Origin of the sequence: Phyllobacterium sp. 0TCS1.6A (assembly GCF_026420825.1) — a bacterium.
Classification (GTDB): domain Bacteria; phylum Pseudomonadota; class Alphaproteobacteria; order Rhizobiales; family Rhizobiaceae; genus Phyllobacterium.
Genome location: NZ_JAPMAB010000007.1, coordinates 116522 through 227408, shown reverse-complemented (window position 1 = coordinate 227408; position 110887 = coordinate 116522). Strand labels below are relative to the sequence as shown.

Here is a 110887-nt window from a genome sequence, read left to right as displayed (position 1 = left end):
CACAATCTGGCGCTTGACGAGGTGCGCAAACGCCAGTCGGAGCGGCGCAAGCTGGTGCCGCTGGATGATATCGATACGATCCCCGCTGCGGGCGTCGATGCGCTGGACTGCATGATCGGGGCAGAGGCGCTGGAACGGGTGCTGTCCTGTCTCGACGATCTGCCGCGGCGTACGCATGATGCCTTCCTGCGCCATCGCGTCGAAGGCGTGCCGCAGAAGGAGATCGCCGCCGAACTCGGGGTCTCGACGACACTCGTCAATTTCATGATCCGGGACGCGCATCGTCACTGCCGGGCCCGGTTCAATTCTGCCTGAGCGTCTTGCCCGAGCGCAGGAGCAAAAAAGCGAATATCGGCCCGCCCAGCAGCGTCGCGGTCAGCCCCGTCGGCAGTTGCCACGGGAAATATATGGTGCGACCGATGAAATCCGCCACTGCCATCAGCAGCGCCCCGAACAGCGCCGAGCCCCATATGTGCCGGACGCCACGCACCAGCCCCGCCTTCTGCGCCAGATGCGGCGCCATCAGGCCGACAAAGCTCAATGGCCCGACGGCCAGCGTTGCGATCGCCGTCGAAAGCGCGGCGAAGCCGAGCGTCAGGGCCCTGAACAGGCGGACATTCACGCCGCGGGAGCGCGCTGCGCCCTCACCGAGGCCGTAAAGCTGTAACGGCCGTGTGAATAACAGCGCCAGGCTTAGCGCGACGGCTGCGCAGACTGTGGAAATGACCGCCGTTTCGCCGCTTGTCGCGTAGGTCGATCCGACCATCCAGTTCAGGAGCGAGGCAGCGCGAGGATCGCCGCTGGCGAGGATGACCGAGAACAGCGCCGTGAGAAACGCCCCCAGCGAGACGCCGATGATGAGGAACTGGTTGCTCGACTGCGCCTTGCGCAGGCTCATCGCCAGCAGCAATGCGAGGACGATGGCGGCCCCGAGAAAGCCTCCGAACAATCGCTGGCCGTAATCCGGCGCCGAAACCAGAAACAGCGTGCCGAGCAGGCCCATGGCGGTGCCGGCGCTGACGCCAAGCACTTCGGGACTGGCCATCGGATTGCCCGTCAGGCGCTGCAGGAGGCTGCCCGCAACCGCCAGCAGAACACCGGCGGAAATTGCCGCGAGAAGCCGCGGCCAGCGCCATTGAAGGAGGCTTTCCAGCGTCGCGCCCGTCTGCAGGGTCCATGATGCGTCGATGTCCCGCCCGACCATGATCGCCACGACGCAGGCTGCCAGCACCAGCGCCACAAGGACGGCGAGGATCAGGCCCGGCCTGCGGCTGGGCGCCTGGCCCTGCTGTGCCGCGGGCGTGCCCTGGACCATCGACTTGCCGCGGAGCATCACCAGCATCAGGATCGGCACGCCCGCCAGGGCGGTGACCGCGCCCGTGGGCAAGGAGACGCCGCCAAGCGATAGTTGCAATTGCAACAATTGGTCGATCAGCAGCAGCAGGCCCGCGCCGATGAGCGGCGCCAATGCCAGCCGGTGGCGGATATGGCGGGCGCCCGTTGCCCGCGCGATCACGGGGGCAGCGAGGCCGAGGAAGCCGATTATGCCGACCGAACTGACGGTGAAGGCCGTCAGTGTCACTGCCACGAAGATCACTGATGCACGGATGAGCGGCAGCTTCATGCCGAGGCTGCGGGCAGTTTCGCCAAGCGTGAGCAGGCTCAATTGCCGTGCCAGGAAATAGGCGCAAAGGCTTGCAATCATTATCTTCGGCGCCAATCGTCCGACCTCGCGCCAATCATTCTGGTTGAGCGAGCCGCCGCCCCAGATGAACAGGCCGGTGAGATAGTGATCCTTCATCTGCGCCAGCACCATGACCATGGCGCTGCAATAGAGCCCGAGCACGAGGCCGACGAGGATCACCGCCACGGGATTGAACTGAAATCGCCAGGCGACCGAAAAGACGACGAGCATGGCTGCGAAGCCGCCAAAGGCCGTCACCAGATCCCGGTTCCAGCCAAGCAGCGCCGGAAACCAGACCAGCATGATGGCGAGCGCCAGTTGCGCCCCGGCCTCTATCCCGATCGTCGATGGCGAAGCCAATGGATTGTGCAGCACATGCTGCAGCAAAGTGCCCGACAGGCCAAGCGCGAAGCCGCAGACGACCGACATGGCAAGGCGCGGCAGCAATCCGTAATAGAGGAGCACCGCCCGGCTGTCGCTGATGTCCGGCGGGGTGAACGCCGCATCCACGCCGAGCGAAGCGAGGAGCGGCCCGATATTGAACGCCGCCACCCATGCGGCAAGCATCCAGATGGCCCCGGTGAAGGCGAGGCTGCGCCAAGGTCCGGCCATGTTGCTCAAGCCTCCGCCAGGAGGCGCGCAAAGCGCGAATAGGAGGGCAAGGTGCCAAACATCAGGACACTCGCTATCCGCTGCGCATTGCCGCTGCGCACGAAGGGCATCGCCTGCCAGAGCGGGCTTTCCGGCAGGGTGGCGAGAACATCCGGAGGAACGGGATCCATATAGAACACCCTGCTGTCGCCGAGCGTCATCAGTTCGCTCAGGCCGGCATCGCTGAAGCCCCATTCATTGGTCGGCATCGTCCAGCCATTCCTGAGGTCGAGCTGGTCGAACACGTCCTGAAAAATTCCACCGGGCCCATAGACGCGCAGATTGCGGGCATCGAGAAAACTCACCACGGTGACGCCGCGATCCCTGAGATGACCGGCCTGCTCCCGCGCGCGGGCGAGTTCTGCCTCCGTCCGGCCGATCAGAGCCTCCGCTGCGGCCTTCCGCCCAAGAATATCGCCCAATTGCCTCGTCGCCTCGACGATATGCGGCATGGGCGATGAACCGATGGCATGAATGGGATAGGATTGCACCGGCGCGATCGTTTCCAGCTGCGGACGCACCCATTCGAGATAAGGCGTCGAAATGATGAGATCGGGCTTCAGGAGTTGCAGCATTTCCATGTTGAGCTCCTGGTTGGAACCCACATTGGCAATGCCCGCAGGAAGAATGGGCTCCATAACCCAATCCGGCCAGCTCGCCGGATCGATGAGGCCTGCCGGTACCGCACCGAGTTCCAGCAGCGTCTGGGCAAGGCCGTAATCGAGCGAAACGATGCGCATCGGCGCAGCCCGGGCCACCGACGGAATACCCGCCAGCAGCGCCATGCCTCCGGCCAGCACCTCACGACGGCGTAGCTTCCCGCTCGATATGCTGTCCACGGCCAACCTCAGAATTTCGCCGACAATATGCCCTTTATCACACGGCCTTCGCCGTAGATGCAGTACGGATCGCCGGCATCGTCGGCTGAGCAATTGCCGAAATAGGTCTTGTCGAAGAGATTGCTGGCCTTGAGCGTGCCTTTCCAGCCGTTCCGCTCATAGGAAAGCTGCGCATCGACCAGCGTATAGGCGTCGATGTCGACCTTGTTGGCATTGTCACCGAAGCTGCTGCCCATGTAGCGGACGCCGGCGCCAACCGCGAGCCCCTTCAGCGGCCCGTCCTGGAAGTCGTATTTCGCCCAGATGGACGCCTGGTGCTCCGGCACGAGCGAGGGCTGCATGCCCACTTCACCCGGCGTATTGCTCGACGTGATCTCGGCATCGAGATAGGTGTAGCTCGTGGTCATGCTGACGCCGTGGAAGAGATTGAGCGCGGCTTCGATCTCGACGCCCTGGTGGCGCACCTCGCCGGTCTGGATCGTGTTCTCCGGATTGGCGGGATCGGGCGTGTTGATGTTCGTCTTGGTGATCTGGAATACGGAGGCCGTTACGCTGCCCGGCAGGAAGCCCGGCTCATATTTGACGCCGGCCTCATATTGCCGCCCCTTGGAGGGCTCGAAGCTTTTGCCTTCCGCATCGACGCCGATATTGCTTTTGAAGGAGCTCGAATAGCTGATGTAGGGCGTCAGACCATTGTCGAAGAGATAGCCGATTCCAACCTGGCCGGTGAAGGCATTGTCGGACTGGTCGGAACTCGCGCTGTCGTCGAGCCTGTTATGCGTCTTCGTTTCGATCCAGGCCTGCCGCCCGCCGAGCGTCAGCAGCCAATGATCGTCGAACTTGGCATGCGTCTGCGCATAGATGCCGAACTGGTCGATCGTCTGTTTCAAATCTTCATATATGGGCGGATCGGAGGGGTCGACTCCGTAGACAGGATTGACGATGCCGAGCGTCGGGCCATCTCCGGAGCCCTTCTGCCCGTCGACGCCGAAGCGGTTATAGTCGAGGCCGATCAGCAACTCGTTCTCGAACCGCCCGGATTCGTATTTGTAGATGGCATTGTTGTCGACGCTGAAGATGGAGGCGCGCTGATCCACGGTGAAAGCGGTACGCGACATCGTCACGTCGTCGATCATTTTGTTGTAATACAGGTGCTTGTAATCCGTGTCCTCGGCGGTGTAGCGCAGCTTCTGCACCACCTTCCAGGCATCGTTGAACTCATGGCTGAACTCATAGCCGATGGAGCCGTGGTTCGCTTCGAACTTGTCGAAATCCGGATCGCCCGTCGAGAAGCTGCGACCGAGCCTGCCGTAGGCAGCAGGATATTGCACGCCGGACAGCGGCACGAACGAGTTCGGCGTGAGATCGTCCCACTGATAATTTGCAAGGATGGTCAAGGATGTGTCGGCGCTCGGCGACCAGGTAAGGGCCGGAGCGATGAAGACACGGTTGTTCCTGGAATAGTCCTTCTCCTGCTCGCCATCGCGGAAAAGCCCTGTCAGTCGATAGGACCAGATGCCCTCGCTGTCCAGGGGCCCGCCGGCATCGAGCCCCACCTCGTAGGTATTGAACGAGCCATAGGAGGCGAAAGCATTATAGAGCGGCGCTTTCGTCGGCCGCTTGGTGATCCCATTGATCAGGCCGCCGACCTCGTTCTCGCCATAGAGAACGGAGGACGGACCCTTTAATACTTCAACCCTTTCAAGGCCATAGGGCTCGATCTTGAAGCCTGAGAAATCGTTCGTCCGCTGCGTCAGGCCATCGCGGAAGATGGAATCGCTTCCTGCCGCGAAACCGCGAATATTGACCTGGGTGAACCTGTCGTCCACGCCCCAGGGAGATGCGGTGACGCCGGCCGTATAGGCCAGGGTGTCCTCGATGCGCTGCGACGGGCGATCCTCCATCTGCTTGCTGGTGATAACCGACACCGATTGCGGAATTTCGCGCAGCGGCGTTTCCACCTTGGCGCCCGTCGTCGCATCCTTGGCAACATAGCCATTGCCGGCGTCGCCGCCATCGCTCTCGATGGTGATCGTCTCCAGCCGGATCGAACTCGCGTCCTGCGCAAAACCCTGCTGACCGAGCAATGTGGTGGCGATGGCAGTGGTTAGAAAGAGCGCGCGCCGGTTACCCGAATAATTCAATGACGTCGTGCATCCCCGCATGACATACTCCTTAAAATAAAAACTTGACTAGGATTCTCAAATTAAAACATGAGTAGTTAATTCATGTTATTGAAGTCAAGGGCTGTTTCGGATTTATTCGCGGCCCTGACCATCCGCGGCAAGGATCAGAGCCGCGCCGACTCCAGCGCCTGCTGGATGTCCGTCCACAGCATGTCCGGATCTTCCAGCCCCGCCGTGATGCGGATGGTCTGAGGGCTAACGCCGAAATGGATGAAGGAGGTCGCCCGGTCCGGGATCTGCAGCGCCGCCTTGGCCGGGACGACGAGCGTCTCGGGCCCGCCCCAGCTCACGCCAAGCCGTATGTGCCGCAGTCCGTTGACGAAGCGGGCAATGTCGATGTCCGGATTGACATCGAACGCGAAGAGACCGCCATAGCCCGTCAGCGTCTTCGCGCCCGGATGGTCGGAAAATGCCGGATGGCGCACAAGCGCGATGTCCCCGTGCGCGCGAAGCTGTTTGGCCAGCAGCAGGCCGCTGTTCATATGTTCCTTCAACCTGACCCGCAGCGTCCGCATGCCGCGCAGGAGCAGCCAGGCCTCGAATGGCGACAGTTTGGCGCCGATATAGGGATAGGTCGAGCTGTTGATCTTCGCGATGAGCTCGCGCGGGCCGACCACGACGCCCGCCACCGTATCGCTGTGACCGCCCAGATATTTCGATGCGGCATGGATGACGATATCGACGCCGTGGCTGATCGGCTTCTGGTAAAGCGGCGTCGCCCAGGAATTGTCGATGATCGACACCACGCCCTCTTCGCGAGCCATGGCGGCAAGCGCCTCGATGTCCTGCAGTTCGAAGACCATGGAGGTCGGGTTTTCCAGATAGAGCAGCTTGGCGCCCCGCAAGGCCGCCCTCACCTCGTCATGGTCGGACGGATCGACGAAATCGACCGCCACGCCGAACCTGCTCATCAGCTTGACCAGCAGGCGATAGACATCGTTGTAGAGATGCCTGACGGCAACGACGCGGTCCCCTGCCTCGACGAATGCCAGGATCGTCGCGGTGATCGCGGCCGTACCGCTCGAAAAGCCGCGCCCGTCCTCGGTGCCTTCGAGGCGCGCCGTCAGGAGTTCGAATTCGCGCACGGTCGGATTGTCGCCGCGCGAATATATGTAGTTCCGGCTGCGCCCGGCGAAGACATCCTCCATCGCTTCATAGCTGTCATAGGTGAACAGCGAAGTCTGGAAGATGGGCGGCGACACGGCGTTGAAGGCCGCCTCGTCGACGGGCGATATGAGATCGTCCGGCATTGCCGACGGGCCGAATTCACGGGGCGGGATGGATTTGTTCATGGCGTCCTCGGGTGCGGATGAATTTGCAACGGGTTGGGCAAACGGGATCAGGATGCGGGAACCCAGAGCCTGTCGCCGAAGAACCGCTCGCGCGTCAGCATGACCAGCATGGCGCGCTTATGCGGAAAGTCGAACTGCTTGACCTTGGCAAAGCCGGAGCGGTCGAGATTTCTGATCTGCTGCTCGTGCGTGGCCCGCGGCTCGCCGACGATGCGCTGCGTTCGCGGCTCGTCGAGAAAGATGAAGTGCATCAGCGACGGCAGCCATGCCGTCAGCCATTTCCTGCCGCGAAAATCCGGCTCGCCGACTGCGACATGCCAGCCGCGGTCGTAGTCCTGCGCGTCATAATAGGGTCCGAGACGGTTTTCCTTGGCCCAATAGACCTCGAAATAGCCGAATGGCACATCATCGAAACAGCCGATCAGGGCGAGGACATGCGGGTCGTCATGGCGCTCCCGCAATATCGCCCGGTGCTTTTCCAGCGTTCCGCCATCCTCCCAGACGACATTGACCGTTTCGTCATTCATCCAGCGATGAAAATGCGGGGCATCCGCCTCCGGCTCGGCCACGCGGAACGAAATTCTCTGCCCGAGCCAAGGAATGTAGCGTTCATAGACCGTACCTGCGGGCTTGGGCGGCCGCTTCGGGTGGTAACGGCCATTGCTCAACACATGGAGCTGCGGATGCGGATAGCCCGGCTCGGCGATCCATGGGTTCGGCCATTGCCAGAACGCGCGCGGATCGACCAGCACCCTGTCGCCGGAGCGGAGACCGAAATGGCCGATCGGCAGATCATGCAGCTCGACGGCCTCGATCTCGCGCGACTGCGCCGAAAGATATTCGACTGCTGCAGCGGCAATGATTTCCGCCGCCTGTGCTTCGATATCCGGCAGCTGGACCGAAACGCCATGCGCCTGCCTATCGATAGGTAGGCGATGCACGCCGGCGGTCGTCGATAGCAGCAGCTCGCCCGTCCCTTGCTCGCTCGCGGATCGGAGGAAGCTGGAACTGCGCGACGATATCTCGGCGTCGGCAACGGCTGCAATTTTCGTCTGAACGGTCATGAGTACTCCCGCATTCGCTGAAAGCCGCACATGCGGCATTGCCAGAAAGCCGCATGTGCGGCAGTTGCCAGAGTGACGAAGCGGGCGGCGCGCAATTTAGTCTCCGTCCGAAAAATTTCTTCACTACCGCCTAAATCGCCGCCGGGGTGATCCGTCTTTGAGGCAGGTCTTACGCTTCAAGGAGCAACCACCATGCCCAATGCCGAGACGCTGCCAGAGATCTGGAGCATCGTCCGCGATCAGGAACACCGCTATTCCGTGTGGTCTAACGACAAGCCGCTGCCCGTCGGCTGGACCTTCGTGGAGTTCAGCGGCAGCCGTGACGAATGCCTGGCCGAGATCAAGCGGATCTGGGTGGACCCCCGGCCGCTTGGCCTGCGCCAAGCCATGGCAAATGCCGCGCCATCCGCGCCGCAAATCGAGCGATGACATCATGAACAAGCCATTCACCCAGCCGCATGCGGATCAGTCGATCGCCTTGACGTCTGCACCCGACAGCCATCCCCTCACCCTTGCCCAGAAGCGGATCTGGTCGCTGCACCAGATCGGCAACAACACGGTCTTCCCGCCGCAAATCCTCACTCTGCGCTGGAGCCCCAAGGTCAGGCTCGATCAATTGCAAGCTGCGCTCGCCACGCTGGCGGCGCGGCATGACGCCTTGCGCGTCCGTTTCCACCGCTTTGCCGGCGGGCGCATCGAACTCTCCGCGCCGGCGGATGTGCAACCACCGATGGAAATCCTTGGCAGCGAAAGCAACCCGCTGCGGGGGCGCGAGGTGGAAGACGCGGCGGCAGCCTTTGCCGCACGGGCTTTCGACCTGCTCAACGGTTCCGCCTCGCGCTTCCAGCTTGTCATGGCCGAAAACGGCCTGGTGTCGACACTTGTCCTGCACCCGATCGTCTGCGACTGCGGTGCGGCAGCCACGCTGCGCGAGGACCTGATCGCTTGCGTGGCAGGCCAGGAACTGCCCGTTGTCGCCGGTGATTTCCTCGCCCGCGGCGCTGCGGAAGAGCGCTATCTTGAAACGGCGGAACTTGCCGCATCGCTGCAATATTGGCGCCAGACGATCGGCGAGGAATATAGCGCAGCCACCCTGCCGACGCGCTTCAATGCCACGAGCTATGCCGGCGCCGCCCGCCACCACCTGCGCTTCGCCATCGATGAGGCCCTCTGGGGTGCCACCAAGGATTTCGCGCGCCGCCATGCACTTGGCCCGGACCAAATCCTCATGGCCGCCTTCGCCATTCTGCTCGCGCGCTGCGGCGGCAATTATTCGCCGCTGCTTGGCACTTTGCTGGCCGGGCAGACCCGCAGCATCGCCCGAACCGAACAGATCCTGCCGCTTCGACTGGAGCTGTCGTCGCGCATGACCATTCTCGAAGTCTGCACCGCGCTTCGATCAGCCGTTGCCGACGCCATCCGGAACATCGTTCCATTCGAGCGCCTGATCCAGGAAATCCAGGCGCATGAGGAGCGCGAGCAGGATGCTTTCGTCAAATCGCTGTTCGAGTTCCGGCCAAGGCCGGCGCCGTCCGCACTCGCCACTGACGATGCGGCCCCGGCGGTCCGCTCAGATGTGGAACTGGCGCTTGTCGCAACGCCCGGTTCCGGCGGCGGGATCGAGGCGTTGTTCGACTATGCGGACGGCATCTACCAGCCGGAACTGATCGAGCGTGCGGCGCTACATTTCGAGCGCATCCTCGCCCAGGCGATCGCCGCCGATACGGTGCGCATCAAGGATATCGCACTCGTTTCCAATGACGAGATCGCGGTTCTGTCCGCCCCCTATGCGGATGACGGCGTCAATGATGACAGGCCGGTCCATGACCACATCTCCGCCCACGCCCGGCAGGATCCGGAGCGGACGGCGATCATCCATGGCGACGAAATCTGGACGCATGGCCGTCTTGAACAGAGCGCGAACCGGCTGGCGCATCACCTCTTGAGGCTTGGCGTCGGCGCCGATGTCAGCGTCGCGATTGCCGTGAAGCGCTCGCCGGAGGCGATCATGGGCATACTCGCCACGCTCAAGGCAGGCGGCGCCTACATACCGGTGGAGCCGGATCACCCGACGAGCCGCAACCATCACATCCTGCGCGATGGCGGCGTCAAGGTGATACTCACCAACAGCTGGTTGCTCGACCGTATTCCCGACGGTCTCGATGCGATCATCCTAGAGCTCGACCGGCTCGACCTGTCCGGCGAGCCGATCACGCCGCCGGACGTGGCGATCCACAAGGACCAGCTTGCCTATATCATGTATACGTCGGGCTCCACCGGCCTGCCGAAGGGCGTCGCCGTCGAGCATGGGCCGCTGACGCATCACATCCAGAACACCTCGCGCGTCTACGGCATGAGCGAGATTTCACGCGAATTGCCGTTTCTGCCGTTCAGCTCGGATGGCGGCCATGAAAGATGGATGAACCCGCTCATGGAAGGCGGCAGCATCATCCTTCCCGATCAGCCGCTCTGGACGCCGGAGGAGACATTGACCGCGATGCGCAAGCATGGCGCCAACAATGCCAGCATTCCGACGACCTATCTGCAGCAACTGGCGGAATGGGCCGACGCCACGGACAGCGCTCCGCCGATGCGGCTCTATTCCTTCGGCGGCGAGGGCCTGGCGCAGCAGACATTCGACCTTCTGTCCACGGCGCTCAAATCCGAATGGCTGATCAATGGCTACGGGCCGACCGAAACGATCATGACGCCGATGGTCTGGAAGGTCCGGGCCGGCGAGAAATTCGAGGGCACCTATGCGCCCATCGGCCGTGCCGTCGGCAATCGCCGCGTCTATGTGCTCGATCCCGACCTCAATCCATGCCCGATCGGCGTCACCGGCGAACTCTATATCGGCGGCGAAGGCGTCGCGCGGGGCTATATCGGCAAGGCCGACATTACCGCCGACCGCTTCATTCCCGACCCGTTTTCGAACGAAGGCGGCCGCCTGTACCGTTCGGGCGACCTGACACGCTGGCGCGAAGACGGCACGGTCGAATTCGTCGGACGCGTCGATCACCAGGTCAAGCTCAGGGGCTATCGCATCGAACTCGGCGAGATCGAAGCGGCGCTGTTGCAGGACCGGTCCGTCGGCGAGGCGCTGGTGGTACTGCGCGACGACGAAGCGACGCAGCAGAAGATGCTCGTCGCCTATGTCGTTGCCAAACAGGGCGCGGACATCGATATTCCCGCTCTCTCGGCCGCGCTCGAACGGGCGCTTCCGGCCTATATGGTGCCGTCGGCGATCATGCCTCTGGCCGCCATGCCCATCAACCCGAACAGCAAGCTCGACCGTTTCGCGCTTCCCGCGCCGGCCCCTGTGCAACGGCAGATCGTGATGCCTGCCACCGCATTGGAGGAGGAGATACTCGACATCTGGCGAGAGATCCTCAATGTCGATCCGATCAGCGTCGAGGACAATTTCTTCGCCATTGGCGGAAACTCCCTCGGCGCGATCCGCATCCTGTCGGCGCTGCGCCGGCAGAAGCCGCAGACCCCGGCGACCATCGCCGACCTCTTCAACAATCCGACCATCCGTTCATTTGCGGCCGTCCTCGAGCGCGAGGACGGCAAGGCGGGGAGCGAAGTCATCGTCCTGCGGGCTTCAGGCACAAGGCCGATACTCTATTGCTTTCCCGGCCTGCTCGTCAGCACCCGCGAATATGTCAGGCTGGTCGACTATCTCGGTCCCGACCAGCCGGCGACAGGCTTCATCTGCTATTCGCTGTCGGAAAAGAAGGAGATCGGCGCCTCGGTCGACGAAATCATCGAAAGCTATGTCGATTACATCCGCCGCACCAGTGCCGGCCAACCCTGCTATTTCCTCGGCTGGTCATGGGGTGGCCTGCTCGCCTATGAAGCAGCGCGCAGGCTTGGAAACGATATCGACCTGAGGCTGATCACCATGGTCGATGTCTGCGATCTCGGCACCGAATTCGCCATCGGCGCCAAGCCCCGCTTCAAGCCCGGCGAGCGCGACCACCTTCATGCAACCGTGCAGCAATGGCTGGCGCGGACCGCCATGCGCGCGGAATGGGACCGGCTGCTCGGCGTGATGGACGCGGATACCTATGACCAGTTCCTGCGCTTCGTCGGCGACGAAAAGGATGAGCTGCCGACCGACGGGCCGGATATCAGCAGCCGCGAACATACGTTCTGGATCCTCATCGACAATGCGTTGATCTTCCGGCGGCACGAACTCAAGCCGCATGACGTGCCAATCCATTCCTGGGCCGCCGACGACAGCCTCAACCGGGGCCTCAACCTCATCGATTGGCGGCGCTATTCGCCGCGCGCCAATCCCGCCGAGATCATCTCCGGCACCAACCATTTGCATGTCATCGGCTCGCAGGCATTCCACAGCCGCCTGTCCCACCGGCTGGAGGAAGCATTCCAGAACCTGTCGAAAGAGCACGGAAAGGTACGCTAATGACGACGATCTTCGCCGGAAACGACCGCCTGGCCGAAGAGGTCCTCGACCTCGCAGGTATCGGCATAGGGCCGTCCAATCTGAGCCTCGCATCCATCCTCGATGGTGTGGAGGGCATCAAGTCCCGCTTCTTCGAAAGCCGGGCGGAGTTCGACTGGCATCCCGGCATGATGCTGCCGGATGTCGAGCTGCAATCCTCCTACCTGAAGGACCTCGTCACGCCGGTGGTTCCTACCAGCCCTTGGTCCTTCGTCTCCTATCTGGTTGCGCATAAGCGGCTCTATGCGTTCCTCAACGCGCATTACGATGCCGTGCCGCGGCGTGAATTCGCGCAATACCTGTCCTGGGTCGCCGGCCGGCTGCCCAATCTGGCATTCGGCAGCGAGGTGCGCGAGGTGAAGCATGAGCGCGACCAGTTCGTGCTGCTGTTCGACCAGGGCAGCGCGCGGGCGAGGAATATCGTCCTCGGCACCGGCACCACGCCATTCGTGCCAGCGTGGGCGGCGCCGTTCCTTGGCGAGCGCTGCTTTCACAATTCCGAGGCCAGATATCGCCTGCCCGACCTCGATGTCGCGCGCGTCGCGGTGATCGGCGGCGGACAAAGCGGCGGCGAGGTCGTGGAGGCCCTGCTTAACGCCAAGCCCGGCCTGAAGGAACTGAACTGGTTCAGTCGCAGGCACAATTTCGAACCGATCAACGATACAGCCTTTTCCAACCAGGTCTTTTCGCCCGAATATGTCTACGCCTTCCTCAATCTGAACCACGACCAGAAGCTGGAGGCGCTGAAAACGTCGATCCTGACCAGCGACGGGCTTTCCCTGTCAACGATAAATTCCATCTATCGGCGGCTCTACAGCCTGCGCTATCTGGAACATCGCGAGATCGATGCCAAATTGTCGCCGGGCCGCGACGTGATCCAGCTGGAACCGGCCAAGGAGGGCTACCGCCTCATTATCCGCAACCGCTTCGATGGCGGCGTCGAGGTGGCGCATGCCGATGCGATCATCCTTGCGACGGGCTACCAGTTCCGCCTGCCTCGAGCCGTGGAGCCGTTGCAGGACCGCATGCAGTTCGATCGCCATGGCCGTCCCGTCCTGCAGGACGATTACAGCCTCGCCTGGACCGGCCCCAAGCACAATCGCATCATGGCGCAGAATGCCGGGCGCTATAGCCACGGAATTGCGGATTCGCAGCTGAGCCTGATGGCGTGGCGCAGCGCTCATATCGTCAACACATTGCTGGGACGTCAGCATTTCGATCTCGAACCGCACGATTCGCAGATCAACTGGCTGTCCAGCGGTCATGACACGGCGAGCCAGCCCATCGCAGTGGATTATTGATCAGCCAAGGGATCGGGCAGCCGCCGCGAGAAGAATTGCGGCGCCGCCCCATCGGTTCGCGCCGATATTGCGGCGAGACAATTGTCCAGGAGCACCAGCCGGTGATGCCATTGCGGCTGGTCGCTGCGGCCCGGATGGATGATGCGGATCGACCCATCCGCCGTCCAGGAAACCTCGATCTTCGCGGGAACGACGCCGCCGAGCCCCTCGCCCGTGGCTTTCAGGAAGCTTTCCTTCAGCACCCAGAGCGCCAGCAGCGTCTGATGCGCCGCCGCCCCGTCCAGCGCTTCGACCATGCTCCGCTCTCTCGGCGAACAGAACGCATCCATCATATCGCGCTCAAGCACGGCATCGCGGCGCTCGGCATCGACGCCGACATGCGTGCAATCCGCACTGGCCGCGAAGACCACGAGCCCGCTCATGTTGCTCAGATTGAAGGCGATCCTCTCGCCGCCTTGCCGCTTGGCGAGATAGGGTTTGCCCCCCGGCTCCTGCTCGATCGGAATGTCGACGAGGGCAAGCCCGGTCAGCTCCGACAATACAAGTCGCTGCAGGTAGCGGCCGGCAATGAAGGCATTCCTGTCCTTGTCGAAATGAAATCCGGCGGCGCGCTGGCGCTCGTCATCCGCAAGCTTCGAACCGATGCGTTTCCAGTCCACCGCGCGGTCGGCAAAATCCCACCAGCAGAACTCGACACCGGGCCGCGGCGCGGGTCCTTCCGCTTCCGTGATCGGGCCAGACTGGAACGGCAGACGGTGCGCGGATATCACTTTCGAATCGCGAAGGCGCGCTGAACGGCACGGTTCACTGCGACCGGCAGCAGCGACATATGGTTTTCGCCGGGATGAATCTCGACGTCCACCGCGATCGGGCGGTTCGGCAGCGCATGAAGCCGCTCGGCCATCTCGAAAGCATAGTGATCGGTGCGCGCGACCTTCAGCTTCTCGATCCGTTCGGCCTCATCTGCCGCTCCCTTGTGGAACGGCGCCAGTCGGTCAGTCTCGTATTCACCGCAGGAAAGATGGAGACGCGCGCCTTGCCGCGTTGCCGGATTGGCGCTGAATTGCGCGAAGAAGGCGTTGATGGCGCGATCCTCCCAGTAGATCGACGGGCTGGCGGCGAGCCAGGTCGAGAACGAGGCCGGGCGCGTGAACAGCGCATAGAGCACGAACAGGCCGCCGAACGAATGACCGAACAGCGCCTGGCGCTCCGGATCGACAGGCAGCTCGGCCTCGACGAGAGGCTTTACCTGGCCCTCGACGAAGCTCAGAAACGCCTCGGCGCCACCAGTCCGCACTTCCGGCGTGTTCGCGAAGAACGGGGGATAGGTCTTGCCGGGCGGTGGGCCGAGGTCCCAGGATCGGCGAAGCGGATCATAGGCCGCGTCGGTCGGATAGCCGATGCTGACGATGATGCCATGCGAGACATTGGTACCGCCCGGATAGCTCGCCTGCGCGCGCATCGCATCCACCGCCGTTCCGATCACGGCATTGCCGTCGGTCATATAGAGGATCGGCCAGCCGTGCTCCGGCGCCTCGCCGGGCGGCCGATAGACGAAAACGCGGTAGGTCTGGCCGTTGCCGCCGGATACCAGATCGTGAAAGGTCGTATTGCCGACCAGGGCATTGGAACTGTTATGGAAGGTCATGGGGTCACTAGAGCCTGATCACATATTCCTTGCGGGTCGTCTCGATCACTTCCCACGTGCCGCGAAAGCCGGGGCGCAGGACGAAACTGTCGCCCGCGCCGATGTGATGTTCGCTGCCGCCCTCTTCCGTAATGACCGACCGGCCCGAAAGGATATGGCAGAACTCCCACTCGTCATAGGCGATCTTCCACTTGCCCGGCGTCGCTTCCCAGATGCCGGCATAGAGATTGCCCTCGGCCTCCTCGCAGTTCCAGGTACGGAACTGCGGGTCGCCCGAAATGATCCGGTCCGGCTGGGGTGCCCCATGCTCGGGCTCGATGCCTCCTAGTTCGATCTTTACGAATTGCGACACGGTCTACACCTTGGCAAGCGCCTGCTCCAGATCGGCAATGATGTCCTCGACGCTTTCGATACCGATCGAAAGGCGGACCACGTCAGGCCCTGCCCCCGCTGCTATCTTCTGTTCGTCGCGCAATTGCCGATGCGTGGTCGAGGCGGGATGGATCACCAGTGATTTTGTATCGCCGATATTGGCGAGGTGCGAGAACAATTCGAGGCTCTCCACCAGTTTCACGCCGGCATCATAGCCACCCTTGAGGCCGAAGGTGAACACCGAGCCGGCGCCCCGCGGCGCGTATTTGCGCTGCAGGCTGTTGAATGGATCGTCCGGCAGGCCGGCATAGCTGACCCAGCCGACCTTGTCGTGGCCTTTCAGGAATTTTGCGGTCTCGAGCGCATTGTCCGAGTGGCGCTGCATGCGCAGCGGCAGCGTTTCGATGCCGGTGGCGATCTGGAACGCGTTGAATGGCGACAGCGCCGGGCCGAGATCGCGCAGACCCAGCACCCGGCAGGCTATGGCGAAGGCGAAATTGCCGAATGTTTCGTGCAGGACGATGCCGTTATATTCGGCGCGCGGCTCGGAAAGCAGCGGATAATTGCCCGATTTGGTCCAATCGAAGGTGCCGCAATCGACGATGATGCCACCCATCGAATTTCCATGGCCGCCGAGGAATTTCGTGGCGGAATGAACGATGATATCGGCGCCATGCTCGATCGGCCGGATGAGGTAGGGCGAGGCCAGCGTATTGTCCACGATGAGCGGAATGCCGTGACGGTGGGCGATATCGGCGATGGCGGCGATATCGCTGACGATGCCGCCGGGATTAGCGAAGCTCTCGATGAAGATGGCGCGCGTCCTGTCGTCGATCTGCGCCTCGAAGGCCGCCGGATCGGTGCCGTCGGCCCAGCGCACATGCCAGTCGAAGGATTTGAACGACTGGCCGAACTGGTTGATGGAGCCGCCATAGAGCCGGTTGGAAGCGACGAAATTGGCACCGGGCTGCATGAGCGTGTGAAAGACGAGGAGTTGCGCCGCATGTCCGGACGCAACCGCCAATGCAGCCGTTCCACCTTCGAGCGCGGCGACACGTTCCTCCAGCACGGCATTGGTCGGGTTGGTGATGCGCGTGTAGATATTGCCGAATGCCTTCAGCCCGAACAGCGATGCAGCATGGTCCGCATCGTCGAAAACGAAAGCCGTGGTCTGGTAGATCGGCGTCGCGCGCGCCCCGGTCGCTGGGTCGGGCTGCGCGCCTGCATGGACGGCCAGTGTCTCTATTCCGGGTGCACGATTGGGCATGTCTGATCTTCCTCCAGGGCAATTGCGGGCTCACGCTAGGCGATAGGCGGGGCATCGCCAAGCAAAGAATTGCCAAGGAGTATTCATTTGTCGAAACCGATCCCGCAAACTTGCCGAAGTTGCGGAATATGCGGGCGAAAAGGCGCCCGTTTTGCCTATTTTAGGCCGAAACTCTGGAAACCCTTGCGCAAGAGCGGCTTCCTTGCGGATATCACGCGCGAATTCACGCCATTCCAGCCGATCTCGCCGCACAGCCGCGCATATTCGATCTTCGGGCAGCGATCCATGACGACGCGGATGCCCGCCGCCTCCGCCTTGCGCGCCGCTTCGTCATGGCGCACCGTCAGCTGGGTCCAGATGACCGCCGGCAGGGGTTTCATCTGCAGCACTTCGTCGACGATGCCGGGGAGCATGTTCGAAGCCCGGAACACATCGACCATGTCGACGGCCTCGTCCATATCCGCGAGCCGCGCAAAAGTGCGCTGGCCGAGTATCTCCTTGCCCGCCTGCCCCGGATTGACCGGGATGACGCGATAGCCCTTGGAAAGCAGGTATTTCATGACGAAATAGCTCGGCCGCACCTCGTTGGCGGAAGCGCCCACCATGGCGATCGTTTTGACCGAGCTCAATATGTCGCGGATGTAGTCGTCGCTGTAATGATCGTGGTCCATGTCTACTCGTCTTTCCACTGCGGTACGCGCTTCTCGATGAAGGCGCCGATACCCTCTTCGGCATCCTTCGCCAGCATGTTCTCGACCATGACCCCAGCCGCATATTCATAGGCTTGCGACAATGGCATCTCCGCCTGCCGATAGAAGGCTTCCTTGCCGATCTTCACCGTCAAAGATGATTTGGAAGCAATGGTTTGCGCGTATTTCATCGCAATCTGGCTAAGGTACTCCTCGGGCACGACCCGGTTGATCAGGCCGAATTCGCGCGCCGTGCTGGCATCGATCGTCTCACCGGTCAGCAGCATTTCCATTGCATGCTTCCTCGAGAGGTTTCGCGACAATGCGACCATGGGCGTCGAGCAGAACAGGCCGATATTGACGCCCGGCGTGCAGAAAGTCGCCTTGTCGGATGCGATTGCGAGGTCGCAGGAGGCCACCAACTGGCAGCCGGCAGCCGTCGCGAGACCACCGACTGCGGCGATAACCGGCTTCGGATGGGTGACGATCTCCTGCATCAGGCTGGCGCAAAGGCGCATCGTCGTGTCGAAGAAACCGCGTCCCCGGTCCGGATCCTTGCGATGGGCGGTCAGTTCCTTCAGATCGTGGCCGGCGGAGAACAGCTTGAGGCCGGAATCGATCAGGACGACCCTGACGGCCTTGTCCAGGCGCGCTGACTGCAGCTGCTCCAGCAAAACCTCCATCATGTGGACGGAAAGCGCGTTCGCCGGCGCGTTCTGCATCGTCAGCCGCAATACGCCCGCTTCGTTGGCATGGCCGATCACCGGCGTCTCGTTGCGGATCGCGTAAAGTTCTACCATTTCTCGCTCCAGGCTAGGATTCCTGCGGCTTCCACTGATTGTAGATCGGCTTCAAGGTGCGAAGATGACGCCGGACCACCGCGAGGTTGGCGGCGGAAGGCTTCGCATTGCTGACCCGCGACAGGCCGGTCCTGAGGCCCGAAATCATCGCCGCCTTCTCGCTGTCCGAGGGCTCGGACATTTTGGTCACATAGGTAACTACCTTGTCGACTTCCCGCGCGGGCTCGGGATTTACGGCCCAGTTGTAGGTGACCATGATGGTCGTCGCTATATCCGCCCAGTCCCGGAAACTGGCGAAACCGACCTCGCTTGCCTTCGCGTCCAATGCGCTGATGCGTGCCGAGGCATCGCCCTCGTCCTCGAGTTCGCGCAGGGTGGCGGCAACGGGTGCGTAGCCGTAGAGGAAGCGCCGGATCGTAGCCTCGTCCAGCGCTACGGAGCGTTGCGGCAAGGTATATTGCTCGATCACCGGCGGTGGCGGCAGATCCGGCCGCGCGGCGAACAGGCCGGCATAGCCGACGGTGACCAGCAGAGAGGTTACGATTATTCCTGGCGGTTTCATAAACGGCCCCATCCTTGTAAGACGTGCTTGGACCAAGTCTAGCAGTCAAAGCGTAAACAAAACAGCAAGGAAGCGAAACCATGGCGGCAATGATGGATGTGGCGGCCCTCACCTATTTCCTTCAGACGGAGTTTCCGCAGGTCAATGCCGACGGGCCGGTATTTTCGGTTACGGATGCCGGCGACGGCTTCGCCAGCATGCGGCTCGATCCATCCGAAAAGCATCTGCGGCCGGGCGGGACCGTTTCCGGACCGTCGCTGTTTTCGCTGGCCGATGTGACCGCCTATATGGCGATCCTTGCCCAGATCGGCCCTGTCGCCCTTGCCGTCACGACAAATCTCAACATCAACTTCCTGCGCAAGCCCTCGCCCGGTCCCGTCGATGCCAAAGCGACGATCCTGAAGCTCGGCAAGCGGCTCGCGGTGGTCGAGATCGCCATGACCGCCGACGGCGATCTGGTGGCCCACGCCACGGCGACCTATTCGATACCGCCGCGGCAGGATTGAGGATCGTCAGGAACTGCCGATGAGAATGCCGGTCGCAAGGACCAGCCCGCCGCCGAGAACCACCTGTATGGCCGCGCGGAAGAACGGCGTTTCCATGTAGCGGTGCTGGATGAAGGCGATGGCCCACAATTCGACGAACACCACCAGCGCCGCCAGGGCGGTCGCCGTCCAGAAATCGGGGATGAGATAGGGCAAGGCGTGGCCGAGGCCGCCAATCGCCGTCATCAGGCCATTGGCGAGACCGCGCTTGAGCGGCGACCCGCGCCCGGACAATCTGCCATCATCATGCGCGGCTTCGGTAAAGCCCATCGATATGCCGGCACCCAGCGAGGCCGAGAGGCCGACGAGGAAGGTCTGCCACGTATCCTGCGTGGCGAAGGCCGCCGCGAAGATCGGCGCGAGCGTCGAGACCGAACCGTCCATCAATCCGGCGAGGCCGGGCTGGATATAGGTCAGGAGGAACTGGCGCTTTTCGGTCTCGTCCTCGACCTGCTTCACATCGTCGGGCGTATGTATCTCGCCAAGGCGATGCGCCAGCGATTCATGCGTCTTCTCCGCCAGCGCGAGATCGCCGAGCAGGCGCCGGGTCGAGGCATCGCTGACGAGCGCGGCCGCCGCGCCATAGAAGCGATAGGCTTCGTCCTCCATCTTTTCGGCCATTGCCCGCACACGTTCTATCCCCAGAGGCCGCACCAGCCAATCGGGCTTGCGCTCCATGTAGCCGCGGACGTGATCGCGCCGGATGAGCGGTATGCGGTCGCCGAAGCGCTCCCTGTGCAGGTCGATGAGGCTCTGGCGGTGGTGATTTTCCTCCGCAGCCATGTCCTCGAACACCTTGGCGCTATTGGGGAATTGCTCCCTGAGCCCATCGGCGTAAGCGAGATAGATGCGCGCATCGTCCTCTTCCGACGAGATGGCAAGCGCGAGAATCTGCTGCTCGGAAAGGGACGCGAGATCATGGCGGCGATGACCGAAGAAACGACTGAACATGGGAGGACTGCCTTACTTTAGAATAATTCTAAACTATGTCATGCGAGTAACCATTTCAAGTGCCGGACCATACGCTCTCCAATAATTCTCCGCATGCACAAATGCGGCCCATCGCCCTCCCACCATGCCCCCATGGACAGCCCCGCCATGGACAGCCCCCATGGACAGCTATTGCGAAGCGCAGTAGTTTCGCGCGCCTTCAACCGCGCCTTCCGGCGCTTCAGGACCAGGAACATGACGCTTGCCGGTTTCATCGCCTATTCGGGTGCACTCGCCATCGCCGCCGCCATTCCCGGCCCCGGAGTCACCGCGCTCGTCGCCCGCGCGCTCGGCTCCGGCTTCCGCTCGTCGCTCTATATGTCGCTTGGCCTCGTCCTCGGCGATCTCTGCTACCTGACGGCGGTCATCCTCGGCCTCGCCGTGGTGGCGCAGACATTCGGAACCCTGTTCCTCGTCATCAAATGGGCAGGCGTCGCCTACCTCGCCTATCTTGCCTGGGGCCTGTGGACGAGCGGCATCAATCCGGCCCATATCCAGGCCCGCAAGGCCAAGGGAGGCGCGGTCGCCTCCGTACTGGCCGGCCTCGCCATCACGCTCGGCAATCCGAAAACCATGCTGTTCTATATTGCCCTGGCGCCGACGCTGATCGACCTGCAGAGCATCACGGTCACGGACTACATGATCCTCGTCGGGCTGACCGTCGCGGTACTGCTGATCGTCCTCGTGCCCTACCTTGCACTTGCGGCCAAGGCCCGCGGCCTGCTGGCCTCGCCGCGCGCCTTGAAACGCCTGAACCGGACGGCGGCGGCTTTCATGGCGGGTGCGGCCCTCGCCATCGCCGGCAGGGCGCACTGAGAATAAAATTCCTTCCCAGTCGCTATTCTGGTGAAATATTCTCAACCCGGGTCGATTTGCGCATCAGCCCAGCTATGAATTCCCGTACTCGCCCCGTAAGATCGGCCTGAAATTCAGATCCATTCCGGGAGAAAAGTCCATGGGCACCGAGACATCGCGCAAGCCAGGCCGCGGGCGTATCTACAATTCCATCGTCGATACCATTGGCGATACGCCGCTCGTGCGGTTGGACAAATTTGCCAGGGAGCATGGCGTCGAGGCCAACCTCCTGGCAAAACTCGAGTTTTTCAACCCGATTGCCAGCGTCAAGGATCGCATCGGCGTGGCGCTGATTACGGCGCTCGAGGAACAGGGCAAGGCAACTCCCGGCAAGACCACCTTCGTCGAGCCCACATCGGGCAATACCGGCATCGCCCTCGCCTTCGCGGCCGCCGCCAAGGGATACAGGCTCATCCTCACCATGCCGGAGACCATGTCGGTCGAACGGCGCAAGATGTTGAAGCTGCTCGGCGCCGAACTGGTGCTCACCGAAGGCGCCAAGGGAATGAAAGGTGCGATCGCCAAGGCCAACGAACTCGTCGAGACCATCGACGACGCCATCATCCCCGGACAGTTCGACAATCCCGCCAATCCCGAAATCCATCGCCGCACCACGGCTGAGGAGATATGGAACGATACGGATGGCAGCGTCGATATCGTGGTTTCGGGGATAGGAACCGGCGGCACGATCACCGGCGTCGGACAGGTGCTCAAGCAGCGCAAGCCCGAAGTGCGGATCATCGCCGTCGAGCCGAAGGATTCGCCCGTGCTCTCCGGCGGCAATCCCGGCCCGCACAAGATCCAGGGCATCGGCGCCGGGTTTGCGCCTTCCGTGCTCGATACCCATGTCTATGACGAGGTGGTCCAGGTTTCGAACGATGATGCCTTCGCCAATGCGCGGCTCGTCGCCCGGCTCGAAGGCGTACCGGTCGGCATCTCCTCGGGTGCGGCGCTGACTGCGGCCGTCGAGATCGGCAAACGGCCCGAAAACAAGGGCAAGAACATCGTCATCATCATTCCTTCCTTCGCCGAGCGCTATCTTTCGACGGCGCTCTTCGACGGGCTCGATGCCTGAGACGCTGGAATTGCGGGACCGGCGTCCAGCCGGTCCTCCACAGCGGGATCGACGCGATATGAGGTCGAGATTCTGTGGTAATATAATACCTTTTTTCTAACCTGTTGATTTTACTGGCGTCGTTCGCTTCATACGGGTGAATGAGCGCTTGACCTCGTGCAAAAGTGGCTTTATTGGAAACGCCAGACTGCGGTGGGTATTCCCGCCGCTTTTCATTGTTGTGCGGATACAGGTGATCCGGGCAACCCAAGCAACAAGAAAAGCCTTCCTTATCGAAGGATGATCTCAAGGACGAACACAATGGCTACCTTCTCACAGAAGCCGGCAGAAGTGACGAAAAAGTGGATCCTGATCGACGCCGAGGGACTCGTCGTCGGCCGTCTCGCCACTCTCGTTGCCAACCGCCTGCGCGGCAAGCACAAAGCAACCTTCACGCCGCATGTCGACGATGGCGATAATGTCATCATCATCAATGCCGACAAGGTTGTCTTCACCGGCAAGAAGTACACCGACAAGACCTATTACTGGCACACCGGCCATCCCGGCGGCATCAAGGAGCGCACTGCACGTCAGCTGCTCGAAGGCCGTTTCCCGGAGCGCGTCGTTGAAAAGGCCGTCGAGCGCATGGTTCCACGCGGACCGCTCGGACGCCGCCAGATGAAGAACCTGCGCGTCTATGCCGGTTCCAACCATCCGCATGAAGCTCAGTCTCCCGAAGTCCTCGACGTCGGCGCACTGAATGCCAAGAACAAAAGGAGCGCATAAACATGGCTGAGCTCAATTCGCTCGCAGATCTCGGCACTGCCGCTGCCTCGACCCAGGCTGCCGCACCCGTCCACGTCCAGAAGCTCGATGCCCATGGCCGCGCCTATGCCACCGGCAAGCGCAAGGACGCCGTTGCTCGCGTCTGGATCAAGCCGGGTTCCGGCAAGATCGTGATCAACGACAAGGAATATGGCAAGTATTTCGCACGTCCGGTCCTGCAGATGATCCTGCAGCAGCCGATCGTCGCCGCCAACCGTGCCGGCCAGTACGACATCATCGCCACCGTTGCAGGCGGCGGTCTTTCCGGCCAGGCCGGCGCAGTGCGCCATGGTATTTCCAAGGCCCTCACCTACTTCGAGCCGGCGCTTCGCGGCGTCCTGAAGAAGGGTGGCTTCCTGACGCGCGACAGCCGCGTCGTCGAGCGCAAGAAGTACGGCAAGGCGAAAGCCCGCCGCTCGTTCCAGTTCTCGAAGCGTTAATCCGCTTCCGACTGACAGAGCAAAAAGCGGGCCTTCGGGTCCGCTTTTTTGTTGCCAAGAGCAGCGTTTAGGGTAGCTTCGCCGCTGAGCGAATGCCGACAGTTCCCCGGAGCCAGAAAACTCGATGCCATCGAAGACCATCGACAACGCCTTCACGGCGCGCGCCATGACCGGCGCTGCCACCGATCCTACCCATGCGGGCGCGCTTTCCTTCATGCGCCGGCGCTATTCGAAGAATGTGAAGGGCGCCGATGTGGTCGTCTGGGGCATTCCCTTCGATGCCGCCGTTTCCAACCGCCCCGGTGCGCGCTTCGGCCCGCAGGCGATCCGGCGCGCCTCGGCGATCTTCGACAATGACCCGCAATATCCCTTTTCGCGCGATCTCTTCGACGAGCTGGCGGTGATCGACTATGGCGATTGCCTGCTGGACTACGGCAATCACCAGAAGACGCCCGCCACCATCGAGAAGGAGGCCAATCGGCTCATCGGCAGCGGCGCATTCCTTCTGTCGCTCGGCGGCGATCATTTCGTCACCTGGCCGATATTGCGGGCGCATGCGGCCAAATATGGCCGGCTCGCACTGGTACAGTTCGATGCGCACCAGGACACCTGGTACGATGACGGCAAGCGCATCGACCACGGCTCGTTTGTCGGGCGGGCGGTACGCGACGGCATCATCGACCCCGAACATTCGATACAGGTCGGCATCCGCACCCATGCGCCGGAGGATTTCGGCATCAAGATCACGCATGGCTACGAGGTGGAAGAGCTTTCGGCACGGCAGATCGCCGACCAGATCATCGAGCGCACGGCCGGCATGCCCGTCTATCTCACCTTCGATATCGATTGCCTGGACCCGGCGTTCGCGCCCGGTACCGGCACTCCGGTCGCCGGCGGGCCGTCATCGGCGAAAATCCTTTCGGTGCTGCGCCACCTTGCGGAGTTGAACATCGTCGGCGCGGATGTGGTCGAAGTGGCGCCCGCCTATGATCATGCCGACGTTACCGCCATCGCCGGAGCCACGATCGCCATGTATTATCTGGGGCTCCTCGCCGAGAAGAAGGCAAGCCGACGACGCTGAGACACCGATTCAACTTCCTCCCGGATTGAATCGACTTGCGTCGATAACCAGCTGAATTTCAAGGATATGTCATGAAACCGAAAATCTTCATCGATGGCGAACACGGAACGACCGGCCTGCAGATCCGCCAGCGCCTGGGCGACCGGAGCGACCTCAACGTATTGTCCATACCGGAAGCCGAGCGGCGCAACAGGGACATGCGCGCGGATTATCTCAAGCAGGCGGATGTCGCCATACTGTGCCTGCCCGACGATGCGGCGAAAGAATCGGTCGCCATGCTCGAGGGCAACAATTCGACGAAGATCATCGATACGTCCACGGCGCATCGCGTCGATCCCGACTGGGCCTATGGTTTCGCCGAACTGAACAAGGATCAGCGGGCAAAGATCCGCGACGCCCGGCTGGTCGCCAATCCCGGCTGCTATCCGACGGGTGCGATCTCCCTCATCAGGCCGTTGCGCGACGCCGGAATCCTGCCGGCGGATTATCCGGTAACGGTCAACGCGGTTTCCGGCTATACCGGCGGCGGCAAGCAGTTGATCGGCCAGATGGAAGACCCCGCCAACCCCGATCCGATCCGCGCCCATCATTTCCTCTATGCCATGCCGTTGAAGCACAAGCATGTTCCTGAAATGCAGGTCCATGGCGATCTCGCCCGCAAGCCGCTGTTCAGCCCCAGCGTCGGCCGTTTCGCGCAAGGCATGATCGTCCAGGTGCCGCTGCATATCGAGGATCTCGAAGGCGCGCCCAGCCTCGCTGACATCCACGCCGCCCTGGAAGCGCATTATGCGGGACAGGAGATCGTTGAGGTCGTGCCGCTGAATGTCAGCGCCGCCCTGCCTCGTCTCGATGCCGAGGAGCTGAAGGATACCGACATCATGCGCCTGCATGTCTTCGGCACCGAGGGCCAGGGCCTCGTCAATCTCGTCGCCGTGCTGGACAATCTCGGCAAGGGCGCTTCGGGCGCCGCCGTGCAGAACCTCGACCTCATGCTGGGAAATGCCTGAGCGCCGGCCGGCCCCGTTTCCAGCGGAATGGGGCCTGTCCGACCCGCAACTGTTGGCCAGGACCGTTACCGGCCGCGTCACGCGCGTGCGGCTGCCGGGCGGCGAACCTGCAGTCGTCAAGCAATTGACGCGGATAGGCATGAAGGAGGAGCTGAACGGCGTGCATTTCCTCGATTTCTGCGACGGAAACGGCTGTATCCGCCTGCTTGCGCGCAAGAATGGCGATCTCCTGCTTGAATATGCCGGAGACCGCAGCCTGCTCGACCATCTGAACGAGCATGGCGACGACGAGGCGAGCGCGATATTCTGCGACGTGTTTCTCCAGCTTCACCAGACGGCAAGCGATCGCTGCCCCTCGGACGAACTTCCGCCCTTGCGGCAACAGTTCGACAGCCTGTTCAAGCGCGCCGACCGCGACAGGAAGCAAGGGCTCGCCACGCCCTTCACCGATGCAGCCGCGCTTGCTGACCGGCTCCTTGCCGAGACCCGGGTGCCACGGCCGCTCCATGGCGACCTCCACCATGAGAACATATTGCATGGGCCGCGCGGCTGGCTGGCGATCGATCCAAAGGGGCTGATCGGCGACAGCGCCTATGACGTGGCGAACATGTTCTACAACCCGCTGGAGCGCGACGATCTGCGGTCGAGCGCCGTCAGGAATGGCCGGATCGCGCAGATGTTTGCCGAAAGACTGGGTCGCGACGCCAAGGATTTGCTGCGTTTCGGCATTGCCCATGCCTGTCTCTCCGCCTCCTGGCACGCCGAAGACGGCAACGGGCAAGAAGAGGCGCGGAGCCTCGGCGTGGCCCGCAGCCTCCGGGACGCGCTGGCCTCACATCTCTGATTTCCGGATCATCGCGGCGACGAGGACGAAGATGGCAAGGCCAGCAAGGCCCGCGCCCGTGGCAACGCCAAGCGCCAGATGCGGACCGAACCGTTCGAGGAAGAAGGCAAAGATGAAGGGGGCTATCGACGACACGATCAGCCTGATGGACGTGATCCTTCCGAGGATTTGGCCGTAACCGAGCGAGCCGAACAATGACAGCGGCAAGGTGCCGAGCACGATGCTGTTCAGTCCCGAACCCATGCCGAAGAGCAGCGCGAATATGAAGGCGGCGGCGTAGAGCGGTATCGGCGGCGCCAGCAGCAGCACCACGAATGCCAGCGGGATCAACGCGGTCGAGAACATCGCCACCGTCATCGGCGAGAACCTCGGCCCGAGCAGCATGTTGATGAGGCGGCTCGCAAATTGCGACGGGCCGAAGATCGTGCCGAAATAGACGGCGGCGGCGCCAAGCCCGATGGCGACGAATACCGGCACCATGTGGATGAGCAGCGAGGACAGGGCGAAGCTGGTCAGGGCGAAGGCGGCGGCGATAAGCATGAGGATCGCGTCGCGGCTGTGTTCCGGAACGCTTCCCGGCGTCTCCGAGCGCGGCGACGACGTGCCTTCCACCACCGCATCGGTCCGGCGCGTCAACAAGGACAGCCAGTAATGGATCGGCAGGCAGATGAAGATGTGCAGCGCCGCGTAGACGAGGAAGATGCCCTGCCAGGTCAGGCTGCCGAGCAACTGGCTCGTCAGCGGCCAGAACAGGGTCGAGGAGAAGCCGCCCATGAGGGTGAGATAGGTGATCCTGCGCGGCGCTGCCGCCGGATCGACCTGCACCAGCACGGCAAATGCGGTGTTATAAAGGGTAAAGGGCGTCGCAAGGCCCGTGCTGATCATTGCGGCGGCAAACAGCAACCATTGGTCGGCAATTGCGCAAAGCGCGAGCGATACCGCCGCTGCCAGCGAGCCGAGGGCCATGACCCGCCCTGCCCCGAAACGATCCGCCCAGCGGCCGGACCAGGGCGAGACCAGCCCGCCGATCAGCAGCGTGCCGGAGAAGATGCCGAAGAGCCATTCGCGCGATTGCGAGAAATCCCGGCCCATTTCCGGCGCAAGGATGCTGAAACTGTAGAACAGCGTGCCGTAGCCGATGATCTGCGTGACCCCAAGGCCTGTTACCGCGGCCAGCGAACGCCTTGCGCTGAGATTCATTTCATGTTCCGGCACGGTGATGATGGCATGATGGCCATCGGAACAAATAAACTGAGTCTCGCACGGAAACCAGCTACATCGCCTGGTTCAGGCTGCGCTCCCGACCGGATAGGCGCCTTTGGTCGCGCGCCAGTGGGCGACGGCAAAGCCCAGCACGACAATGGCGAAAAGCTGGTGCAGCAGGCCAAGCTCGATCGGCACCATCAGCAGCAGCGTGGCGATGCCGATAACGGCCTGCATCGCAATGAGTACGACAAAGAGCACGGCGCGGCGGGCATGCGTCGTGTCGGGTGCCTGGCGCAGCGTTGAAACCGCATGCCACGCGGCCATGACCAGCACGAAATAGGCAAAGCAGCGGTGGACGAACTGCACTGTCTTCGGGTTTTCGAAGAAATTGTGCCACAGCGGCTGGATCGGCAGAAGATCGCCCGGCACCAGCGCGCCGTCCATCAGCGGCCAGGTATTATAGGTCAGGCCGGCATCGAGCCCTGCCACCAATGCGCCAAGATAGATCTGCACGAAGATGAAGAGAACCATCCAGCCGGCGAAGCGCTGGACCGGCCTGTCTGCCGGCACATCCGTATATTCCGCCAGTCCCCGCGCCACATACATCACGGCCGCGAATATGATGCAGGCGAGCGTCAGATGCGTCGCAAGGCGATACTGGCTGACATCGACGCGATCGACGAGGCCCGAAGCCACCATCCACCAGCCGACGGCGCCCTGCAATCCGCCTAGGGCGAGAATGCCGACCATGCGCGGCTTCAGCGCCCGCTCCAGCCGCCCCGTCAGCCAGAAGAAGGCGAGCGGCAAGGCGACGAGAAAGCCGACGCCACGCGCCAGGAGGCGATGCGCCCATTCCCACCAGAATATCTGCTTGAACTCGGCGAGGCTCATGCCCTTGTTGATCTGCTGATATTGCGGGATCTGGCGGTATTTGTCGAATTCCTCCATCCATTCCGCTTCGCCGATGGGCGGAATGACGCCGTGGATCGGCTTCCATTCGGTGATGGAAAGGCCCGAGCCGGTCATGCGCGTGGCGCCGCCGACGAAAACGATCGCCGCGAGGACCAGCAGCACGAGATAGAGCCATAGCCTTATGTGACGGCGGTTGCGGGCAACGCTGTCCCGCGTTGCGGCCGCTCCGGCATGGGGAAGACTATGTGCACTCATGGCAAACTCCGCCGCCGCGGCAATCGATCGTCGATCAAGCGGCACTGGTTCAGAATGCAGGATAGGTGCCGCATTAACCGGGCGAAGACAAGCAAGAGCTACGCGACACGCCGTCGCGTTTGGACGCGCTATCGGGCTTTTTTACTTTTCGCGGCCACATTTACCCGCTAGACGGTGGTGCAAGGCTCGGAAGCTTCCGAGAAAAGGAGGCACCATGCGCGTCAGGCTCAAGAAACTCATTGGAACCTTTTTTCTCGTCGCGCTCGTTTGCATCTATGCGGTCGTCGCCACGGTCTTCGCCGTTGCGCTGCTGGCGGATTCGAGCCCCTGGATCCATCTTCTTTATTTCTTCGGCACCGGCATATTCTGGGTCGTTCCGGCCATGTTCATCATCAGCTGGATGGAAAAACCGCCGAGAACCAAGGCCTGATCGTCAGATCAGCGCGCAAAACACAGTATCTGGTGGCCATTCAAGGCGGAATAGCGCCATTTTCCGGAATGAATCTCCTTGCCCACCATGCGATCGAGGCTGGCCCGCAGTTTCGCCAGCACTTCCGGCCCTTCTGAATAGGTGGTCAGGAACAATTTGTTCTGGAAACTCAGGAACGGGACGAGCCGGCGGTTCGCGGTGCGCATATATTCGAAATAGCCCTCGGTGACCGTCGGCCAGAGCGGCCCGAGAAAATCGTCGAGCATGATGATCCCGCCCGGCACGATCAATTCCTGCGCAATCGACAGATCGTTGACGACATGCATGATCGTATGGCCGCCATCGACGGAGAACAGCCGCATCTTGTCGACGCCGAGCTTGTCCCGCACGTTCGACGGCGTCAGCGACATGCTGTCCGCCGCCACGGCCTTCACCTGGCGCTTCATCTGCGGAAACAGCGTGTCGAGATGGCCGGTGAATATTTCCAGCGAGCCCTTGCCGCTGTGGTCGAGGTTCTTGACCTGGTTCTCGTAGAGATCGATCGCGACGCAGTCCTCGTCGGCGCGCGCCAGCGAGGCCAGCAGGAAGAAAAGCTTGCCGTGGTGGACGCCGATCTCGCCGATCGAGCCGCGAATGTCCATCTCGTCGTGATATTCGCGGGTAAACTGCAATATCTGGATGATGCGATCGCCCACCCAGCCATGAATATTGGCCCAGACGAGCTTCCAGGCCTCCGCCAGCCGATCCGGATCCTGCTTGGAAGCCGCTTCGCTTGACGCTGCATTCCCCACCTGCTTCAGCATGGTCCCCCGCCGTCCGTTCGTCCAAGGTGGCGCATGCTGGTCATCAACGCAGGCATGCCGCAAGACGGATCGCGACGATCCTGTCCCCTCGACGCAGCTCGAGGGTCTTTATACCGGCGAGAGCCCGGATCGATCGGCGGTCAGGCCTGAATCACGCGCCTGCCCGCATTGGCCATGGGCGTCGTGGCGCCGCTCATCATGGTCTGGGCGTAGACCAGTTTCTGGAACCGGCCATTGATGGAGATACGGGGGAGCGAAAACATGCTGGCGCGGTGTTCGGGATGGATCGTGCCGTGGCGCGTCGTCACCGCGGAAACGAAGCCCAGTTCGGCCGCCAGCCGCGCCTCGCGGCGGCCAGCCGCCTTCACCGATCCATAGGGATAGGCAAAATGCCGGGGCCGCTTGCCAAGCCTGTCCTCGATCATGTCCGCCGACTGTTCCATCTCGATGGAAACGAGTTCCGGCGGCAGCTTCCTCAAATTGTAGTGGTGCACGGTATGGGCGCCAATCGTGCAGAGCGGGTCGCCGGCGATCTGTTTCAGCTCGCGCCAGCTCATGACGTCGCGCTCGGCGGCAACGCCGCAGATCATGCCCGCCTCGGCGCACATCTGCCGCAGCACCGGCAATTGCTCGACTTCCGAGAGCACATAGGAGAAATGGCGCATCAGCGCATGAAAGGCGGTGCGTTTCTGCAACATGGTGCGGCAGCGCCATTCCGGCCCTCCCGGTATGCGCACATGCTCCGACCGCGCGACGAGTTGCTCCACCACCTCCCACCAGAGCACGGCGGCACCCTCGACGAGGCCCGGTGCGGCATAGATGGTGAAGGGCACATTGTGCTTCTGGAATACAGGCTGCGCGTGGTGGAGATTGTCGCCATAGCCGTCGTCGAGCGTCACGGCGACGAAACGTCCGGCCCCGGGGCGCGCTCCCTGCGACAGCCGCTCGCTCATTTCATCCATCGCGATGAACTCGGTTCCCTCTTCTTTTAGCGAAGAGAGCACCGTATCGAGAAAGTCGGGCGTGATCGAAAGCGAGCGGGTGACGCCGAGCGGGCTGACGCAATCCGGCCGGACACGATGCAGCATGACGATACAGCCCAGCCCGCCATACCGGGCACGCGCATGGGAGGCGAAGCCGGTATGCCAGGCAAGCCGCATCACGGCCTTTCGTACCAAGTCGGCCGCGTGGACCATTCCTTCACCAATTCACGTTAAGCTGGAAATCCGGCAGAGCACCAGTCATGCAATCTAATTGTTTAAATATTGTTGATCAACGAGGCCAGCGGCCTGCGCCACATGGAAAGCGGATATCTCCTCGATGGGTCGTCTGAAGGCTGAAATCCTTGCAAATGAAGCCGAAATCGCTGCCGCATGGGCAAAGGTCGCCGGCCGCAGCATTGCCGGCGGCAGCCAGACCGAGGCCTGGTGCCGCCTGTGGCGCGGGCATGTCAATGCGGATTGCGTGCTGGCGCTTCTCAGGGACGAGAGCGGGCCGGTTCTGATCCTACCCCTTGCGATCCACAGGCATGGGACAGTGCGCGTTGCTGCCCTGCCCGGCGGCAAACATGCCAATTGCAATTTCCCGGCGCTGCTGCCCGATGCGACGGTCGCAACGGAGGACCTGCAGGCACTGCTTGCGGCCCTGCACCGCGCGCGGCCGGACATCGATGCCCTGCTCGTCGAACGGCAATTGCCGGAACTGCACGGCGTCCCCAACCCGCTGCTGCGGTTGAACGTCCGCCCCAATCCGAATGTCAGCCTTGCCATCTCGCTTGGCGGCGGCTTCGATGCCTTGCTTCAACGATCGAGCGGCAAGAAGAAGCGCAAGAACCACAGGAACAGCCAGCACCATTTCACTGCCGCAGGCGGCCACCGCCTCGTCGTTGCGGACACCGCGCAGGAGGCGCGTGAGATGGTCGGTTCCTATCTTGCGTTCAAGCAGGAGCAATTCGCCAGGGCGGGCATCAGGAACACCTATGCACCGGCCGGCGTGCGCGACTTCTTCGAGGAGCTCTTCGCCGCCGGTGCCGGGCAGACGCCGCCGCGCTATGAGGTGAAGGCGCTTGAAGTCGGCGGCAAATATCGTGCCGTCATGGGCAAATCGTTCAGCAACGACACCGTGTTCATCGATTTCATCGGGCTGGCGCAGGACGAGCTTTCCTCCGCGAGCCCCGGCGCCTTCCTTTTCTTCGAAGACATCAAATCCAGCTGCGAGGCGGGCTTGGCGATCTATAGTTTCGGCGTCGGCGACGAGCCCTACAAGCGCAGCTGGGCCGACCTGCTGACGCCGACCTACGACACCAATATCGGCTTGACCGCCAAGGGCCGCCTTTATGTCGTCTGGCGCAACCTGCGTGCCGATCTCATACGCGGCATCAAGACGAATGACGCCCTTTGGCCGCGGGTGAAGCGGCTGCGTGCGCTGCTGTCACGGCGTTGAAACGTCGATCCGCCCGGCCTTGGCTTCCAGCCTTGCCGCTTCGAAAGGCGCAAGCAGGATCGGGTCCGGCATGGCGACGCGGTGCATGTCGGCAACCATGTCGCCGATGACCTTATGGTCCGGATCGACGATGCTGAAGACGATTTCCGTCCCCTCGGCCAATAGCGGCTTCAACTCTGCGACGCTCGCTTCGCCGGCATCGATGATCACGAGATCATAGGCCGATTGCAGCGCGCCGAGGATCATGGGCAGGCGTCCAGCCGCCTGCATCGCCTGCATGGGATCATGATCGCCAAGCGGGATCACCTCGGCCTCCGAATAATTGTCGTGATGGATGACGTCGCTGAAGTGCTTCTCCGAAACGAGCAGATTGGTGATGCCGGGGAGGCTTGCATCGTCGAGCATGGAGCGGCCGATCTCGCCTGATCCCGTCATGTCGATCAACACGACTTTCACGCCCCGGTCGGCAAGCTCGCGGACGAGCAGGATGGTCAATGCCGACGCTTCATCGCCCTCCGGCGAAAGCACGACAGCGCGGGCCGCACCGCTCTCCATCAGCCGGCTTGCCGCATCGGCGATGTTCGAGTGATCCACCGCCGGAAGGGGCACAGGCTGATTCACCGGTTCTGGCGTCGGCTCGGCGATTGCCGCCGGAGGAGCAACGGCGGTGACGGCCGGTTCCGGCGCGAGCGCGGCGGCGGGGTGATCCTGCAATTCGGGCCGAACCTTCGTCCCGCCCGATGAAACCGGTGCCGGGCGCAATGCGGCGCCGCTGAACAGCGCGTGCAACAGGGTGGCGATGCAGAGCAACAGCAGCGAGACGATGAAAGTCGCCGCCGTCATCGGCACGACCTTGGGGAAATAGGGTTCAAGCGGCCGATCGGCGCGCGAGAATATCCGCGCATCCGCCGGGGTGTAGCCGCGATCGGTGCGCGACGATGCTTCCCTGTAGCGCGTGAGGTAGGATTCCAGCAACTGACGTTGCGCGGCCGCCTCGCGTTCGAGTGCGCGCAGCTCCACCTCCTCCTCGCCCGCGCGGGAAGCCTGCGCCTTCAACTGGTTCAGCGCACGCGTCAACTCGGCATCGCGCAGCCGCGCCGTCTCCGCCTCGTTTTCGAGGCTGGCAAGCACCTTGCGCGCCTCCTGGCGGATCTGCCCGTTGAGATCGGCCAATTGCGACCGCAGCGCCCTGATGCGCGGATGCCCGCTCAGCAGCGTGGCGGAAAGGTCCGCAATGTCATTATTGAGCTGGACCTGCCGCTCGCGCAGGCGCTGGATCAGCGGCGATGCGATGACATCCGGAAGCGTCTCCGGCGCGGCACCCTTGGCGAGCGCGGCGCGAACGCCTTCCGCCCGCGCCTCGACGGCGGCCCGATTGGCCTTCACGCGCGACAGTTCCGAAGAGAGCTCGGACAATTGCTGGGTCGCGAGGACGGCATTGTTCTGGCCGATAAGAAGATCCGACGAGCTGCGATAGGCTGCAACCTTCGCTTCGGCCTCGCGCACGCGCTTGCTCAGATCATCGATTTCCGGTTGCAGCCACCCGGTGGCATCGGCATTGGCGTCGGATTTCGACGCCTGCTGCATGGCGATATATTCATCGGCGATGGCGTTGGCGATATCGGCGGCGAGCTGCGGGCTCTTCGACGAAAACTGCACGACGACGACGCGGGACTCCTGCACGCTGTAGACAAGGAGGCGATCGCGCATTGCCTGGACGATATAGTCCTGCCTGGTATCGGCATCGGGCGCCTTGGCGATCCCGACCGAAATCATCAGCCTTTTCAGCGCCGATGGCTCGATGGCCGCCGAAAGCTCGGCATTGGTGGCGAGGTTGAGCTTGCCGGCGACGCGCCGCAGATTGTCCGGCGAGGCGATCAGCTCCACCTGGCTCTTGATCGCTTCCTGATCGAGGATCGGACCGCCATCGCCCTGCTCCGCCGCCGGCTTGGTGAATACCGATTCCCGCGCCTCGATGAGAATGCGCGTTTCCGCGCGGTATCGCGGCGAAATCACCGAGAGGAGTACGAAGGCCGCCAGCGTCACCAGCAGGGTGCCGACGGCGATCCGGCGCCAGTTGCGCCCCAGGCTGGCGAACAAGGCGCCCATATCGATATCGACGTCGTCACCGGTGGAACGGGCCTGAGGCATGCGGGTACTCCCAAATCGAACGTTGCAAGGGTAAACGCTTATGGTAACTAGCCCGTTAAATTCATCCGTCGGTTGCGGATGCCCGCCTTTACCAGCCATTAACCCTAATGAAATGATAATACGGCGACAGAATCGTAGGCTCGTGCCGTTGTTGGGACCAAATACGTGGTAAGAAAACAGATATTCCTGGCCTCCATCAGCGCGCTCTGCATTGTGCTTGGCGGCTGCGCAAGTTACCGCCCTGCCCCGCCGGCCTTCAACGAGGCCATCAACAAGCCCTACCTGCTCGACGCCGGCGACCGTATCCGCCTGACCGTTTTCGAGCAGGAGGGCATTACCAACACCTATAGTGTCGACCAGGCAGGCTATATCTCGGTGCCGCTGATCGGCAGCGTCCCGGCGCGGGGAAAGACCATCCAGCAGATCGAGGCGGCTGTCGCCGACAAGCTGAAGAAGGGCTATCTGCGCGATCCCGACATCGCCGTCGAGGTCGACCGCTACCGGCCCCTGTTCATCATGGGCGAAGTGGGCGCGGCCGGGCAATATTCCTACGTCCCGGGAATGACGGCGCAGAAGGCCATAGCGGCGGCCGGCGGCTTCAGCCCGCGCGCCAACCAGGAAAATGTCGATGTGACGAGGCAGATCAACGGGGAAAGCCTGACGGGCCGCGTCACCATCTCCGAACAGGTCCTGCCGGGCGACACGATTTACGTGCGCGAACGCTTCTTCTGAAGCCGGCAATGTCGCCGAACGCCCCTTTGCGGATCGTCCACTGCTTCCGGGCTCCCGTTGGCGGCGTGTTTCGCCATGTTCGCGATCTCATCGATGCCCAGATCGCCGCCGGGCACATTGTCGGCGTCGTCTGCGATGCCACGACCGGCAGCGCCTTCGAGGAGCAAAGGCTGGCGGACCTGCAGCCGAAACTGGCGCTCGGCCTGCAACGGGTCGAGATGCGGCGCAGGGTCGGTCCCGGCGATGTGCTGGCGGCGCTGCGTACCTACAGGCTGATCGGCAAATTGCGGCCGGACATATTGCACGGCCATGGCGCCAAGGGCGGCGTCTACGCCCGGCTTTTCGGCACCTGGCTCCGCTGGACCGGCAATCGCACCGCGCGCTTCTATTCGCCCCATGGCGGCAGCCTGCATTATGATGCGGGCAAGCTGACCGGGCGGGCGATATTCGCCATCGAGCGCTGGATCGAGCCGATGACGGACCGGATCATCTTCGTCTCCGGCTTCGAACGGGCGACCTATATCCGCAAGGTCGGCGAGCCGCGCTGCCGCTCGGTGCTCATCCACAATGGCCTTGCCGAGCGTGACTTCGAGCCTCTGCCCGCAAACGACCCGGCGGCGGATTTTCTCTTCATCGGCGAGATGCGCTATCTCAAGGGCCCCGATATCTTCATCGACGCGCTGGCAAGGGCCGGGCAGGCAAGCGGGCGGCGGCTCACCGGCATCATGGTCGGCGACGGCCGCGACCGCACGAGCCTGATGCAAAGCGCAAATGCCGGCGGGGCAGCCGCGATCGAATTTCGCCTGCCCATGGCGGCGCGCGACGCATTTCAGCTGGCGCGGGTGGTGGTCATTCCGTCCCGCGCCGAATCCCTCCCCTATATCCTCCTTGAAGCACTGGCGGCGGGACGCCCGGTCATCGCCAGCCGTGTCGGCGGCATTCCCGAGATACTCGGCGCGGACTCCCCCGCCCTGATCGAACCCAACGCAGACCGCCTGGCCGCGAAAATGCTGGAACTCCTCGCCGATCCCGATACATTTCAGCGTCACCTGCCGGATATCACGACCCTGAAGCGGAGTTTCAGCGTGAACAGTATGGCAGCGCGGATGGAAAGCGAGTACTACGAAGCTCTCAACTCGTAATTGTAGCAAATAATTAGGCTCGCGTTGGTATTGGTGTCCCCATCATGGGTGATGAAGCAAAGCAGAAACTGACACGAGAGGCCGTCCGCAACCTTGCACAGGAGGATGGCGAGGCAAAGGCGCCGCGCTCGTCCCTCAACGCGACGGCCCGCACCATCGCATCCCAATATGCCCGGCCGACCAATTCTCCGGTGATGATCAGCGGCATCATGCGCATCATCGAATTCCTGATCATTGCAACGTCGGGTATCGCGGTGTTCATGATCTATGTCGGCCTGTCGCCCTATTCGGTCTTCCACTACCTCCTGGCAATCGTCCTGACGGCGCTGGCAGCCGTGTTCCTGCTGGAACTTGCCGACAGCTACCAGCTGGCAACGATGCGTGACCCGTTCAGCAAGATCGGACGCCTGCTCCTCGTCTATTCGGGCACCTTCGCCCTCATGTCGCTCGCCGCGTTCTTCCTCAAGATATCCGAGGATTATTCGCGCGTCTGGTTCGGAGCCTGGTATGCGAGCGGCCTTGTGCTGTTTCTCGTCTTCCGCATCATCATGTCGCGCCTCATCCGGCGCTGGGCCCGCAACGGCAAGATGGAGCGGCGCGCGGTTATCGTCGGCGGCGGCAAGCCAGCCGAGGATCTTGTCCGGTCCATCGAGCAGCAGCCCTATAATGACATCAGGATCTGCGGCGTGTTCGACGACCGCGACGCCAAGCGCTCGCCGCCGATCGTCGCCGGCTATCCCAAGCTCGGCAACATATCGGAACTGATCGAATTTGCCCGCATAGCGCATATCGACATGCTCATCGTCTGCCTGCCGATCACCGCCGAGGAGCGCGTGCTGTCGCTGCTCAAGAAATTATGGGTATTGCCGGTCGACATCCGGCTATCGGCCCACAACAACCATCTGCAGTTCCGGCCGCGCGCCTATTCCTATATCGGCTCGGTCGCGATGATCGACCTTTTCGACAAGCCGATCAATGATTGGGATTCCGTGGCCAAGCGCGCCTTCGACGTCTTCTTCAGTCTCATCGGCATCACCCTGTTCAGCCCGATCATGCTGGCGACGGCGCTCGCGATCAAGCTCGAGAGCAAGGGCCCGGTGATCTTCAAGCAGCAGCGCCATGGCTTCAACAACGAGATCATCGAAGTGTGGAAGTTCCGCTCGATGTATAGCGAGATGTGCGATCCGACCGCGCGCAACGCCGTCGTCAAGAACGATCCGCGCGTTACCCGCGTCGGCCGTTTCATCCGCAAGACATCGATCGACGAACTGCCGCAATTCTTCAACGCCTTGATGGGAACGCTGTCGCTTGTCGGCCCGCGGCCCCATGCCATCGCCGCCCATAGCCACAATCTACTCTATAATGACGTCGTCGACGGCTATTTCGCCCGCCATCGCGTCAAGCCCGGAGTGACCGGCTGGGCGCAGATCAATGGCTGGCGCGGCGAGATCGATTCCGACGAGAAGATCAAGATGCGCACGGAATTCGACCTGTTCTACATCGAAAATTGGTCGCTCTGGCTGGACCTCAAAATTCTCGTTCTGACGCCGGTCCGCCTGCTGAACACGGAAAACGCCTATTGACCGCGGTCGCTGCCGGCCAGGCGAACATCGCTTCGCCAGCAGCAAGGAACAGGTTCCTGATCGCCCTGTTGCGCAACGCCGCCATCGGGCTCGGTGTCTTTCTCAGCGCTTTCGTCATCGACGAGCCGGCGCCTTACGAGCTCTATATGGCCGGCCTCGTCGCCATCTGGTGTCTCTTCGGCCTGCGCCTGTCCCGCATCAGCGCCGTGCTGCTGCTGATGCTGGTCCTGTTCAATATTGGCGGCGTGATCTCCATGGGGCAGATGCCGGACCTGAAGACCGCTCCGATGTATCTCGCAGTATCGCTTTTCCTGGCCTTTACCGCGGTATTCTTCGCCGCCATCGTCAGCCGGGACGAGCGGCTTCTCGCCACCATATTCGGCGCCTATGTCCTTGGCGCGATCGCCACGGCGAGCCTCGGCATCCTCGGTTATTTCGATGCCTTCCCGGGCGCCGAGCTCTTCACCCGCTATGGCCGGGCGATGGGCGCGTTCCAGGATCCCAATGTGTTCGGGCCCTTCCTCATGCTGCCGCTGGCATGGCTGCTTCACGGCGTGCTGACGGGAAGCATCGGCGGGCTGCTCATGCGCACCGTCCCGATTCTCATCCTCGTGCTGGCGGTTTTCCTGTCGTTCTCGCGCGCGGCCTGGGGCATGGCGGTATTCGTCGTCGCCGGACTGGCGCTGCTGCTCTTCATCCGCAACCCGTCGCCGATGTTCCGCCTGAGGATCATCGCCCTCGGCACTGCCGCGGTCCTGATCGCCGTCGCGGCGATCATCGTCGCCCTGCAGATACCGAGCGTCGCCGAACTCTTCTCCGCGCGCGCGCAACTGGTGCAGGATTACGATCAGGCCCAGTTTGGCCGCTTCGCCCGTCACTGGTATGGAATGCTGCTTTCCATCGACAATCCGCTCGGCATAGGCCCACTGGAATTCGGCCCTATCTTTGGCGAAGACACGCATAATATGTGGCTGAAGGCTGCACTCGATTATGGCTGGCTCGGATTCATAAGCTACATCACGCTGATGATGACCACTTTCGGCCTCGGCCTGCGCATCCTCTTCCGCGACCGGCCATGGCAGCCATATCTCCTCTGCGCCTATCTGGTCTTCGTGGCGCATCTGCTGATCGGCAATGTGATCGATACCGACCATTGGCGCCATTTCTACCTCATTATCGGCCTGATATGGGGATGTATCGGGCTGGAGGCACAGCACAACGCAGCGCAACGTCCGCAGGCGTGAAGCAACGCCGCTGTCGCTGCCCGCTATTTGTTGACGCTATTTGTCTATTATTGCACCTGCCCGAAATGTACCGTGAAAAATCAACATGGAGCGCTATCCGCTTGAACCAACTACAACTTAGGATTGCATGGAAATAGCTGGACAAAACCGGGTGTCTGCTTGATGGTTCGGTCAACGACGGAGTAGAAAGCAGAATCATCAGGTTGCGCCAGCGGATTTCGACATTGATATTTTTAGACGAAGATAATCCCAATTATTCCAGGTCGGACGGCGAATTGATGCAACGCGCCTTCGATATGGCCGCCGAGGAACTCGGCATTGCGCAGCCAGGCTGTTCGGAACAGGCGACGTTGGCGCGTTTCGTGCGCGCCGCCTATATCATCGGCAATCGGGATGTTCAGTCCATAGCGAAGTTTTCGATAGAGGCGGTACTGCTGCGGCGCAGGGCGCAGAACAAACCGTAAGTTCCCGGCTCCTTGCTTCCCTCGGGAAGCTGGTCGGAGTGGCCGGATTCGAACCGACGACCCCTTGACCCCCAGTCAAGTGCGCTACCGGGCTGCGCTACACTCCGAACCGGGTGAAGCCCTAGAATACCTCGCTTTTTTTAGCAATACCCAAAAACAGAGAAAACGAACGAAGCGCACACAAATGCGTCGCGGAGGTGGCCGCCAGCCCCGAAGCATGGCGCAGCACAGCCGGTGGAGCGCTGTTTCGCCTAGTCCTCGAAGCGGCCCGAGGCCTCGCGGTCGCGGTCGTATCGCCTTGCCAGCGGAAATTCCGGCAGCCAGGATTCGCGGCGAATGACCCAGCTTTCATAGGTCGGCATGAATTGATCCGTATCGTCCAGCGAGCCCAGATTCACTTCGATCTCGTCATCGGTCCGCGCAAAGACCGACGAGCCGCAACGCGGACAGAAGAACCGCCCCTTATAGTCGCGTGTTTCACCCTCGACTGTCACCGCCGCCTCAGGGAAGATTGCCGAGGCATGAAACAGCGCGCCATGATGCTTGCGGCACTCGAGACAATGGCAAAGACCAACCCGATAGGGACGCCCCGTGGCGACAAATCGCACATTGCCGCACACGCAGCCGCCGGAATATCGATCCATGCCGCGTCTCCTTCCAATCTCAAGCCAGCGAAAAACCGTGTTCCGCAAAAAGGTCGCTCGACCTGGTCTAGGTCGAACCGCCCCTTCTGCTGCGACGAAGCATGTACTCCTCGCGGCGCCGCATTTCATCGGCGCTTATCTCCCGTCGCGGACGGTCTGGCCGGCTGGCCTCGGGCCGGTCCGGCCGATCTACCCGATCCGGTCTGTCGGGGCGATCCGGTCTGTCAGGACGGTGCCTGTCGGGACGATGCCTGTCCCAGTCGCGATGCCGCCGCCGGTCACGATCATGGCGATCGTAGCGGCTATAGCGATAGCGGTCATAGCGATCGTAATCGCCGATATAAGTATCGGAATATACGGCGCCGCCATAATATCCGCCCGAATAGCCGCCGTCATATTCGCTGCTGACGCAGCCGGTCAATAAAAGCCCGGCCCCGACTACGATCCAAGATCCTTTTCGCATCGCGATGTCCTCCTGCCGCCCGATAACTCCCGACACTGCCATACGTTCCATCCCGCCACCAGAGCAATTATGGCCCGACACCAACGAGCTCGCCATGCGTGGCACCACGGGCAAAGCCATCAAGGGCGATCTGCATCTGCCTCACCGATTGCGGTCCGCCATGCCCCTCCTCTTCGACCATGCACAGACGGCTTGTCGGCCATGCCCGGTGCAGCCGCCATGCGGTGATGGCTGGACTGCTGATATCCCGGCGCCCCTGTATGAGAACCGCCGGAATTTGGGAAATCCTGCTCATATTGTTCAGGATCTCGGCGCCATCGCGCAAAAACCCGTCATTTGCCCAGTAATGCGTAACCAAAGTGGCGAATTCCAGGAGTTGCTCATCGCTGCGCAGTTTCCCGGCATGCGCGAAGTTGGGATCGAGCGATATATGCACGCTTTCCCATTCGTTCCAGGCACGGGCTGCCAATACGCGGTCGGCATCATCCTTCCCGGCAAGGCGGCGTGCATAGGCTTTGATGAGGCGCTCTTCCCTGCCTTTGCCCGAAGCAGCTTCGAGCCTTTCCCAGGCTTCCGGGAATATTCGCCCCATATGCCCGGTTATCCAGTCGATCTCGGCCCTGCTGGTGGTGGTTACCGCGAGCAGAACGAGTTCGGAAACGCGTGCTGGATGCGCCTGAGCGTAGGCCAGGGCGAGCGTAGCGCCCCAGGAGACGCCGGACACCAGCCACTGCCGCACGCCGAGCCGCGCTCGAATGTGTTCGATGTCGGAGATCAGGTCAGCTGTGGTGTTTTGCTGGAGGTCAACGCCCGCGCTTGCGGCCGAAGGTCTGCTTCTCCCACAGCCGCGCTGGTCGATACCTATGATGAAATATCGATCCGGATCGAAATGCGACCGGTAGCGGCCTGAACCAAGGCCGCTACCGGGACCGCCATGGAGATAGAGGGCGGGCTTGCCTTGCGGATTGCCGGATGCCTCCCAATAGATCTCATTTCCGGCCGAGCAGGCAATGTGGCCGGAGGCGAAAGGTGAGATTTGCGGGTAGCTCATGGGAACGGTCCAGCGTTGAAAGTTCCGGCTGTCCTAACCGCGGCCTTCGTCAGTTCGATGACATGCGCACCGGTCAAAGGCCGAGTTGCTTCATGATAGCATGGGCGAGCCTTATGCGCTCGTCATTGGGATAGAACTTGTTGGCGAGGATGACGATGCCGAAGCGCTTTTCCGGCACGAAGGCGACATAGGCGCCGAAACCATTGGTCGAGCCGGTCTTGTTGACGAACACGTCCCTGCGCGGCTTCTGCGGCGGCGTGATCGCCTTTACCGGCACCGGATCGCGCGACATGGTAGTCGAATTGCCTTCAAGCAGGGCATCGAGCTTCGCCGGATAGTCATATTGCTCCCAGACAAGATCCTGCGTCATCGGGCCCGCCTTGAAATAGGCGGCGCGGGTGGCGTCCAGCGCCTGCTGCAGGTCCTTGTCGATCTCGACTTGCCCCATATTCGCATCGGCAAAGCGGAGAAGGTCGGATGCCGTCGTCTTGACGCCATAGGCCTCGTCCGCGAGCATGCCGGTGTCGTCGACGCGAACCGGCTGGTCGTTCTTCCTGTGGCCCTGCGCATAGTCGGCCATCCTTGCCTTGGGAACATTGACATAGGTGCTTGAGAGGCCAAGCCCGCCAAATACCTGCTTTTCGACCAGGGTCGCAAAATCGCCCTTCATGGCCCTGGCCGCGACGACGCCGAGCATGCCGACGCTCGGATTGGCGTAATTGCGGTGCGAGCCCGGCGCGAAAGTCGGCTCCCACTCGGCAAAATAGCGCATGAGCTGACGCTCGTTCTTCACCTCATCCGGCACCTGGAGCGGGAAACCACCCGGCGTATGGGTGCCGAGGTGGAATATCTCGATGCCGCCGAAGGTGCTGCCGTCCAGTTCGGGCACATATCTGGCGATCCTGTCGGTGAGCTTCAGATCGCCCTTCACTTCGGCATAGGTCGCCAGCGTTGCGGTGAAGGTCTTGCTTATGGAACCGACCTCGAAAATCGTGTTCTCATCAACCGGCTTGCCGCCCTGCTTCGCAGCCACGCCGGACGAAACCAGATAATGCCGGCCATCGAGCGAGATGCCGACCGCCATGCCCGGAATGCCGTATTTCTGCATGACCGGCCCGATTGCTGCATCGACGCTTTGCCTGATCTGCTGCTGCCGATCGTCGGCCCGCGCCGCCATCGGCAGGCACATGGCAAGTAGAAACCCCGCCATAATCGGCCCAGCAATAATTGGGTTCGGTGCTGAAATACGCATCATCATCTCCTCTTTTCGGCGCCATCGGCAAATATGGATTTGCGCGCCGGCAGATGTCTAAGCTCGTCGACATGCAAGGGCAAACGACGATATTTCGTGGCTGACATGAATTAAACTAGGCCTTGGCGCCTGACAGCCGTGCCGGCGCCCATCGGGGCCGTTGACGATCGAGGCCAGCCTATGGGAAATTGCCTTTCGGCCCCGAGGTTGGAGACGTCTGCCATGCGTGCTTTCTACCGGTTTGCGACCCTGATCCTTGCCAGCCTCCCGGTCCAGGCCGTTGCCGATCCATTCGTGTCGTGGAATTCCAACGAGGCCGGCTTCTGGCTGGAAGTGGATAATCAGGACGACCGCAACTGGGCCTGCACGGTCGAATACCGCGTCACGGTCTCCGGAAAGGAAGCGCTGCGGGAACATCGGTTTCTGGTCGCCCCAAAGTCCAGGAACATCGTCTTCGTCCCGCCGTTCAGCCCCTTGCCGCGCGGACAATGGTCCTTTGCGCCTGAAGGCAGGGCGAACTGTACCTGACCCAGGCAGAACGGAACCGGCGCCGCATATGCGACGCCGGGACTATGCCTGTGCCAGTTGACGCTGCCTATTGCGCCGGTGCGGCGGGCGTCGCCGGCTGGCTCGAACCCGCCGGAGCGGGCGCGGCCGGTGTGGCGGTGTCGGCGGCGTTGGATTCGCTCGCCTTCATCGGATCGGCGACACCTTGGGTGAAGCTGTCCGCGGTCTCGAAGGCTGGCGCTTCCTTCAGCTTCTCCTTGGTGGTGTTGACGACGATCCAGTTGGATTTGTCTTCACGCATGGAGATTTTCAGCTGGTCGGCGGGCAAGGCGACGGCCTTCTCGCCAACGCCGAGGAAGCCGCCCACGCCGATGACCGCGGCCTTCACCGTACCGTCGGCATTGACGATCAGGTCCTTCACCTCGCCGATCGATTCGGCATTCTCACTGTCACCATTATAGACATTCTTGCCCATAAGGCCGGAAGCGAGCAGTTGCCCCTCCTCCACCTTGGTCATGGGCTGGACGTCGGCAGCCGTGGCGGCGCCGGCACCGCCCGTGAACAGTTCTTTCGTCTCCACCTTTGCCGGTGCCGGGTCAGCGGCTGGCGCGGGTGCCGGCGTGGTCTGTGCCAACGCCGTTCCGGCCATCAATGTCACAGCCGCGGTTGAAGCAATCAATGATTTCAACATCGGATGTCTCCTTGTTTCATGCGCGGGAACAACCATTTGGCGTCCCTTCAGAGGAAACAACCGGCAACCTCGCCTCCAGTTCCAGCCATGCGGGAAAATTGAAGAGCGCGGAAGAAGATGATGCTGGGCGCGGAACCTTGGCGGCCAGGGCGCGTTCCAGCACGTTACAATTTCCCAATAATCGCAGGAGAATTCATTGAATCGCAACGGTCTCTATGTGCTCGTCGGCGCACTGCTCGTCATCGCAATCGGCATGGGTATCTATATTTATCGCGAGGAAACCAAGCCTGCCGGTGTCGAACTGAAGATCGGCGAAGGTGGCGTATCAGTCGAAGAGAACTGATGTTCCGGCTCGGGCGGATGCCGCCCGAGCCAAATTCATTCGATCAGCTATAGGGTGAATAGCACTGCTGGCGCGGGCCATTATAGGGCTGGTAGGTGTTGTCGGACGCCCTGTAGGAGCGATATTTGTCGTAGCACCACTGGACATGGGCGCTGCCGCCACCGGAACGGATCACGCGCCGCGGCTGGTTGGCAATGGCCCCGCCAATGATCGCGCCGGCGCCAAATGCGGCCAATGGATACCACCAGCCATCGCTATGGCGGCGATATCCACGCCGATGATGACGATAGCCGCGATGTCCGCGCCAGTGCCCACCGCGCCAACGGCGATGTTCGCGATACTGCACCTGCTCCACATTCTGCTTGAATTCGAAGGGAACCGAGGGCAGCGGCGCAGCCGAGACCGGCACGGCAGCGGTAACGCCCATGGCCAGACTGAGCACACCTGCAAACAGTCCAGAGACAATCTTTCTCATTGAAGCAACCTCCTAAGTTAGATCAGTACGATGGATCATGCACAATGAATGTCAGATGAACAATAGATGAATTTTCTTGCGTTCCGGCGCTGTCTTCATCACGGTTTCGTAATGGAACCTTTCTGTATTCTTTTATTCTGACAGATGGCTGCACCGGTTCTCAGTGGCGGCCACGCGTTGCTTTGGCGTATCCGGCCATCGGCGCAGCTTTTTCATCGTCGCTGTCGTCTGGCAATGGCAGCCGATTTTCGCGGTTTGGCCGTCCCCCGCATGGAACATTCCCGATTGGCGTCCGTTATCACTCCGTCAACGAAGGAGCGAATGGCATGGCAATCTTTTCCAGAAATTCCGATGATTTGCAGGGCGATCTCGAGGCGCAGATCAGAGCGCTGCGCAAGGAGATGTCCAATATATCCGCCAGTCTGTCGGATCTCGGCTCGGAGCATTTCGACGAGGTGAAGCGCGCTGCCAGCCGGCACGCCCGGGTCGCAGCCGATACGGCGCGGGAAAATCCCATTGCGACGCTTGCGCTCGTTGCCGGTGCGGCACTTCTCATTGGCCTGTTTTCCCGCCGCTGATTCCCGCCGCTGATCCCCACCGCCGATAAGGACGCCGACCATGGATGAAATGACTGAAAAGATGGAGAGCGAGGCCGACAAGGCGCGACTTCGAAGCGAAATCGAGCAATTGAAGAAGGATATCGCCGCCGTCAGCAAGACCCTCGCCGACAAGGGCAGCCAGATGTTCGACCGCATGACCGAGCAGGATGAGGCTTCGGCACTGGACGGGCTGAAGCAGCGGGGCTCGCGGGCCGCCAGTGCAATCGGGCATCAGGCCCGGAGGATTGGCGACACGCCGACGCAGAATTCAGTTTCGACGCTGCTGATCATAGCCGGTCTCGGCGTCGTCATCGGAATGCTGGCCCGGTAGGCCTGCCGACGATCTCGCTTGCGACTATCGGACCTGATCCAGCAGGCGCTTGCATTCCAGAAGATCGAACAGGGTTTCTTGCAAAAGAGCCCTGTTGTCTTTTGACAGCCGCTTGCTGTCGGCCGCTATCGGACCGTCGTCATCGCCCTTCATCAGCCCGAACAGGCGGCGCTGCGGTGCCGGACGAGGCCCGCCCATGACCGCTGCTTCTTCATCGGCATCAGCACGGTTCTGCTCTTCTTCCTGGCGCGCCGCAGCCTGTTTCTGCTGGGTAATCGCCTCTGCCGCAGCCGTATCGCCACTGCCGAGTGCAATGATGAACTGGGTTCCGTTCTCGCGAAGCAGCCGCTGCACGCCCTTGATCGTATAGCCCTGATCATAGAGCAGATGCCGGATACCCTTCAAAAGGTCGACATCGAGCGGACGGTAGTAGCGACGGCCACCACCGCGCTTCATCGGCTTGATATGCGTGAAACGGGTTTCCCAAAAACGCAGCACGTGCTGTGGCAGATCGAGATCTTCTGCAACTTCGCTGATGGTTCTAAATGCGTCGGGACTCTTGTCCATGATTTCACCCTTTCAGGAGAAATTCTGATTCGACGTCTATATCAGCGATTTATACCCCATTTTTCAAGCTGAGGGCGAGATTCGCCCACAACTAATCCGGCAAAGGGCTTATCAGGCTGATTTCTTCTTCCGGGCCTGATGCGAACGCAAGATGCGCTGCTTGAGAACATTGGACGCCTTGAACGTCATGACGCGGCGCGGCAGGATAGGCACTTCCTCGCCCGTCTTCGGGTTGCGCCCGATGCGTTCATTCTTGTCCCGGACCTGAAACGTGGCGAATGACGACAGTTTGACTGTCTCGCCTCGGACAATCGCGTCACAAACCTCATCGAGAATGGTTTCGACGAGTGATGCCGACTCCGTGCGTGATAGCCCTACCTTTCGATAGACTGCCTCAGCCAGATCAGCACGCGTAATGGTCTTACCCCCCATACGATCTCAAAGCTCTCGTTTTGTTGCAAAACTATCAGGTGACAGCGGAAGTTATAGGATGAAAACCAATCGGGCAAGCAGCTTCCACAACTGCAATTTCAATCGGTTCCCTACCAACGTAGCAGAACTGCTCCCCACGTAAAGCCCCCGCCCATCGCCTCGAGCAGGACGAGATCGCCCTGCTTGATACGGCCGTCGGCAACCGCCGTGGCCAGTGCGAGGGGCACGGAGGCAGCCGAGGTATTGCCATGCTGATCGACGGTTATCACGACTTTTTCATCGGCCAGGCTGAGCTTCCTGGCCGAGGCGTCGATGATGCGCTTGTTCGCCTGGTGCGGCACGAACCAATCGACGTCGCTCGCGGTGATTCCCGCCTCGGCGAACGAGGCCTCGATCACATCGGTGATCATGCCGACAGCATGTTTGAAGACTTCGCGACCTTCCATCCGCAGATGGCCGACCGTCTGCGTCGTCGATGGGCCGCCATCGACATAGAGCTTTTCCTTGTGGCTGCCATCGGAGCGCAGATTTGCCGTGAGTATGCCGCGGTCGGACGTAAGTCCCCGCCCTTCGCCCGCCTCGAGGACGACGGCGCCGGCACCGTCGCCGAACAGGACGCAGGTGGTGCGGTCCTTCCAGTCCAGGATGCGCGAAAACGTCTCCGACCCGATGACGAGCACCCGGCGCGCCATGCCGCCGCGAATGTAGAGATCGGCGGTGGTGATCGCATAGACGAAACCCGAGCAAACCGCCTGCATGTCGAAGGCGAAGCCGTGCTTCATGCCGAGCCGCGCCTGGATATCGACGGCGGTCGCGGGAAACGTGTTGTCCGGGGTCGACGTCGCGAGAATGATGAGGTCGATGTCGTCAGGCGTCAGGCCCGCATTGTCGAGCGCGGCACGGGCGGCGGCTTCGCCGAGCGAGGCAGTGGTCTCGCCCTCGCCCGCTATGTAGCGCTGCTTGATGCCGGTACGCTGCACGATCCATTCGTCGCTCGTCTCCACGATACCTTCGAGGTCGGCATTCTTGACCAGGCGTGCCGGTTTAGCGGCACCAATACCCTTGACGACGGAGCGGATCATTTATTTTTCCTGTTGTTCGGTTTCAACGTCTGCTGCTGGCTCCGGCTCGCCCTTGAAGGCGACGCCGACGGGGCTCTTGTGGAAGTGACCGAGATCCGCGGAGATCTTGTCGAGCAATCTGTTCTTGGCCATGTCGTAGCCCACATCAATGGCAGCCGCGAAACCGAGTGCATCCGTTCCGCCATGGCTCTTGATCACGATTCCGTTCAAACCAAGGAAAACCCCGCCATTGGTCTTGCGGGGGTCCATCTTCTCCCGCAAGCGGTCGAAGGCGCCCTTGGCGAACAGATAGCCTATACGGGCCATCCATGTCCGGTTCATGGCATCACGCAGATATTGCGCAAATTGCTTCGCGGTGCCCTCGGCGGCCTTGAGCGCGATGTTGCCGGCGAAACCCTCGGTCACCACGACGTCGACCGTGCCCTTGCCGATATCATTGCCTTCGACGAAGCCGTAATATTCGAGGCTCGGCAGCGGGATTTCCTTCAGGATGCGGGCGGCATCCTTCACATCGTCCTGGCCCTTTATCTCTTCCACGCCGACATTCAGCAGTCCGATGGTCGGCCGCTGTATCTCGAACAGCGCCCGCGCCATGGCGGCGCCCATCACCGCATAATCGACAAGCTGCTGCGCGTCGGCGCCGATCGTCGCGCCGATGTCGAGAACGATGCTTTCACCGCGCAGGGTCGGCCAGATCCCGGCGATCGCCGGCCGCTCCACATTCGCCATGGTGCGCAGGCAGAACTTCGACATCGCCATCAGCGCGCCGGTATTGCCGGCGGAGATGCAGGCATCGGCCTCGTCGGTCTTCACCGCTTCGATGGCGCGCCACATGGAGGACTTCCAGCGGCCATTGCGCAGCGCCTGGCTGGGCTTTTCGTCCATCCGGACGGAAACTTCGCAATGGTGGAACGTGGAGGCCTTGGACAGGGCATCATGCTTTGCCAGGATAGGCTGGACTTCTTCCTCGCGCCCGAAAATCACGAACCTGATATCGGGATGGCGCTCCAGCGCCATGGCCATGGCCGGGATGACGACCTCAGGACCGAAATCGCCGCCCATGGCATCAATGGAAATTCTGATCACTATCGATTGTCCTGTCCTGTTCCGTTCTTGCAAGGCTTTGATAAGACTCGGCGGAAAATAGTCATTTTGCCCGGGCGTACAACCGGATTCTGCCTGAGAGGGCCCAGCCGGCCCCAAAATCGTGAAACTCCCCCATCGTCTCGCCGCTACTTAGGCGCAAGCCCCGTCCGCGATCAAGTCTTCTGTTTCCAGTCCTTCAAGCCTGCGAAAGGGTTGGGCGCGCGTTCCTCCTCCACGTCTCCGACGGTCAGGGTGACGGCAGGCGCTTCCTCCACGCCCGGCTTGCGCGGATAGGGATCGATTTCGAGCTCGAAGAATTCCTCGGCAATGGCGCCGATGTCGAGGCTGTCGCCGGAAAACGGCTCGGGCACGTCCGGCCCTTCGGCGTCGATGATCAGTTCGCCCGCATCGTCGGTGGGCAGGCGCGCCAGCCGCGAATTCTCCGGCACGAACAGGCTGTCGACCTGTGTCTCTATGCGCGCCTCGACCGGCTCCAGCGTCACGATACATTGCTGGACGATATCGGCGCTGACCGTGCCCTTCACCCGCACGCCTTCCTTCTTCCAGGGCAGGACCTGCAGCTCGGCGACAAAGGACTTCACATCTTCCAGCGCATGGAAATCACGCAGCGCCCGGCGTTCGCGTTCATCCGCCTCGATCTTTACGGTCAGCCCCTTCTGGGCCAGCCTGTTCACCGATACGGGGTAGCTCAGTGCGCCCTCGGCCTCTTGTCTCATGGCGATACTCTCATATAGCGGCAGCGGCCAGGCCGGCGGCGGGGAAAGTCAGTTCCCCCTTGGCCATGGCCTCGTCATCCTGCGTTTCCAGGTGTGACTGGCACTTTAGTACATATTGCGCCAATGCACGACTTCCCGTCCAGTTCTGCTCCTCCGGCCGGACATTGCGCGCAAGGGCGGCCACGAGCGCTTCAAGGTCGTCCGCCGCCAGCGCCTTGTCATAGGCATCGACGCGGCCATAGAACATGCGCGCGAGTTTCTTCATGCGCTTGGGGACGCCCGAATCCCCGATACCGAGTTCCCGCAGCGAATGATCGACATCGCGAAAGAACTCGTCGGTCACGTCCTGCCCGATCGATTTGAGCGCCTCGCCTCTACCTTTGATACGCCTTATGAACAGAAATACATGCAATGAGAGCATTTCGTAGCGCCCAAGCGGTGAATCCGGCACATCGATGTCCGAATATAAGTATGGCTGCCGCGCCGCTGCCACGATCCTGTCGTAGAGCGCGGTCGTTATCGCCTCGTTTGCTTTGGCCCTGCGGCTGAATAAACTGAGTATCATAGAGTCGAGCTTTCCATTGCGCCGCGTGCAACATGAGTCGCTTGTTGCATCGGGCCGCAAGGTGGTTTACCGAAGTTCTGCGGGCAGCGAAAGACTTGCGCCCCAGTTTGAAATGGAGATGTCGTTGCTGCAGCGGATTTTCAAGACCCCTATTCTACGCGGGCATCTGATTGCCGGAGGGCTTGTCATGGCCACCGGGCTTGCCGGCTGCAATACTGCCGGTCTCAACCCATCCGAAACCCTGACCCAGGGTTATGTTCTTGACGAAAAGGCGCTCGAATTCGTTCCGGTCGGCTCGAGCCGCGAGCAGGTGATCCTCTCGCTCGGCAGCCCATCGACGACGGCGACCTTCGACAATGAAGTCTTCTATTACATTTCCCAGACCCGGCACCGCAGCGTCGCTTTCATGCAGCCCAAGGTGACCGACCGCCGCATCCTCGCTGTCTATTTCGACAAGGACGGCAAGGTGGCGAGCATATCCAATTACGGCCTGCAGGACGGCAAGGTGTTCGACTTCATCTCGCGCACGACCCCGACGGGCGGCAAGGACCTCTCCTTCCTCGGCCAGTTGCTGGCCGGCGTCGGCAAGGCGCCGCCTTCGCTTGGAAACAGCGGTCCGCGCTGATCCGCCAACGCAGGAACCAGAACAGGAAAAGCCCGCGAAACACAGGTTTCGCGGGCTTTTTCGTTTGTCGCGGGGCTAGTGCGCCAGGACGGCGAGCAGCAGCAGGGCGACGATATTGGTGATCTTGATGGCCGGATTGACGGCAGGACCCGCCGTATCCTTGTAGGGATCGCCGACCGTATCGCCGGTGACCGACGCCTTGTGGGCTTCGGACCCCTTCAGATGGCGCGTGCCATCCTTGTCGACGAAGCCATCCTCGAAGGACTTCTTCGCATTGTCCCAGGCGCCGCCGCCGGAGGTCATCGATATGGCGACGAAAATGCCATTGATGATGACGCCGAGCAGGGAAGCGCCGAGCGCCGCGAATGCCGAAGCCTTCGAACCGGATATGACCAGCACGCCGAAATAGACGACGAGCGGCGCAAGCACCGGCAGCAGCGAGGGCACCACCATTTCGCGGATGGCCGCCCGCGTCAGTATATCCACCGCGCGCGCATAGTCGGGCCGTTCCGTTCCCTGCATGATGCCGGGCTTTTCGCGGAACTGCCTGCGCACTTCCTCGACCACCGATCCTGCTGCGCGGCCGACGGCTGTCATTGCAATGCCGCCGAACAGATAGGGGATGAGCCCGCCGAAGATCAGACCGGCCACCACATAGGGATTGGACAATTCGAACGAGACTTCGCCGATACCCTTGAAATAGGAGAACAGCGTCGATCCGTCCTTGTTGGCTTCCGATATGAAATATTGCAGGTCGTTGGCATAGGCCGCGAACAGCACCAGCGCGCCGAGACCGGCCGAACCGATGGCATAGCCCTTGGTTACGGCTTTCGTCGTATTGCCCACGGCATCGAGCGCATCGGTCGATTTGCGGACTTCAGGATCGAGACCCGACATTTCCGCAATGCCGCCGGCATTGTCCGTGACAGGCCCGAAAGCATCGAGCGCCACGATCATGCCGGCAATGCCGAGCATGGCGGTAACGGCGATGCCGGTGCCGAACAGGCCGGCAAGCTGGTAGGTGGAGATGATGCCGCCGACGATGACCAGGGCCGGAAGCGCGGTCGATTCAAGCGAGACCGCCAGGCCCTGGATGACGTTGGTGCCGTGGCCGGTAACGGAGGCCTGGGCGATCGAATTCACCGGGCGCTTGTTGGTGCCGGTATAATATTCGGTGATGACGACGATCAGGCCGGTGACCACGAGCCCGATCAGCCCGCAGATGAAAAGGTTCGCCCCGGTGATCGACTGGCCGGCGACCGTGCCGATCTCGCCCCAGCCGATGGTGAGCGAGGTCGCCAGACCAAGCCCCGCGATGGAAAGCAGGCCCGTCACGATCAGGCCCTTGTAGAGCGCGCCCATGATCGAGTTGTTGGCGCCGAGCTTGACGAAGAAGGTCCCGGCTATCGAGGTGACGATGCAGGCGCCGCAGATCGCAAGCGGGTAGAGCATGACCGTTGCGAGCACGGGCGTCGCGGCAAAGAAGATCGCACCGAGAACCATGGTGGCGACGATGGTCACCGCATAGGTCTCGAACAGATCGGCCGCCATGCCGGCACAGTCGCCGACATTATCGCCCACATTGTCGGCGATCGTGGCGGGATTGCGGGGATCGTCCTCCGGGATACCCGCTTCCACCTTGCCGACGAGATCGCCGCCGACATCCGCACCCTTGGTGAAGATACCGCCGCCGAGACGGGCGAAGATCGAAATCAGCGAAGCGCCGAAGCCCAGCGATACGAGTGCATCGATCACCGTGCGATCTGCCGGCTGATAGCCGAGCGGACCGGTGAGCACCCAGTAATAGACGGCAACCCCAAGGAGGGCGAGACCCGCAACCAGCATGCCGGTGATCGCACCGGATTTGAAGGCGATCTCAAGGCCTGCGGCCAGGCTGCGCGATGCAGCCTGCGCCGTGCGGACATTGGCGCGCACGGAAACGTGCATGCCGATGAAGCCGGCGAGGCCCGAAAGAACGGCTCCCACGAGGAAGCCGAAGGCCGCAGTCCCCGTCAATAGCAGCCAGACGGCGATGAATACGACGATGCCGACAATGGCGATCGTGGTGTACTGACGTGTGAGATAAGCTTGTGCGCCTTCACGGATTGCACCAGCGATTTCTTGCATGCGTGCCGTGCCCTGGTCCGCTGCGAGCACCGATTTGGTGGCCCATACAGCGTAAACGACAGACAGCAGACCGCAGGCAATGACCAGAAACAGTATTGTCATGCCACTCCCTCAGATTTGACCGGAAAACCCCTCCCCGGGTCAGGTTCGGTACGGCACACGGAGCTGCCAGGCCGGCAGAGACGCGACCGCATCCGTTAGGAGTAACCTAGCCTACGGGCACGTCAAGGGCTTTCGCATGGGGGAGCGACGGCCGGGAATGCCGGCCGCAAGGTCGATGGCGGGCCTCGGCCCGCATTTGCGGAAGCGGGATCGTTGCCGGTCAGCGGCGGGGCGTCTTGACGCCCCTGCTTTCGCCGCGGATCTCATAGGCCAGCCGGTCGAGCACGGCATTGACGAGCTTCGGCTCGTCTTCGGTGTAGAAGGCCTTGGCGATATCGACATATTCCGAAACGATGACGGCCGTCGGAACATCCGCCTTGTTCTTCAATTCCCAGATGCCGGCGCGCAATATGGCGCGCAGCGTCGAATCCAGCCGCGACAGCGGCCAGTCTTCCGTCAGCGTCTGGTGGATCATCGGGTCGAGCGTCGTCTGTGCCGCGACGACACCGGAGACAATGCCGCGAAACCATTGCGGGTCGGCGTCGAGATATTGCTTGCCGTCCACCTCTTTGCCGAGGCGGTGCGCCTCATATTCGGCCACCACTTCGAGGACGCCGGTTCCCGCGACATCCATCTGGTAGAGCGCCTGGACAGCGGCGAGACGCGCGACGCCGCGCTTGTTGGCGGGTTTGACGGCGGGATTGTTTGGTTCAGTCGAATTGGGCATGGTCAGGCTCCGAACTTTTCCTTGAGCGCGATCATCGTCAAGGCCGCGCGCGCTGCAAAGCCGCCCTTGTCCTTGTCCTCGCGGCGGGCGCGAACCCAAGCCTGCTCTTCGTTTTCCACGGTCAATATGCCATTGCCGATGGCAATGCTTTCCTCCACCGAAAGGTCCATCAGGGCCCGGCAGGATTCGTTCGAGACGATGTCGAAATGGTAGGTTTCGCCGCGAATGACGGTGCCGAGCGCAACGAAGCCGTCATATTCCGTGCCGCCCTCTTCCGCGCCGTCGAGTGCGAAGGAGATGACCGCCGGAATCTCGAGCGCGCCTGGAACCGTAACCACTTCATAGGTGGCATTGGCTTCTTCCAATGCCAGTTTGGCGCCATTCAGCAGCGCATCGGACAATTCTTCATAGAAGCGCGCTTCCACAATAAGCAGATGTGGCGCCTGCGCCTTTTTCTTGGACATGGACCGCTCCAGGAGAGATAAAACCGGCCCTCGGGCCGTTGGAATGTCGTCCTAGGCCGATTTCGGATATTCTGCAAGTCGTGCAGCGTATCTGGCCATCTGGTCGATCTCGATATTGAGCCTGTCGCCGACCTTGCGCTCGCCCCATGTCGTCACTTCGAGCGAATGGCGGATCAGCAGCACGTCGAATTCGCTGCCATTGACCTGATTGACGGTCAGGGATGTGCCATCGAGGGCGATCGAACCCTTCGGCGCGATGAACCGTGCGAGATTCTCCGGCGCACGGATAGTGAAGCGAACCGCCTCGCCCTCATCCTCGCGCGCCGTGATTTCGGCCATGGCGTCGACATGGCCCGAGACGAGATGGCCGCCCATCTCGTCGCCGAGCTTCAGCGATCGCTCGAGATTGATGCGGGTGCCGGTCTTCCATTGCGAGATCGTGGTGAGGCGCAGCGCCTCCTCCCAGGCCTCCGCCTCGAACCAGCGCGCATTGGAGCCCTTTTCGGGCAATGTCGTCACCGTCAGGCATACGCCGGAACAGGAGATGGAGGCGCCGATTTCGATTGTCTCGGGATCGTAATTCGTTTCGATACGCAGCAGAACGCCTTCGTTCAGCGGCTTAACCTGGCCGATCCGGCCGATATCCGTCACAATACCCGTAAACATTGGCAGTTTCCCTAAATGCGCTTGATGTATTCGCTGCAGCGGTCCTTGCCGAAGCGATATTCGTTCAGGAGGTCGAAGTCCCGCGCGATATGGGACTGCAGCGCGGGAACTGCAACCCCGTTCGCTTCACCGATGGCATCCGGGCCCTCGAACAGCACCAGCCTATCCACCAGGCCTTCGCCGAGGAAGGAGCCGGCGACCGTCGCGCCGCCTTCGACCATGAGCGTTGCGATGCCCTGCGCCGCCAGATCGTCGAGCAATTCCTGCAGCGCGGTCAGGCCGCAATCGGTCTCCGTCGCCAGGATACGGCAGCCCGCCGCCATGAGTTCCTGGCGCTTGGCGGCATCGGCATCCGCGCTCGCGGCGATCCAGACCGGAACGGTCAGGGCGCTGCGCACCATGCTGCCATGCGCCGGCAGTCGCAGCTGGCTGTCCAGCACGATCCTGATCGGCGAGCGCTGCTCGAGACCCGGCAGGCGGCAGGTCAATTGCGGATCGTCGTCCAGCGCCGTCCCGATGCCGACGAGGATCGCATCGCTCTGCGCCCGCATGAGATGGACCTGCGCACGGGAGATATCGCCGCTTATGGCCACCTGCCCGGCGCCGGCCCGGCCGATGAAGCCATCGCCGGAAAGCGCAAGCTTCAAAGTGACTTCCGGCCGTTTCCTCGCAGATCGCGTCAGATATCCGGCGAGACAGTCGGCGGCTTGCCGCGCCAGGATCCCGGTCTCCACTTCGAGGCCGCCGTCCCGCAATATCGCATAGCCCTTGCCTGCGACCCGGTCGTCGGGATCATTGGCCGCGGCAACGACACGGGTCACGCCCGCATTGACCAGCGCATTGGCGCAGGGCGGCGTCTTGCCGTGATGGGCGCATGGCTCCAGCGTCACATAGGCCGTCGCGCCGCGCGCCGCCTCGCCCGCCTCGGCAAGGGCAATGGCCTCCGCATGGGGCCGGCCGCCCACGGCGGTCACGCCGCGGCCGACGATCGTTCCATCCTTGACGATGAGCGTCGCGACCGAGGGATTGGTACCGGTGAGGCCGAGATGGCTGCGCGACAGGCGAATGGCGGCGGCCATGTAACGGCGGTCATGCTCCGAAACCGGCATTCGCTATTCGTCCCCGGCGCTGGCCGGCGCACCATCGGCGCCCGTGGTGATCTCGTCGATGACATCGTGGAAATCGCGCGCCTCGCGGAAGTTCCGGTAGACGGAGGCAAAGCGGATATAGGCGATGTCGTCGATGCCCTTCAGCGCCTCCATGACGAGAAGGCCGATCTCATCGGAGGAAACATCCGGCTCCCCCGAGCTTTCGAGCTGCCGGACGATGCCGGAAACCGCCCGCTCGACGCGTTCCTGGTCCACATCGCGCTTGCGCAAGGCCACTTCGACGGAACGCATCAGCTTGTCGCGGTCGAAAGGCACCTTGCGGCCGCTCTTCTTGACGACGGTGAGGTCGCGCAGCTGCACGCGCTCGAATGTGGTGAAACGGCCGCCGCACACGGTACAGACGCGGCGCCGCCGGATGACGGCCCCGTCTTCGGCGGGGCGGGAGTCTTTTACCTGTGTATCTTCAGACTGGCAGTAAGGGCAGCGCATCGAGGAACTTTCTGCGAATGATTCCGGAAGTGCCGCGAAGATAGTGCCTTTCCCTCAAGGTTTAAAGCGCTCCGATGCCGGCTTTCCCCAGCGCGGCATCGGAGCCCATCCCGTGCTACTGGCCGAGATACGGATAGAGCGGGAAACGCTCGGTCAGCGCCACGACCTTCTGCTGGACCGCCTTTTCGACGGCAGCATTGCCTTCGTCGGAATTCGCCACCTTCAAACCATCGAGAACCTCGGTGATGAGGTTGCCGATCTCGGTGAATTCCGCCGCACCGAAACCGCGCGTCGTGCCGGCCGGCGTGCCGAGACGGACGCCGGAGGTTACGAAGGGCTTTTCCGGATCGAATGGAATGCCGTTCTTGTTGCAGGTGATATTGGCACGGCCGAGCGCCTGTTCGGCGCGCTTGCCCGTCGCATTCTTCGGGCGCAGATCGACAAGCATGAGATGGTTGTCGGTGCCGCCGGATACGATGTCGAGGCCGTTCTTCTTCAGCGATTCGGCCAGGGTCCTGGCGTTGGCGACGACGTTCTCGCCATAGGTCTTGAAGTCGGGCTTCAGCGCCTCGCCGAATGCGACGGCCTTGGCGGCGATCACGTGCATCAGCGGCCCGCCCTGGAGACCCGGGAACACCGCGGAATTGATCTTCTTGGCGATTTCCGGATCATTGGTCAGGATCATGCCGCCACGCGGACCACGCAGCGATTTGTGCGTCGTCGTCGTGGTGACATGGGCATGCGGGATCGGCGAAGGATGAACGCCGGCCGCGACAAGACCGGCGATATGGGCCATGTCTACCATGAGGTAGGCGCCGACCGCATCGGCGATCTTGCGGAAGCGCTCGAAATCCCAGATGCGCGAATAGGCGGTGCCGCCGGCGATGATCAGCTTCGGCTTGAATTCATGCGCCTTCTTCTCGATCTCGTCCATGTCGAGCAGGTGATCGTCCTCGCGCACGCCATAGGAGATGACGTTGAACCATTTGCCGGACATGTTGACCGGCGATCCATGCGTCAGATGACCGCCCGAATTCAGATCGAGGCCCATGAACGTATCGCCCGGCTGCAGCAGGGCCAGGAACACCGCCTGGTTCATCTGGCTGCCGGAATTCGGCTGGACATTGGCGAAATCGCAACTGAACAGCTTCTTGGCGCGCTCGATGGCGAGTTCTTCGGCAATATCGACATATTGGCAGCCGCCATAATAGCGCTTGCCCGGATAGCCTTCCGCATATTTGTTCGTCATGATCGAACCCTGCGCTTCCAGAACAGCGCGCGATACGATGTTCTCCGACGCAATCAGCTCGATTTCATGCCGCTGCCGCCCCAATTCCTTGCGGATGGCGCCAAAAATCTCGGGATCGATGTCTTCGAGCGCTGCGTTGAAAAAACTCTCTGTGTTCGACATGGTGCGGGAACCCTCATTGGCCAGTGTAGTTGCCGCGCATTATCATACTTAAACCGGCAAGGCCAATGGCCGGAGGACGAAAAGCACTAGCCCGAAACCGGCATGACGAAAAAGACCGCCCGGAGGCGGTCTTTCGAAACATTCCTGAGCGGTCGATCAGATATTGGTACCGATGGACAGCGCTGCCTGGCCGTCGCGCTCGTAAATATCGTCGCGCAGGTGCACGACGCCATCGCCGGTCGACCATGCGGTGACATAGACGAAATGCAGCGGCACCGGGTTGTTGACCGCGATCGGCGTATTGGTGCCGGACTTGATCGTCGCTTCCATCGTCTGGCGGTCCCAGCCCGGCGTATCGCGCAGCAGCCAGACATTGAGGTCGCGAACGTTCTGCACGCGCACGCAGCCGGACGAATCGAAGCGCATCAGCTTGTTGAACGTCCCCTGCTGCGGCGTGTCGTGCATGTAGACCGCGTGCGTATTGTGGAAGTTGATCTTGGTCGAGGACATGGCGTTGATCTTGCCCGGGTCCTGGCGGAACATGAGCTTCACCGCCTCGTCCGTCGTCCAGTCGACCGTCTCCGGCGCCACTTCCTCGAGCGTCCCTTCGTGGAAGAGACGGATCTTGTTGCGCGTCAGATAGGTCGGGTCCTTGCGCATGAGCGGAATGATGTCCTTCTGGATGATCGACTTCGGCGCCGTCCAGTAGGGATTGAGGATGATCTCGTGGATCTTCGAATCGAGAATGGGCGTCTGGCGGTCGATCTTGCCGACGATCGCGGTATGGCGCTGCACGACGCGGCCGTTCTCGACGGCCTCGATCTGCGCTGCCGGAATGTTCACCATGACGTAGCGCGCGCCCTGGTCGCTGGATGCGAGTTCGCGCACGCGCTGCAAATTCGTCTGCAGCTGGTTGAGGCGGACATCGGCCGTGACATTCATCGCGGCAAGCGTGAACTGGCCCATGACGCCATCGGCAGGCAGGCCGTGGCGCGACTGGAACCGCTTGACCGCAGCATCGACATAAGTATCGAAGGACTGCGACGTTCCGGCGCTTTGGGACAGATCGCCGGCGACGATCAGGCGCTGGCGTAGCGTCGATACAGACGGATCGACGACGCCGAGCTTCAATTTGGCCTGGGTCGAGACCATGGGCCAGCCGCCATTCGCCACGATCTGGCTATAGGTATTGATGGCGCTTTCGATGAAGGAGGCCGTTTCCGGGCTCGCGATCGGCTGGAAGCTCGCGACCTTGCCGCGGTTCGTCGAGCGGGCATCGAACTGGTCGTCCCAATTGCCCCGGCGCGGCGATGCGAGGATATCGCTAAGATCCGATTGTTGCGCAAATGCAGACGACGCGACGGCAGTCAAACCGGCAGTCGCCACGCCCGTCAGAAAAGCACGGCGGTCAAGTGCTGTCGATCCAAACTTCTTCATAATGTTGTCCACCTGCTGGAAGCTCTACGGTAAACCGCCTACCTTAATGCGAAGGCGCGGAATTGGTTTCCAAAAATATCAGGAACATCCTTAACAAACACCAACTTTCACCCTTATCGCGTGAATGTGATGTCAAGGCGCCGGGACAAAAATCAAGCAATCGCGTCTGTTCCTGCGATACAAAGTATCCTCGCAGCCCATTTCATTCCATTATGGCAGATTGATGACTACAACCAAGGACGAACCCCAAGGGCGCCTCCGGTGGATAGTCGCGGGAAACGATGTCCGTCTCGGCCGATGGTTGCCGCGACGGACATATCTCCCCTGTCATCGCCTTACATCCGATAGGCGATCGTATCGTTCCAGAAGCGGTCGAGGCGCTGGAGGGCCTTGTTCATCGACTGGAATTCTTCCGCCTTTATGCCGCCGACATGCTCGATGGAGGCGACGTGGCGCTCATAGAGACCGGCCACGAGTTCAGCGATCTCGGTGCCCTTGTCGGTGAGGCTGACGCGAACCGAACGGCGATCCGTGCGCGAGCGTTCATGGGAAATAAAGCCGAGCTCGACAAGCTTCTTCAGGTTGTACGAAACATTGGAGCCGAGATAATAGCCGCGGCTGCGCAGTTCGCCTGCGGTCAATTCGGCATTGCCGATGTTGAAAAGCAGCAATGCCTGGATCGCATTGATGTCGTTGCGGCCATTGCGGTCGAACTCATCTTTGACGACATCAAGCAACCGGCGGTGTAGACGCTCGACCAATTGCAGCGCTTCAAGATATAGTGAGCGAAGAGCTGTGTCGCTTGTTGTAGAACGCGCGTTATCACCAGATTTTCTCTGTGTATTGTTCATGATATCTGCCTCACTGTTGTTTCGGTGTATTTTTCTCACCGTTGAGGCAACAGTATCGAATACGCATAAAATTCGACTTAAAACACAGACTTAACAGTACCTTACCGTTTCGGAATCAATTTCTACCTTAATGAACGCTTACCCGCCGCTTCTGCTTCAAGCCGCCGGCATGGCCTGGTGGCGTTTCTGCAGGAACAAGGCGAGGCGAAAACCTATATAGAGAAGGGCGACGCAGCCATGGATGATGGCGATCTGCGGCCGATAGAAGAAATAGTTGGAAAACACCGTGAACATCAGCGTCTCGCCGAGGGCCGCCACGAACCAGATGACAGGTCCCCACGACACCATCATCCACAGCCCGGTCGAGGCGACGGGGTAGAGCATGGCCAGCGAGACGGTCGCCACCTTCCAGTGCCAGGGCATCAGGTCGAAGCGCCAGAGCATGCCTTCGTAATAGCCGCTGATCTGCGCCCAGTAGCCGACGCCGGCGACGAGGCAATAGATCGCCACCAGCCGCAGCAGCCAGACGAAGGCGGTCTGGGTCATCGTCGGATCGAAGGGAAGATGCGTAGGCCGTTCGTTCATGTCAGTTGCAGTTCCCGTTCGCCCAGCGGCGCGAAATAGGCGTCCACCATCTCGGGGCTTATATCCTCGAGTCGGGCCGGTTGCCACCGGGGCGTATTGTCCTTGTCCACAAGCAAGGCGCGCACGCCTTCGTAGAAATCATGGTTTTCAAGCATTCGCGACAGGATTCGGTATTCCATGCGCATGCACTGATCCATGTCGAGCTCGCGCCCCTCCTCGATCTGGCGGAAACTGACATGCAGGCTGGTCGGCGAGCGGCTCCTGATCAGTTCGAACAGCTGCTGCGCCTCCTCGCTCCCATTCGCACCGGCGGCGGCCAGCCGGATGAGGCAACCGTTCAGCGTGGGCGAGTCGAACAGGACGCCGATCATGTCGCGCACGGCTTCGGGGGTTTCGTAATCCGGGTTGACGGTCTTGCCCTTCAGCGAGCGGTCGGGATCGCCTGTGCGGATCAGGCTCCGGCGCAGCCTGTCCTTGTCCTCGGCGCGGATGGCATGGGTGGCGATGCCGCTTTGCAGGCAGTCGCCCTGCCGGATGCGGTTTCCGGTCAAGGCGAGATAGGTGCCGAAATGATCGGGCAGATGCGGCAAGAACGCGCTGCCGCCGACGTCGGGAAAGAAGCCGATGCCGACTTCCGGCATGGCGAGCACCACATTCTCCGTCACCACGCGGTGCGAGCCATGCACCGAAATACCGACGCCGCCGCCCATGACGATGCCGTCGATCAGCGAGACATAGGGCTTGGAATATTGCCTTATATAGGCGTTGAGACGGTATTCATCGGCGAAGAATTCATAGAGCGGCTTGCCGGCCCTGCCCGCATGATAGACCGCCAGAATGTCGCCGCCCGCGCAGAAGGCCCGCCCCTCGCCCTCGACGATGATGCAGTGGACCTCCGGATCGGTTTCCCAGGCCGTCAAGGCCCGGTACATCGCATTGACCATGGTGCGCGTCAGGGCGTTGAGCGCCTTCGCCCGCGTCAGGCGCATGAGACCGGCCTTTCCCCGCCGCTCGAACACGACCTCGCCCTCGCCTCCAAAATCGACTTCCATCCGCCTCTCCCCTGTTCGCAGCAGGTTAGGAAAATAAGCCACGCCGCGTCAATGGATCACATCTTCGGCAGAATACTTGGTGGCGCGGGCCATCCCTGATAAAAGGCAGGCAAAGAACAAGGCAGACGAAATGAACAAGCATCCTTTCCAGAGCCAGCGCGGCCGGACCGTCGACGAGATCACGCAGGGACGCCGCTTGCGGCGCATGCGCAAGGCCGATTGGTCGCGCCGGCTGGTGCAGGAACATGAATTGACCGTCAATGACCTGATCTGGCCGATTTTCCTGTGCGAGGGCGAAAAACGCCGCGAAGACATCTCCGCCATGCCCGGCGTCCAGCGCCTGTCGGTCGACATGGCCGTGCGCGAGGCGGAACGGGCGGCATCGCTCGGCATTCCTGCCATCGCCACCTTCGCCAATATAGATCCGGACCTGCGGGACGATGCGGGATCGGGAATTCTCGACGCCGACAATCTCATCAACCGCGCGACGCGGGCGATCAAGGATGCCGTGCCGGAGATCGGCATGATCACCGACGTTGCGCTCGATCCGTTCACCAGCCACGGCCATGACGGCATTCTCCGCGACGGCATCATCGTCAATGACGAGACGGTCGAGCAGATCAGCCGCGGCGCGGTGCTGCAGGCGGCGGCCGGCGCGGATATCATCGCCCCATCCGACATGATGGACGGGCGCATCGGCGCCATCCGCGACGCGCTGGACGCCAATGGCTTCCAGGACGTGGCGATCATGGCCTATGCCACCAAGTTCGCCTCCGCCTTCTACGGCCCCTATCGCGAGGCGATCGGCACTTCCGGCCGGCTGAAGGGCGACAAGAAGACCTATTACATCGACCCGGCCAATACGGACGAGTCGCTGCGCGAGGCCGAACAGGATCTGGCGGAAGGCGCGGATTCGCTGATGGTGAAGCCCGGATTGCCCTATCTCGACATCATCCAGCGGCTGAAGGAGACCTTCTCGGTGCCGACCTTCGCCTATCAGGTGTCGGGCGAATATGCGATGATCAAGGCCGCGGGCGCCAATGGCTGGATCGACGAGGATCGGGTGATGATGGAGACGCTACTTGCCTTCAAGCGCGCCGGCTGCGATGGCATCCTGACCTATTTCGCCCCGCTCATTGCGGCAAGGCTGCGCGCAGGAGCTTGAAATCTCAATCCTGATTCCCCAAATTCAGAGCGAAAACTTTCGGTCGTTGAAGGATACGGGGCAAAGAAATGAACGCTAAAACACTCGATGGCGAAATTATCGCCGACCGTTTTGACGATCGACGCCTTTACCAGGGCGTGCTGACGTCGCGCATCTTCGCCTTCCTCATCGACTATGCCATCGTGTTCCTCCTGTGCATTCCCGTCGCCATCCTCATCGCCATTCTCGGCGTGGCCACACTCGGTCTCGGCTGGATGCTCTACGGCGTGATGTTCCCGCTGGTCGCGCTGGCCTATGTCGCAACGACGCTCGGCGGGCCGCGCCAGGCCACCAAGGGAATGCAGATCATGGGCTTGCGCCTCGAGCGTCTCAACGGGCAGAAAGTCGACGGCCTGCTCGCCATCGTGCACACCGTCCTGTTCTGGGGCCTCAATGTGGTGCTGACGCCGCTGATCCTGCTGGCGACGCTGTTTCTCGACCGCAAGCGCACGTTGCACGATCTGCTGCTCGGCACCGTCGTCGTTCGCGCCTATCAATAATCCGCAGGCCCGCAAGCCGGGCCTCGTCATTCACTGGTAAGATCATGCCAAACTCCAGATTTTTCGGTGCCGTCGCGGCGCTGGTCGTCCTGTGCGCCGGTCCGGATGCCGCCTCGGCCGCCTCGCCTGCCGGGCGCTATTGCGGCGAAGTCATATCGAGCGGCGACTATCAGGACGTGCTCACCAGCCTCAACGTCGAGATCGACGGGCGCATAAGCGGCACCTACAAGCTCGACGGGCCGAATGGCCGAACCGATGGAACATTGGCGGAGCAGGAGGCCGGCAGCGCCGGCGAACGCACGCTGGTCTGGACCGACAAGTTCGGCACAGGCCTGCTGCGCCTGAGGTTCCTCGGCGATTTCGAAGGCTTCAAGGGCGTCTGGGGCGGCTCGCGCGATGGCCGTTTCGACGCGCCGGCTCACTCCTGGACCGGTACGCGCTGCCCCATCCGCCCCGCACGCTGAGGCATATTGCCGGGCACTGCTCCCGGGATATTGATCGGGGCAAAAGCATTTACCCTGCCTAAATCAACCACGGATACAATATAATTGAATTGACGTTTCTGTTTGTCATACAATTCTATAGGTGTAGCAGACTGTTCCAGGAACTTGGATGACACATCAACCGCAGCAATCACCGCAGTTCTTCCTGACAGCACCCTCGCCCTGTCCTTACCTGGAGGGGCAGCTGGAGCGGAAAGTGTTCACCCACCTCGTCGGTGGGCGCGCCAGCGAACTCAATGACCTGCTGACACAGGGCGGTTTCCGCCGCTCCCAGAACATCGCCTACCGCCCGGCCTGCGAAAATTGCCGCGCCTGCGTCTCCGTGCGCATCCTCGCCAATGAATTCACGCAGGACCGCTCGATGCGCCGCGTCTGGAACCGCAATCGCGACCTGATCGGCAATATCCATCATGCCGAGCCCTCGACCGAGCAATATTCGCTGTTCCGGCAATATCTGGACGCGCGCCACAACAAGGGCGGCATGTCGGAGATGACAGTGCTCGACTATGCCATGATGGTCGAGGATACCCATGTGCCGACGCAGATCATCGAATACAGGCGGCGCGGACCGGACTCCTTCATCACCGGCAAGGGCGAAGGCGAGTTGATCGCGGTCGCCCTCACCGACGTCATGAGCGACGGCCTCTCGATGGTCTATTCCTTCTTCAATCCGGAACATGCCAGCCGTTCGCTCGGCACATTCATGATCCTCGACCATATCCAGCGGGCCCAGTCGGCCGGCATGCCGCATGTCTATCTCGGCTATTGGGTCGAGGGCTCGCGCAAGATGCAGTACAAGATCCGTTACCAGCCGCAGGAACATCTGGGCGTCAAGGGATGGGAGCGGGTGCCGTAGAAGCGCTGCGATCTCTCTGGACAGGGATATCGGCTACCGGTACAGCTCGCCCACCTTCGGCCAACCGGATTCCCGCCAAATGTCGCAATTGCATCTCGATCACCGCAAAGGCCTGCTGATTGCGGGCATTGGCGGGCTCGTCCTCTCCGCGGATATTCCATTGCTGCGCCTCGGCCAGGGCGAGACATGGTCGACGCTCCTCCTGCGCAGTTCCACCACCTTCATCTGCGCGATCATCATCTGGCTGGTCTGGCGTACCATGTTCGGCAGGCGCGGCGCCATCGTGCCCGGCGCGATCGGCTTTGCCGTCGCCTGCCTGTACGGCATGGCGTCGATCGCCTTCATGACCGCCGTCTACAACACGAAGACCGCCAATCTCGTCTTCATTCTTGCCTTCAACACGGTCTTTGCGGCGCTGCTGTCGTGGATATTCCTGAAGGAACGGCCGAAGGCCGTGACCTTCGCCGCCATGTTCCTGATGCTGATCGGTGTCGGCATCATCGTGCGCGAAGGCTTGACGGCCGGACACGTATTCGGCGACCTGATGGGGCTGCTCTCGACCTTCATCCTGGCCTCGGCGATCACGGTGACCCGGGCATCGGGCAAGGATATGGGCTTTGCCGCCATGCTGGGCACCGGGGTGCCGATCGTCGTTGCCGCCTTCATGGTGTCGCAGAACGGCTTCACCGTGGCGGCGCCGGGCTGGATCATCTTCAACGGCGCGTTCGTCACCACCATCGCCTTCATCTGCCTTGCCACCGGCCCGCGCTTCCTCTCGGGACCGGAAGTGGCGATGTTCTACCTGCTGGAGACGGTGCTGACGCCGATCTGGGTATGGCTGGTCTTTTCAGAGCGGCCGAGCGACGCGACGCTGATCGGCGGGCTGATCATCATTTCGGCGCTTGTCGGCCATTCGCTCTGGCAGATGTATCATTCGCGGCGGCGCGCCCGCACCACCGCGATCAGGCATCCGATCTAGGCCGGACCGAAGCCCGTCAGGAGAATTTGCCGGAACGCGGGAAGCCTTTCGGCACCATCCGGCCGGCGGTCGCCCTCGGGCCGATCCATTCCAGCAGTTCGTCCTTGCTGCGGGTAAAGGTGCGGTCCGCCGCATCCTGCCAGGTCAGCCCCTGCTCCATGGCGAAGACGCGGATATCGGATACGCCGCCATCCTTGTATCTCTGCAGGCGGACGCCCTTGCCGCGTCCAAGCTCCGGAATCTCAGCCAGCGGGAAGACCAGCAGCTTGCGGTTTTCACCGACAATGGCGACGGAATCGCCCGACACCGGCACGCAATGGCGCGCCTCGTCCGGCGCCTTCACATTCATCACCTGCTTGCCCTTGCGCGTATTGGCGATGATCTCGGCTTCCGGCACGATGAAGCCATTGCCCACATGCGAGGACAGGAGCAGCTTGCCCTCCGGCCGGTGCACGAAGGCCGTCACGATGTCCTGGTCGTTCTCCATGTCGACGATGATGCGGATCGGCTCGCCATGGCCGCGTCCGCCCGGCAGGCTGTTGGCGCCGATCGTGTAGAACTTGCCGCCCGTCGTCAGCACGAGGATGCGATCCGTCGTCTCGGCGTGGAATGCCAGCTTGAGCTTGTCGCCTTCCTTGAAGGTCAGCGCGCTGAAATCCGCCAGATGGCCCTTCATCGCCCGCAGCCAGCCCTTTTCGGAAACGACGACCGTCACCGGCTCGCGCTCGATCATCGCATGATGGATGTCGGTGAGATCGTGGTTGGGCGCTTCGGCGAATGTGGTGCGCCGCTTGCCGAGCGGCGTATCCGGCGCATATTTCTTCTGCATCTCCTGGATCTGCCAGGAGATGGTCTGCCATTGGCGGCTGTCGGAGGCGAGCAATTGCTCGATCTCGCGCTTCTCCGCCGTCAGGCCGTCGAATTCCTTGCGGATCTCGAATTCCTCGAGCTTGCGCAGCGAGCGCAGCCGCATGTTGAGGATCGCTTCGGCCTGGACATCCGTCAGCTCGAAACGCTGGATCATCTCCTGCTTGGGATCGTCCTCCTCGCGGATGATGCGGATGACCTCGTCGATGTTCAGATAGGCGATCAGCATGCCGCCAAGGATTTCGAGCCGGCGCTCGATTTCCCCGAGGCGATGCCGCGAGCGGCGGATCAGCACGTCCTTGCGGTGTTCCAGCCATTGCTTCAGCACGTCCCGCAACGACAGGACGTTCGGCACCTTGCCGTTGGAGAGCACGTTCATGTTGAGCGGGAAGCGCGTCTCGAGCTCGGTGAGCTTGAACAGCGATTCCATGAGAATGTCGGGATTGACGCTCCTGCTCTTCGGCTCCAGCACCAGCCGCACGTCTTCGGCCGATTCATCGCGGACATCGTCGAGCAGCGGCAGTTTCTTGGCGAGCAGGAGTTCGGCGATCTTCTCGATCAGCCGCGATTTCTGCACCTGGTAGGGGATTTCCGTGACGACGATGTTCCACGTGCCCCGGCCCTGTTCCTCCACATGCCAGCGGGCGCGCAGGCGAAAGCCGCCCCGCCCCGTCCTGTAGGCTTCCTGGATCGCTTCGGGGCTTTCGACGAGAATGCCGCCGGTCGGGAAATCCGGACCGCGCACCAGCGTCTTCAACGGGTCCTCGTTTTCCGCGGTCGCCAGCAGCGCTTCCACCTCGGCGTCGGGATGGGCGATGAGGTGAAGGGCGGCGGCGCACAATTCGGAGACGTTGTGCGGCGGAATCGACGTCGCCATGCCGACGGCGATGCCGGAGGAGCCATTGGCGAGAAGATTGGGGAACGCGCCGGGCAGGACGATCGGTTCCTCGTCCTCTTCATTATAGGTCGGGCGAAAATCGACGGCGTCCTCGGTGATGCCCTCGAGCAGCAACATGGCGACATCGGTCATGCGCGCTTCGGTGTAGCGCATCGCCGCCGGATTATCGCCGTCGATATTGCCGAAATTGCCCTGGCCATCGACCACCGGATAGCGCACGGCGAAATCCTGCGACAGGCGCACCAGCGCATCATAGATCGACTGGTCGCCATGCGGATGGAACTTGCCCATCACCTCGCCGACGATACGGGCGCATTTCGCATAGGCCTGGTCCGGCGACAGCCGCAGCAGGCGCATCGCATGCATGATGCGGCGATGGACCGGTTTCAGGCCATCGCGGACATCGGGAAGCGCCCGATGCATGATGGTCGACAGCGCATAGGCGAGATAGCGCTCTTCCAGCGCCGCCTTCAGATCTACAGGTTCGATATTGTCGTCGCCATTACCAGGCGGAATCAGGCTTTTTCCCATGATATTGGGTTATCAACTGCGTGAATCTGCGGCAAGCACTGATTCGCCCAGATCACAGCTCATCCGCCTTCGCCAGGCCGGATGCGGTCTTGCCTTTCGCAGGCAAATCTGACTTTGTTGCCGCCGGCCACAGTTTTGCCGTGGCGGATGCGATATTGGAGCCCGGCTACGCTATTGGGCTGCGATATCGCCCGGCTACGAGCCCGGCTACGGGATTGTCACTCTAACAGGATTATTGATCATGGCTGCCGTAACTCCAGTAAATAACAGCTTGCGCGTGCTGGCTGCCACCTCCGCGCTCGTCTTGCTCCATGCCGGCTCCGCCTATGCCGTCGATGGCAATGTCGTCGCCGCGCGCCTGAAGTCCGTCTATGCCGAACAGGGCGGCGTGATCGAATACAGCAATGTCGAGACCAATGGCTCGACGGTCATCCTGAAGGACACCAAGATGTCCTCGGTCGGGATCGACGACAAGTTCAATGCCGGCGATATCACGCTTTCCGACGTCACCGATGTTTCGGGCGGCGGGTTCAAGATCGGCGCGCTGGCGATACCCGACATCGAGCACACCACCCCCGGCGAGCATCCGAGCAAGATCGCGATCGAAGGCATCAAGCTTGAGGATATCACGCTGCCGGCCGAAGGCTCGACCGAACCATTCGCCAAGTTCCTGCAATATGAGCGGGCCGAGATCGCCCATGTCAGCGTCAACGCGGACGGCAAGGATTTCTTCACCGCCGACCGCATCACGGCGACGATTTCGCCGCTGGTGGAGAAGGAGCCGATCGCCTTCACGACCATTATCGACACGTTCAAGCTGGATCTCACCGACGTGAGCGATCCCAAGGCCAAGGACGCCCTGAAGACGATGGGCTATGAGACGATCTCGGGCAAGGTCGACCTCGGCGGCACCTGGAACATGGCGGATGGCCGCCTGAATATCGAAAAGATGGATTATATCGTCGACAATGGCGGCACGCTGGGCGTGAAGCTCGACATTTCCGGCTATACGCTCGATTTCGTCAAGAGCATCCAGGAGGCGAGCAAGAACGCCGAAGGCAAGCCCGACGATGCGCAGGCGATGGCCATGATGGGCCTGATGCAGCAGTTGAATTTCAACAATGCCTCGATCCGCTTCGACGACAATTCGGTCACCGGCAAGGCGCTGGATTATGTCGCCAAGCAGCAGAATGCCAAGCGGTCCGATCTGGTCAACCAGGCCAAGGCGATACTGCCGATGGCGGCGGCGCAGCTCGGCGATGCCGAATTCGCGCAGGCCGTGGGCACCGCCGTCAGCGCCTATCTCGACGATCCGAAGAACATCGAGATCAAGGCCGCTCCGGCGAAGCCTGTCCCCTTCGCCATCCTCGCCGCTGCCGGAATGGCCGATCCGAAATCGCTGATCAAGACCCTCAGCGTCACCGTCGACGCCAACAAGTAGGAAAAACCGGCCCGGATACGAAAATGCCCGGCTCAACGGCCGGGCTTTTTCATTTCATGCTCAGGAACCGCGGTCAGGCGTCCTTCTTCACCGGGTTGAGCCGGATGTTCAGATCGCGCAATTGCGCCTGCGACACGTCCGAAGGTGCGTTCATCAGCAGGTCATAGGCCTGCTGGTTCATCGGGAACATGGTGATCTCGCGCAGGTTCTTCGCGCCGACCAGCAGCATCACGATGCGATCGATGCCCGCCGCCATGCCGCCATGGGGCGGAGCGCCATACTGGAAGGCGCGGTAAAGCCCGCCGAAGCGCTCTTCCACCGTCTCGCGGGAATGGCCGACCGATTCGAAGGCCTTGACCATCGTCTCGGGCAGGTGGTTGCGGATGCCGCCGGAGGCGATCTCGAAGCCGTTGCAGACCATGTCGTACTGGAAGGCCTTGATGGTCAGCGGGTCCTGGTTCTCGAGTGCGTCCATGCCGCCCTGCGGCATCGAGAACGGATTGTGGGCGAAATCGATCTTCTTCTCGTCCTCCAACCATTCGAAGAACGGGAAGTCGACGATCCAGCACAGCTTGAACTGATCGCGATCGACGAGGTTCAGCTCCTCGCCCGCCCGCGTACGGGCGGCACCGGCGAAGGATACGAATTTCTTCGGATCGCCCGCGACGAAGAAGGCCGCATCGCCATCGTCGAGCCCGAGCTGCGTGCGCAGCGCCTCTGTCCGCTCCGGGCCGATATTCTTGGCCAGCGGGCCGGCGCCTTCCAGCGCCTCGCCTTCCTTGCGCCAGAATATATAGCCGAGGCCGGGCTGGCCCTCGCTCTGCGCCCATGAATTCATGCGGTCGCAGAATGCGCGCGATCCGCCCGTCCTGGCCGGGATCGCCCAGACTTCGACCTTGGGGTCGTTGGCGATCATGTTGGCGAATACCTTGAAGCCCGAACCGGCGAAATGCTCGGTCACGGCCTGCATCTCGATGGGATTGCGCAGGTCCGGCTTGTCGGAACCATATTTGCGCATCGCCTCGTCATAGGGAATGCGCGGGAATTCCTGCGTCACGCGCTTGCCGTCGGCAAATTCCTCGAAAACGCCGCGCAGCACCGGCTCCATGGTCGAGAGCACGTCTTCCTGCTCGACGAAGCTCATTTCGATGTCGAGCTGGTAGAATTCGCCCGGCAGGCGGTCGGCGCGCGGGTCCTCGTCGCGGAAACAGGGCGCGATCTGGAAATAGCGGTCGAAGCCCGACATCATGATCAGCTGCTTGTACTGCTGCGGCGCCTGCGGCAGCGCATAGAACTTGCCGGGATGAATGCGGCTCGGGACGAGGAAGTCGCGTGCGCCTTCCGGCGACGATGCCGTGAGGATTGGCGTCGAAAACTCGGTGAAGCCGATCTCGGACATGCGGCGGCGCATGGCGGCGATGATCTTCGTCCGCGACATGATGTTCCGGTGCAGCGTATCGCGGCGCAGGTCGAGGAAACGATATTTGAGACGGATATCCTCGGGATAATCGAGTTCGCCGAACACCGGCAGCGGCAATTCCTTCGCCGCCGACAATATTTCGATGTCCCCGGCGAATATCTCGATCTCGCCGGTCGGCATGTTGGGGTTGACCGTATCGTCGGTGCGCGCCTTGACCTCGCCATCGACGCGGATCACCCATTCGCCGCGAACCGTCTCGGCCAGCTTGAAAGCGGGCGAATCGGGATTGGCGACGATCTGCGTCAGGCCGTAATGGTCGCGCAGGTCGATGAAGAGAATGCCGCCATGGTCGCGGACACGGTGAACCCAACCGGAAAGCCGGACGGAGGAGCCAACGTCCGATTTACGCAGGGCTGCGCAGGTATGGCTGCGATAACGGTGCATGATAAGGCCTCTGAATGGTGGGCGAATGGACACTGGAAGGCCAGGCCGCGCCTCAAGAATTTCGGCGGACAAGCGCATTTTGAAGTTGATTTGTCAAGATCAGGAATAGCGACGGAGACAAACGCTTTTGCATTCGCTATAGAAAATTCATGACGATGATTACAACGACAGCCCAGCTCGAGCAGGCGATTGCCTCCCTCTCAAAATCTGATTTCGTGACGGTCGATACGGAATTCATCCGCGAGACGACGTTCTGGCCGGAACTCTGCGTGATCCAGCTCGCTTCGCCGGACGCTACCGCAATCGTCGACGCGCTGGCGCCGGGCATTGATCTTTCTGCGTTTTTCCGGCTCATGGCGGATGAAACCATCGTGAAAGTGTTCCATGCCGCGCGGCAGGACATCGAAATCATCTTCCATCTCGGCAATCTCATTCCGCATCCGGTCTTCGACACGCAGGTCGCGGCCATGGTCTGCGGTTTCGGCGATGCGATCGCCTATGACCAGCTGGTGCAGCGGATCGTCGGGGCGCAGATCGACAAATCGTCCCGCTTCACCGATTGGCGGCGCCGCCCGCTCTCCGAAAAGCAGCTCGACTATGCGCTGGCGGACGTCACCCACCTGCGCGACGTCTACCTGCACCTGCGCCAGCGGCTCCAGGAGGAAGGCCGCACCGATTGGGTGCTGGACGAGATGAAGGTGCTGACCGCGCGCGAGACCTATGACATGCATCCGGACGACGCCTGGAAGCGGCTGAAGATGCGCCTGCGCAAGCCGGTGGAGCTTGCCGTGATGCGCAGCGTCGCCGCCTGGCGCGAACGTGAGGCGCGCGAGCGCAATGTGCCGCGCGGGCGGATCATCAAGGATGACGCGATCTACGAGATCGCCCAGCAGCAGCCGCGCGACGCGGAAGCCATGTCACGGCTGCGCACGATCCCCAAGGGCTGGGAACGCTCGACCATGGCCACCGGCCTCTTGAACGCGGTCAACCTCGCACTCGACCTGCCGAAGGACCAGATGCCGCGCCTGCCGAAATCGGCGCAGACTCCCGAAGGTGCGGGCGCCGCCGCCGAGCTGCTGAAGGTGCTCCTGCGCCTGGTGACCGAAGAACATGGCGTCGCCGCCAAGGTCGTCGCCACGACCGACGAGATCGAGCGGATCGCCGCCGAGGGCGACGTGGAGGGCATCCCCGCGCTGCAGGGCTGGCGCCGCGAAGTCTTTGGCGAAAAGGCGCTCCAGCTCATCAATGGTCAATTGTGCCTGCTGTTCGAGAACAAGAAGATAAAGGCGCTCCAGCTGCCGGCGAGCCAATAGCGCATCCATCGTTGCGCCCCCGCGCCGGCCAGGCCGGGTGAAATCGATGCTTCGGCCCCGGTCGAAGCATCCATGGGTGCGCGGATGCTTATTGGCATCACCGCCCTGCGCAACAGATCGAAAGCCAGCCATGCCCAATCCGTCTTCCGCCGCCCCGATCGTTCCCGCCAGGGAATTGCTGCTGCTGGCGCTGCTCGCCACGCTGTGGGGCGCTTCCTATACGTTCATCCGCATCGGCGTCGAAACCATACCGCCCATCACCTTCATCGCCGCGCGCACGATCATCGCCGGCGCCCTGCTGATGGCCATCCTGAAGCTGCGCGGCCTTTCCATGCCGTCCGATCCGGCGGTCTGGAAGCGCTTCCTCATCCAGGCCTGCATCAACAGCGTCATTCCCTTCACGCTGATCGCCTGGGCGGAGCAGACGGTAAGCGCCGGCCTAGCGACAATCCTCAATTCCACCACGCCGATCTTTACGTTCCTGCTCACGGCGCTGATCACGCGCCATGAGGCGGTGACCGGGCGCAAGCTCTTCGGCGTGGCGGCGGGCATTGTCGGCATCAGCCTCATCGTCGGGCTCGAAGTGTTCCAGGGCTTCGGCAGTCAGCTCGCGGCGCAACTCGCCATCGTCGCCGCCACCATCTCCTATGCGGCCGCGGCGATCTTCGGGCGCGGCTTCAAGGGGCTGGACCCGATGATGCCGGCGGCGGGTTCCATGCTGTGCGGCGCGGTCGTGCTGGTGCCGCTCAGCCTCGTCGTCGAACAGCCATGGACCATCGCGCCTTCGACCTCGTCGCTGCTTGCGCTGCTCGGCCTTTCGGTGTTTTCCACCGCCCTCGCCTTCGTCATCTATTTCCGCCTGATCCACACGCTGGGTTCGGTCTCGACCACATCGCAGGCCTATCTGCGCGTACCGATCGGCGTCGGCATAGGCATAGTGTTTCTCGGCGAGACGCTCGCCTCCACCGCCTGGATGGGGCTGATCTTCGTGATGGCGGGCGTTGCGGCGATGACGCTTCCGGCCCGGCGCAAACCGGCGCCCGAAGCCACGTCAGCCTGACCGGCGCGTCACGCCGGGGATTTGCCGCCATCCGGCGGAAGCGCGGCGGTGGCGGCGGGCAGGATCAGGTCGCTGACGAGACCGTGCAATTGCCGCACATAGCCGGAGCGCGCCGATGGTGCGCCGGTATCCGAGGTGATCGCCACGACGAGCGAGGCATGCGGCACGACATAGATCATCTGCCCGCCATAGCCCCAGGCATAATGGATCGGCCGCCCGTCCGGCCCGGCGGTGATGAACCAGCCGAGCCCATAGGCGTCGCCGGTATAGGGCGAGCGCGTGCGTGGCTGCCACGATTTCTCGATCCAGCCTTTCGGGATGACCTGTCCGCCGCCACCGCCGGCCGCGCCACCATTGAGGAAGAGTTCGCCGAAGACGCACATGGCCCGCGGCGACAGCAGCATGTCATTGCCGCCGAAATAGATGCCTTGCGGATCGCGTGGCCACGGCGGGATCGAGATATCCAGCGGCTTGCCCAGCCAGTCCCGCGCGATGGCAAGCGTCGAACGGCCCGTTTCCTGCGTCAACAGGGCGGAAAGGATGTGCGAATTTCCGGTCGAATACAGCATTTCGCCGCCGGGTTCGCCGATGAACTCCTGCGCCAGCGCGTAGCGCACCCAGTCGCGGCTCGAAACCCAGCGGCCGTAATTGGGGCCGGAGGTGCGGCCAAGGCCCGACTGCATCGAGAGCAGATGACCGATGGTGACCCGGTGCAGGCGAGGATCGGGATTGTCCGGCAGCTTCGACGCAAGCAGCGGCGCGATCGGCTGGTCGAGCCCCGAAAACACCTTTCGCTCGATGGCGATACCGGTCAGGGCCGCGATGATGGTCTTCGACACCGATTTCACATTCACCGGCTGATCCGCCGGTGGACCCCGCAACACGCGCTCGATCTGGCGCTTGCCGGCCAGCGACACGATGAGCGTGCGCATGGCGGGCAGCGTGCCGGCCTGGGCGAGGATCGCCTCGGTCGAGGCCGCGGCAAAGGTGGGGACCGCCTCCATGCGCTGCGCCAAGGCGCGCGAGCCGAGGGAAGCGCCCGCGATTGCCAGGGTACCGACGAGCAGGTCGCGGCGATTGGGAGAACCAGTCTTCATCGCCGCCAAGGTGCTCTACCGATCCCGGCGCATCAACACAAAGCTTCTCACATGCGCGTGATGAGCGGCCCGTGGCAAGGCCGCCCAAGGACACAGGTCGCCCCAGGCAAGGCCGCCCAGGGCCGCCCAAGGACAAAGGCAAGCAGCACGGCCCTTCTAGCCGACGACCAGCCTTATGGTCTTGCCCGTCAGCTTGGCCAGTTGCTGCACCCTGCCCTCCGGCACGTCGCCGATGAGATCCGCCTTGGTCTTGTTGATGACGAGATCGAGACCATCCGGACCATTGCGCCAGGACAGGTTGGGCACGACCCCTGCCATCGATGCCGAGAACGGATAGCTGATCCGCATGATGGCAGCGAGAACCCGCGAGAATTCCAGCAGCCGCGGGCTGGCTATCGCAGCGAGGTCGGGATCGGGAACGCTGTTGGCCACGCCTTCGTGCCGGAAGAAATTGGCCAGCGCGATATAGGCCCGGCCGGGATGATCGATACCGATGAAAGCGGCATTGGAAATCATGTTGAGCGACTGCGAGCCGCGATAGTCCGGATGGGCGCGCCAGCTGATATCCGCCACGAGGCAGGCCGCCCGGCGGTAGCGCTTCTCGTCCTCGGTTTCCTTGTAGCCGAGCGCCGCGAACGAATCGCCGCTCCACTCCGCCAATTCGCGCGCATAGGTGGGCGAGCGGGCACGCAGCGTCGCCAGCTCGTCGGCCGCCGAGATCAGCGGGTCCTGCAACTGCTCGCTTTCGGGCAGCAGCGAATAGAGAAACCCTTCCCGCACGCCCAGCGCCGAGAAGACGATCTTCGACGGGCGCATCAGGTTGATCGTCTCGAGCAGGGCGATCGCGCCATAGGACAGCAGCGCGCGCCGATTCTTCGAGACATCCTCGATGCCGCGCATATTGTCGACATCGCCGGCGGCGACGCGCTTGAGAAAGCGCTGCGCCTCGGCAAAGTCGATCTCGTAATTGTGCATGACATGCAGCGGATAATGTTCGGCGCTCATATGCAGCTTGGCGAGGTTTCGCCAGGTTCCGCCGACCGCATAGAATGCGCGGCCCTTGCCATTCGACAGCAGCTTCGCCGTGGCGAGGCTCTTCTGGGCGATGGAGACCGCATCGCCGAGATCGCCATTCGACATGTCCTGCAGGCGCAGGCCGCCCAGCGGCAGGGTTATGCCATCGCCGATCTTGCGGCCCTTGACGTCGACGAGTTCGAGGCTGCCGCCGCCGAGATCGCCGGCAATGCCGTCCGGATCATGAAAGCCGGAGATGATCCCGAGCGCGGAATAATAGGCTTCCTCGCGCCCCGACAGGACCTTGATCGGCTCCTTGACGATCGCTTCGGCTTCCTTGATGAATTGCGATCCGTTCTCGGCCTCGCGCGCGGCGGCGGTGGCCAGAACGTCGAGCGAGACGGCGCCGGCCTGGTCCGCCAGCGCCCGAAACCGCCGGAGCGCCCTGAGGGCGCTCTGCACGGCCTTGGCATTGAGCTTGCCGGTCTTGACCAGCCCCTTGCCAAGACCGCAGAGGATCTTCTCGTTGAACAAGACGGTGGGAGAGCGGGTGACGCCCTCGTAAACCACCAGACGAACCGAATTCGAGCCGATGTCGATGACAGCGGCCGGCGAGCGTCCCTGGACGCGTCCCTGAGCAGCCGAAATCATGCAGGCTTTGATTTTGCTCGCGAACGCTTGCGATGGGCGATGAGGCGGGGCGCCGAGGACTTCAGAGATTTACCACGGCCCGAAAGGCTCGGATTGGTCATGAAATATTCCTGTGCGTTAAAGGCGTCTTCTCCCTCCGCGGGTGCGATGCGCCGCGAAGTTCCGTCTGCTAATACTTCGTAACTCTGCTGGTTGTCGAGGAGGTTCGCCAGCATAATCTGTGAAAGAACCTGTTGATGCACAGTTGCGTTGGTGATCGGCACCAGCGTCTCGACCCGTCGGTCGAGATTGCGGGTCATCATGTCGGCCGAGCCGAAATAGACCAGCGCCTTGTCCGAGGGCAGCCCGTGGCCATTGCCGAAGCAGAAGATGCGGCTGTGTTCGAGGAAGCGGCCGACGATGGATTTGGCGCGTATATTGTCCGAAAGGCCCGGAACCTGCGGCCGCAGGCAGCATATGCCGCGCACCACCAGGTCGATCTCGACGCCATATTTGCTCGCCTCGTAGAGCGCGTCGATGATCTTGGCATCGACCAGGGCGTTCATCTTCATCCAGATCGCAGCCGGGCGGCCGGCCTTGGCGTGTTCGATTTCCTCGGCGATGTGCTGCAATATGCGCGGCCGCAGCGTGATCGGCGAAACGGCCAGCTGCATCTCGCCCGAAGGCGGCGTGTAGCCGGTGATATAGTTGAAGACCTGCGCCACGTCCCGGCCGATCGAGGGTTCGCAGGTGAAGAATGACAGGTCCGTATAGATCTTGGCGGTGATGGGGTGATAATTGCCCGTCCCGAGATGCACATAGCTGCGCAGCTTGTTTTCCTCGCGGCGCACGACGAGCGACATCTTCGCATGGGTCTTCAGTTCCAGGAAGCCGAAGACGACCTGGACGCCGGCGCGCTCCATGTCGCGTGCCCAGCGAATATTGGCCTCCTCGTCGAATCGCGCCTTCAGTTCGATCAGCGCGGTCACGGACTTGCCGGCGTCGGCTGCATCGATGAGCGCGCGCACGATCGGGCTGTCGTTCGAGGTGCGGTACAGCGTCTGCTTGATGGCGACCACGTCCGGATCGGCCGCGGCCTGGCGCAGGAACTGCACCACGACGTCGAACGATTCATAGGGGTGATGGACGATGATGTCCTTCTCGCGGATCGCGGCGAAGCAATCGCCGCCATGTTCGCGCACCCGCTCCGGAAAACGCGGATTATAGGGCGTGAACTTGAGGTCCGGCCGCGGAATGGAGACGATTTCCGAGATGGTGTTGAGCGCCAGCAGGCCGCCAAGGACGCTGATGCGACTGTCCGGCACGCCAAGTTCGCTGGCGACGAAGCTGCGCAGGGTCGCGGGCATCTCGTCGTCGAATTCGATGCGGATCACCTGGCCGCGGCGGCGGCGCTTCAGTGCGCTTTCGAACAGGCGCACCAGGTCCTCGGCCTCTTCCTCCACCTCGATATCGCTGTCGCGGATGATCCGGAACGTGCCCGCGCCCTTCACCTCATAGCCCGGAAAGAGCCGGCCGGTGAAAAGGCCGATTGCGTCTTCGAGCGTCAGGAAGCGGTAGCGCCCGCTATCGTCCGGTATCTGGATGAAGCGCTTCAGCGCCTGCGGCAGGCGCAGCAATGCCGTCATCGGCCGGTTGTCGGTGCTGCGGTTGAGCAGCATGGCGATGGAGAAGCCGAGATTGGGGATGAACGGAAATGGATGTGCCGGATCGATCGCAAGCGGCGTAAGCACCGGATAGATGGTCTCGAGGAAGTGATCCTCCAACCAGCTCTGCTCCTGCGGCGTCAGCCTGTCCGGGCGGACGATCTCGATGTTCTCGGCGAGCAACTCGTCCCGGAGCTTCGTCAGCCGCACCTGCTGGGCATCCTGCAGCTTGCTGACCTCGTCGATGACGAAATCGAGCTGTTCCTGGGCAGTGCGGCCATCATCGCTGCGGCTCGACACGCCGGCCCGGACCTGGCCCGCAAGGCCCGCGATCCGCACCATGAAGAATTCATCGAGATTGGCGGCGGATATCGAAAGGAAGCGCAGGCGCTCCAGCAGCGGCTGATTGTGATTATGCGCCTCTTCCAGCACGCGCCGGTTGAATTGCAGCCACGAAAACTCGCGGTTTACGAAGCGGTCCACGCTCAGATGCAAATCCGGCAATGCGACATTCTCGACCGGCTGCGGAATTGCTGGTGACTGCTCGTTCATTATTCTCTCCAAATTATTAAATATATCCCGATGGACTGGAACCCCACCATAAAGAAGTCTTTTGACAGTTTGATAGCAATCGTCTTGAAATCGTAATCAGGATGATACAAACCGCAGCATATGAAAAGTCGGATAAGGCGAAAAGGCTGCCGACGAGACGTTTCAGGAGCAGAACATGGCTGGACACAGCATTCCTCATTTCCAGAACAGCGCAGGTCACGCCAGCATAGCAGTGGGCGTGAAGGAGTTCATGTGCGTCGGCGCCAATCCGCCTTTCGACCATCCGCACGTCTTCCTCGACCTTGGCGACGACAATGAAAAGGTCTGCCCCTATTGCTCGACGCTCTATCGCTTCGATGCGTCGCTTGCCGCCGACCAGACGGTGCCGGACGGCTGCATCTATGTGGAAAAGGCCGCTTGAACGCTGCACTGATCGACCTGAAGACGGAACGCAACAGGCGCGATCCCAATCCTGAGCAGATCATCATAGCAGGGGCCGGCATTGCCGGCCTTACTCTCGCCATCGCCCTTGCCGCCAAGGGTTTCAGCGTCCAGATATTCGAAAAGAGCGAGGCTCTCGCCGAAATCGGGGCCGGCCTGCAATTGTCGCCCAATGCGACGCGCCTGCTCGACCGGCTGGACGTTCTGCGCGACCTCGGCCCCCGCTGCGTCGAACCCGATGCAATATCCCTGAATGACGGCCGCACCGGTTCGGTGCTGCTGCGCCTGCCGATGGCCGAACATGCGCGGGAGCGCTGGGGCGCGCCCTACCTCGCCTGCCACCGGGCAGACCTGCAGAATGCGCTTTTGCAGCGCGCGCGCCGCGACGGGCGCATCGCGATCCAGCTGCGCTCCGCGGTGATGCAATATGAGAGCGATGCCGGGAGCGTCATCGTGCGCGTGCAATATGACGACCGCATCGAGGAACACCGCGCCGCGCTGCTCGTCGGCGCCGATGGCGTCTGGTCGGCGATCCGCAACGTGCAGGATCATCACCGCGCCCGCCCGACAGGCACCGTGGCGTGGCGCGCTTCGGTGCCGGCCGGTGCCCTGCCCGCGAGCTTCAAGGCGTTGCTCGCCGAGCCCCCCGAGATCACCGCCTGGACCGGGCCGGACGCCCACCTCATCGCCTATCCGGTTCGCTCCGGCGACATGATCAATTTCGTCGCCGTCGCGCCTGACCGGCATGATGATCGCCCGCGCGCCCGGGCGGAACCCGATCTCGGCGCGGATTTTTCCGGCTGGCACCCGGCAATTCTCGGCGCCTTGCGTTCAGCCGGTCCGTGGACGCCATGGCAGCTTTTCGAGATGCGCCACTGCCGCTTCAAGATCGGCAAGCGGCTCGTCCTCATCGGCGATGCCGCCCATGCCATGCCTCCCTACGCCGCACAGGGCGCCGCCATGGCCATCGAAGATGCCTGCGCCCTCGCCGCGCTGCTCGGCCAGAACCGCGATGTCGAGCGCGTGCTGGAACAGTTTTCCGCACAGCGGACCGGCCGGGTCGAGGCCGTGGCGCGGCGCGGCGCGCTCAACCGCCTCGCCTATCACGCGCGCGGACCGATGGCGCTGGCGAGAAACACCCTGCTGCGCATGCGCAAGCCGGAGAAATTCCTGGAAGGGCTGGACTGGCTCTATGGCTATGACGCGGAGGCGCGAAACAAATAGCGCTGGCTATTCCGCGGCCTGCTCGGCGCGCCGCTGCAATTCACGGTCGATCAAAGCGATCCGCGCATCGGTTTCCTGTTTGGTCTTGATGGCGCCGTAGACCATAAAGCACGCCACCAGGATAGTGCTGACGGCGCTGCAGAGCATGCTAGTCGTGAAGTCCATCACCATCATTCCAACCCCTTGTTCAAGACCAGCCTACCACAAGCATGAAAAACCGTCGATAGAAGCGCACTGCCGACCATGACGGCAATTTGAGAACGAGGCCCGACCCCGGTCGTGATCATATTGGTCACGGGTGTAAGAACACCGATGACTGCCGCCGCAGTGGAAAACCTGTCCAGCGCGGCGGCCACATATTTCTGGATCTCGTTATTGCGCAATCTGTCCAGCGCCTTGAGTGCTTGCAGCTGCTCGCGCGTGGCTTCATTAACGTGCTCGATCATGGGAAAACTCGTCGGAATGCCTGAATGAAAATCAATAAATCAAATCTGAAAAAACAGCGGCCACGCGGGCCGCTGCAACATATGCGCCTGCCGGAGCAGGTCTAGTGCAGGATCTGGCTGAGGAAGAGCTTCGTCCGCTCATGCTGCGGATTGTCGAAGAACTCGGCCGGCGCGTTCTGCTCGACGATCTGCCCCTGATCCATGAAGATGACGCGGTTGGCGACCTGGCGCGCAAAACCCATTTCGTGGGTGACGCAGACCATGGTCATGCCTTCTTCGGCGAGCTGGACCATCGTATCCAGCACTTCCTTGATCATTTCCGGATCGAGCGCCGAGGTCGGCTCGTCGAACAGCATGATGCGCGGGTTCATGCAGAGCGAACGGGCAATCGCCACGCGCTGCTGCTGTCCGCCCGATAGCTGGCCCGGATATTTGTTGGCCTGCTCGGGGATCTTGACGCGCTCGAGATAGTGCATCGCGATCTCGTCGGCCTTCTTCTTCGGCATCTTGCGCACCCAGATCGGCGCCAGCGTGCAATTTTCGAGGATGGTCAGGTGCGGGAAGAGATTGAAGTGCTGGAACACCATGCCGACCTCGCGGCGCACCTCGTCGATCTTCTTCAGATCATTGGTCAGTTCTATGCCATCGACGATGATCTTGCCGCTCTGGTGTTCCTCCAGCCGGTTGATGCAGCGGATCATGGTCGATTTGCCGGAACCGGAAGGGCCGGCGACGACAATGCGCTCGCCGCGCATCACGCGCAGATTGATGTCCTTCAGCACGTGAAAGTCACCATACCACTTGTTCATATTGACGATATCGACGGCAATATCGGTCTTCGACACCTGCAGCAGCGAGCGGTCGACCTGCAGTTCTTCCGGGTCAATAACGTTTTCTGTTGTCATTATGCGAAGCTCCTAACGTTTATGGCCAGTGTCGAGGCGATTTTCCATGAAAATCGAATAGCGCGACATGCCGAAGCAGAAAATCCAAAAGATGAAACCGGCAAAGATAAGCCCGGACAGCGGCGTCTGCGGCGACGCCCAGTTCGCATCCGAAAAGTGCTGGCGCACCGTGCCGAGAAGGTCGAACATGCTGATGATCGACACGAGGCTCGTATCCTTGAACAGGCCGATGAAAGTATTGACGATGCCGGGGATCACCAGCTTCAGGGCCTGGGGCAGGATGATCAGGCCCGTCTTCTGCCAATAGCCGAGGCCGAGCGATTCCGCGCCCTCATATTGCCCCTTGGGGATTGCCTGCAGGCCGCCGCGCACCACCTCCGCCATATAGGCCGAGGCGAAGAGCGCGACGCCGATGAGCGCACGCAGGAACTTGTCGAAGGTGACGCCCGGCGGCAGGAACAGCGGCAGCATGTAGCTCGCCATGAACAGCACGGTGATGAGCGGGATGCCGCGCACCATCTCGATGAAGATGACGCAGAGCAGCTTTATGACCGGCATCTTCGAACGCCGCCCGAGCGCCAGCGCTATGCCGAGCGGCAGCGAGACGGAAATGCCGACGAAGGAAATGACCAGCGTTACCAGCAGTCCGCCCCAGGACGCGGTTTCCACATAGGGCAGGCCGAAGCGGCCGCCGACGAGCAGGAAGAACGCAACGATCGGGAAGACGAAGAAGAAGGCGATCGCATTCGGCACCTTGTGCGGCACCCTCGGGATGAGCAGCGGCACGAGCAGCAGCACGAAGAGCACGCCGACAAGGTTCACCCGCCAGCGCTGGTCCACCGGATAGTGCCCATACATGAACTGGTTGAAATTGGCATTGACGAAGGCCCAGCAGGCGCCGGACCAGCCCTCCGGCTGGATGCCGCCCTGGGCCGTGGTGGAGCAGACGGAGCGATCCGTCCCGACCCAAGCCGCCTCGACGAACAGCCAGTTGAACACCGGCGGCACGAAATAGACCAGCGCGAGCGCCGCGATGATCGTCAGCACCGCGTCGACAGGGGTGGCGAAGAGATTGGTCCGCATCCACCTGACGACGCCGCGCTCCGCCAGCGGCGGTGTCTGGCCCTGAAGCATTTCCTGGCGGACGAAACTGAGATTGGTATCGGTCATGGTCAGCGCTCCACCAGTGCCATCTTGGCATTGAACCAGTTCATGAACAGCGATGTCAGCACGCTCAGGCTGAGATAGACGATCATGAATATGGCGACGACCTCGATCGACCTGCCGGTCTGGTTGAGGATCGTTCCGCCGACGGCCACCAGATCCGGATAGCCGATGGCGACTGCAAGCGACGAATTCTTGGTCAGGTTCAGATATTGGCTGGTGAGCGGCGGAATGATGATCCGCATCGCCTGCGGCACCACGACGAGGCGGGTCGTCGGCCCGGCGCGCAGCCCGAGCGCATGCGCCGCCTCGCTCTGCCCCTTGCCGACGCCGCGAATGCCGGCACGCACGATCTCGGCGATGAACGACGCGGTATAGAACGACAGCGCCAGGTAGAGCGACATGAATTCCGGCCCGACATGGGTGCCGCCGCGCAGGTTGAAATTGCCGAGGATCGGATAATCGAATGTCGGGAAGCCCTTCAGGATGAAGGCCAGGAGCGGCAGGCCGATGATGAGGCCGAGGGCCGTCAGTCCCACCGGAAAGGTCTGCCCCGTCGCCAATTGGCGCCTGTGAGCCCAGCGGCGCACCAGCAGCGCGCCGACGATACCGGCGATGAGGCCGATCCCTGCCAGCGTCAGCCCCGTGCTCGGCACGATGGAGGGCAGGAAGAAGCCGCGATTGTTGAGATAGGTGCCGAAAGGCAGATCGATGCTCTGGCGCGCCTGGGGCAGCGCCGAAAGCACGCCGAGATACCAGAAGAAGATGACCAGCAATGGCGGCACATTGCGGAAAACCTCGACATAGACGGTGCACAGCTTGCGGATCAGCCAATTGTGCGAGAGCCGGCCGATGCCGACGATGAAGCCGATGATGGTGGCGGTGACGATGCCGACGACGGCGACCGTCATCGTGTTCAGCACGCCGACCCACAATGCCTGGGCAAAGGTCGAATCGCTCGAATAGGCGGTGAACGGATGGCTGCTGATGTCGAAGCCCGAACGGCCGTTCAGAAACCCGAAACCGGTGGCCAGCCTGGCCCGCTGGAGATTCTCGATAGTGTTGTGGACGATCCAGTATCCGAGGCCGACAATGGCGGCGAGCGCCAGTATCTGAAAGAAATAGCCGCGGATTCTCGGGTCGTTCAATAGCGATGTCTTATCGCCGCCGCTGCCGACGGGCGCAATCTCCTGCGATGCCATCTACCCCTCATTTCTTCGGTATATTCTTGTTTTTATTTATTATTGTTGTTTCGTCGTCCTTGGAGGAAGAGGAGGCGAGCCCCCTCTCCCGTTTCGCGATCGGCCGGCGATGATTACCGGATCGGGATAGCGTATTGCAGGCCGCCCTTGCTCCACTGGGCGTTGATGCCGCGGGCGATCTTCAGCGGGCTGCCGGCGCCGATATTGCGCTCGAAGAGCTCGCCGTAATTGCCGACGGCCTTGACGACATTGACGACCCAGTCATTGGTCAGGCCGAGATCGGTGCCGAGCTTGGTATTGGCTTCCTGGCCAAGCACGCGCTTGATCTCGGGATTGTCGCCATTCTTGACCTCGTCGACATTGGCCTTGGTGATGCCGAGCTCTTCCGCCGTCAGCAGCGCGTAATGGGTCCAGCGAATGATGTCGGCCCATTGCGGGTCGCCCTGGCGCACGGCAGGTCCGAGCGGCTCCTTCGAGATGATCTCCGGCAGGACGACGTGATCGTCCGGCGCGGAAAGCGTCAGGCGGATAGAGTAAAGGCCGGACTGGTCGGTCGTATAGGCATCGCAGCGGCCCGAATCATAGGCGGCGTTGACCTCTTCCAGCTTTTCGAAGACGACCGGATTATATTCCATCTTGTTGGTGCGGAAATAATCGGCGAGGTTGAGCTCGGTCGTGGTGCCGGCCTGCACGCAGACCGAAGCGCCGGAAAGCTGCAGCGCCGAATTGATGCCCGAGAGCTTCTTCGAATTGATCATGAAGCCCTGGCCGTCATAATAGTTGACGCCCGTGAAGTCGAAGCCCTGCGTGTCGCGGCTCAGCGTCCAGGTCGTGTTGCGGATCAGGACGTCGATCTCGCCGGATTGCAGTGCAGGCAGGCGGTCCTTCGCGGACAATGGCGTGAACTTGACCTTGGTGCCGTCGCCGAAGATGGCGGCTGCTACGGCCCTGCAATAATCGACGTCGAAACCGGACCATTCACCCTTGTCGTTCGGCGCACCGAAGCCTGCGAGGCCGGTGTTGACGCCGCACTGAAGAAAGCCCTTCTTCTTCACGTCGTCGAGCGTGGCCGCCGAAGCTGCATTGGCGAGAAGGACCAGCGCGGAGGCAGCCAGCGCACCCTTCAAAACGGAATTTTTCATAATTGATTTGCCCTTTAGTTGTTTTACCGGTTCCCAGAGAGAAACTTTGATGGACTGGATTGCCCCACATTCCGGAGGCCCCAACACCTCTCCCATTCACCCATCTATCGAAGGCCATTCTGCGGGTTTGGTCAAGGCATAATCTTTGCCCAATATTCAAGCAATCTGGCGGAAAACACTGCTTACAAAGTAGATTTTCGCCGAACTTATGTTCAAATCCGTCCAGTTGGGCCTAAAAACGGTTGCAAATGTTCGAATCGCACCTGATGCGCGCACCGCCGCTCAGTGCAATTGGCCCCGGCGCACCGCAGGCCAGAGCCTGGCTTTCCGCGCCCGGAAACCTATGCGGCGATTGGCGAGGAAGCGGGCCATGGCGATGGCGACGAAGAAGCCGACGCTGTAGCCGGCGATGATATCGGTCGGATAATGCGCCCGGGCTATCAGCCGCGTGAAGGCGATGCCCATGGTCGCGAGGAGGATCGGCAATCGCCAGCGTGGAAACCACAATGCCAGGATGCAGCCGACGGCACCCATGGTGGTCGAATGGCCGGACGGAAAGCTCGCCCAGTCATCGCCGCCGGCGAAGGGCGAGAAGTAGCCGGTGCCCCAGCTGTCGATGAAGGCCGGCCGCGCCCTGCCGATGAGGTATTTCACGATGGCGGTGAGCGTGCCGGCGGCGGAAATGGCCCAGAATGCGTAGGTGGCCTGCGAATAGACGATGGCCAGCCTTGCGCTGCGCGAGGGCGGCAGCGACTTCCAGTCGATGGCGATGAGGCAGACCGCGATCGAGAAGGCCGGCACCACATACCATTTGGAGAGACCGATATCGGTGACATACCGCAGGTTGCGCATCGGGTGGTCGTCCGCGGTGAAGGTCCGCGACAGGAACTCGTCATAGGGATGCACCGCCAGGATGAGAAAGACGATGAAGGCCACCGCCATCGTCATTCCGCCTGTCCATGCCGGATCGGCCCAGTCCGCCGGGCGCGCCGTCAATGCGTGTACATAGCGGCGCGTCACATATTTCAACCGCTCGCCGATGCCTCCTCCGCCTGCGTTCAAATCCTTCTCCTGTTGCAACGCACGGGCTGTGCGATTATCGACAATAGGCTATCAAACATAGCCCGTCCGCCTATTTGGAGACCCTCCCATGCAGAAGCAAGCCCGCAAGAAACTCGGCCTCAACACCCGGCTTGCCCATAGTGGATACGATCCGCAGGACTATCATGGTTTCGTCAATCCGCCCGTCGTCCATGCTTCCACTGTGCTTTTCCCGGACGCCAGGACCATGGCGAGCGAGAACCAGACCTATACCTACGGCACCCATGGCACGCCGACGACGCGGGCGCTTTGCAGCGCGATAGACGAGATGGAAGGCTCCGCCGGCACCATACTGGTCCCATCAGGGCTTGCCGCCGTGACCCTGCCCCTCCTCGCCTTCCTGTCGCCCGGCGACCATCTGCTCATGGTCGACAGCTGCTATGGCAATACCCGCCATTTCTGCAACACCATGCTCAAGCGCTTCGGCGTGGCGGTGGATTATTACGATCCGCTGGCCGGCGCCGGCATTGCGGAGCTCATCAAGCCGAATACGCGCGTCGTCTTCACCGAATCGCCGGGCTCGAACACGTTCGAAATCCAGGATATCCCGGCGATCGCCGAAAAGGCCCATGCCGCCGGGGCCATCGTCATGATGGACAATACCTGGGCGACGCCGATTCATTTCAAGGCTTTGGACTTCGGTGTTGATGTTTCGATTCATGCGCTGACCAAATATCCGGGCGGGCATTCCGACATCATCCTGGGATCGGTCTCGGCCAATGCCGAATGTTTCCCGGCCATCAAGGCCGCCAACAGGGCGCTCGGCATCTGCGCCAATGGCGACGACGCCTACCAGGTCCTGCGCGGCCTGCGCACCATGGGCGTGCGCATGGAGCGCCATGCGCAAAGCGCGCTCAGGATCGCCGAATGGCTGGAGCAGCAGCAGGATGTGATCGAGGTGCTGCATCCGGGGCTGCCGAGCCATGCGGGACATGAACTGTTCAAGCGCGATTTCACCGGCGCGGGCGGGGTTTTCTCGTTCGTGCTGAAGGGCAGCGGCGAGCGGGCTCACGCTTTCCTCGACGCGCTGCAGCTGTTCGGCCTCGGCTATTCCTGGGGCGGATATGAGAGCCTTGCGCTGCAGGTCCGGCTATCCGACCGCACCTTGACCGGACAATCCTATGGCGGGCCGTTGATCCGCCTGCAGATCGGGCTGGAGGATGCGGAAGACCTGATCGAAGACATCGGCGAAGCGCTTCGACTGTCGCGACCGGCCTGAGCACAAGGGAACCCGGGCACAAGAGAAATTGAATTCGGTTTGATGGGCGGCGCTGCTAAGCCAGTCGGCGGGTCCAGACCAACAAGAGAGAGCATATCATGACCAAGGCACTTCTCCCTTCCATCGCAGCAATCGCCATGATCGCCACGATTGCCACCGCTGCCGCGCAGGACCATAGCGGCCACAAGATGGCCCAGCCCGACGCGATGGCGAGCCAGAAGGGCGACCAGGGGGCCGCCTCGAAGGCTTTCGCGGCGGCCAATGCCAGGATGCACAAGGAAATGGATATCGAATATAGCGGCAATGCCGACAAGGATTTCGTGCGCGGCATGATCGCCCATCATCGCGGCGCCATCGACATGGCGAAGGTCGAACTGGAGCACGGCAAGGACGAGCACATCCGCAAGGTGGCGGAAACGATCATTGCCGCCCAGGAAGCCGAGATCAAGGACATGCAGGCCTGGCTCGACAGGAATGGCGGCTAGAAACCGTACTTTGCCATGGACTACCCGCCAGACATGACGACACCCGCCGGATGCCAGCGGGTGTCGTCAGTTTCGAAACTCTTGCGTCCCTTGCGAGCTCAGACGCTCACGCGACCCTACCAGGTCACTCGTCTTGCAAAGCTACTCTTGCAAAACTACTGGCGCATTTCGCTGCTTGCGGCGCGTTTCTGCAGGCAGAGCTGCCAGAGACTATAGGCGGCGTCGGCATAGGTGGAGCTTCCGACCTTGAACTCCGCCGAGCGCAACGGCAGAAGATCCTCGACGACGGCAAGCGTACGCGCGGGAAGAATATCGGTGCAACTCCATAGGCGCCGAAACACGGTGCTGATGGCAACCTGCTTCTCGTTTATGTCGATTACAGGCTCGTCCCTACCGAGTTCCCAATCCTCCAGGGCATCGATCGCGTCCTGAAAGGCATTATGCAAGATGATAGGCGCGTGGCCTTCATGAAGTGGGTGCAGCAAACCAGGCATTCCTGTCTCCTCACTTTTGTGTTGCACTATTGCCGGGGGCTCCCGGAATGAGAATCATACGTGCCGACCCCCTGTCTCCGCAAGGACAAAGTGTCTAATCACCACTACTTCGCTAGACTTTATTGATTTAATCCAGCCTTGGCGGGAGCATTAACCAAAGATATTAAAGTCGAGATTCATGCGAGGAGGGCAAACAACTGATATCTATGCTTATACCATGCGCCGCGAATCGCGCCGCAGCATAAATCCTTGCCAAATCGGTTCCGGTGCATCATTCATGTCCCGCTGCCCATCGAACCCCGCTGCCTACGAGGACATCCACATGACAATGAAATACGCTCCGGTGATCCTTCTCACCACCCTCCTGGCGGGTTGCGGCAATATTCAGGGGCAGCTGGACAGCGAGAAGATTTCATCGCTGCACTACGACAATGTCGAATGCGCCAGCCTCGTGGCACAGCGCGACCAGGCTGTCAGCGAAGTCAGCCGCCTTACGAATGGCAAGGGTTATCGCGACCCGGACGTCGTTACCGGCTTCGGTCCGGTACTCCCCGATTACCGCAACAAGAACGAGAAGCGCGCCGGTGCGCTGCAGGGTCAGGCGGAGGCGATGACGCGCTCCATAGACCGGCGCAAATGCACCTCCACGCCATCGTGATGGTCGATTTCGGACGGTGAACGCTTCCGCCGCCGAATTCTATTGTGTCGCCAAACAATCAGGCGTAATTTGACGGTTTACGGGTGGATTACTCTTTCCGGTCTAGACCGGTGTATGTTCTTCTCAGGGAGTGACAAACATGGGAGAAGCGACACTTCACACGCCCCATAATGCCAACTGCGCAACGCCGCAGATATTGCAGAAAGTACGTTCCGAAATACCTCCGAAAACGACCAACCCGAACAGGTTGTCGGATATTTTAAGGCGCGCCAAGGGCGGTTTTACGCATCGGCGTTTCAAGCAACATTCGAAGTAGAAATGTCCGATCGGACAGACCTGCTTCCCGATAAAAGCATGCTCGATACCATAACCGGCAAAGCCGTGCGGCGTCTCGACCGCCACACGGCGGCGGGTCGGCTCGACTTCAATCCCCCTGCCATCGAGGGCTGCACAGCCTCCTTGCCGGATCGGCAACGCTTGCCGGAGCCACGCCCTTTGCCGGATTTACATGGTCACGGGCCGGGCAGCGGCACGTGCGGGGCAACGGTTGGTGATGGATGATCCGGAGAGACGCGAGCGGGATGAATATGCGCCATATCTGACGTCCATCTGGGGCTATCTGATCGTCTTCATGATCATTGTCCCGATCGTGCTCTATCTCGGCCGGTATTATGGCCGCTAAAAGCCTTACCGGCGCGGCGAATAGGTCGGCACGCCGTCATCCTCGCCGAAGATCAGCTTGGACGGATCGTCCTGGAAATCCCGCACCGCGCGCTCGATCCTTTCGACGGAGCGGCGGCTATCGGAAATGACGCGCTGGGCATTGCGCAGCCGCTCGCCGGTCAGGGTGCCGAGCCTTGCCGTCAGCCCCGTCATCGTCTCGTTCAGTTCCTTCGCCTGCTGGCGGTAGGATTGCAGCCTGGTGCGGATCTGCGAGACCATGCTGTCCTTGTCGTTCGAAAGCTGCCTGTCGATCTGGACCAGCTTCTCGTCGACCTGCGACGAGGCCGAATTGATCCTCTGCACCACCTCGCGCGCGTCATGCGCCAGCGTTTCGAGCTTCTGCGCGCGCTGGCCGTAATCCTCGATCATGGCGGTGCTGTCGGCCAGCCCGTCGGTGAATTGCTTGGCCTGGTTGATGCTTTCGAGCAGCGGGCCGCGCGTGTCGGCGAGATATTTCTCGGTAAGGTCGGTGACCTCTTCGGCGCGATCGATCCAGTCCTGCGCGGTCTGGACCAGGGTCTTGAGCGAGGCCGGGTCGATATCGATCCGCGCAACGAGGTCTTCCGCCGCAGCCGCCGCCAGCAGGTTCGGCTCGTCGGCCTTGCCGCCCGTCAGTTCGATCCAGGCGGTGCCGGTCAACAGCTGGAAGCTCAGGCTGGCTTTCGTCGATCGCGTGATCGGCGTTGCGGAATCGATCTCGGTCTGCACGATGATCGCATCCGGGTTGCGCTCGTCGATGAACATGCGCCGGACCTGCCCCACCTGAAGGCCGTTGAAATAGACCGGCCCCCGGTTGCTGAGGCCGGATACCGAGCCGGGCACGCGGATTTCGAGCATCGTCTTGTCCTGCGAATCGCCATAGCGGCCGATCCAGTAGAAGAAGCCGGCGGCGAGAAGCAGCACGACCACGCTGAAAACCGCGACAAGCAGGTAATTGGCCTTGGTTTCCATTAAAGGCGGGCGGCTCCGTTAAAACAGCACCTCTCATTACCGCCATCGATGACAGCAAATCAATGGCGAAACCGATTTGCGCTTGACCGCCGTCGCCGAAGGCTGATCAGTGTCAGCCAACGGTTCCGGGGCATGGGGTATGATGGAAAACGCAGGATCGCTGCGGGAAGTTTTCACCGCTTTTCTGAAACTCGGCCTCACCTCCTTCGGTGGGCCCGTCGCCCATATCGGCTATTTCAGGGACGAATTCGTCCTGCGCCGCAAATGGCTGGGCGATGCCGCCTTTGCCGAATATATCGCGCTGTGCCAGTTCCTGCCCGGCCCCGCATCGAGCCAGCTCGGCTTCGTGCTTGGCATGGTGCGCGGCGGCGGGCTGGCCGGCGGGCTGGCGGCCTGGGTCGGCTTCACGCTTCCCTCCGCCCTGCTGATGCTCGCCTTTGCCTATGGCGCGGCCAGCCTTGCTGGTCCCGTCGGGGCCGGCCTGCTGCACGGCCTCAAGCTGGTGGCGGTCTCGATCGTCGCGCAGGCGGTGTTCGGCATGGCGCGCACCCTCACCCCGGACCTGACACGGGCGGCGATCGCAATTGCCGCCTGTGCCGCCGCGCTGCTCCTCGACAATGCGGCAATGCAGATGGTGCTGATCGCCGCCGGCGGGCTGCTCGGCATGCTGCTGTGCCGGGGCGACGCGCTGAAGCAGGTTTCGGTACCGGGCTTCGGCTTCAGCCGCAGGCATGGCCTCGTGGCGCTGGCGCTGTTCGGCCTGCTGCTGGTGGTGCCGGCGGCGCTCCGGCCCGGCCCGGATAGCCTGCTCTTCATGTTCGACGCCTTCTATCGCTCCGGCGCGCTGGTCTTCGGCGGCGGCCATGTGGTCCTGCCGCTGCTGCAGTCGGCCTTTGTCGATACGGGACTGGTGAATGGGGAAGCCTTCATTGCCGGCTATGGCGCGGCGCAGGCGGTGCCGGGGCCGCTCTTCACCTTCGCGGCCTATCTCGGCGCCGTCGCCGGCCAACCTCCGGCGGGGGTCGCAGGCAGCATGGTCGGGCTGGTGGCGATCTTCCTGCCCGGGCTGCTGCTCGTCTACGGCACATTGCCGTTCTGGCGCGGCGTTCGCGGCTCGCCGCTGGCGCAGGCCGGCATGAAGGGCGCCAATGCCGCCGTGGTCGGGCTGCTGGCCGCCGCCTTCTACAGTCCGGTCTGGACGACCGCCGTTCTCGGCCCGCTGGACATCGCGCTGGCGGCGGCGGGCTTCCTCGCCCTCGTCGTGCTGAAGGCCCCCTCCTGGAGCATCGTGGTGGCGCTGGCGCTCGCGGGGGTGGCGTTCTACTGATCGCGGCTCAGGATTTCGCCGCGCGCATCAGCTTGCCCTGCAGCCGCCTTGCCGGGCCATCATCCCGGGCGCTGGTCTTTTCATCCAGGCTCTGCCCGACATCGAAGGCTTCGGCCAGCGTCCTAATGTCGTCGACATCGATTTCGACCGGCCGGTTCGGCCGTATCGAATCGATCAGCGGCGCGATCGTGGCGAAGACCGCCGGCAGATGGGTTTGCGAGCCCTGTGCGACCTGCTCCGAGGCCCTGGCATAGAACTGCTTGAGCGCGGATGTCTCCTCATCGTCGAATTCGAGCGTCGGCATCTGCTTCTCCTGTTTCGAACGGACCTTTGAGAGAGCAACGCCGCAAGCGCGATTTTGTGCCATCGCTCCCGGCATTTTGAGACCGGAGACGGGAAGCGGAACCGCCGCAGGATCGAAGCGTTCTCCCCTCATTCCCAAACCTCGCCCAAACCTCGAGAGGATATTGATGGCCAAGCTCGACCAGGATCAGGCAACAGGCAGGACGACGCCGATGGAGCATGGGGCGGCGCTGCTGCCGGGCGTCAGCGTCGACAGCTACAATCTGCGCATCAGGGACAGTAACGGCTTTCTCGGCGACAGGGCGAGCAAATCCGCGCTGCAGGACAAGGTCGAGGAGTGGCGCAAGCGCTATCGCAAGGATGGCAGGGACCCGCTCGGCGACGACCCGACCGAGGACATGTCCAAGAAGGACATCAACGCCTTCATCGAGGGTGACGACATGGAGGCGGCGGCGCTGGTGCTGGCGGCGGCGGATGATTTTTCCGCCGAGCTCGCCCATGTCCTGCGCCGCTTTCTTAAAGAAAAGAGCTGGAAGAACACCGAGCGCATCGTCGTTGGCGGCGGCACCAAGCAGAGCATAATGGGCCAGCTGGCCATTGCCCGCGCCATGGGCCGCCTGCATGCGGATGGCGTGAAGCTGCAGCTGCGGCCGATCGTCCATCACCCCGACGAAGCGGGCCTCATCGGCGCGGCCCATCTCATGCCGGCCTGGATGCTGGAAGGGCATGAAGCCATGATCGGCGTCGACATAGGCGGGACGAACATCCGCGCCGGCATCGTCGAAACCAGGCTGAAGAAGGCGCCCGACCTTTCGAAGGCGCGCGTGACGAGCGCCGAACACTGGAAGCATGCCGAGGACGATCCGAGCCGCAAGACGGCGGTGGAGCGCCTCGTCGACATGATCCAGTCGCTGCTGGCGAAGGCCAAGCGGGAAAAACTCGACGTGGCGCCGCTGATCGGCATTGCCTGCCCGGGCGAGATCGAGCCCGACGGCTCGATCAGGACCGGCGGCCAGAACCTGCCCGGCGGCAATTGGGAGAGCGAGGCATTCAACCTGCCGCGCGAGATCATGAAGGGCATTCCCCGGATCGCCGGCCATGACACCTTCATCATCATGCACAATGACGCCGTGGTTCAGGGCCTCTCGCAAAGCCCGTTCATGCGCGACGTGAAGCGCTGGGGCGTGCTGACGATCGGCACCGGGCTCGGCAATGCCCGCTTCACCAACAGGCCGGAGAACTAGGCGCGACGGGTGCACTTCTTGTCGCAGCGGCGCATTTGTTGGTCTTTACCGGCATTTTCCATGCCTGGCCTATTGCTTTCCTCCGGCGAAGACTCTAGGGAAATCACCGTCCAAGACGGACGGAGCGTAGCGCAGCCTGGTAGCGCATCTGGTTTGGGACCAGAGGGTCGCAGGTTCGAATCCTGCCGCTCCGACCATTTGAGACCGGCTGCTGGAACCGGATTGAAGCCTGTAATATATTGGGATTGCAGACAGAGGATTTCTTCAATGACAGCCCGCATATACCGCCCCGCCAAGACCGCCATGCAATCGGGCAAGGCCAAGACCGAGCACTGGGTGCTCGAGTTCGAACCGGAGCAGCCGCGCCGGGTGGAGCCTTTGATGGGGTATACGTCTTCCGGCGACATGAAAAGCCAGATCACGCTCAGCTTCGACACGAAGGAAGAAGCGGTGGCCTATGCGGAGAAGAACGGCATCGCCTACAGCGTCCAGGAGCCGAAGGAAGTGCGCCGCCGCGTCGTATCCTACTCGGAAAACTTCCGTTTCGACCGCAAGCAGCCCTGGACACATTGAACTTGCCAGCCGGCAGCGCATGACGCCGCCGGCATTTCGGTCCCGTAGCTCAGCTGGATAGAGCACCGGCCTTCTAAGCCGACGGTCACTGGTTCGAATCCAGTCGGGATCGCCACTCCCCTCAAGCGGCCGCGCTCCGACGAGGCATGACGAAAAGCCAGACCGCCGACAGCAGGAAATAGAACGCGCCAAAGCCCGCATAGGGAACGATGTCGAGTATCGACGGCACATTGGGGCCGATCGACCGGCTGATCATGAACGCCCCGGCCAGCGCCGACTGGCCGCCGCTGAGGATCATGGCCCATTGCGCGCCATACTGGCGCCAGCGCCCTACCCCGGTATAGAGCTGCAACAGGCCCGACAGGATCGCCCATACGCCGAACACGGCAAGGACGGCATACATGCTGCTGTTGAGCGCGATAAGCACGGCAAGCGCCGTGACGGTGCTCACCGCCACGTTCAATGCCTGCGAAGGGCTCGCCCTCATGCCGCCATTCGCCCGCGCATCGGCGAGATTGGCGACGGCATCCCAGGCCGGATAGATCAGCAGCAGCGCCGCCGCGAGGTGCGACTGGCCGCTGGTGAGAATGGCCGCGGCGATCCAGCCGCAGGAGAACAGCGCCCGTACCAGATAATAGGACCGCAGCCAGTTGGACTGCTCGAGAGTTTGGGTTTGCATCGACAGCTTCCTTGTTGATTACCTACCTACTAGTAGGTTGTTTTTGAGCCGCCGTCAATTGGCTGGGAATGGCTGGCTTGCGATGCGCGTTGTGATTGGGCGATTGCATCGCTGTTGTTGCGTGCAATCCCTTGTTGGAGATGCTGGATACGGAAAATCCGCACCACGCCCGCGAAATCGCGTCTGGTCATTGAAAATGGGGGGAGACGGGCGGTCTTCAGCGCGTCAGTATTATAATCAGGGTCGAGGTCCGAAGACCGCCCGCGACGTCTTTGCCTGCTGTTCCTGCGTTTGTCAGACGCAACAACCCGGAAAACGAAGCGCTACCTCCGTTTCCTTCTGCAGTTTGCTGGATAATCGGGTTTGTCACTTCCGACTATCCGGCAACGCCATCCTTCCCCAGCAATCGAAACAGCACCGGAAGCTGCTCCCCCACTGGAAAGGATTTGTGCAGAATAACCCGGTTTCAAAGTGGTGGGATAAGTTACCACTTATCCCCCAAGGAGGGACGTGTGTTGCATAGAAGAAGCACGCAACAAGGCTTGTGCGATCTCTTGAATGCGGCATCGAATGCAGGCATCGGCTTGACTCACCTACCTATCAACAGGTAGGCAGGGCCCATGCAATCAACGGCTTCGACCTCGGACAAGATCCTCGATGTGGCGCAGGCGCTCATCATCGCCGGCGGCTATAACGGCTTCAGCTATGCCGATATATCCGCTGCCGTCGGCATCAGGAAGGCGAGCATTCACCATCATTTCCCGACCAAGGCCGAGCTCGTCGCGGCGCTGGTCGATCGCTATCGCCAGCAGGTCGATGCCGGGCTCGAAGCGCTGCGGGCGCAATTCCCCGAGCCCCGCCAATGCCTGCAATCCTACCTGAATTTCTGGCAGGGCTGCATCCGCGACAATTCCATGCCCTTCTGCGTTTGCGCCATGCTGGCCTGCGAGATGCAGATGCTGCCGGAGGCGGTGGCGTCGCGGGTCCGCGGCCATTTCGACACACTGGCGCAATGGCTGGCATCGGTGCTGCAGGCGGGGCTGGACCAGGACCTGTTCCAGCTCGACAAGCGCCCGCAAGACGAAGCGCAGGTGCTGATGGCGTCGGTACATGGCGCAATGCTGTCGGCGCGAACCTTCGGCGATCCGCAAGTCTTCGCCAGCATCGTCGATGCGCAACTGGCAAAGCTCCTGAAGCGTCCCGGCGGACGGCCGCGCTTGACCGCGCTATAGACCTGCGCCGAACACCTTGTTTTCATTACGGATTTGTAATGCGGCAGTCATCTCCCGTTCATTTTGCGCCCTCTAATGTCTAGCCACGAGAGCAGATCAAGCTCGCGCAACCTTGAGGAGACAAGCATGAAACGGATTATGGCCCTTGTTCTTTCGGGAACCTTTTTGACCGTGTTTGCACTTGGCGGCGCATTTGCGCAGGACCCGGCGCCGGCGGCGGCGAACGACCAGACGAAATCCGAACCGGCACAACAGAGCCAGGCCCCGCAAGGCCAGCCTCCGCATAGGCAGGCAAAGCTCGACAGCAACAAGGACGGCTCGGTCGATCTTGCCGAGTTTTCCAATGCGGACCGGCTGAAGGAAGCCGACAAGGACGGCGACGGCAAGCTGTCGCAGGAAGAAATGGAAGCACTGGCGATGAAGCGCATCGTCGAGCGGCAGGTGCAGCGCATGACCAAGCGTCTCGACGTCGATGGCGATGGCACCGTGACAATCGCCGAAGTGGAAAAGCAGAAGGCCAAGCGCTTTGCGCTGATGGACCGCAACGACGACGGCAAGCTGGAAGGCAAGGAATTGCGCCACGGCAAGCGCTTCCACAAGGGCCATCATCGCGGCGAGCACAGGCAGCACGAGCGCGGCGCGGCGAAGCAGTAAGCGCCCCTGACACATGCCGGCGGCGGCCTCCAGTCGAGCCGCCGCCGGCATTTGCATTTACGCTCACATCCCGATTCACATTTCAGCACCAAGCTATTGAAATCGCTCGAAAGCCATTCCCACTAGTGCTCGTGGCCCTTGATCCGCCCCGATTTCCACGGGATCACTTCCGGTTCGCCTTCGCCGTAGCTCACGGTCAGGCAATCGTCCGAATTGGCGACGACTTTCGCCTTCACCCAATTGTCCGATTGCGGCGAGCCCGGCCTGTCTTCCCGGCGCGCCCTGAGGACTTCGACGGTATCGCCCTCCTTCAATGCCGGCTTCCGGCCCGTGCCGGCCTCATCGTGCTGCATCGACCTTCCCTCCATCCTTTGTTGTTAAACTCATCCGGCCGCATTCGGTTGCGCCACCGGGGCCAGACAGGCAGGCGGGCAGGAAGGATCGGCGGGTTCGGGGATGCAGGCTGACGAAAGCAGGCTCAGGGAAGCAGGCCAGGGTCGAAATCCGCCGTCACCAGCAGCAGCAGCGCATGGGTGGCGATGGCAAAACGATAGACGTCCTTGGCGGTGGCGAAACGATGGATCGCCTGGGCGACGGGCAGGAATGGCCGCATGGTCTGCACCATCTTGCGCAATTCTTCCGCTGCCGCGGCCGGCGCCACGCTTCGCCAGACCGAATAGGCAGCCTCCACCGCCGACGCGCCCAGCGGCGCTATATGCAGGGCAAGAAGCCATATGTCGCGCGCCTGGGCGGTGGCCAGCGGCATGACGGCCGCAGGGTCCTCCTCGAAATCGAGAAAGCCGATCCGCTCCCCGGCGAAGAACATGTCGCGCGGATGCGGGCGCCCATGGCAGAGACCGGCGGCGTGCACGCGGCCGAGTTCATGCGCGCAGCGGCTGAGCAGCGCCTTGCAGGCCTCCGCATCGCCGGAGATCTGCGTCAGCCGGGCGGCAACGGATTCGCCCATGTCCGACAGCACCAGCATGTTGCCCAGCGCGCAGACGATCTGCGGCGTCGCGAAGCCGCTGTGCCGGAAGGCCTCGATCTGCGCCCTTTCCCGCCGCACCATGTCCTCAGCCGAAAGACGCGGCGACGGCCGCAGAAAGGCAAATGGCAGGATGGCCGCGAGCACGCGCTGGCAATGCGCGCCGACCAGCGTCCGTTCGGTGCCATGGCGCTTGAGCCACACCGCCCGGTCCGTCAGTTCGACCCGCTGGACGCGGCGGCGCAGATCGAGCGCGGCCTGCAGCAGCGCCCGGATGTCGTCTTCCGCCAATATGCCCGAATCCACGGCCATCGATGCAAATCATCCGATCAAAACTTCGATCAGGCTATTTTATCCCATCAAATCCGTAGCTTGAAGAGTCCAGATCACGCTTTATGACAAATTTGTAACAATATTGCATTCGTGCAACATTCGCTCGCGGCACATCGTCAAAGGTCGAGCACCGATTGCCCTTCGTCGAAGGCGGTGATCACGCTCGCCGCCAGGGCGCGGGTGATCCGCGACTTCTTTTCCAGCGCGACGCGATCGAGACGTTCGACGACCCGGTTTGCGGTCGAAAGCGAGCGCTCGATATGGCTGACGAGGAAGCCGATCACCGAGGGATCGACCGCGATCTGCCGGTCGGCGAACAATTTGTAGAGGACGCCGGACAGGAGCGCGTCGTCCGGCTCGCCGATCTCGACCGTCGTCGCCGCCTTCAGCCTCGAGGCGAGGTCCGGCAGCGTGACCTTCCAGTTCGCCGGCCACAGGCGCGAGGTCATCAGCAGCGTCGAGCCATTCTGGCGAACGCTGTTGATCAGGTGAAACAGGCCGGACTGGTCGAGCGTGCCGAGGCCGATATCGTCGATGAGAAACGGCCCGCTTTCGCCGACCGCGGCGCCGATATCGCGCGGATCGACCACCCTCGCCGCCGCCTCGGCCCGCCAGACCGAGGCCAGATGCGTCTTGCCGGAGCCGGTCGGGCCGGCAATGATGACGACGGGCGATATCCAGGCCGGCCAGCGATCCACCATGTCGACTGCCGCCATGTTGGCGCTCGATACGATGAGATCGTCGCGCGAAAAGCCGGGTTCATGGCCGAGATCGAGCGGCAACTGGCGGGAATTGCTGTTGGTCATGCGCGAACAAATACAGCCAGGATTACGCCACTGTCATCCGATTTGTTTCGGCTCGTCATTTTTGCGGAATTCGCCTGTGTAGAGCGGGGATCGCTGGTAGCGGCTGATGATGAAGCGCACCAGCACGCCGATGGCGGCCGCCGTCGGCACGGCGATCAGCATGCCGGTGAAGCCCATGAGCGAGCCGAAGGCGAAGAGCGCGAACATCAGCCAGACCGGGTGAAGCCCGACGGAGGAGCCGACGAGCTTCGGCTGCAATATATTGCCCTCGATGAACTGGCCGACGCCGAAGGCGACCGCGACGCCGACGATATGGCCCCATTCCGGCCAGAACTGCACGAGGGCGACGCCCAGCGCCACCAGCAGCCCGACAAGGGAGCCGACATAGGGGATGAAGCTGATGAGCCCGGCGAACAGGCCGATCAACAGGCCGAAATTCAAACCGACGATGGTGAGCCCCGCCGCATAGATCATGCCGAGCAGCAGGCACACGGTGCCCTGCCCGCGCACGAAACCGGCGATCGCCTTGTTCATGTCGCGCGCGATGCCGCGCACGGTATAGACATGCTCGCGCGGCACCAGCTGGTCGATCTTCGCCACCATCCGGTCCCAGTCGAGCAGCATGTAGAAGGCGACGACGGGCGTGACCACGAAGAGCGCAACCACGTCGATCAGCGTCTTGCCGGAGCTCCAGATGGACTGGAGCAGCGTCGTCAGGAAGCCGGCGCCCTGCTGCAGCAGCGAGTCGAGGCTGTTGCGGATGACCGAGGCGTCGACGCCGATGAAATCCTTCAGCCATTGCGAGTCCCGATTGGCGATGAGCTCCTGCAACCGCGCGACATAGCTCGGCAGCCGGGCGATGAAGTCGCTCATCTGCGAGGCGAGGATCGGCACGAGCAGGATCAGCAGCAGCACGAAGGTGACGAGGAAGAGCACGAGGATGACGATCGTCGCCAGCAAGCGCGACAGGCCGAGCCGCTGCAGCCGGTCGGCCACCGGATCAAGGAAGTAGGCCAGCACCATGCCGGCGACGAAGGGCAGCAGGATCGACGAAAAGACGAACAGAAACAGCGCGAAGACGATCATTGCCAGCGTCCAGAAGATGGCCTGGCGGCGTATGTCGCTCGCAAAGGAATTCAGCTGTACTTCGACATGGATGTCGCGTTCGGCGACTTCCTCCGGAACGACCGGCTTCTTCGCCGCCACGGCCTTGCTTGGTGCTTTGGTCATCGCCTGCTCATCCCGTTCCATCCGCCCGAGAGATAGGCAGCCCCACCCCGTCCGGTCAAGGGAAAACCGGCCGCCGCCAGCGGGAATCTGCGCGGAATCCGCCTTGCCGCCCTGTCGATAAGTGGCGTTTTATCCGCACATCGCCCATAGGGTACTTGCGGCGGTGGCGAAGTCGTGCCATTCCGCTCCACATAATCCGGAGCATCCCATGAGCGTGAAAAGCGAACCCGCCAACCGCGGCAAGAATGGTCTCACCTATGCGCAGGCAGGCGTCGACATCGATGCCGGCAATCTGCTTGTCGAGAAAATCAAGCCGCTGGTGCGCTCCACCCGGCGTCCGGGCGCCGATGGCGAGATCGGCGGCTTCGGCGGCCTGTTCGACCTGAAGGCCGCCGGCTTCAAGGACCCGGTGCTGGTCGCCGCCAATGACGGCGTCGGCACCAAGCTGAAGATCGCCATCGATGCGGGCCGGCACGATACGGTCGGCATCGACCTCGTCGCCATGTGCGTCAACGATCTCGTCGTCCAGGGCGCGGAGCCGCTGTTCTTCCTCGACTATTTCGCCACCGGCAAGCTCGATCCGGACCAGGGCGCCGCCATTGTCGGCGGTATCGCCGAGGGCTGCCTGCAGGCGGGCTGCGCGCTGATCGGCGGCGAAACGGCCGAAATGCCGGGCATGTATCGCGATGGCGATTATGATCTTGCCGGCTTTGCCGTCGGCGCGGCCGAGCGCGACCGGCTTCTGCCCTCCGGCGACATCAAGGAAGGCGACGTCATCCTCGGCCTCGCCTCGTCCGGCGTCCATTCCAACGGCTTCTCGCTCGTTCGGCGCATCGTCGAATTGTCGGGCCTCGCATGGGATGCGGAAGCGCCCTTCAAGGCAGGCGTGACGCTTGGCGAGGCGCTGCTGGCGCCGACGCGCATCTATGTGAAGCCGCTGCTTGCCACGATCCGCGATACCGGCGCCATCAAGGCGCTCGCCCACATCACCGGCGGCGGCTTCCCGGACAATATTCCGCGCGTGCTGCCGAAGGACCTCACCGCCAGCATCGACCTGTCGGCGATCGAGGTGCCGGCCGTCTTCTCATGGCTGGCCAGCACCGGCGGCGTCGAGCGCGACGAGATGCTGCGCACCTTCAATTGCGGTATCGGCATGATCGCCGTCGTCGCGCCGGAAGCGGCCGACGCGGTGATCGAAGCACTGACCGCCAATGGCGAGGCGCCAGTGCGGCTCGGCAGGATGGTCGCCCGCGCCGATGCCGGCGTCGTCTATGAAGGCCAGCTCGCACTGTGAAGAAGCGCGTCGCGATCCTGATCTCGGGGCGTGGCTCCAATATGGGCGCGCTGGTCGCGGCCGCGAAAGCGCCGGACTATCCGGCCACGATCGTCGCGATCATCGCCAACAAGGCCGATGCCGGCGGGCTCGATACGGCGCGCAACGAGGGCATTCCGGCCTTCGCCATCCCCCACAGGGATTACGCGTCCAAGCGCGACCACGAGATCGCCATCTCGGCCGCGCTCAAGGCTGCGGGCGCCGAGATCGTCTGTCTCGCCGGCTATATGCGGATCATGTCGCCCGAATTCGTCGGCGAATGGGAAGGGCGGATGCTCAATATCCACCCCTCGCTGCTGCCGCTGTTCAAGGGGCTGCACACGCATGAGCAGGCGCTCGAAGCCGGCGTGCGCGTTCATGGCTGCACCGTGCATTTCGTCACGGCGGGCATGGATGAAGGCCCGATCATCGCGCAGACCGCCATCCGCGTCGATGTCGACGATACGGCGGAAACACTCGCGCAGCGGGTGCTATCCGTAGAGCATGCAACCTACGCAGAAGCGCTGGCGCTGGTGGCCTCCGGCAAGGCGCGGATGCAGGGCGGCCGCACTATCTTCGGGTCATAGCTGAACCGATCAGGCGCCCGCCGCCTGATCCAGACGCGCCAGTCTAATCCAGACGCGCCGGCCTGATCCAGACCCTATTGTCGTGGAAAGCCGCACCGCCATAGGGCGCCGGCGAGTCCGCCCCGGTCAGGACATTGATGCCCTCGCCCCGCTCAAAGGCGGTATTGGCGAATATGCCTTCCGAAATCACGACGCCGCGCTTGGTCAGCGGCTCGACGCGGGCGTGAAGAACGACATCGCCGCGATCATTGCCGACCTCTACCCGGTCGCCGCTCGCTATGCCGAGGCGCGCCGCATCGTCCGGATGGATCAGCAATTCCGGCCGCTGCTCCTTCAACAGCGATGTCGGCGTTTCGGCGAAGGTCGAGTTGAGGAAATTATGTGCCGGCGAGGTGGCCAGCCGGAACGGATGCCGCTCGTCGGCTGCCTCGATCGCCTCGAAATGATCCGGCCATTGCGGCAGGTCGGCATGAGGGCCCTGCGGCCCCATGGATTTCGGCGGCTTGTTGGGCGCGGGACTGCCGGTCCAGTCCGGCTTGAAGCGGAACTTGCCGTCCGGCCAGCTGAAGCCATTGAGGAAATGCGCGGTTTCGAAATCCGGCTGCACGTCGATCCAGCGCCGCGCCTTCAATTCGTCATAGCCCGGGAGATTGCCGGCCTTGAGCATATTGTCGATGAGCGTGCGCGCATCGAGGCCGAAGCCCGGAAGATGATCGACGCCGAGACGTTTTGCGAGTTCCTCGACGACATGGATGTTCGGGCGGGTCTCGCCCGGCCCGTCGATCTGCTTCGGGCCGAGGATGATGTGCTGCTGGCCGCCGCCGCGGTAGATGTCGTCATGTTCGAGGAACATCGTCGCCGGCAGCACCACATCCGCCAGCCTCGCCGTATCGGTCATGAATTGCTCATGCACGGCCATGAAGAAATCCTCGCGCAGCATGCCGCGCCGCACGAGCCTCTGCTCGGGCGCGACATTGGCGGGATTGGTGTTCTGCACGAGCATCGCCATGACGGGCGGGCCGTTCTGCAGCGCGGCGGCATCGCCATTCAAGGCAGCGCCGATCTTGCACTGGTCGATATGGCGGATCGCGGGATCGAGATAGGCCCTGCCCTCGATCTCGCGCTTGTCCATGCGATAGATCTCGCTGTTGGAATAGAACGCTCCGCCGCCCTCATGCCGCCACGCGCCCGTCACCGCGGGAATGGAAAGCGCCGCGTGCATGTTGACCGAGCCGTTGCGTTGCCGCGTGAAGCCGAAGCCCAGCCGGAAGAAGCTGCGTTTGGTGGTGCCGACGAGGCGGGCGAATGATTCGATCTCGTCCACCGACAGGCCGGTGATCGCGGCCGCCCATTGCGGGCTGCGGCCGCGCAGATGCTGCTCGAGGCCGTGCGGATCGTCGGTATATTGCGTCAGGTAATCCCAATCGGCGAGGCCGTCGCGGAAGAGGACGTGCATGACCGCGCAGGCAAGCGCGCCGTCGGTCCCCGGCCTGAGCACGAGGCCAAGATCGGCCTGGCGCACCGTCGCGGTCTCGTAGATGTCGATGGCGACGATCTTCGCGCCGCGCTCCTTCCGGGCACGCACCGCATGGGTCATGACGTTGACCTGCGTCGCCGCCGCATTGGTCCCCCAGATGACGACGCAGTCGGATTTCGCCATCTCGCGCGGATCGGAGCCCATCAGCCGGCCGGTGCCGGCATAATATCCGGTCGAGGCAAGGTTGGTGCAGATACTGTCGAAAGTATTGGAATATTTCTTGGCGTGGCGCAGGCGATGGATGGAATCGCGCTGCACGAGGCCCATAGTGCCGGCATAGATATAGGGCCAGATGCTTTCGGAACCGTGTTCCTGCTCGGCTTTCAGGAAGCGCTCGGCGATCAGGTCCAGCGCCGCGTCCCAGCTCGCCTCCTTCCACAGGCCCTCGCCCTTGCTGCCGGCGCGGACCAGCGGCTTCAGCAGGCGCTCCGGATGATGGATGCGCTCCGCATAGCGGGCCACCTTGGCGCAGATGACGCCGGCCGTATAGGTGTTTTCCTTGGCGCCGCGCACGCGCCCGATCTGGCCGTTATCGACGATCTCCACATCCAGCGCGCAGGTCGACGGACAGTCGTGCGGGCAGGCGGAATGGACGGTGCGCAAAAGGACAGGCTTGTTCATGCGAGGAACCTAGCGCAAATTCCGCCGCCGAGAAACGAGGCTTTTTGTACCGGTGACAAGTGGCCGACCAGACCAGGCGCCGGCACGTGACGATCGGACGATGGTATCAGCCAAGGCGCATGACGGCCGCGCCCGCTGCGATCAGCGCGACGGCGGCGAGCCGCGTCATGCCGATCTTCTCGCGCAGGAAGAAGGCCGAGATGACCACCGCGAAGAGGATGGAAGTCTCGCGCAAGGCGGCGATGACGGCCACCGGCGCCATGGTCATCGCCCAGAGCGCCAGGCCGTAGGAGCCGAGCGTGCCGACGCCGCCGATCGTCGCCAGCCGCGTCCTTCCGCGCAGATGCGGCCATAATTGGCCCTTGCGCATGATGATGGTCCACAGGAACAGCGGCAGCGCATTCAGCACGAACACCCACATCGTATAGGCCGCCGGCGCACCGGACTGGCGCACGCCGATACCGTCGATGAGCGTATAGGAAGCGATCACCAGCGCATTCGCCAGCGCCAGCAGCGTCGTGGCCGGGCTGGCGCCGGCGCGGCGGCGGGCTTCGAGCGCAAGGGCGAGCACACCGCCGCAGATAAGGCCGATGCCGGCCCATTTCTGCAGCGAAAGCACCTCGCCGATGAGCGGCCCGCTGGCGATGGCGACGATGAGCGGGGCGGTGCCGCGCATGATCGGATAGGCCTGGCTCATATCGCCGCTGCGATAGGCCGCCGCCACGAGGATCAGGTAGATCACCTGCGTCACCCCCGATGCGAGCAGGAACGGCACGCTCGACCATGCCGGCGGCGGCAGGAATGGCAGGGCGATAGCCGCGATGAGACCGGCCGAACTCACGACGACGACGGTGTTGAGAAACTTGTCGCCGTCGGATTTCACCACGGCGTTCCAGCTTGCGTGCAGGAACGCGGCGAAGAGCACTATAAGGATGATCGTTCCGGACATGAGGCAGGTTCCAGCGCGCCGGACCGGGGCGCTTCGTTGCTCTATGCCATATCGCAGGGATCGGCAAACGCCTTCGCCGAAAGCGACGCTTCAATAATATTTACCGGCTTGCCGGATATTTAGCATTAAGACGGGGCCGAAACCGGCTTGCCGTGAGGGCGCCGGCATGAAACAAGCGCATCCATGAATTACCGTCACGCCTATCATGCGGGCAATTTCGCCGATGTGATGAAGCACGTCATCCTGACGCGGATCCTGCTCTATCTGCAGCGCAAGGAACAGGCCTTCCGCGTCATCGATACGCATGCGGGCATCGGGCGCTACGATCTTGCCGGAACCGAGGCGGCGAAGACGGGCGAATGGCAGGCCGGCATCGCCCGCCTGCTCGATGCGCCGCTCGAGCCCGAAGCCGAAGCCTTGCTGGCGCCCTATCTCGATATCGTGCGGGCGGAGAATGCCGATGGCGGCCTGCGCCATTATCCGGGTTCGCCGCTGATCACCCGCCACCTGTTGCGGCGGCAGGACCGGTTGTCGGCGCTCGAACTGCACCCGGCCGATGCCGCGAGGCTGGCCAGGCGCTTCGAGGGCGATTTCCAGGTCCGGGTCACCCGGCTCGATGGCTGGCTGGCGCTTGGCGCGCATCTGCCGCCGAAGGAGAAGCGCGGCCTCGTGCTCGTCGATCCGCCCTTCGAGGAGGAAGGCGAGTTCGAACGGCTGGTCGATGGGCTGTGGCGCGGTCACAGGCGCTTTCCCGGCGGCATGTTCGCGCTCTGGTATCCGGTGAAGGACCGGCCGCAGATCGCCTCGTTCATCGCCGCGCTGCGCGAAACCGGCATCCGGAAGATCATGCGCGCCGAATTGATGATTCGGCCCTTCTCGGCCCAGCCGCGCCTCGACGGCAGCGGCATGATCATCGTCAACCCGCCCTATACGCTCGAACAGGAGCTGCGCACGCTGCTGCCTGTGCTCGCGCGGCTCTGCGGCGAGGCGCAGAACGGCCATTTCGTGCTCGACTGGATCAGGGGTGAAGAAGTAGAGGCTTGACCCGGCGCTCGCGCTGGTTGAAATTGCACACCAACAGTACATTCGGAGAAAATCCATGGCACGCCCATCGTCAATCCTTGCCGCAAGCCTTGCCCTCGGCATCGCTCTCTCTTCCGCCGCGCCCGTTCTTGCCGCGGACTACGTGGCCCCGTCGCAGGGCTATGACGACACCTGCGGCCAGGCGGGCGTCCTCAACAGGATCGCCAGCAGGTTCTCCTACCGGGTCCAGCATGTGCCGAACCTGGCGCAGGTCGCCATCAACGATTTCAGCGATGTCCGCGAGACGCGCTACGAGCCCTCGCTCGAGCCCGAGCTTGCTGCGGTCGAGCGCCATTATTGCCGCGCCACGGCGCATCTGTCGGATGGCAACCAGCAGCCGGTCTGGTATCTGGTCGAAGAGGGCCAGGGCTTTGTCGGCGTCGGCAAGAATGTCGAATTCTGCCTCGAAGGTTTCGACCCCTGGAACGTCTACAATGCAAGCTGCCGCACGCTGCGCTGATTGACGCGCCGCGATGCAGGCTGGCCGGCTAGCCCGTTTCGCCCTGCTGGCCGCGCTGTTCGTCGCCGGCATCGCCGTCTATGCGTGGGAGAACGACACGACTCCCGCGCTTGTCGAGTTCGACAATATACCGGCCGCGCCATCGAGCACCGGCACGCCGCCCATGAGGCGGGAAGCGAATTCGGATGTGCGTCCCAACGCGAATTCGGATGCGGATTTCGACTTCTACGTGCTGGCGCTGTCCTGGTCGCCGAGCTATTGCGAATCCGAGGGCCCTGACGCCAACAGGCAGCAATGCGGGTCGTCGCGGCCATTCGGCTTCGTCGTGCATGGGTTGTGGCCGCAGTTCGAGCGCGGCTATCCACAGGATTGCGACAGCGGCGAACCGCGCAACGTGCCGATGTCCCTCGCCCGCTCCATGGGCGACATCATGCCCTCGACCGGCCTCATCAACTACCAGTGGCGCAAGCATGGCGCCTGCAGCGGCCTCAGCCAGCGCGACTATTTCGCCACCATGCGCCGCACCATGGAGCGTGTCGCCATACCGGGGCAGTTCCGCCAGGGAACGGCAAGGGATGCGGTCAATCCGCAACTGGTGGAGCGCGCCTTCCTGACGGCCAATCCCGGCATGAAGGCGGAGGGCGTCGCAGTCACCTGCGACCGCGAATTCCTGCGCGAGGTGCGCATCTGCCTGACGAAAGACCTCGATTTGCGCGCCTGCCCGGAAGTGGACCGCAGCGGCTGCCGGCGGCGCGCCGTCGAAATGCCGCCCATTCGCTGAAACGGCCGATGCAACCGCTTCAATTCAGACAAGGAACGCTCTACTTTCACCCGCAACGAATCGAACCAGCTGGAGCCTGCCCGTGCCGAAAGTCTTTTATGCGCCTGCCTCACCTTATAGTACCAAGGTACGGATGGCCGCCCATTATGCGGGATTTCCCGTCGAGGCGGTGCAGATCGATACCAATCTCGAGCCGGAAGAGCTCATAAACGTCAATCCGCTGGGGAAGATCCCGACACTCATCCTCGACGACGGTTCCGCCATCTTCGACAGTCGCGTGATCACGCAATATATCAACCGGGTCTCCGGCAACAAGCTGTTCCCGCGCAACGCGCAGAAGCGGCTGGAAGCGGAGCAGCTGGAATCGCTGGCCGACGGACTTTGCGACGCCCTGCTGGCGCATGTCTACGAACGCCGGTTCCGGCCGGAGGAAAAGGTGCATCAGCCCTGGCTCGACCGGCAATGGGGCAAGGCCCTGCGCGTGCTCGACACCTTGAACAATGCGCCGCCGCGGCTCGGCAAGAAGATCCATGGCGGCCATATCGCCATCGCGGCCGCCCTCGCCTATGCCGACCTGCGCTTTCAGGGCAAATGGGAAAAGGGGCGCTCCAAGCTGAAGCGCTGGCAGAAGCGCTTTGCCGAGCTGCACCCGGAGCTGGCGGCGCTACTGCCGAAATAGGGCACAAAAAAAGCCGGATGGTTTCCCATCCGGCTTCTTCGTCAGGTCCAGGCTGATCAGAACTTGTAGCCTACACCGAGGCGAACCTCGTTCGTCGTCAGCTTGTTGGATACTTCATCGGCACCGCCGAGATCATAATCCTTCTTGCCGTAGTCGCTGTAGCGATATTCGACGCGGCCAACGACGTTCTGGGTGATCTTGGCTTCGGCGCCAGCACCGACGGTCCAGCCGACATGGGTGTTGGAGTCGCTGCCCGTATCGGTGGAAAGCTTGTTCTCGGTGACGGCAAGACCACCGGTGCCATAGAGCAGGACCGGATCGAGCGCGACACCGGCACGGGCACGCACCGAGCCGTTCAGGCCCTGCTTGGCGGTGTAGCCGAAATTGCTTTCCTTGGCATTGGCGTAGCCGAGATCGGCTTCGGCACCATAGACGAACTGGCCGTTCTGCATGTTGTAACCGCCATAGGCGCCACCGCCGAAGCCATCGGCATCGAGCTTGCCTTCGTCCGTCTTGTTCTTGCTCCAGTTATAGCCGCCATAGACACCGACATAGGCGCCATCCCAGCCGGACGGCTGTTCCATGGGCAGGGCCTCGGGCGCCGGAGCCTGTTCGACGACGGCATCGGCGGCAAGAACGGGGGCGGAGAGCGTCAGCACGGCCGCCGAAGCGAGGATTATTGTTTTAAGAGTGCGCATCGCAATCTCCTTTTCATAACTCTTTACGCAGCGGGCGCCGGCTGGGGGAACCATGAACGCACCCGCTTTTACGAGCCGGACATTCGCCTCCCATTGTGGCGGGACTCGTGCCGGAGTGTGAAAAGAAATCGTCGGGAAAATGGCCGAAATGCGATGTGTTTTTTGAGCAACAATCGAGTTTTCTGAAGTTATCAATGCAGTTTGCAGCAATGCAAGGAATAATTGATAAAGTCACTTCTTATACAGTCATAGAATACCCGATATGCAAGTTTGCCATCAATATATTATACTTAATCAATGCTTAATACTGACCTCCGCATGCCCGAAGTTATTTGACATATCGCAATCCGCATCCGATCCGGCGCGGAACAGCGCGATAGACTGCGTCTGTTCATTACTGACCTTTGCCACTCGCGCTTTGCCGGGCCGGTGCCTATATTCGGGGCTGAATCACTATCCAGGGAGAATAATGTGAAGACCGATCGAACCGTTGCCCTCGTGACAGGCGGCGCCAAACGTATTGGCAAAGCCATCGTGGAGCACCTGGCCGATCAGGGCTTCGCGGTGGCCATTCACTGCAACCGGTCGAAAGAGGAAGGCGAAGCGCTGCTGGCAGGGATAGAGGCGCGTGGCGGCGCCGGCTGCGTGGTCGCGGCCGACCTGACGGAGCCGAAGGCGGTGCGCGAACTGATCCCGCAGGTGCAGGCGGCGCTCGGCACGGTGAAGCTCCTCGTCAACAATGCCTCGGTGTTCGAGGAAGACGGCATCGGCAAGCTGGCGGACGATCGCGTCTGGGACCGGCATTTTGCCGTTCACAGCAAGGCGCCGGTGCTTCTGGCGGATGCTTTTTCGGCGCAGTTGCGCGACAATGGCGAGGACGGGCTGATCGTGAACATCATCGACCAGCGCGTCTGGAAGCTGACGCCGCGGTTCCTGTCCTATACATTGTCCAAGGCGGCGCTGTGGACCGCGACGCAGACGCTGGCGCAGGCACTTGCGCCGCAGATCCGCGTCAATGCGATCGGCCCCGGCCCGACAATGCAGAGCGACCGGCAGGACCGCGACGATTTCGCCCATCAGGTCAGCTCGCTATTGCTGCGCCGTGGCGCCGAACTGTCGGAATTTGGCCGCACGATCTGTTATCTATGGGAAAACAGGTCGATCACGGGGCAAATGATCGCCCTCGACGGCGGACAGCATCTGGCGTGGGAGACGCCGGATTCCATGGGAATGGCAGAATGAACGAACAGGGCAAGCTCACTCCCGGCCAGCAAGAGCCGGAGCGGGAAGCAGCAGAGATGGAGCCGTCCGGCATCGACGCGGCGGCGGAACTGCCGCGCGACACGACCGCGCTCATCAGCGCCATCGAATGGGATTCGGCCGAGGCG

General features: G+C 62.2%; 115 protein-coding genes and 3 tRNA genes (2 of these 118 cut by a window edge). 53 read left to right on the top strand and 65 right to left on the bottom strand.

Translation table 11 applies throughout. The annotated features are described in order from the left end of the window. On the top strand, positions 1–315 hold the 3' portion of the coding sequence (locus OSJ75_RS16360) for a sigma-70 family RNA polymerase sigma factor (protein ID WP_267228763.1). Its footprint begins 204 nt before the window's first position; 315 of the gene's 519 nt are visible here — the last part of the coding sequence; the start codon falls outside the window, past its left edge; it ends in the stop codon at positions 313–315. Here the strand turns inward: OSJ75_RS16360 and fhuB are convergent. The 5 genes from fhuB to OSJ75_RS16335 all read right to left on the bottom strand — a co-directional run bounded on the left by fhuB (position 302) and on the right by OSJ75_RS16335 (position 7716). Further along, positions 302–2296 (bottom strand): Fe(3+)-hydroxamate ABC transporter permease FhuB, encoded by a 1995-nt coding sequence (fhuB, locus tag OSJ75_RS16355; RefSeq protein ID WP_267228762.1) that lies wholly within the window; start codon positions 2294–2296, stop codon positions 302–304. The genes OSJ75_RS16360 and fhuB overlap by 14 nt on opposite strands. A gap of 5 nt (positions 2297–2301) precedes the next feature. Then, on the bottom strand, positions 2302–3174 hold the full coding sequence (locus OSJ75_RS16350) for an ABC transporter substrate-binding protein (RefSeq protein WP_267228761.1): 873 nt from the start codon (positions 3172–3174) through the stop codon (positions 2302–2304). A gap of 8 nt (positions 3175–3182) precedes the next feature. Further along, complete coding sequence (locus tag OSJ75_RS16345) at positions 3183–5339, bottom strand: TonB-dependent siderophore receptor (RefSeq protein ID WP_267228760.1); 2157 nt, start codon at positions 5337–5339, stop codon at positions 3183–3185. Between the two features lie 125 nt (positions 5340–5464). Continuing rightward, on the bottom strand, positions 5465–6652 hold the full coding sequence (locus OSJ75_RS16340; protein ID WP_267228759.1) for a PLP-dependent transferase: 1188 nt from the start codon (positions 6650–6652) through the stop codon (positions 5465–5467). Positions 6653–6699: 47 nt separating this feature from the next. Further along, positions 6700–7716, bottom strand: coding sequence for a GNAT family N-acetyltransferase (locus OSJ75_RS16335; protein ID WP_267228758.1), 1017 nt, complete (start codon positions 7714–7716; stop codon positions 6700–6702). 192 nt (positions 7717–7908) lie between these two features. On the opposite strand from OSJ75_RS16335, the gene OSJ75_RS16330 reads away from it, so the two are divergent. From OSJ75_RS16330 to OSJ75_RS16320, 3 genes are read left to right on the top strand one after another with little or no spacing between them, the layout of a single operon-like run. Further along, positions 7909–8145 carry an MbtH family NRPS accessory protein gene (locus OSJ75_RS16330; RefSeq protein WP_267228757.1) on the top strand — a complete coding sequence of 79 codons (237 nt, stop codon included), beginning with the start codon at positions 7909–7911 and terminating at the stop codon, positions 8143–8145. Positions 8146–8149: 4 nt separating this feature from the next. Next, the gene (locus OSJ75_RS16325) at positions 8150–12145 is read left to right on the top strand and encodes a non-ribosomal peptide synthetase (RefSeq protein WP_267228756.1); all 3996 of its coding nucleotides are present in this window, start codon (positions 8150–8152) and stop codon (positions 12143–12145) included. Further along, the gene (locus OSJ75_RS16320) at positions 12145–13485 is read left to right on the top strand and encodes a lysine N(6)-hydroxylase/L-ornithine N(5)-oxygenase family protein (RefSeq protein ID WP_267228755.1); all 1341 of its coding nucleotides are present in this window, start codon (positions 12145–12147) and stop codon (positions 13483–13485) included. Before OSJ75_RS16325 ends, OSJ75_RS16320 begins: the two co-directional genes overlap by 1 nt. On the opposite strand, the gene OSJ75_RS16315 is transcribed toward OSJ75_RS16320, so the two are convergent. The 7 genes from OSJ75_RS16315 to OSJ75_RS16285 form a co-directional block, all read right to left on the bottom strand. Then, positions 13479–14255 (bottom strand): 4'-phosphopantetheinyl transferase family protein, encoded by a 777-nt coding sequence (locus tag OSJ75_RS16315; protein WP_267228754.1) that lies wholly within the window; start codon positions 14253–14255, stop codon positions 13479–13481. The genes OSJ75_RS16320 and OSJ75_RS16315 overlap by 7 nt on opposite strands. After that, positions 14252–15133, bottom strand: coding sequence for an alpha/beta hydrolase (locus tag OSJ75_RS16310; protein WP_267228753.1), 882 nt, complete (start codon positions 15131–15133; stop codon positions 14252–14254). Before OSJ75_RS16310 ends, OSJ75_RS16315 begins: the two co-directional genes overlap by 4 nt. 7 nt (positions 15134–15140) lie before the next feature. Continuing rightward, positions 15141–15485, bottom strand: a complete 345-nt coding sequence (locus tag OSJ75_RS16305) for a cupin domain-containing protein (protein WP_250018116.1) — start codon at positions 15483–15485, stop codon at positions 15141–15143. Between the two features lie 3 nt (positions 15486–15488). Continuing rightward, positions 15489–16772 (bottom strand): O-acetylhomoserine aminocarboxypropyltransferase, encoded by a 1284-nt coding sequence (locus OSJ75_RS16300; protein ID WP_267228752.1) that lies wholly within the window; start codon positions 16770–16772, stop codon positions 15489–15491. Between the two features lie 155 nt (positions 16773–16927). Beyond that, positions 16928–17443: a CoA-binding protein gene (locus tag OSJ75_RS16295; protein ID WP_267228751.1), complete on the bottom strand. Its 516-nt coding sequence runs from the start codon at positions 17441–17443 to the stop codon at positions 16928–16930. Positions 17444–17445: 2 nt separating this feature from the next. After that, positions 17446–18261, bottom strand: coding sequence for an enoyl-CoA hydratase (locus OSJ75_RS16290; protein ID WP_267228750.1), 816 nt, complete (start codon positions 18259–18261; stop codon positions 17446–17448). Positions 18262–18274: 13 nt separating this feature from the next. Further along, positions 18275–18823, bottom strand: coding sequence for a hypothetical protein (locus tag OSJ75_RS16285; RefSeq protein ID WP_250018123.1), 549 nt, complete (start codon positions 18821–18823; stop codon positions 18275–18277). An 80-nt stretch (positions 18824–18903) separates the two neighbouring features. Between OSJ75_RS16285 and OSJ75_RS16280 the strand changes: the two genes are divergently transcribed. Then, entirely contained in the window at positions 18904–19329 is a 426-nt protein-coding gene (locus OSJ75_RS16280; protein WP_250018125.1) for a PaaI family thioesterase, read from the top strand. A 6-nt stretch (positions 19330–19335) separates the two neighbouring features. On the opposite strand, the gene mbfA is transcribed toward OSJ75_RS16280, so the two are convergent. After that, positions 19336–20319, bottom strand: coding sequence for an iron exporter MbfA (gene mbfA / locus OSJ75_RS16275; RefSeq protein WP_250018127.1), 984 nt, complete (start codon positions 20317–20319; stop codon positions 19336–19338). 234 nt (positions 20320–20553) lie between these two features. Between mbfA and OSJ75_RS16270 the strand changes: the two genes are divergently transcribed. From OSJ75_RS16270 to OSJ75_RS16240, 7 genes are all read left to right on the top strand, one after another. Continuing rightward, complete coding sequence (locus OSJ75_RS16270; RefSeq protein ID WP_250018315.1) at positions 20554–21174, top strand: LysE family translocator; 621 nt, start codon at positions 20554–20556, stop codon at positions 21172–21174. A gap of 139 nt (positions 21175–21313) precedes the next feature. Then, positions 21314–22288, top strand: a complete 975-nt coding sequence (cysK, locus tag OSJ75_RS16265) for a cysteine synthase A (RefSeq protein WP_250018129.1) — start codon at positions 21314–21316, stop codon at positions 22286–22288. A gap of 300 nt (positions 22289–22588) precedes the next feature. Continuing rightward, the gene (gene rplM / locus OSJ75_RS16260) at positions 22589–23053 is read left to right on the top strand and encodes a 50S ribosomal protein L13 (RefSeq protein WP_250018145.1); all 465 of its coding nucleotides are present in this window, start codon (positions 22589–22591) and stop codon (positions 23051–23053) included. 2 nt (positions 23054–23055) lie between these two features. Next, positions 23056–23532 carry a 30S ribosomal protein S9 gene (rpsI, locus tag OSJ75_RS16255; RefSeq protein WP_250018146.1) on the top strand — a complete coding sequence of 159 codons (477 nt, stop codon included), beginning with the start codon at positions 23056–23058 and terminating at the stop codon, positions 23530–23532. 124 nt (positions 23533–23656) lie between these two features. Further along, the gene (gene speB / locus OSJ75_RS16250; RefSeq protein ID WP_250018156.1) at positions 23657–24613 is read left to right on the top strand and encodes an agmatinase; all 957 of its coding nucleotides are present in this window, start codon (positions 23657–23659) and stop codon (positions 24611–24613) included. Between the two features lie 71 nt (positions 24614–24684). Further along, positions 24685–25620 carry an N-acetyl-gamma-glutamyl-phosphate reductase gene (gene argC / locus OSJ75_RS16245; protein WP_267228749.1) on the top strand — a complete coding sequence of 312 codons (936 nt, stop codon included), beginning with the start codon at positions 24685–24687 and terminating at the stop codon, positions 25618–25620. Further along, positions 25613–26464: an aminoglycoside phosphotransferase family protein gene (locus OSJ75_RS16240; RefSeq protein ID WP_267228748.1), complete on the top strand. Its 852-nt coding sequence runs from the start codon at positions 25613–25615 to the stop codon at positions 26462–26464. Before argC ends, OSJ75_RS16240 begins: the two co-directional genes overlap by 8 nt. On the opposite strand, the gene arsK is transcribed toward OSJ75_RS16240, so the two are convergent. Together arsK and OSJ75_RS16230 are read right to left on the bottom strand one after the other, a co-directional pair. Beyond that, the gene (gene arsK, locus OSJ75_RS16235; protein ID WP_267228747.1) at positions 26453–27664 is read right to left on the bottom strand and encodes an arsenite efflux MFS transporter ArsK; all 1212 of its coding nucleotides are present in this window, start codon (positions 27662–27664) and stop codon (positions 26453–26455) included. The genes OSJ75_RS16240 and arsK overlap by 12 nt on opposite strands. A gap of 87 nt (positions 27665–27751) precedes the next feature. Further along, the gene (locus OSJ75_RS16230) at positions 27752–28837 is read right to left on the bottom strand and encodes a COX15/CtaA family protein (RefSeq protein ID WP_250018164.1); all 1086 of its coding nucleotides are present in this window, start codon (positions 28835–28837) and stop codon (positions 27752–27754) included. Positions 28838–29051: 214 nt separating this feature from the next. On the opposite strand from OSJ75_RS16230, the gene OSJ75_RS16225 reads away from it, so the two are divergent. Further along, on the top strand, positions 29052–29267 hold the full coding sequence (locus OSJ75_RS16225) for a DUF2842 domain-containing protein (RefSeq protein WP_267228746.1): 216 nt from the start codon (positions 29052–29054) through the stop codon (positions 29265–29267). 8 nt (positions 29268–29275) lie between these two features. Here OSJ75_RS16225 and OSJ75_RS16220 read toward each other — a convergent pair whose 3' ends face one another. Continuing rightward, positions 29276–30070, bottom strand: a complete 795-nt coding sequence (locus OSJ75_RS16220) for a class I SAM-dependent methyltransferase (RefSeq protein ID WP_267228745.1) — start codon at positions 30068–30070, stop codon at positions 29276–29278. A gap of 140 nt (positions 30071–30210) precedes the next feature. Next, positions 30211–31230: a polysaccharide deacetylase family protein gene (locus tag OSJ75_RS16215; RefSeq protein ID WP_250018177.1), complete on the bottom strand. Its 1020-nt coding sequence runs from the start codon at positions 31228–31230 to the stop codon at positions 30211–30213. A gap of 160 nt (positions 31231–31390) precedes the next feature. On the opposite strand from OSJ75_RS16215, the gene OSJ75_RS16210 reads away from it, so the two are divergent. Beyond that, positions 31391–32512, top strand: coding sequence for a GNAT family N-acetyltransferase (locus OSJ75_RS16210; protein ID WP_267228744.1), 1122 nt, complete (start codon positions 31391–31393; stop codon positions 32510–32512). On the opposite strand, the gene OSJ75_RS16205 is transcribed toward OSJ75_RS16210, so the two are convergent. After that, on the bottom strand, positions 32501–34663 hold the full coding sequence (locus tag OSJ75_RS16205; protein WP_267228743.1) for a GumC family protein: 2163 nt from the start codon (positions 34661–34663) through the stop codon (positions 32501–32503). The two genes, OSJ75_RS16210 and OSJ75_RS16205, sit on opposite strands and share 12 nt — an antisense overlap. Before the next feature lie 165 nt (positions 34664–34828). Between OSJ75_RS16205 and OSJ75_RS16200 the strand changes: the two genes are divergently transcribed. The 5 genes from OSJ75_RS16200 (at position 34829) to OSJ75_RS16180 (ending at position 39828) form a co-directional block, all read left to right on the top strand. Continuing rightward, positions 34829–35395: a polysaccharide biosynthesis/export family protein gene (locus OSJ75_RS16200; RefSeq protein ID WP_267228742.1), complete on the top strand. Its 567-nt coding sequence runs from the start codon at positions 34829–34831 to the stop codon at positions 35393–35395. Positions 35396–35403: 8 nt separating this feature from the next. After that, positions 35404–36537 carry a glycosyltransferase family 4 protein gene (locus tag OSJ75_RS16195; RefSeq protein WP_250018186.1) on the top strand — a complete coding sequence of 378 codons (1134 nt, stop codon included), beginning with the start codon at positions 35404–35406 and terminating at the stop codon, positions 36535–36537. 44 nt (positions 36538–36581) lie between these two features. Beyond that, the gene (locus OSJ75_RS16190) at positions 36582–38120 is read left to right on the top strand and encodes an undecaprenyl-phosphate glucose phosphotransferase (RefSeq protein WP_250018188.1); all 1539 of its coding nucleotides are present in this window, start codon (positions 36582–36584) and stop codon (positions 38118–38120) included. After that, entirely contained in the window at positions 38117–39364 is a 1248-nt protein-coding gene (locus OSJ75_RS16185) for an O-antigen ligase family protein (RefSeq protein ID WP_250018190.1), read from the top strand. Before OSJ75_RS16190 ends, OSJ75_RS16185 begins: the two co-directional genes overlap by 4 nt. A 278-nt stretch (positions 39365–39642) precedes the next feature. Further along, the gene (locus tag OSJ75_RS16180; RefSeq protein ID WP_267228741.1) at positions 39643–39828 is read left to right on the top strand and encodes a hypothetical protein; all 186 of its coding nucleotides are present in this window, start codon (positions 39643–39645) and stop codon (positions 39826–39828) included. Positions 39829–39858: 30 nt separating this feature from the next. Here the strand turns inward: OSJ75_RS16180 and OSJ75_RS16175 are convergent. From OSJ75_RS16175 to ampC, 5 genes are all read right to left on the bottom strand, one after another. Beyond that, positions 39859–39935 (bottom strand) — tRNA-Pro (locus OSJ75_RS16175). A 144-nt stretch (positions 39936–40079) separates the two neighbouring features. Further along, entirely contained in the window at positions 40080–40472 is a 393-nt protein-coding gene (locus tag OSJ75_RS16170) for a GFA family protein (protein ID WP_267228740.1), read from the bottom strand. 67 nt (positions 40473–40539) lie between these two features. Beyond that, complete coding sequence (locus OSJ75_RS16165) at positions 40540–40935, bottom strand: hypothetical protein (protein WP_267228739.1); 396 nt, start codon at positions 40933–40935, stop codon at positions 40540–40542. A 67-nt stretch (positions 40936–41002) separates the two neighbouring features. Next, positions 41003–41986, bottom strand: a complete 984-nt coding sequence (gene pip, locus OSJ75_RS16160) for a prolyl aminopeptidase (protein ID WP_267228738.1) — start codon at positions 41984–41986, stop codon at positions 41003–41005. 73 nt (positions 41987–42059) lie between these two features. Then, entirely contained in the window at positions 42060–43238 is a 1179-nt protein-coding gene (ampC, locus tag OSJ75_RS16155) for a class C beta-lactamase (RefSeq protein ID WP_323748387.1), read from the bottom strand. Positions 43239–43460: 222 nt separating this feature from the next. Here ampC and OSJ75_RS16150 point away from each other — a divergent pair, with 222 nt between their 5' ends. After that, positions 43461–43766 carry a hypothetical protein gene (locus OSJ75_RS16150; protein WP_267228736.1) on the top strand — a complete coding sequence of 102 codons (306 nt, stop codon included), beginning with the start codon at positions 43461–43463 and terminating at the stop codon, positions 43764–43766. A 67-nt stretch (positions 43767–43833) separates the two neighbouring features. On the opposite strand, the gene OSJ75_RS16145 is transcribed toward OSJ75_RS16150, so the two are convergent. Continuing rightward, positions 43834–44436: a PRC-barrel domain-containing protein gene (locus OSJ75_RS16145; RefSeq protein WP_267228735.1), complete on the bottom strand. Its 603-nt coding sequence runs from the start codon at positions 44434–44436 to the stop codon at positions 43834–43836. Between the two features lie 196 nt (positions 44437–44632). Between OSJ75_RS16145 and OSJ75_RS16140 the strand changes: the two genes are divergently transcribed. Then, positions 44633–44779, top strand: coding sequence for a hypothetical protein (locus OSJ75_RS16140; protein ID WP_250018207.1), 147 nt, complete (start codon positions 44633–44635; stop codon positions 44777–44779). Positions 44780–44822: 43 nt separating this feature from the next. Here OSJ75_RS16140 and OSJ75_RS16135 read toward each other — a convergent pair whose 3' ends face one another. Next, positions 44823–45254 (bottom strand): BA14K family protein, encoded by a 432-nt coding sequence (locus OSJ75_RS16135; protein ID WP_267228734.1) that lies wholly within the window; start codon positions 45252–45254, stop codon positions 44823–44825. A 326-nt stretch (positions 45255–45580) separates the two neighbouring features. Between OSJ75_RS16135 and OSJ75_RS16130 the strand changes: the two genes are divergently transcribed. Together OSJ75_RS16130 and OSJ75_RS16125 are read left to right on the top strand one after the other, a co-directional pair. Next, positions 45581–45832: a hypothetical protein gene (locus tag OSJ75_RS16130; RefSeq protein WP_250018211.1), complete on the top strand. Its 252-nt coding sequence runs from the start codon at positions 45581–45583 to the stop codon at positions 45830–45832. 40 nt (positions 45833–45872) lie between these two features. After that, on the top strand, positions 45873–46184 hold the full coding sequence (locus tag OSJ75_RS16125) for a hypothetical protein (RefSeq protein ID WP_267228733.1): 312 nt from the start codon (positions 45873–45875) through the stop codon (positions 46182–46184). Between the two features lie 24 nt (positions 46185–46208). Here OSJ75_RS16125 and OSJ75_RS16120 read toward each other — a convergent pair whose 3' ends face one another. The 6 genes from OSJ75_RS16120 to OSJ75_RS16095 form a co-directional block, all read right to left on the bottom strand. Then, positions 46209–46751, bottom strand: coding sequence for a MerR family transcriptional regulator (locus tag OSJ75_RS16120; RefSeq protein WP_250018215.1), 543 nt, complete (start codon positions 46749–46751; stop codon positions 46209–46211). 111 nt (positions 46752–46862) lie between these two features. Then, positions 46863–47183, bottom strand: a complete 321-nt coding sequence (locus OSJ75_RS16115) for an integration host factor subunit alpha (protein ID WP_091883889.1) — start codon at positions 47181–47183, stop codon at positions 46863–46865. A 110-nt stretch (positions 47184–47293) separates the two neighbouring features. Further along, on the bottom strand, positions 47294–48265 hold the full coding sequence (locus OSJ75_RS16110) for a beta-ketoacyl-ACP synthase III (RefSeq protein ID WP_250018217.1): 972 nt from the start codon (positions 48263–48265) through the stop codon (positions 47294–47296). Next, entirely contained in the window at positions 48266–49351 is a 1086-nt protein-coding gene (plsX, locus tag OSJ75_RS16105) for a phosphate acyltransferase PlsX (RefSeq protein ID WP_267228732.1), read from the bottom strand. It abuts the gene before it with no gap. 173 nt (positions 49352–49524) lie between these two features. Further along, entirely contained in the window at positions 49525–50088 is a 564-nt protein-coding gene (locus OSJ75_RS16100; RefSeq protein WP_267228731.1) for a YceD family protein, read from the bottom strand. A gap of 10 nt (positions 50089–50098) precedes the next feature. Then, entirely contained in the window at positions 50099–50653 is a 555-nt protein-coding gene (locus tag OSJ75_RS16095; RefSeq protein WP_250018220.1) for a ubiquinol-cytochrome C chaperone family protein, read from the bottom strand. 124 nt (positions 50654–50777) lie between these two features. Here OSJ75_RS16095 and OSJ75_RS16090 point away from each other — a divergent pair, with 124 nt between their 5' ends. Then, a complete protein-coding gene (locus OSJ75_RS16090; protein WP_371929623.1) occupies positions 50778–51278 on the top strand; it encodes an outer membrane protein assembly factor BamE in 501 nt (166 codons plus the stop codon). A 75-nt stretch (positions 51279–51353) separates the two neighbouring features. On the opposite strand, the gene OSJ75_RS16085 is transcribed toward OSJ75_RS16090, so the two are convergent. From OSJ75_RS16085 to OSJ75_RS16035, 11 genes are all read right to left on the bottom strand, one after another. Next, entirely contained in the window at positions 51354–53507 is a 2154-nt protein-coding gene (locus tag OSJ75_RS16085) for a sodium-translocating pyrophosphatase (RefSeq protein WP_250018222.1), read from the bottom strand. A 220-nt stretch (positions 53508–53727) separates the two neighbouring features. Beyond that, positions 53728–54234 carry a transcription antitermination factor NusB gene (gene nusB / locus OSJ75_RS16080; RefSeq protein WP_267228730.1) on the bottom strand — a complete coding sequence of 169 codons (507 nt, stop codon included), beginning with the start codon at positions 54232–54234 and terminating at the stop codon, positions 53728–53730. 2 nt (positions 54235–54236) lie between these two features. Beyond that, entirely contained in the window at positions 54237–54698 is a 462-nt protein-coding gene (locus OSJ75_RS16075; protein WP_250018224.1) for a 6,7-dimethyl-8-ribityllumazine synthase, read from the bottom strand. 51 nt (positions 54699–54749) lie between these two features. Beyond that, positions 54750–55364, bottom strand: a complete 615-nt coding sequence (locus OSJ75_RS16070; RefSeq protein ID WP_267228729.1) for a riboflavin synthase — start codon at positions 55362–55364, stop codon at positions 54750–54752. Between the two features lie 11 nt (positions 55365–55375). Beyond that, on the bottom strand, positions 55376–56473 hold the full coding sequence (gene ribD, locus OSJ75_RS16065; RefSeq protein ID WP_267228728.1) for a bifunctional diaminohydroxyphosphoribosylaminopyrimidine deaminase/5-amino-6-(5-phosphoribosylamino)uracil reductase RibD: 1098 nt from the start codon (positions 56471–56473) through the stop codon (positions 55376–55378). Positions 56474–56476: 3 nt separating this feature from the next. Next, entirely contained in the window at positions 56477–56962 is a 486-nt protein-coding gene (gene nrdR, locus OSJ75_RS16060; RefSeq protein ID WP_267228727.1) for a transcriptional regulator NrdR, read from the bottom strand. Between the two features lie 115 nt (positions 56963–57077). Next, positions 57078–58373, bottom strand: a complete 1296-nt coding sequence (gene glyA, locus OSJ75_RS16055; RefSeq protein ID WP_267228726.1) for a serine hydroxymethyltransferase — start codon at positions 58371–58373, stop codon at positions 57078–57080. 156 nt (positions 58374–58529) lie between these two features. Beyond that, on the bottom strand, positions 58530–59810 hold the full coding sequence (locus OSJ75_RS16050; protein WP_250018229.1) for a L,D-transpeptidase family protein: 1281 nt from the start codon (positions 59808–59810) through the stop codon (positions 58530–58532). Between the two features lie 335 nt (positions 59811–60145). Beyond that, entirely contained in the window at positions 60146–60661 is a 516-nt protein-coding gene (gene ldtR / locus OSJ75_RS16045) for a transcriptional regulator LdtR (RefSeq protein WP_250018230.1), read from the bottom strand. Between the two features lie 156 nt (positions 60662–60817). Next, the gene (locus tag OSJ75_RS16040; RefSeq protein WP_267228725.1) at positions 60818–61246 is read right to left on the bottom strand and encodes a DUF6163 family protein; all 429 of its coding nucleotides are present in this window, start codon (positions 61244–61246) and stop codon (positions 60818–60820) included. Next, on the bottom strand, positions 61243–62298 hold the full coding sequence (locus OSJ75_RS16035; RefSeq protein ID WP_267228724.1) for an enoyl-CoA hydratase/isomerase family protein: 1056 nt from the start codon (positions 62296–62298) through the stop codon (positions 61243–61245). The genes OSJ75_RS16040 and OSJ75_RS16035 overlap by 4 nt, the downstream gene beginning before the upstream one ends. A gap of 130 nt (positions 62299–62428) precedes the next feature. Here OSJ75_RS16035 and hemB point away from each other — a divergent pair, with 130 nt between their 5' ends. The 5 genes from hemB (at position 62429) to OSJ75_RS16010 (ending at position 66340) form a co-directional block, all read left to right on the top strand. Next, positions 62429–63463: a porphobilinogen synthase gene (gene hemB, locus OSJ75_RS16030; protein ID WP_250018233.1), complete on the top strand. Its 1035-nt coding sequence runs from the start codon at positions 62429–62431 to the stop codon at positions 63461–63463. A gap of 68 nt (positions 63464–63531) precedes the next feature. Next, positions 63532–64002 carry an RDD family protein gene (locus tag OSJ75_RS16025; RefSeq protein WP_267228723.1) on the top strand — a complete coding sequence of 157 codons (471 nt, stop codon included), beginning with the start codon at positions 63532–63534 and terminating at the stop codon, positions 64000–64002. Between the two features lie 44 nt (positions 64003–64046). Then, complete coding sequence (locus OSJ75_RS16020; protein WP_267228722.1) at positions 64047–64466, top strand: hypothetical protein; 420 nt, start codon at positions 64047–64049, stop codon at positions 64464–64466. Between the two features lie 148 nt (positions 64467–64614). Further along, complete coding sequence (locus OSJ75_RS16015; protein ID WP_250018236.1) at positions 64615–65361, top strand: arginyltransferase; 747 nt, start codon at positions 64615–64617, stop codon at positions 65359–65361. 79 nt (positions 65362–65440) lie between these two features. Then, on the top strand, positions 65441–66340 hold the full coding sequence (locus tag OSJ75_RS16010) for a DMT family transporter (protein ID WP_267228721.1): 900 nt from the start codon (positions 65441–65443) through the stop codon (positions 66338–66340). Between the two features lie 16 nt (positions 66341–66356). Here the strand turns inward: OSJ75_RS16010 and parC are convergent, their stop codons facing one another. Continuing rightward, positions 66357–68636 (bottom strand): DNA topoisomerase IV subunit A, encoded by a 2280-nt coding sequence (parC, locus tag OSJ75_RS16005; protein ID WP_267228720.1) that lies wholly within the window; start codon positions 68634–68636, stop codon positions 66357–66359. Positions 68637–68877: 241 nt separating this feature from the next. Here parC and OSJ75_RS16000 point away from each other — a divergent pair, with 241 nt between their 5' ends. Then, a complete protein-coding gene (locus OSJ75_RS16000) occupies positions 68878–70077 on the top strand; it encodes a hypothetical protein (RefSeq protein ID WP_267228719.1) in 1200 nt (399 codons plus the stop codon). A 73-nt stretch (positions 70078–70150) separates the two neighbouring features. Here the strand turns inward: OSJ75_RS16000 and aspS are convergent, their stop codons facing one another. Next, positions 70151–71941: an aspartate--tRNA ligase gene (gene aspS, locus OSJ75_RS15995; RefSeq protein ID WP_267228718.1), complete on the bottom strand. Its 1791-nt coding sequence runs from the start codon at positions 71939–71941 to the stop codon at positions 70151–70153. 149 nt (positions 71942–72090) lie between these two features. Here aspS and rnd point away from each other — a divergent pair, with 149 nt between their 5' ends. Both rnd and OSJ75_RS15985 read left to right on the top strand, forming a co-directional pair. Next, the gene (gene rnd, locus OSJ75_RS15990; RefSeq protein WP_250018243.1) at positions 72091–73254 is read left to right on the top strand and encodes a ribonuclease D; all 1164 of its coding nucleotides are present in this window, start codon (positions 72091–72093) and stop codon (positions 73252–73254) included. 130 nt (positions 73255–73384) lie between these two features. Then, entirely contained in the window at positions 73385–74314 is a 930-nt protein-coding gene (locus OSJ75_RS15985) for a DMT family transporter (RefSeq protein ID WP_267228717.1), read from the top strand. Positions 74315–74322: 8 nt separating this feature from the next. Here OSJ75_RS15985 and OSJ75_RS15980 read toward each other — a convergent pair whose 3' ends face one another. The 3 genes from OSJ75_RS15980 to OSJ75_RS15970 form a co-directional block, all read right to left on the bottom strand. Next, positions 74323–75411: a serine hydrolase domain-containing protein gene (locus tag OSJ75_RS15980; protein ID WP_267228716.1), complete on the bottom strand. Its 1089-nt coding sequence runs from the start codon at positions 75409–75411 to the stop codon at positions 74323–74325. A 156-nt stretch (positions 75412–75567) separates the two neighbouring features. After that, positions 75568–77076, bottom strand: a complete 1509-nt coding sequence (ppx, locus tag OSJ75_RS15975; protein ID WP_250018246.1) for an exopolyphosphatase — start codon at positions 77074–77076, stop codon at positions 75568–75570. After that, a complete protein-coding gene (locus OSJ75_RS15970) occupies positions 77073–79271 on the bottom strand; it encodes an RNA degradosome polyphosphate kinase (RefSeq protein WP_267228715.1) in 2199 nt (732 codons plus the stop codon). The genes ppx and OSJ75_RS15970 overlap by 4 nt, the downstream gene beginning before the upstream one ends. 175 nt (positions 79272–79446) lie before the next feature. Between OSJ75_RS15970 and OSJ75_RS15965 the strand changes: the two genes are divergently transcribed. Together OSJ75_RS15965 and OSJ75_RS15960 are read left to right on the top strand one after the other, a co-directional pair. Then, entirely contained in the window at positions 79447–79692 is a 246-nt protein-coding gene (locus OSJ75_RS15965) for a zinc-finger domain-containing protein (RefSeq protein WP_250018248.1), read from the top strand. Further along, complete coding sequence (locus OSJ75_RS15960; RefSeq protein WP_267228714.1) at positions 79689–80936, top strand: FAD-dependent monooxygenase; 1248 nt, start codon at positions 79689–79691, stop codon at positions 80934–80936. Before OSJ75_RS15965 ends, OSJ75_RS15960 begins: the two co-directional genes overlap by 4 nt. Positions 80937–80942: 6 nt before the next feature. Here the strand turns inward: OSJ75_RS15960 and OSJ75_RS15955 are convergent, their stop codons facing one another. The 7 genes from OSJ75_RS15955 to OSJ75_RS15925 all read right to left on the bottom strand — a co-directional run bounded on the left by OSJ75_RS15955 (position 80943) and on the right by OSJ75_RS15925 (position 86857). Beyond that, positions 80943–81101: a hypothetical protein gene (locus OSJ75_RS15955; protein ID WP_267228713.1), complete on the bottom strand. Its 159-nt coding sequence runs from the start codon at positions 81099–81101 to the stop codon at positions 80943–80945. A gap of 5 nt (positions 81102–81106) precedes the next feature. Further along, the gene (locus OSJ75_RS15950; RefSeq protein ID WP_267228712.1) at positions 81107–81382 is read right to left on the bottom strand and encodes a hypothetical protein; all 276 of its coding nucleotides are present in this window, start codon (positions 81380–81382) and stop codon (positions 81107–81109) included. Positions 81383–81483: 101 nt separating this feature from the next. Continuing rightward, a complete protein-coding gene (locus OSJ75_RS15945) occupies positions 81484–82287 on the bottom strand; it encodes an amino acid ABC transporter ATP-binding protein (RefSeq protein WP_323748388.1) in 804 nt (267 codons plus the stop codon). A 12-nt stretch (positions 82288–82299) separates the two neighbouring features. Further along, the gene (locus OSJ75_RS15940) at positions 82300–83457 is read right to left on the bottom strand and encodes an amino acid ABC transporter permease (protein ID WP_267228711.1); all 1158 of its coding nucleotides are present in this window, start codon (positions 83455–83457) and stop codon (positions 82300–82302) included. A gap of 2 nt (positions 83458–83459) precedes the next feature. After that, positions 83460–84653: an amino acid ABC transporter permease gene (locus OSJ75_RS15935; protein WP_250018253.1), complete on the bottom strand. Its 1194-nt coding sequence runs from the start codon at positions 84651–84653 to the stop codon at positions 83460–83462. Between the two features lie 113 nt (positions 84654–84766). Further along, positions 84767–85795 carry an amino acid ABC transporter substrate-binding protein gene (locus tag OSJ75_RS15930; RefSeq protein ID WP_250018254.1) on the bottom strand — a complete coding sequence of 343 codons (1029 nt, stop codon included), beginning with the start codon at positions 85793–85795 and terminating at the stop codon, positions 84767–84769. Between the two features lie 282 nt (positions 85796–86077). Next, a complete protein-coding gene (locus tag OSJ75_RS15925) occupies positions 86078–86857 on the bottom strand; it encodes a phosphatase PAP2 family protein (RefSeq protein WP_267228710.1) in 780 nt (259 codons plus the stop codon). An 88-nt stretch (positions 86858–86945) separates the two neighbouring features. On the opposite strand from OSJ75_RS15925, the gene OSJ75_RS15920 reads away from it, so the two are divergent. Continuing rightward, entirely contained in the window at positions 86946–88115 is a 1170-nt protein-coding gene (locus OSJ75_RS15920; protein WP_267228709.1) for a cystathionine beta-lyase, read from the top strand. A 98-nt stretch (positions 88116–88213) separates the two neighbouring features. After that, a complete protein-coding gene (locus OSJ75_RS15915; RefSeq protein ID WP_267228708.1) occupies positions 88214–88600 on the top strand; it encodes a DUF305 domain-containing protein in 387 nt (128 codons plus the stop codon). 155 nt (positions 88601–88755) lie between these two features. Here OSJ75_RS15915 and OSJ75_RS15910 read toward each other — a convergent pair whose 3' ends face one another. Further along, positions 88756–89094, bottom strand: a complete 339-nt coding sequence (locus tag OSJ75_RS15910; protein WP_250018258.1) for a hypothetical protein — start codon at positions 89092–89094, stop codon at positions 88756–88758. 322 nt (positions 89095–89416) lie between these two features. Here OSJ75_RS15910 and OSJ75_RS15905 point away from each other — a divergent pair, with 322 nt between their 5' ends. Next, the gene (locus OSJ75_RS15905) at positions 89417–89752 is read left to right on the top strand and encodes a hypothetical protein (protein WP_250018259.1); all 336 of its coding nucleotides are present in this window, start codon (positions 89417–89419) and stop codon (positions 89750–89752) included. Positions 89753–90260: 508 nt separating this feature from the next. Then, positions 90261–90434, top strand: a complete 174-nt coding sequence (locus OSJ75_RS15900; RefSeq protein ID WP_267228707.1) for a hypothetical protein — start codon at positions 90261–90263, stop codon at positions 90432–90434. A gap of 5 nt (positions 90435–90439) precedes the next feature. Here the strand turns inward: OSJ75_RS15900 and OSJ75_RS15895 are convergent, their stop codons facing one another. Further along, complete coding sequence (locus OSJ75_RS15895; protein WP_267228706.1) at positions 90440–91426, bottom strand: MlaD family protein; 987 nt, start codon at positions 91424–91426, stop codon at positions 90440–90442. Between the two features lie 139 nt (positions 91427–91565). On the opposite strand from OSJ75_RS15895, the gene chrA reads away from it, so the two are divergent. Then, the gene (chrA, locus tag OSJ75_RS15890; protein WP_267228705.1) at positions 91566–92753 is read left to right on the top strand and encodes a chromate efflux transporter; all 1188 of its coding nucleotides are present in this window, start codon (positions 91566–91568) and stop codon (positions 92751–92753) included. Between the two features lie 7 nt (positions 92754–92760). Here chrA and OSJ75_RS15885 read toward each other — a convergent pair whose 3' ends face one another. Beyond that, on the bottom strand, positions 92761–93057 hold the full coding sequence (locus OSJ75_RS15885) for a hypothetical protein (protein ID WP_267228704.1): 297 nt from the start codon (positions 93055–93057) through the stop codon (positions 92761–92763). A gap of 166 nt (positions 93058–93223) precedes the next feature. Between OSJ75_RS15885 and OSJ75_RS15880 the strand changes: the two genes are divergently transcribed. From OSJ75_RS15880 to OSJ75_RS15865, 4 genes are all read left to right on the top strand, one after another. Further along, positions 93224–94300 carry an ROK family protein gene (locus OSJ75_RS15880; protein ID WP_267228703.1) on the top strand — a complete coding sequence of 359 codons (1077 nt, stop codon included), beginning with the start codon at positions 93224–93226 and terminating at the stop codon, positions 94298–94300. A gap of 120 nt (positions 94301–94420) precedes the next feature. After that, positions 94421–94497: transfer RNA gene (locus tag OSJ75_RS15875), tRNA-Pro, on the top strand. Positions 94498–94567: 70 nt separating this feature from the next. Then, a complete protein-coding gene (locus OSJ75_RS15870) occupies positions 94568–94873 on the top strand; it encodes an ETC complex I subunit (RefSeq protein ID WP_267228702.1) in 306 nt (101 codons plus the stop codon). 38 nt (positions 94874–94911) lie between these two features. Then, positions 94912–94988, top strand: a tRNA-Arg gene (locus OSJ75_RS15865). Between the two features lie 6 nt (positions 94989–94994). Here OSJ75_RS15865 and OSJ75_RS15860 read toward each other — a convergent pair. After that, a complete protein-coding gene (locus OSJ75_RS15860) occupies positions 94995–95552 on the bottom strand; it encodes a DUF308 domain-containing protein (protein ID WP_267228701.1) in 558 nt (185 codons plus the stop codon). Between the two features lie 620 nt (positions 95553–96172). Here OSJ75_RS15860 and OSJ75_RS15855 point away from each other — a divergent pair. Together OSJ75_RS15855 and OSJ75_RS15850 are read left to right on the top strand one after the other, a co-directional pair. Next, a complete protein-coding gene (locus OSJ75_RS15855) occupies positions 96173–96784 on the top strand; it encodes a TetR/AcrR family transcriptional regulator (RefSeq protein ID WP_267228700.1) in 612 nt (203 codons plus the stop codon). Positions 96785–96910: 126 nt separating this feature from the next. Beyond that, positions 96911–97438, top strand: a complete 528-nt coding sequence (locus OSJ75_RS15850; protein WP_267228699.1) for an EF-hand domain-containing protein — start codon at positions 96911–96913, stop codon at positions 97436–97438. A 122-nt stretch (positions 97439–97560) separates the two neighbouring features. On the opposite strand, the gene OSJ75_RS15845 is transcribed toward OSJ75_RS15850, so the two are convergent. The 4 genes from OSJ75_RS15845 to OSJ75_RS15830 all read right to left on the bottom strand — a co-directional run bounded on the left by OSJ75_RS15845 (position 97561) and on the right by OSJ75_RS15830 (position 100792). Next, positions 97561–97791: a hypothetical protein gene (locus OSJ75_RS15845; RefSeq protein WP_250018268.1), complete on the bottom strand. Its 231-nt coding sequence runs from the start codon at positions 97789–97791 to the stop codon at positions 97561–97563. Between the two features lie 125 nt (positions 97792–97916). Then, positions 97917–98735 (bottom strand): serine/threonine protein phosphatase, encoded by an 819-nt coding sequence (locus OSJ75_RS15840; protein ID WP_267228698.1) that lies wholly within the window; start codon positions 98733–98735, stop codon positions 97917–97919. A gap of 137 nt (positions 98736–98872) precedes the next feature. Beyond that, positions 98873–99562, bottom strand: a complete 690-nt coding sequence (hdaA, locus tag OSJ75_RS15835; protein WP_250018270.1) for a DnaA regulatory inactivator HdaA — start codon at positions 99560–99562, stop codon at positions 98873–98875. 33 nt (positions 99563–99595) lie between these two features. Then, the gene (locus OSJ75_RS15830) at positions 99596–100792 is read right to left on the bottom strand and encodes an AI-2E family transporter (protein WP_250018271.1); all 1197 of its coding nucleotides are present in this window, start codon (positions 100790–100792) and stop codon (positions 99596–99598) included. Between the two features lie 208 nt (positions 100793–101000). Between OSJ75_RS15830 and purM the strand changes: the two genes are divergently transcribed. Further along, on the top strand, positions 101001–102086 hold the full coding sequence (purM, locus tag OSJ75_RS15825) for a phosphoribosylformylglycinamidine cyclo-ligase (RefSeq protein ID WP_250018272.1): 1086 nt from the start codon (positions 101001–101003) through the stop codon (positions 102084–102086). Continuing rightward, a complete protein-coding gene (gene purN, locus OSJ75_RS15820) occupies positions 102083–102691 on the top strand; it encodes a phosphoribosylglycinamide formyltransferase (protein WP_267228697.1) in 609 nt (202 codons plus the stop codon). Before purM ends, purN begins: the two co-directional genes overlap by 4 nt. A gap of 43 nt (positions 102692–102734) precedes the next feature. Here purN and OSJ75_RS15815 read toward each other — a convergent pair whose 3' ends face one another. Both OSJ75_RS15815 and OSJ75_RS15810 read right to left on the bottom strand, forming a co-directional pair. Further along, positions 102735–104849 carry a molybdopterin oxidoreductase family protein gene (locus OSJ75_RS15815; protein WP_267228696.1) on the bottom strand — a complete coding sequence of 705 codons (2115 nt, stop codon included), beginning with the start codon at positions 104847–104849 and terminating at the stop codon, positions 102735–102737. A 106-nt stretch (positions 104850–104955) separates the two neighbouring features. Continuing rightward, the gene (locus OSJ75_RS15810) at positions 104956–105798 is read right to left on the bottom strand and encodes a DMT family transporter (protein ID WP_267228695.1); all 843 of its coding nucleotides are present in this window, start codon (positions 105796–105798) and stop codon (positions 104956–104958) included. Between the two features lie 183 nt (positions 105799–105981). Between OSJ75_RS15810 and OSJ75_RS15805 the strand changes: the two genes are divergently transcribed. The 4 genes from OSJ75_RS15805 to OSJ75_RS15790 all read left to right on the top strand — a co-directional run bounded on the left by OSJ75_RS15805 (position 105982) and on the right by OSJ75_RS15790 (position 108801). Next, on the top strand, positions 105982–106842 hold the full coding sequence (locus OSJ75_RS15805) for a 23S rRNA (adenine(2030)-N(6))-methyltransferase RlmJ (RefSeq protein WP_267228694.1): 861 nt from the start codon (positions 105982–105984) through the stop codon (positions 106840–106842). Between the two features lie 55 nt (positions 106843–106897). After that, positions 106898–107341: a hypothetical protein gene (locus OSJ75_RS15800; protein ID WP_250018276.1), complete on the top strand. Its 444-nt coding sequence runs from the start codon at positions 106898–106900 to the stop codon at positions 107339–107341. Positions 107342–107504: 163 nt separating this feature from the next. Then, positions 107505–108122, top strand: a complete 618-nt coding sequence (locus tag OSJ75_RS15795; protein ID WP_416362578.1) for a ribonuclease T2 family protein — start codon at positions 107505–107507, stop codon at positions 108120–108122. A gap of 82 nt (positions 108123–108204) precedes the next feature. Further along, positions 108205–108801: a glutathione S-transferase gene (locus OSJ75_RS15790; RefSeq protein ID WP_267228692.1), complete on the top strand. Its 597-nt coding sequence runs from the start codon at positions 108205–108207 to the stop codon at positions 108799–108801. Positions 108802–108857: 56 nt separating this feature from the next. Here OSJ75_RS15790 and OSJ75_RS15785 read toward each other — a convergent pair whose 3' ends face one another. Beyond that, positions 108858–109499, bottom strand: coding sequence for an outer membrane protein (locus tag OSJ75_RS15785; RefSeq protein ID WP_250018279.1), 642 nt, complete (start codon positions 109497–109499; stop codon positions 108858–108860). 471 nt (positions 109500–109970) lie between these two features. Here OSJ75_RS15785 and OSJ75_RS15780 point away from each other — a divergent pair, with 471 nt between their 5' ends. Further along, positions 109971–110741, top strand: coding sequence for an SDR family oxidoreductase (locus tag OSJ75_RS15780; RefSeq protein ID WP_267228691.1), 771 nt, complete (start codon positions 109971–109973; stop codon positions 110739–110741). Further along, positions 110738–110887, top strand: partial view of an excinuclease ABC subunit UvrC gene (gene uvrC, locus OSJ75_RS15775; RefSeq protein ID WP_416362576.1) — the 5' portion only. It continues 1935 nt past the right edge of the window; 150 of the gene's 2085 nt are visible here — the first part of the coding sequence; the start codon lies at positions 110738–110740; its stop codon lies off the right edge, out of view. Before OSJ75_RS15780 ends, uvrC begins: the two co-directional genes overlap by 4 nt.

Coding starts and splice junctions, on each gene's coding strand:
- rnd (WP_250018243.1), top strand. CDS start 72,091: ATGACGATGATTACAACGACAGCCCAGCTCGAGCAGGCGATTGCCTCC.
- OSJ75_RS16165 (WP_267228739.1), bottom strand. CDS start 40,935: ATGCGAAAAGGATCTTGGATCGTAGTCGGGGCCGGGCTTTTATTGACC.
- OSJ75_RS16035 (WP_267228724.1), bottom strand. CDS start 62,298: ATGGAAGTCGATTTTGGAGGCGAGGGCGAGGTCGTGTTCGAGCGGCGG.
- OSJ75_RS15985 (WP_267228717.1), top strand. CDS start 73,385: ATGCCCAATCCGTCTTCCGCCGCCCCGATCGTTCCCGCCAGGGAATTG.
- ldtR (WP_250018230.1), bottom strand. CDS start 60,661: ATGAACAATACACAGAGAAAATCTGGTGATAACGCGCGTTCTACAACA.
- OSJ75_RS16220 (WP_267228745.1), bottom strand. CDS start 30,070: ATGCTGAAGCAGGTGGGGAATGCAGCGTCAAGCGAAGCGGCTTCCAAG.
- purM (WP_250018272.1), top strand. CDS start 101,001: ATGAGCGTGAAAAGCGAACCCGCCAACCGCGGCAAGAATGGTCTCACC.
- glyA (WP_267228726.1), bottom strand. CDS start 58,373: ATGTCGAACACAGAGAGTTTTTTCAACGCAGCGCTCGAAGACATCGAT.
- OSJ75_RS16320 (WP_267228755.1), top strand. CDS start 12,145: ATGACGACGATCTTCGCCGGAAACGACCGCCTGGCCGAAGAGGTCCTC.
- OSJ75_RS15870 (WP_267228702.1), top strand. CDS start 94,568: ATGACAGCCCGCATATACCGCCCCGCCAAGACCGCCATGCAATCGGGC.
- OSJ75_RS16125 (WP_267228733.1), top strand. CDS start 45,873: ATGGATGAAATGACTGAAAAGATGGAGAGCGAGGCCGACAAGGCGCGA.
- chrA (WP_267228705.1), top strand. CDS start 91,566: ATGATGGAAAACGCAGGATCGCTGCGGGAAGTTTTCACCGCTTTTCTG.
- OSJ75_RS15895 (WP_267228706.1), bottom strand. CDS start 91,426: ATGGAAACCAAGGCCAATTACCTGCTTGTCGCGGTTTTCAGCGTGGTC.
- OSJ75_RS15795 (WP_416362578.1), top strand. CDS start 107,505: ATGAGGCGGGAAGCGAATTCGGATGTGCGTCCCAACGCGAATTCGGAT.
- OSJ75_RS16020 (WP_267228722.1), top strand. CDS start 64,047: ATGCCAAACTCCAGATTTTTCGGTGCCGTCGCGGCGCTGGTCGTCCTG.
- OSJ75_RS16015 (WP_250018236.1), top strand. CDS start 64,615: ATGACACATCAACCGCAGCAATCACCGCAGTTCTTCCTGACAGCACCC.
- OSJ75_RS15810 (WP_267228695.1), bottom strand. CDS start 105,798: ATGTCCGGAACGATCATCCTTATAGTGCTCTTCGCCGCGTTCCTGCAC.
- OSJ75_RS15910 (WP_250018258.1), bottom strand. CDS start 89,094: ATGCCTGGTTTGCTGCACCCACTTCATGAAGGCCACGCGCCTATCATC.
- OSJ75_RS15850 (WP_267228699.1), top strand. CDS start 96,911: ATGAAACGGATTATGGCCCTTGTTCTTTCGGGAACCTTTTTGACCGTG.
- OSJ75_RS16135 (WP_267228734.1), bottom strand. CDS start 45,254: ATGAGAAAGATTGTCTCTGGACTGTTTGCAGGTGTGCTCAGTCTGGCC.
- OSJ75_RS16270 (WP_250018315.1), top strand. CDS start 20,554: ATGACGCTTGCCGGTTTCATCGCCTATTCGGGTGCACTCGCCATCGCC.
- OSJ75_RS16130 (WP_250018211.1), top strand. CDS start 45,581: ATGGCAATCTTTTCCAGAAATTCCGATGATTTGCAGGGCGATCTCGAG.
- OSJ75_RS16100 (WP_267228731.1), bottom strand. CDS start 50,088: ATGAGACAAGAGGCCGAGGGCGCACTGAGCTACCCCGTATCGGTGAAC.
- OSJ75_RS16215 (WP_250018177.1), bottom strand. CDS start 31,230: ATGCGGCTTGCCTGGCATACCGGCTTCGCCTCCCATGCGCGTGCCCGG.
- OSJ75_RS15965 (WP_250018248.1), top strand. CDS start 79,447: ATGGCTGGACACAGCATTCCTCATTTCCAGAACAGCGCAGGTCACGCC.
- OSJ75_RS16110 (WP_250018217.1), bottom strand. CDS start 48,265: ATGATCCGCTCCGTCGTCAAGGGTATTGGTGCCGCTAAACCGGCACGC.
- ampC (WP_323748387.1), bottom strand. CDS start 43,238: ATGCGTATTTCAGCACCGAACCCAATTATTGCTGGGCCGATTATGGCG.
- hdaA (WP_250018270.1), bottom strand. CDS start 99,562: ATGACCAACAGCAATTCCCGCCAGTTGCCGCTCGATCTCGGCCATGAA.
- nrdR (WP_267228727.1), bottom strand. CDS start 56,962: ATGCGCTGCCCTTACTGCCAGTCTGAAGATACACAGGTAAAAGACTCC.
- speB (WP_250018156.1), top strand. CDS start 23,657: ATGCCATCGAAGACCATCGACAACGCCTTCACGGCGCGCGCCATGACC.
- OSJ75_RS15845 (WP_250018268.1), bottom strand. CDS start 97,791: ATGCAGCACGATGAGGCCGGCACGGGCCGGAAGCCGGCATTGAAGGAG.
- rpsI (WP_250018146.1), top strand. CDS start 23,056: ATGGCTGAGCTCAATTCGCTCGCAGATCTCGGCACTGCCGCTGCCTCG.
- OSJ75_RS16085 (WP_250018222.1), bottom strand. CDS start 53,507: ATGACAATACTGTTTCTGGTCATTGCCTGCGGTCTGCTGTCTGTCGTT.
- OSJ75_RS16210 (WP_267228744.1), top strand. CDS start 31,391: ATGGGTCGTCTGAAGGCTGAAATCCTTGCAAATGAAGCCGAAATCGCT.
- OSJ75_RS16225 (WP_267228746.1), top strand. CDS start 29,052: ATGCGCGTCAGGCTCAAGAAACTCATTGGAACCTTTTTTCTCGTCGCG.
- OSJ75_RS16075 (WP_250018224.1), bottom strand. CDS start 54,698: ATGTCCAAGAAAAAGGCGCAGGCGCCACATCTGCTTATTGTGGAAGCG.
- OSJ75_RS16330 (WP_267228757.1), top strand. CDS start 7,909: ATGCCCAATGCCGAGACGCTGCCAGAGATCTGGAGCATCGTCCGCGAT.
- rplM (WP_250018145.1), top strand. CDS start 22,589: ATGGCTACCTTCTCACAGAAGCCGGCAGAAGTGACGAAAAAGTGGATC.
- OSJ75_RS15830 (WP_250018271.1), bottom strand. CDS start 100,792: ATGACCAAAGCACCAAGCAAGGCCGTGGCGGCGAAGAAGCCGGTCGTT.
- OSJ75_RS16300 (WP_267228752.1), bottom strand. CDS start 16,772: ATGCCCAATCGTGCACCCGGAATAGAGACACTGGCCGTCCATGCAGGC.
- OSJ75_RS15970 (WP_267228715.1), bottom strand. CDS start 79,271: ATGAACGAGCAGTCACCAGCAATTCCGCAGCCGGTCGAGAATGTCGCA.
- OSJ75_RS16325 (WP_267228756.1), top strand. CDS start 8,150: ATGAACAAGCCATTCACCCAGCCGCATGCGGATCAGTCGATCGCCTTG.
- OSJ75_RS16095 (WP_250018220.1), bottom strand. CDS start 50,653: ATGATACTCAGTTTATTCAGCCGCAGGGCCAAAGCAAACGAGGCGATA.
- OSJ75_RS15860 (WP_267228701.1), bottom strand. CDS start 95,552: ATGCAAACCCAAACTCTCGAGCAGTCCAACTGGCTGCGGTCCTATTAT.
- OSJ75_RS16070 (WP_267228729.1), bottom strand. CDS start 55,364: ATGTTTACGGGTATTGTGACGGATATCGGCCGGATCGGCCAGGTTAAG.
- OSJ75_RS16340 (WP_267228759.1), bottom strand. CDS start 6,652: ATGAACAAATCCATCCCGCCCCGTGAATTCGGCCCGTCGGCAATGCCG.
- OSJ75_RS16010 (WP_267228721.1), top strand. CDS start 65,441: ATGTCGCAATTGCATCTCGATCACCGCAAAGGCCTGCTGATTGCGGGC.
- OSJ75_RS15905 (WP_250018259.1), top strand. CDS start 89,417: ATGACAATGAAATACGCTCCGGTGATCCTTCTCACCACCCTCCTGGCG.
- OSJ75_RS16230 (WP_250018164.1), bottom strand. CDS start 28,837: ATGAGTGCACATAGTCTTCCCCATGCCGGAGCGGCCGCAACGCGGGAC.
- OSJ75_RS16290 (WP_267228750.1), bottom strand. CDS start 18,261: ATGGTAGAACTTTACGCGATCCGCAACGAGACGCCGGTGATCGGCCAT.
- OSJ75_RS16345 (WP_267228760.1), bottom strand. CDS start 5,339: ATGCGGGGATGCACGACGTCATTGAATTATTCGGGTAACCGGCGCGCG.
- OSJ75_RS15800 (WP_250018276.1), top strand. CDS start 106,898: ATGGCACGCCCATCGTCAATCCTTGCCGCAAGCCTTGCCCTCGGCATC.
- OSJ75_RS15885 (WP_267228704.1), bottom strand. CDS start 93,057: ATGCCGACGCTCGAATTCGACGATGAGGAGACATCCGCGCTCAAGCAG.
- OSJ75_RS16205 (WP_267228743.1), bottom strand. CDS start 34,663: ATGCCTCAGGCCCGTTCCACCGGTGACGACGTCGATATCGATATGGGC.
- OSJ75_RS16310 (WP_267228753.1), bottom strand. CDS start 15,133: ATGACCTTCCATAACAGTTCCAATGCCCTGGTCGGCAATACGACCTTT.
- ribD (WP_267228728.1), bottom strand. CDS start 56,473: ATGCCGGTTTCGGAGCATGACCGCCGTTACATGGCCGCCGCCATTCGC.
- OSJ75_RS16295 (WP_267228751.1), bottom strand. CDS start 17,443: ATGGACCACGATCATTACAGCGACGACTACATCCGCGACATATTGAGC.
- OSJ75_RS16025 (WP_267228723.1), top strand. CDS start 63,532: ATGAACGCTAAAACACTCGATGGCGAAATTATCGCCGACCGTTTTGAC.
- OSJ75_RS16115 (WP_091883889.1), bottom strand. CDS start 47,183: ATGGGGGGTAAGACCATTACGCGTGCTGATCTGGCTGAGGCAGTCTAT.
- nusB (WP_267228730.1), bottom strand. CDS start 54,234: ATGCCCAATTCGACTGAACCAAACAATCCCGCCGTCAAACCCGCCAAC.
- OSJ75_RS15900 (WP_267228707.1), top strand. CDS start 90,261: ATGGTCACGGGCCGGGCAGCGGCACGTGCGGGGCAACGGTTGGTGATG.
- OSJ75_RS16050 (WP_250018229.1), bottom strand. CDS start 59,810: ATGAAGAAGTTTGGATCGACAGCACTTGACCGCCGTGCTTTTCTGACG.
- OSJ75_RS15920 (WP_267228709.1), top strand. CDS start 86,946: ATGCAGAAGCAAGCCCGCAAGAAACTCGGCCTCAACACCCGGCTTGCC.
- OSJ75_RS15955 (WP_267228713.1), bottom strand. CDS start 81,101: ATGGACTTCACGACTAGCATGCTCTGCAGCGCCGTCAGCACTATCCTG.
- OSJ75_RS15880 (WP_267228703.1), top strand. CDS start 93,224: ATGGCCAAGCTCGACCAGGATCAGGCAACAGGCAGGACGACGCCGATG.
- OSJ75_RS15980 (WP_267228716.1), bottom strand. CDS start 75,411: ATGAAGACTGGTTCTCCCAATCGCCGCGACCTGCTCGTCGGTACCCTG.
- OSJ75_RS15930 (WP_250018254.1), bottom strand. CDS start 85,795: ATGAAAAATTCCGTTTTGAAGGGTGCGCTGGCTGCCTCCGCGCTGGTC.
- OSJ75_RS15840 (WP_267228698.1), bottom strand. CDS start 98,735: ATGGCCGTGGATTCGGGCATATTGGCGGAAGACGACATCCGGGCGCTG.
- argC (WP_267228749.1), top strand. CDS start 24,685: ATGAAACCGAAAATCTTCATCGATGGCGAACACGGAACGACCGGCCTG.
- cysK (WP_250018129.1), top strand. CDS start 21,314: ATGGGCACCGAGACATCGCGCAAGCCAGGCCGCGGGCGTATCTACAAT.
- OSJ75_RS16180 (WP_267228741.1), top strand. CDS start 39,643: ATGCAACGCGCCTTCGATATGGCCGCCGAGGAACTCGGCATTGCGCAG.
- OSJ75_RS15915 (WP_267228708.1), top strand. CDS start 88,214: ATGACCAAGGCACTTCTCCCTTCCATCGCAGCAATCGCCATGATCGCC.
- OSJ75_RS15805 (WP_267228694.1), top strand. CDS start 105,982: ATGAATTACCGTCACGCCTATCATGCGGGCAATTTCGCCGATGTGATG.
- OSJ75_RS15945 (WP_323748388.1), bottom strand. CDS start 82,287: ATGACAACAGAAAACGTTATTGACCCGGAAGAACTGCAGGTCGACCGC.
- OSJ75_RS16170 (WP_267228740.1), bottom strand. CDS start 40,472: ATGGATCGATATTCCGGCGGCTGCGTGTGCGGCAATGTGCGATTTGTC.
- mbfA (WP_250018127.1), bottom strand. CDS start 20,319: ATGTTCAGTCGTTTCTTCGGTCATCGCCGCCATGATCTCGCGTCCCTT.
- OSJ75_RS16145 (WP_267228735.1), bottom strand. CDS start 44,436: ATGTTGAAATCATTGATTGCTTCAACCGCGGCTGTGACATTGATGGCC.
- OSJ75_RS15940 (WP_267228711.1), bottom strand. CDS start 83,457: ATGACCGATACCAATCTCAGTTTCGTCCGCCAGGAAATGCTTCAGGGC.
- ppx (WP_250018246.1), bottom strand. CDS start 77,076: ATGATTTCGGCTGCTCAGGGACGCGTCCAGGGACGCTCGCCGGCCGCT.
- OSJ75_RS16120 (WP_250018215.1), bottom strand. CDS start 46,751: ATGGACAAGAGTCCCGACGCATTTAGAACCATCAGCGAAGTTGCAGAA.
- parC (WP_267228720.1), bottom strand. CDS start 68,636: ATGGGAAAAAGCCTGATTCCGCCTGGTAATGGCGACGACAATATCGAA.
- aspS (WP_267228718.1), bottom strand. CDS start 71,941: ATGCACCGTTATCGCAGCCATACCTGCGCAGCCCTGCGTAAATCGGAC.
- OSJ75_RS16280 (WP_250018125.1), top strand. CDS start 18,904: ATGGCGGCAATGATGGATGTGGCGGCCCTCACCTATTTCCTTCAGACG.
- OSJ75_RS15950 (WP_267228712.1), bottom strand. CDS start 81,382: ATGATCGAGCACGTTAATGAAGCCACGCGCGAGCAGCTGCAAGCACTC.
- OSJ75_RS16195 (WP_250018186.1), top strand. CDS start 35,404: ATGTCGCCGAACGCCCCTTTGCGGATCGTCCACTGCTTCCGGGCTCCC.
- OSJ75_RS16285 (WP_250018123.1), bottom strand. CDS start 18,823: ATGAAACCGCCAGGAATAATCGTAACCTCTCTGCTGGTCACCGTCGGC.
- OSJ75_RS16040 (WP_267228725.1), bottom strand. CDS start 61,246: ATGAACGAACGGCCTACGCATCTTCCCTTCGATCCGACGATGACCCAG.
- OSJ75_RS16240 (WP_267228748.1), top strand. CDS start 25,613: ATGCCTGAGCGCCGGCCGGCCCCGTTTCCAGCGGAATGGGGCCTGTCC.
- OSJ75_RS15815 (WP_267228696.1), bottom strand. CDS start 104,849: ATGAACAAGCCTGTCCTTTTGCGCACCGTCCATTCCGCCTGCCCGCAC.
- OSJ75_RS15935 (WP_250018253.1), bottom strand. CDS start 84,653: ATGGCATCGCAGGAGATTGCGCCCGTCGGCAGCGGCGGCGATAAGACA.
- OSJ75_RS16150 (WP_267228736.1), top strand. CDS start 43,461: ATGCGTGCTTTCTACCGGTTTGCGACCCTGATCCTTGCCAGCCTCCCG.
- OSJ75_RS15785 (WP_250018279.1), bottom strand. CDS start 109,499: ATGCGCACTCTTAAAACAATAATCCTCGCTTCGGCGGCCGTGCTGACG.
- arsK (WP_267228747.1), bottom strand. CDS start 27,664: ATGAATCTCAGCGCAAGGCGTTCGCTGGCCGCGGTAACAGGCCTTGGG.
- fhuB (WP_267228762.1), bottom strand. CDS start 2,296: ATGGCCGGACCTTGGCGCAGCCTCGCCTTCACCGGGGCCATCTGGATG.
- pip (WP_267228738.1), bottom strand. CDS start 41,986: ATGAGCTACCCGCAAATCTCACCTTTCGCCTCCGGCCACATTGCCTGC.
- OSJ75_RS16335 (WP_267228758.1), bottom strand. CDS start 7,716: ATGACCGTTCAGACGAAAATTGCAGCCGTTGCCGACGCCGAGATATCG.
- OSJ75_RS15855 (WP_267228700.1), top strand. CDS start 96,173: ATGCAATCAACGGCTTCGACCTCGGACAAGATCCTCGATGTGGCGCAG.
- OSJ75_RS16190 (WP_250018188.1), top strand. CDS start 36,582: ATGGGTGATGAAGCAAAGCAGAAACTGACACGAGAGGCCGTCCGCAAC.
- hemB (WP_250018233.1), top strand. CDS start 62,429: ATGAACAAGCATCCTTTCCAGAGCCAGCGCGGCCGGACCGTCGACGAG.
- OSJ75_RS16000 (WP_267228719.1), top strand. CDS start 68,878: ATGGCTGCCGTAACTCCAGTAAATAACAGCTTGCGCGTGCTGGCTGCC.